A 90,920-nucleotide genomic window follows, 5' to 3' on the forward strand; every position below is an offset into this window, starting at 1 on the left:
CTGAGCCGAAGGCTCTAGTCTCGAGCGCTAACCGGCGGCCCCTTGGGGCCGCGGACACGCGCGCGCCAGCGCGCCAATAAACACAGCGTCAAACCGTCTGGGACTACCAAACCCCGGGTCCCCCCGACCACCCCTACAGCGCCCGCATCCACCCATGCGTATCAGCGAACGTACCCCGCTGAATTCCGGTCAAAGTGTCGCGCAGCGCCATCGTCACCTCACCCGGTTCCCCACCCCCGATGGCGAATTCCTCCTCCTCCGACTTCACCCACCCGACCGGCGTGATCACCGCAGCCGTCCCGCAAGCGAAAACCTCACTGATCTCACCGGATTCCGCGCCCTTACGCCATTCCTCCACCGAGATCTTGCGCTCCTCCACCGGATAGCCGGAGTCGGCAGCCAAGGTGAGCAGCGAATCACGGGTGATACCGGGCAGCAGCGAACCTGACAGCTCAGGCGTCACCAGCCGTGCCTCGGAGCCGGTACCGAACACGAAGAACAGATTGTTGGTGCCCATCTCCTCGACGTAACGACGCTCGCACGCATCCAGCCAGACCACCTGGTCACAGCCCTGATCAGTAGCCTGCGCCTGCGCGAGCAGCGACGCGGCGTAATTGCCCGCCACCTTCGCCTCGCCGGTACCGCCGGGGGCCGCACGCACGTATTCGGTCGACAGCCACACCCGCACCGGCTTCACACCACGCGGGAAGTAGGCACCGGCAGGCGAGGCGAGCAGCAGGTACTTGTACGCCGAAGCAGGCTTCACACCCAGGCCCGCCTCGGTGGAGAACATGAACGGCCGCAGATACAGCGAGTCCTCGCCACCGGCGGCGGGCACCCAGTCGGCGTCGACGTCGAGGAGTTGGCGCACGGATTCGACGAACAGCTCCTCGGGCAGCTCCGCCATCGCCATGCGCGCGGCCGAGCGACGGAACCGCGCGGCGTTGGCATCGATGCGGAAGGTCGCGATCTCGCCGTCGGGCTGACGGTAGGCCTTGAGCCCTTCGAAGATCGCCTGCCCGTAGTGGAACACCATCGTCGCCGGGTCCATCGAGAGCGGACCGTACGGCTCGACGCGCGCATTGCCCCACTGGCCGTCGGCGTAGTCGATCGACACCATGTGATCGGTGAAGAACCGTCCGAAACCGGGGGCCGCCAGTACCTCTTCCCGCTGCTGCGCCGGTGTGGGCGCGGGGTGCGGAATACGGGTGAACTGTGCGGCGACTGTCATGATGCGATCCTATCCGGGCTGATTTGGTGCTGTCTCGCCCCCACTACGGAGGAGTTACTTCGTCTTGGTGTCGACGAACGGCGGCTTGACGACCGTCGCGCGCAGCTTGCGTCCGCGCACGTCGACCTCCACCTCGTCGCCGGGTTCCAGCTTCGCGTCGGTGTCGAGCAGTGCCAGCGCGATGCCGACCTTCAGCGACGGCGAGAACGTCCCCGAGGTGGTCTCGCCGACCGGCTCACCGTCGCGCAGCACGGTCTGCCCCTGCCGCAGCACGCCACGATCCAGCGCTTTGAGCCCCATCAGCGTGCGGCGCGGGCCGTCGGCCTTCTCCTGCTCGAGCGCGGCCTTGCCCCAGAATTCCGGCTTCTTCCAGCCGACGGCCCAACCGGTGCGGGCCTGGTTCGGGGTGATGTCGAGGGAGAGTTCGTGCCCGTGCAGCGGGTAGCCCATCTCGGTGCGCAGGGTGTCGCGCGCGCCGAGCCCGGCCGCCTGGCCACCGGCCGCCTCGACCCGGTCGATCAGCGCACGGAACACCGGCTCCGCGTCAGCCCAGTTCGGCAGCAGCTCGTAGCCGTGCTCCCCGGTGTAGCCGGTCCGGCACACGCGCACCGGGCGGCCCTCCCACTCGGCGTCGGCGTAGGCCATGTACTCCATCTCGGTGGGCAGGCCGAGGGCCGTCAGCACCTCGGTGGCCTTGGGTCCCTGCACCGCGAACACCGCGTAGTCGCGGTGCTGGTCGGTCACGGTGATCCCGGCGGGGGCCACCTTCCGCAGCTCCGCGACGACCGCCGCCGTGTTCGCGGCGTTCGGCACGAGGAACACCTCGTCGTCGGTGACGTAGTAGGCGATCAGGTCGTCGATCACGCCGCCGTCTTCGGCACAGCACAGCGTGTACTGCGCCTTGCCCGGCCGGATCCGGCCCAGGTCGTTGGTCAGCGCCGAGTTCACGAACGCCGCGGCACCCGGCCCCGCGACCGTCGCCTTGCCGAGGTGGCTCACATCGAAGAGCCCGACCGTGGTGCGGACCGCGGTGTGCTCGCCGACCGTGCCGCCGTACTGCACCGGCATCTCCCACCCGCCGAACGGAGCGAAGGTGGCTCCGAGCTCGACATGAACAGCGTGGATGGGGCCCTCTAGCAGCGCGGTGTCGGTCATGGGCAGAGTTTATCGGGCGACACCGCCACCTCATCCTGCCCCCGCAATTGGGGGATCCGACCGGGTTTCGCGCATCGGCCGCCGGTGCGAGGATCGGGTCCATGAACATACGTAGATTCGGCGCCGCCGCGCTGCTCGCCACCGCATCCCTGCTCCTGGTCAGTCCCGGCGCGCACGCCGACACCGGCAGCGCCGATCCGCTCAACATGCTCCTCGGTACCTCTGGTTCGGGCGGACAGATCAATCTCGGCTGCATCATCGAGTCACTCTCGGGTGGACCGGCCACCGCGGACTGCAACCCACCCTCGATCCCGGTGCAGTAATACGGCCTCTCGACGTGGCACCGCCACCCCGCCATCGGGGGGGTGCGCCGGTGCCTCTGTCCGGGTCGAAAGATAGTGACGCCCAACGGCGGTAGGGTTCTGTCTGTGAGTGAGTTGCCCCGCGCCAGGTTCGGCCATGTCGCCCGGATGGACGACACGATGAGCCGAGCGGTGTCCCGTATCCCGGAATCGGCGGCCGATCGCGGCATACTGCGGTTGACCCGCTCGGCCAATACCGGCGGGCTGTGGCTGGCGGTCGCGGCGGCGCTCGCGGTGAAGCCTGGTCGCCCACGACGGGCGGCGCTGCGCGGCGTCATCGCGCTGGGTGGCAGCAGCTTCGTCGTCAACCTCGTGCTCAAGACGCTGATTCCGCGCCGGCGGCCACCGGCCGAACTGATGCCGCTCGGCCGCAGGCTGGTCGCCGCGCCGGTGTCGTCGTCCTTCCCGTCCGGCCACAGCGCCAATGCCGCGGCCTTCGCGACGGCCGTCGCCCTGGAGAGTCCGCGGACCGCGCTCGCCGTGGCGCCGGTGGCCGCCGCCGTCGCCTATTCCCGCATCCACACCGGCGCGCACTGGCCGTCCGACGTGCTGGTCGGCGCCAGCGTGGGCACCGCTGTGGCGCTCACTACCCGCCGCTGGTGGCCGATCCGCGAATCCGATGAGGCCGACGCGCACGTCGTGCACGACGCCCCGATCCTCGCCGAGGGCAAAGGCCTGTTGCTGCTGGTGAACCCGCGCTCGGGTGACTCCAGCTACGACCCCACCGACGACATCGCCGAGGCCCTGCCCGCGGCGACGCTGGTGCGCACCGAACCCGGCCGCGACGCCGTCGAGCTACTGCAAGAAGCCGTCGACGCCACCGTCGGCAGGGCGGAAAGCGACGACGACCGCCCGACCGATGACCGCGGTATCGCGGCTGGTCCGGAGAACCGCACCTCGGACCGCCCGACCGATGACCACGCGGCCGACGCGGGGAACCGCGCCTCGGTCCTCGCGGTCGGCGCGGCGGGTGGCGACGGCACCATCGCCGCCGCGGCGGCTGTCGCGGTCCGCAACAACCTGCCGCTGGTCGTCATCCCCACGGGCACCCTGAATCACTTCGCCCGCGACCTCGGCGTCTACGACCTGCGCGAGGTAGCCGACGCCACCGGCACCGGCGAGGCTGTCGAAGTCGACATCGCCGCAGTCGAATTCGACACCTCCGACGGCCCGCACACCCACCACTTGATCAACACCGCGAGCATCGGCGCCTACCCGGAGCTGGTGCGCCTGCGCGAGAAGTGGGAAGACCGCTGGGGCAAGTGGCCCGCCTTCGCCGCCGCCCTCGTCGTCACCCTGCACCGCGCGGAACCGATCCACATCCGCCTCGACGACCGCTGGCACGACCTGTGGTTCCTGTTCATCGGCAACGGCCCCTATCACCCGCACGGTGCCGTCCCCGCCTTCCGCTCCCGCCTCGACGAGGGCCTCCTAGACGTCCGCTGGCTCCGCGCCGACGTCCGTTTCTCGCGCACCCGCGCCGTGATCGCCCTGATGCTCGCCGCCATCGGCCACAGCCGCGTGTACGGCGAACGCCAGATGCACGAACTCACCGTCATCTCGAAAACCCCCGTCGCCGTGGCCGCCGACGGCGAAGTAGTCGGTATCGCAACCTCTTTCCGCTTCGCCATCGCGGGCCGGATCCCGGTCTACCGCCGCGACGAGGACAACCCTCGCTGGGAAAACCGCGCACGCCCCCACCACCGCCGACCTCTGGCCTGGCTCACCGACCGCCGCCGCTGACTTCCTCACAAACCCGTCTCGTCTCGATCACCATCGCCCACAACAACCTTGCGCCCCGAGCGACCGGTGCCGAGGATGGAGAGATGAGCTCGCCGGACGGTGGACGTCCGATCACCGCAACCGAAGCCACCCGTCGTTGGGACCCGTGGACCCCGAGCGTGGTCGCCGCGCGCCTCGCGACCTGTCCCGCACCGTGGGCCGTCGCGGGCGGCTGGGCACTCGATCTGTTCGCCGGTGCCATCTCCCGTGCCCATGACGACATCGAAATCACCGTCCCCCGAACAGCTTTCCCTCATATCGCGGCCGCTTTCCCCGAATACGAGTGGGACATCGTCGGCGACGGCCAGCTCTGGCCCTACCCCCTGGCCGCAACCCGCCTCGACCTCCACCAAACCTGGCTCCGCGACCCCTTCACCGGTGCGTTCCATCTCGACGTGTTCCGCGAGCCGCACGACGGCGACACCTGGATCTGCCGCCGCGATCCCACCATCACCCTCCCCTACACCGAACTCATCCGCACCACCCCCAACGGGATTCCGTATCTGATTCCCGAGGTTGTGCTGCTGTTCAAGGCGAAAGCCAACCGCCCCAAGGACGACAGCGACTTCCACCGCGTCATCGCATTGCTCCCGGAGCACCGGCTCGCCCGCCTCCACTCCTGGCTGACCCAGCTCCACCCGGACCACCCATGGCTGACCGAGATCTACGCGCCCGCCATCAGCTCATCCCCCACAGAATAGTTCGGCGCGCCGACGCCGAGGCGGCTGCGGCCCTGCCCGATCCGGTAGCTCGGCGCGATCCGAATTCAGTCGGTCATCCGACACCAACCTCTTCGATAGTCGGCCCAATCCTGTGGTGTGGCAGCGAAATCCACGTACATCGCCACACCGAAGTTCGCCCGGCTCACGTCGGTCCGGGTCAGCCCGAGGCGAATTCCGCGCACCGCCGCGGCGACGGTCTCGGCGGCTCCGTGATGACCTCGGTCGTCGGCCCAGAACGCGGGAGCTCCCATCAGCAGGTCGACGCCATCGGGTGTCACCTCGGCGGCCAGTTCGGTCTGCTGCGCCACATACCCGCTGTACAGAGCCCGCGTGGGCATCGCCGTGTCATACGACATCACCGCCACCTGATCGGATCGACGCGCCACCTCCGCGAAATAGGCCTGGCTCCACCATTTTCCGTGGTCGGCGACCGTCAACCCCACCGAATGTAAGCCTGGCAGCGGATCGATGACCGGTGCCGACACCGACAGCGGAACGCGCGCCGCGGAAGTCACGGCCCGCGTAGCGTCGAGCAGCGCGAGAAACCCCGGCGACCCCGACCGAATGGGCTCGAGGTCATAGTGCACGCCGTCGAATCCGTAGGCGAGCACCCGCCGTGCCGACGCAACCACCCGCTCGCGCGAGGCCGCCGATTCCACGTCCAGCCCATCGAATTCGGGCTGGACGATGTCGCCCAGCCATGACTGCACCCGAATACCCGGTAATCGCGCGTGCACGGCATCGACGAACCATTGCGCCCGCGGCGCCAATTCGTCGCGCAGACTCCCGTCGTGCTCCAACGGCCCCGTGTGCACATACAGATCCCGCACTCCGGTACCTGCCAGCAACTTCACGAGTCCGTCGATATCGGCATCGGTCTTACGTCCGTCCACCCAGGCATGCCCCAGCCAGACCGCGTCCTTGCCTCTGGTCCGCGCCTGTTCGGATTGATCGCCGATGTTGTGCACCAGCAGCGCCGCGACCACCCCCGCGACCGGTAGCGACACCACGACAACCAGCACGAGCGCGATCACCGCACCACGCACCCACCACGACCACGCCCGCCATTTCCCCCGCATCACTCCCCCTTGTTCGAGATCCCCCGATACTACTGACAGGTACCGACAAGCAAATTTCCGACAAATCACCCACTCGTGAAACACTGTGCGCCGCTGGAAGATCGAATGGAGCACAATGAAATACGTCGTAACCCTCGGGTCCGCCGCCATCGCGGCCTTCGCGTTCGCGATCGCCACGCCGACCGTGGCAGGAGCGCAGCCCTCGAACTGCCACGACTCCTACACCCCGTGCCTGCCCATCGTCAGTGATGTCGACTGCGAAGGCGGCAGCGGCAACGGGCCCGTCTACACCGGCCGGGTGACGGTGATCGGCCCCGATGACTACGGCCTCGACCGCGACGGGGACGGCATCGGCTGCGAGTGAACAGCACGAGGGGCGTGCGATGAACGACATCGCACGCCCCTCGCCGATCAACTACTCAGCGGTTGCCTTCAGGTCCCCAGCCCTGATCACCGGGCTTGCCCAGATCAGGACCGTCGGGGTACCCGGGTCCACCGGAACCCGGACCACCCGCGCCCGGACCGCCGTAGCCGGGCCCACCGGCGGGTCCGCCGTAACCCGGCCCGCCGTAACCCTGTCCACCTTCGGGCCCGCCGTAGCCGGGTCCGTAACCCTGTCCGCCTTGCGGACCGCCGTAGCCCGGCTGCCCACCGAATCCACCTGCGGGCCCGCCGTACTGCTGCGGGTATCCCGGCTCAGGAGCCGTCGGCGCGCCGGCGACCGGCCCACCGGTGACAACCCGGTACGCATAGGTCGAGGCGATGATCGTCAACGGAATGGTGACGAGCAGGCCGAGGCCACACAGCAGCGCACCGACGATATTGATACCGAACAGCGCCAGTGCCAGCAGCAGCAGCGTCCCCGCGTTACTCGAGATCGCCGAGAAGCTCGACTTGATCGCGGTGACTCCGTCTTGGTCGCGGTCGATCACGAACTGCATTGTCCACCAGGTGAAGAACGCGACAACAAGGCCCGGAATAATGCACAGCACCAGGCCGATACCGGTCGCCAGACCGACCAGCAAGCCGGCTACAATCACCGCACCGACATTGGTGAACTGGAAGAACGACCCGAATCCCGGCTTGTTCCCATCGGTTTCGTGCAGCGCGCCACGCACGAACGCCGCCGAGATCAGATATCCGACAATGGTGCTGACGATGGTGCCGATGATCTGCCAGATCCCGAACCCGAAACTGACACCGCCGTCCATATCGGTGTCGCCGGAGTTTCCGAGCCCGAACAGGAAGTTGATCGCCGCCTGGATCAGGAAGGCGATAACCACCATCCCGATCCACACGAGCGCGTTGTCTTTGAATTTCGTCCACCCGTAACCGATGGCGTCACCGACACTGAGCGTCGGTCCCGCCGGGGGGTAACCGGGTTGCTGCTGTCCATATGTCATCCGAATCGCTTCCCCTCATCGTTCGAGACGGCCGGTGGCCGCTCATATGAGTACTCCGATCCGACGTCACGGTCACGCCGACACAGCCGATCATGACATATGGAAAACGCTACGTGCCGGTGTTCTCGCGCTTCGGGAGTTTCCAGCCGGGGCGAGGAAAATGGCAGGTGTAGCCGTCGGGGTAGCGAATCAGGTAGTCCTGGTGCTCGGGCTCGGCGTCCCAGAATGCGCTCGCCGGGGTCACCTCGGTGACCACCTTGCCCGGCCACAGGCCCGAGGCGTCGACATCGGCGATGGTGTCGAGCGCGATACGGCGCTGATCGTCGTCGAGATAGAAGATCGCGGAACGGTAGCTGTCACCGAGATCGTTGCCCTGGCGATCCTTGGTGGTCGGATCGTGAATCTGGAACAGGAACTCGAGCAACGCGCGATAGTCGGTCCGCGCGGGGTCGTATTCGATCTCGACGGCCTCGGCGTGGCCCGGGTGATTGCGGTAGGTCGGATTGTCGTTGGTCCCGCCGCTGTAGCCGACCCTGGTGGCCAGCACGCCGGGCTGCCGACGGATCAGATCCTGCATGCCCCAGAAGCATCCACCGGCCAGAATCGCCTTACGAGTGTCGCTCACACATCCTCCTTCATGAGTGCTCAACGGTCGCACAGATCGGCCACAACCGTCTCTATGGAACACCGGTTTCAGCGCCGGAATTCCCGTCAGTATTGTTGCCGCCCGAGCGTTACCTCAGCAATGTCGGAGTGCACTTTCATGCCCGTTGAGAAGCAGGAGGAAGACGGCGCGATGCCACGGTTTGTCATTTCCCAGTGTTTGGCGATCGGATTGGCGGCAACAGCTCTGATGGGGGCGGCGGTGGGCAGCGCGGTGGCGCACCCCGGCGCCGACGACACGATCGCACAGGACGCAGCGCCCTGCGAAGGGGTACGACAGGCGCGGCAGAACGACCGGGGAGTCCGCGCGGCTACCCCGGCGGCGGCGGGCCAGATCGACGCGGTGCTGATCACCGCGACGAACCGCGTGCCGATCGCGGGCGGAAAGATCGTCCTCACCGGCATCGACGCGTGTGGCGACACTATTCACCGGCACCTGTCCACCGGCGCCAACGGCCAGGTGAGTTTCCGCGGTCTGCAACCCGGGCGCTACCAGCTCACCGCATACCGCAACGACTCGGCGGCGCGGTCGATCACCAAGGCCGATGTCGACCTGGCTACTCCGTCGCTCAAAACGATCCAGTTCACCGCCGACTGACGGTCGGGCCGGACTGCATTGTCCGGCCCGAAACCCGTTGACCCCCAGCGCGGTCGCATGTCCCGTGATACAACTCACCCCAGAGTGAAGAGGGGTGGTTTCCGTCATGGAACCGACAGCCGAACAGCGGGCCGCGCTGGGCATGATCTGCGATACGTTTGTCCCTGGCGACGGGCTCGGATTGCCCGCCGCGACCGAGATCGGCGCGGTCGACACGATCTTCCGCATCCTGGGTCGCAATCCCCGCGAAGCCGAAACGAAGCAGCTGGCAATGCTGTTGGGACTGTGGGATTCTCGTGTCTTCGGCCTGCTCACCGGCAGCGGCTTGCGCCGGTTCTCCACGCTCTCGCAGGAGCAGCGCGAGGCAGCCCTGCTGCGCCTCGCCGATTCCGGCCTCGCCCCCGCCCGGGCGATCTTCCAGGCGCTCAAGCAGGCCTCACTGCTCGCCTACAACGTGACTCCCGGACCCACCGGGACGAATCCGCTGTGGCAGGAGATCGGCTACCCGGCGCCGGTCGGGCGTCTCGAGGCCGCCCCGAAACCGCCGCTTTCGCCACTGCGGTTCACCGAATCCACCGCACTCGACTGCGATGTCGTAGTGGTCGGCTCCGGCGCCGGTGGTGGCGCCGCGGCCGCGGTACTGGCCGAAGCGGGCCTCGACGTGATCGTGCTCGAACGCGGAAACTATTACGACGACCAGGATTTCGGCAACGGCGAACTCGACGCCCTGACCAGCCTGTACGCACCCGGCCCGGCGGCGTCGGCGGAAGGCCAGATCACCCTCGTCGCAGGCACCTGCCTCGGCGGCGGCACCGTGGTCAACTGGAGCACCTCGCTGCCGACACCCGACACAGTCCGCGCCGAATGGGCCGAGACCGGTGTCCCGCAGTTCGCCGCCGACGAGTTCGGTGACGCGCTGGCCGCGGTACAGAAACGGATCAGCGTCACCGACCGCAAATCGCCGCTCTCGGCGCGCGACGGCATTCTCGAACGCGGCGCACGTGCGCTCGGCTGGGATGTGGATACGTTGCCGCGCAACGTCAGCGAGGCCTGCGATGCCGGAATCGAGTGTGGACGTTGCGGTTACGGCTGTCGCCTCGGCGCCAAGCAGTCGGCGACCAAGACCTGGCTCGCCGACGCGGCCGAGCACGGTGCGCGCCTGGTGGTGGACGCCGATGTCCGCGCGATCACCGTGAAAGCCGGTCGGGCCGAATCGGTTTCGGCGGTTACCGCCACGGGAGTCGAGATCACGGTGCGCGCCAAGGCGGTCGTGGTCGCCGCGGGCGCGATCCAGACGCCCGCGCTGCTGCGACGATCCGGGCTGCGCAACAAGAACATCGGACAGCATCTGCGCCTGCATCCGGCCGCGGCGGTCTTCGGCGTGTTCGAAGACGAGATCCGCCCCTGGGAAGGCGCGTTGCAGGCGCGCATCAGCAGGCACCACGCGAATCTCGACGGCAACGGCTACGGCGTGATCTACGAGACCGGCCCGATCCACCCCGGCCTGGCCACCGGCTTCATGAGCTGGCGCGGCGCGGCGCAACATCGTGCCGGCATGCTCGATTTCGCTCGCACGAACTCCATCGGCATCATCACCCGTGACCGCGACCCCGGCACCGTCTCGATCGACAAGTCCGGCGAACCGGTGGTGAAATACCAGCTGTCCGACTACGACGCCGCGCACTTGCACACCGGTATCGTCGGTGCCGCCTCCATTCTGGAAGCCGCAGGTGCCCAACGGATCTACTCCGGTCACCAGGCAGGCGTCTCCTTCGAACCCGGCATCCGCGGCTCGCTCGCCGAATTCGACGCCGCCGCCAAGAAGGCGGGTTACGGCCCCGGCCGCTGCTCGATGGGCGCCCTGCACATCATGGGCTCGGCCCGCATGGGTGGCTCGGCCGATGTCTCGGCGACCAACCCCGACGGCGCCACCTGGGACGTCGCCAACATCGTGGTCGCCGACGGCTCCACCTTCCCCACCGCCCCTGGTGTCAACCCGATGGTGACCATCGAAGCCATCGGCTACATGAACGCGAAGCGGCTCGCGGCCCAGCTGAGGTAGAGCACGGCGACCTGTGTGATGTGCCCCCGATGTGTAGCGGACACGTAATATGGTTGGTACACATGCGGTAGATCCGCCCATGGCCGGGCAGGTGAGAATTCGCGGAAAGGGCCGAGATGGACAAGGCGACGCAGTTGGTCGAGTTCGAGACCATGCTTCTCGGCCGCCACAGCCTGAGGTCGCGCCGTGGTGCCGACGCCATGGACCGCAGTGCCTATATCTTGCTGAGCCGGCTGCGGATGGGTGGCCTGATGTCGATCGGGCAGCTCAGTGACGCGCTGGGCTTGGATGCCTCGACCCTCAATCGGCAGACCGCCGCCATGATGCGGACCGGAGTGATCGAGCGGATTCCGGATCCCGAGGGCGGGATGGCGCGGAAGTTTCGGGTCACGGCCAAGGGTGAGCGCCGGTTGAATGCCGAACGGGCCTTGATCGTCGACGCGCTGGATTCGATCCTCGAGGACTGGGCGGCCGAGGATGTCGCCGCATTCGTCGGCTACCTGCGACGATTCAACACCGATATCGAACGCCGGTCAGGAGAGTACTGGCCACGGCCGCTGGCGACCATGCCCGCGGATCACTAGCGGCACTGCGACCGACATCACGATTGCTCGATCGGGTTCGCACGCCAAGAGATGTGTACGATACACATAGATTGTAGTATGCATACCTTGTGCTCTGTACATAACTTGCTGGTTTGTCGATAGGAGCGGTACGTGGGGATTTCGGAAAAGACGGCCCGACCCGGAGTGGTCGTGGGCGTCCTCGCGTTCGGCGGCACCGTCGCCGCGATTACGCAGACGGCGGTGGTGCCGATCATCGGTGAACTGCCGGCAATACTCGGCACCAGCGCCGCCAACGCCTCCTGGGTCATCACGGTGACGCTGCTCGTGGGAGCGGTATTCACCCCGGTCGCGGGCAAGCTCGGTGACCTCTACGGAAAACACCGCATGCTGCTGGTCTCCGGTGGATTTCTGATCGTGGGCGCCGCGATCGCGGCCATGTCCTCCTCGCTGGTGCCCATGCTGATCGGACGCGGAATCCAGGGCATGGGTGTCGGCTTGATTCCCTTGGGCATCAGCCTGATGCGCGATGTGCTGCCCGCGGAGCGGCTCGGTTCCTCGATCGCGCTCATGAGTGCCTCGCTCGGCGTCGGTGGTGCGCTGGGGCTGCCGGTGTCGGCCGCGGTCGCGCAATATGCGAGCTGGCGGGTCCTGTTCTGGGCCGCGGCGGCGCTGAGCGCGCTGGTGATGGTGCTCATCGCGACGCTGGTTCCGGCCGAGGCGAAGCGCGGTGACGCGGGTGGACGGTTCGATTTCGTCGGTGCGGTCGGACTCGGCGCGGGACTGGTATTCCTGCTCCTGCCGGTGTCGAAGGGCTCCGGGTGGGGCTGGACCAGCGCCACGACGCTCGGGCTGTTCGCCGCCTCGGCGGTGACCCTGGCCGCGTGGGGATGGTGGGAACTGCGGACCTCCGACCCGCTCGTTGATCTGCGCACCACGGCGCGACCGCAGGTGCTGCTGACCAATGCCGCATCCGTACTGGTCGGCTTCGCCATGTACGGCCAGGCGCTGATCGTGCCGCAGCTGATGCAGTTGCCCGCGGCCACCGGCCACGGCATGGGACAAACCATGCTGGGCATGGGCCTGTGGATGGCGCCGGGTGGCTTGATGATGATGGCGTTGTCACCGGCGGGCGCGAAACTGTCGGCCGCGCGCGGACCCAAGGTCACCCTCGCGGTCGGGGCACTGATCATCGCCATCGGCTACGGCTCCTCGGCGGTGCTGATGGGTTCGACCTGGGGTCTGATGACGATGGTCTGCATCACCAATATCGGTGTCGGCCTTGCCTACGGCGCCATGCCCGCCCTGATCATGGGCGCGGTGCCGCTGTCGGAAACCGCTTCCGCCAACAGCATCAACACGCTGATGCGCTCGCTCGGTACGTCGGTGTCGGCCGCTGTTGTCGGTGTGGTGCTGGCCAATATGACAACCGACTTCGCCGGGCATGCCGTACCCTCGGAGAGCGGTTTCCATGTCGGCTTGCTGATCGGTGCCGCGGTAGCGCTCGTGGCGGCCGGTATCGCCATGACCATTCCGCGCCGGACCGCCGATCCCACCGATCTCGATGCCGAACTCGCGACACTGTCGACACAGCCGGTGCCGGTGGCGAAAGCCTGACGAATTCCAGGCCGGCCTAGGACCGTTTGATCCCGGCGAGCACCGCCCGCAGGACGTTCACGTCCGGGGCGGTGCTCAGTTCGTTCCGTGGTGCGCGGGCGAGAAGTCGACCCTCGTCGATCAGGTCGCCGATGAGGACCTTCGTCGAGGTCAGAGGTAGGTGAAGATGTGCGGAAACCTCCGCGACCGACAGTGGGGTGCGGCACAACTCGACGATCGCGTCATATTCCGGCGCGAGCAGACGGGAGCGGGCGCCGGAGCGCGCGTCGACCAGCAGGGTGGTGAGGTCGAGGTCGAGGCGCCTGGCCTTGGCACGCCCGCCGGTGACGGCGTAGAGGCGGACCAGCGGGCCCGCCTCGTCCTCGTACCAGTGCTCGCGCTCGTCGCTCATGGCCGCGGCGAGATGGCGGGGAACTGGCCGGAGATCGCCGACTCGGGATCGCTCGCCTCGGCCAGCGCTGTCGGGATCAGCACCACGACCCGCACCCCGCCGTACACCGATTCCGCCATCCGTACCGAGATGCCGTGTCTGCCCGCCAGCGTGGCGACGACGAACAGCCCGAGCCGTGAGGTGCCGGCCAGCGTGCCGACGCTGAAAGCGGGCGGATCGGCCAGCATCGCGTTGCGTTGCGCCAGGTCGGTCTCCGCCATGCCGAGACCCTGGTCGGTGATCTCCACCGCGACACCGCGACCGACCACTCCCCCCGACACCACGACCTGGGTCTCGGGCGGGGAGAAGGCGGTCGCGTTGTCCATCAGCTCGGCGAGCAAGTGGATCACGTCGGCGACGGCATGCCCGGAGATCCGCACATCGGGCAGCTGCTTGGCCCCGATCCTGGTGTAGTCCAAGCTTTCCGCGATCGCGCCACGCACCAGCTCGAGCAGTGGGACCGGGTTGCGCCACCGGCGGCCGGGCTGTTCGCCGCCGAGGATGATGAGGTTCTCGGCGTTGCGCCGGGCGCGGGTGGCGAGATGATCGAGCTGGAACAGCAGATCGAGCTGATCGGCGTTGCTCTCGTCGCGCTCGGCGCGGTCGAGCAGGGCGAGCTGGCGGTGCACCACCACCTGGCTGCGGTGCGCGATGTCGAGGAAGACCGTGCTGATCCCCGCCTTGGTCTGCGCTTCGGCGACGGCGGCCGACATCGCCGCGACGTGGGCCCGGTTGAACGCCGCGGCGACCTGACCGAGTTCGTCGGTACCGAAGTCCAGCTGCGAGGCCTCCGTCGTGGTATCGACGCTCGCGCCGGCCGCGACTCGGCGCATCACCTCGGGCAGCCGCTCATCGGCCAGTTCGAGGGTGTCGTGGCGCAGCCGGTGCATTCGCGCGATGAACCGATTCGCCATCACCAACGCGATGAGGAACGCGGCCACGGCGGCGAACGCGATCAGCGCACCGCCGAGCAGCGCGCTGTCGGTGTCGCGTTCACCCTGCTGCCTGGCGATCACGTGGGCGTCCCCGCTCTGGTCTTCCCACAGTTTCTGCAACGCGAGGCCGACGTACCTCGACGCGTCCTGCCAGGTCGCCAGATCGATCGGAAGTTCTGTCTCCCTGTCTTTTTCGGATACCGGTCCGCGCAAGAGCAACGCGTCCTGCATCGCGATCACCTGCTGCCACTGCGGACTCGCGGTGATCTCCGAAAGCTGGGCCAGGCGGCGGCCTTTCAGCACCGTCGCGGAATAGGCGGCCTCACCACGGAATTCGCCGACCCGGCGGCCGAATTCGATCACCTCGGCACTACTCATCTCGCCGGCGGTCAACGCGACGGAACCGAGCGTGTCGGCTTGCGAAAGTGCCTCGGCCGCCCGCAATTGGTCCACGGCATAACCCAATTCGATACCGACTTTCGCCTCCGGCGCGACCCGGGCGGCCAGCATCGACGCGGCGATGATCGTGCCGATCACCCCGGTGTAGAAGGCGAAAACCTCCTCGGCGGGAATCTGCGTGGCTTCGACGCCGTCGCGCACGACCGGGACCATAGCGAAGAGCTTGTTATAGCCCTCGATATCCTCGCGGGAACCGTCGGGATTCAGCGCGCGGGCGGCGTCACCTTTCGCGATCACCGCGGCGAGCGCCTCATCGGAGCGCTGCTTGGCGGTGACCAGCGCTGGTGCCGACGGCAGGTCACCGGCCAGGCGCAACAGCGACAATCTGCGCTCTTCCTGGAACGCCGACACCATGAGAATCGCGGGCGCGGTGGTACTGCTCGCCAATTCGGCCCATTCGGTGGAATCCCTGGCCGAATTCACCAGATAGACCGCACCGCCGCCACCGACCACCAACAGCATGATGCTCGAGATGAGCACCATCGCCAGCAACCGGATACGCACACTGACCCGGCCACGAACACCGGTACGCCTGATCTTCAATTCTGATTCTTTCCACTCCCCGGAACGCCCCGGCGCCCCGCTGCGTGCAGATGCCGGTAATGGGCCACCCACCACGCGTGTCTCGCCGTGAGACTAACCGACTACCCGACCCTGCGTGTGATGTCGCCGAATGTCGAAACATGCGCTGTATCAGGCAAACTCGCAGCGACGCGAAATCGCGGCCGACCAGCGTCGTTATTGCGCCGCCGCGCGGACGCGATGGCTCGACAGGTGGCTCAGCACAGCCTGATTCGCCTCCCAGCCGTCGGGGAACTTCACCGGGACGCCGAGATGGACCGGGTCGGCGGAGGGGTGCGCGTCGAGGAGTTCCGGGATGCCCGCGCGGCCGACGAGGATGCAGGCGTGGCGGTGCCGGGAGGCCAGCACGCAGAGCCGGCCTGCCTCCAGGTGGAAGGCGCTCGCGTCGCGGCGCCCCGAAAGTGGGTGCAGCACAAGGGTTACGTCGTATTCGCGGCCCTGCAGACGGTTGGCGGTATCTACGGTGACGGGTTCGGCGCAGGTACCGCGCAGGGCGGTGCGGATGGCGTCGGCCTGGTCGCGGTGCGCGGTGCCGATCGCGACCCGGTCGATGGTCACCGGGTGACTGCCGGATTCGGAGTGCGCGGTGGCACCGCGTTCGATCAGCCTGGCCGCGATCGCGGCGATCGCGGCCACCGCTTCACGGTCGGTGCGCAGGGTGTGCCGGGCGGGCAATTCGTACCAGCCCCAGCCGGATTCGGCCGCCTCCTCCAGCACGGCGTCGATCGGACCGCCCATGCCGCGTGTCGTGAAGTCCATGCGCCGGTCACCGAAACCGGTGCCCGACTGGAATTCGGTGAAGGGATAGAACGCCTTCGACACCACCGGCGCCGCGGTGGCGGGCAGTCGCCACGACACCGGCAGCCGATGGGTGGGGATGTTGTCGTTGTTGGCCAGCATCACGCTGACGGCACTCATGGTCGGATCCCAGGTGAGACCGGCCCAGCGCGCGGTCTCGACGGTCGCGAACGGGTCGAGCTGCCCCGGATCACCCACGAACAGCCCACGATCGAACCGATTCGCGATGCGCAACAACATGTCCGAGCGCATCTGGTACGCCTCGTCGATGATCGCGTGCGACCAGCTGCCCTCGGTGATGGTGGCCCATTTGGCCGCGGTGCCGATGACGATGGTTCGATCCTCGAGGTCGCCCGGCTGCTTGGCGACCCGGACATTGCCGTGCCGGTCGACGCGGTCGCTCACGACGTAGGCGGCACTGGACAATCGCCCGATCCGCAGCGCGGGGTCGGCGACGGCCAGGCGGTCGATGAGGTCGTCGACCTGCTCGTTGGTCTGGGCGACGATCATCCGCTGATCGCCGTCCTCGGCGAGCTGGCGGGCCGCGCGCACGACCAGCGTGGATTTGCCCGCGCCGGGCGGGGAGTCGACCACGATCGCGCGATGGCTCTCGTCGCGCAGGTCGGTGAGAATTCCCGCGACGGCCTCGTCCGGTGTGGTCACTGGATTTCTTCCCCCTCGTCGTCGGTCGGCGGCGTCCATTCCGGCGGCGGACCACCGTGCGTCCACGGAGTCTCCTCGCGCGCGGGCAGATTCAGCATCCCGTTGAACGGCGTCGGTTTGAAGCGGGCGAAACCGAGGTCGTCGCCTTCCTCCGGGACACTGCCCGGTTCGGCGATGAGTTTGCGTCCCATCCCACCGGACAGTTCGAGAACCATGCTGTCGCCGTCGATTTCGACGACCAGCCCGGTCTGCTTCGGCCGTTCGACGCACGTCAGCTCTTCACCGACCACCGCGATGAACGGATCGGTGGTGCGAAGGTGGATGTGCGGGCGCAGTTTCGGACGCGACCCCGACCGGTCGAGGCGCTCCGGCTCACTGTGTACGACGGTGCCACGGAAAGCGGCGCCACTCACGCGATGTTCGAGCATGCGCAGCGGATCATCGAAAGCACACTGCGCCTGCAACGCTTCCGAAGCCCGTTCACGCTCCAGCAGCCTGCGCACCGCGGGGACGGCGGAATCGCGGCGGGCCTGCGGAATCCCCTCCGCGACATCGGCGGCGAAGCGGGAGAACGCACCGCGATCATCGGTCCACCGGTTCTCGACGCTGGCACCTTCCGGCAGTGCGCTCAGCAGCTCGATCGACCGCCACATCAGCTGCCAGGTGGGTTCGAGCTGGCCACGCAGGGAGCGCTCGAGCCGTTCGGCCGCAACGGATCTGGCCGAATCGTCGGGTGCGGCGTTGTAGGCGGCGATCAACGGCGCGAGTTCTTCGTTGTCGAATCCGGGGTCGGTGGCCGGACCCGCGGGCGGCGACAGCAGTGGGTCCTCGGCCAGGGCGGCGGCCTGCGCGCCGGTGCACCCGGGTGGCGGATCGATCCAGCCGAGCAGCGCCGCGAGATTGCCGTCTTCGAGGGTGGACTGACCCGAGGCCCAGTGCGCCGACAGCGCCGACGTCATCGCGGGTAGCACCGCCGAACCGGGATGTTCGGCCCGGTCACCGAACCAGGTGAGCCACCGTCCGAGCAGCGGAATCGACTCCGGCACCGGGTTGTCCCCGTCGACGCGGTGAAACCGCACCGAACGTCCCAGCAGCTTCAGGAAATTCACGCCGCCGGGATTGGGCGTCCACATCTGCGGAGCGTCCAGACACCGGGTGTAGGTCTCGCCCGCCTTGCTGGTGAGCTCCTCGGTGTCGACGAGGAACGCCGAAAGATAGGGCAGCACAACATCAGCCAGTTGCTCGATGAAGCGCAATCGCAGTACCCGGTCGCGCGGCTGCGGCACCGTCAACACGTTCTGATCCCCGGGCGAGGTGCCGATCATGATCGCCACCGGCGCCGCCGCCTCCCCCGCCAGCCGCAACGGGACCGCGACCAACGGCCGCTCGGCGAGCCGGATGTGGCGCACCGCCGCGGTCGCCTGCGCACGGCCCGCCCGCACGGCCTCGGCCTTGGCCAGGGCCGCCAGCACGCTCATCCGGCGATCTCCCACCGCAGCCGATGCGCGGTTCGCAGCATCGCGGTGATGTCGGCGTGCTCGGGGCCGGGTTCCAGTGTCCCGTCGGCCAGGCCGAGGACCGTGTGGATGTTCTCGATGCCACCCACCACATCGCATACCCCGCGTCCGAGCGCGTCCACCGAACCGCAGGTGCGGGCCTCGTCGCGGCAGGCGAACGCGAGCTCACAACTGGACATGCACTCGGGCGCGTAGCGAGCCGGAATGGCGGCGATCGTCTTCTCGAGGTTCTCCCCCGGCGCGAACGTGGCCTCGGGCGGCAACAGGTCGAGCAAATCGGGAATCGCGGTGAGCCGGGTCAATTGACGCGAGACCACGGCGAGCTGCTTGCGTAGATCCACGAGTTCGGCGGTTGGCCGATTCGAGAAATCCTTCGCGCAGACCAGAATCACATTGTGCGACACGATCTCCGGTGACTCGCCGATCTCGGCCATCAACTCGCGCAAGGCGATCACATACACCGCCGACTGTCGCGCGGCCGCCGCCACCTGGGCCGGATCGGCCTGCCCGTCGATGACCGGGAAGGCCTTGACCTCCACCACATGGAACTTGCCGTCCAATTGCACGGCCACCACGTCGGGTTCGAGATAGGCGGTGGCACCGGCGATATCGAGCCGCAGCATGGGGTGATCGAACAGGGTGCCGTCGCCCGCCGCGATCGTGTTCTTCAACAATTGCTTGGTGCGTTGATAGCGCACCGCGTTGCCGGTGTTCTCCCCCACCGAATTCAGGTCGTGGTAGGCGACTTCGGGAATCGTGAGGCCCAGTTTGTCGCGCAACAAGGCGAGCAATTCCGCGCAACCGTTCGCCTTGACCATCGCCTCGAAAGCGTTACCGCGGGTAATGGCGAACTGAGACTGACCGAATTGTGGTGGGAATCCGAGCGATTGGGCGATCACGGTTTTGTCCACCGCGGCCGCGTCGAGCAGGGCGCGGCGGGCACATCCTGGATTGGCCGTCAGCGCGGCGATGGTGCGGGCATTGTGCCTGGTCGCGGGGGCTTCACCGCGCAACTGGTCCAACTGTGCTGCGAGAGTGCTCATTCCACCTCGATTCGTCGCCGATCGGCTACGCCGAGCCGAACACCGAATAGTTGCGCGGCCGGATCCGCCAGCTGATCCGCCGCCCGTCGCGCGGCCGCGCGGCGCTGCCGCGCGTCCTCGTCCTCGTGCACCGCCAGCTCACGCCGCGCGGCCTCGATCACCTTCGCCGGGTCGAGTGCATCCGGGGCGGTGGAGATGCCAGGAATCGACACGGCGAGCCGCCACAGTACGCGCAATCCCGCCGTTTCCCCCGCAGGCTGCGCCGAAAGATGTTCGGCCAAGCGAATAGCCGAAACCAGCAGCCCCACCCGCGGACTCAACGGACCGACCATCCGCCTTTCCAGTGGCCACGAACTCACCGCCATCAACCCGCGGGCGGGCGCGAGCAGATCCGTGGTGAGCGCGGCGCACAGGTAGTACGGGCGCGCGTACGGCGCCGACCGGAAGGAACGTTCCTCGTCACGCCGCAGACTCGTCAGCCGGGCGGGCAGCAGCTCGCCGGAAAAGAACGCGTCATGTGTGGCGAGCACCAATTTCGGCGAGGACGGCACCGAAAGCAAGGTCAACGCGCGATGCACATGTTCACGTACCGGCACCCCGGGCGCCTCGGCGGCCTCATCCGGAATCGACCCGAGAACCGCCGCATCCCAAGCCAATTCGGCCCGGCGCAATTCCGCGCGCAATTGCCGAGCCCCCGCCCGATCCCCACCGGCAGCGGCCCGTCGCACCTCGGCCCGCAAACCGGAGATGCGCACCTCCAGCTCCTCGGCCGAGTCCGTCACGAGTCGGAGCGTATCCACAGCTACCAGTATTGTCCAGTAATTCCCAGTATCCGCCACCGAACCCCTCGACCTTGTTCGTGGGCCTGAGACCAGGCCGGTTGCTGCTCGAGGACCGACGCGCACGAGGCCATAGACACCGTGCCGGAGGTTGATCAGGGCCATCCGTCACCAAGAACACGCGAGGCGGTGTCCCTATCGTTGCTCGCAGGGGCCCGACATCGAAATCGTTACGCCGACAACAGCGATAGCAGCGCGGACACGATTTGATTTATAGCTTGATGCTACTGTTCGAGTGTGCAGCTGCGCTACCAGTACCGCGTATATCCGACCTTGGCCCAGCAAGACGCGCTGGCCCAGGCATTCGGCTGTGCCCGTGTCGTTTTCAACGATTCTCTGCGGCTGCGGCAAGACACGCACGCGGCAGGGGCCCGCATCTCCGATACTGATGTCCAGAAGCAGGTAGTCACCACAGCAAAGAAGACCCCTCAACGCGCGTGGCTGGCCGAAGTGGCCTCCGTGGTATTGGTGCAGGCATGTCAAGACGCACGTCGGGCGTACCGCAACTGGTTCGATTCGCTGTCCGGCAAACGCAAAGGCCGCAAGCTGGGGGCGCCCCGATTTCGGTCCCGCAAAGACCGCCGCCAATCGATTCGACTCACTCGCAACGGGTTCCGGGTACGAAGCAACCGTCGCCTATACGTGGCGAAAGTCGGGGAATTGGAGGTGCGGTGGTCTCGCAACCTGCCCTCGGAGGCATCGAGTGTCACGATTATCCGCGACTCGTCAGGCAGGTTCTTCGCGAGTTTCGTGGTCGCAGTCGACTCAGCGCCACTACCGGCGACCGACAGCGCCGTGGGTATCGACCTGGGACTGGCTACGTTCGCGGTGTTGTCGAATGGCAAGGCGATCACCTCGCCGAGGTTCCTTCGAAGAGCCGAACGGACGCTCCGCAAGGCGCAACACTGCCTGTCGCGCAAGCAGAAGGGCAGCAGCAACCGGGCCAAGCAACGAGTCCGCGTTGCGAAGGCACACGCCAACGTGGCTGATTCCCGCCGGGATTGGGCGCACAAACAATCCACGATGATCATCCGCGATAACCAAGCGGTGTTCGTCGAGGATCTGTGTATCCGAGGAATGGCGCGGACCAGGTTGGCAAAGTCGGTCCACGATGCCGGTTGGGGCATGTTCACCCGCATGCTGGAGCAGAAGGCAACCCGGTACGGGCGGGTCTTCGGAAAGGTCGACCGGTACTATCCGTCGAGCCAACTCTGCTCGACATGCGGGGTCTGCGACGGCCCGAAACCGCTGTCGAACCGAGTGTGGGAATGCAAGGCATGCGGCGCGGTCCATGACCGCGACCTCAACGCCGCGATCAATATCTACGCCGCAGGACATGCGGAGTGGTTAAACGCCTGCGGAGGGGCTGTCAGCCTTTCCGCCTAGCGGGAAGCGAGCCCCTGTGAAACAGGAACCCACCGGAGCGGCGCACGACGCCGTGGGAGGAAGCCCGGTCGTTCGCGGCCAGGCGGATGTCAAAGCTGTTGCAGATCGTTCACTCGGACCGGAATTGGCGCGCACCGAAACCATCGCCGCGGACACCGACGTGCTGGTGATCGGGTTGACGTCCTCGGAGAACGGACCGGCCATCGTCCCCGCCGACCTGTTCGGCGACGTGCTCACCGCCGAGGTTCGCGCGGAACTGCTGGACGCTCTCGGCTCGGTCGGCGCCAAGGGCAAACCCGAGGAACTGACCCGGGTGCCCGCGCCGGCGGCGCTGGCCGAGGTCACCAGTGTGCTCGCCGTCGGACTCGGCGCGGCCGACAAGATCGACGCCGAACAGGTGCGCCGTAGCGCCGGTGTCGCCGGGCGCGCGCTCAGCGGTACCGAACTCGTCGCCACCACCCTGTCCGGCATCGATCTCGGTGCCGCGGCCGAAGGTTTCTACCTCGGCGCGTACACCTTCCCCACCTTCAAGTCCAAGAGCGCGCCGAAGCCGGATGAGCGGCCGGTGGTCCGGGTCGAATTGCTGGTTCCCGAACCGGAATTCGGCACCCTCGAGCTGCTGCGCGCACAGCTGGTCGCCGAAGCCATCGCCACCGCCCGCGATTTCGTCAACACCCCGCCGAGCGCGCTCTACCCCGCCGAGTTCGCCGACCGGGCCCGAGTACTCGCCGAAGCGGCGGGCCTCGAGGTCGAGGTGCTCGATGAGAACGCCCTCGCCGCGGCGGGCTATGGCGGCATCATCGGCGTCGGCCAGGGGTCCTCGCGCCCGCCGCGACTGATCCGGATCACCTACGCGGGCGGCCCGAAGAAGATCGCGCTCGTCGGCAAGGGCATCACCTTCGACACCGGCGGCATCTCGATCAAGCCGGCCGCCAACATGGAGAACATGACCTCCGACATGGCGGGCGCCGCGGCGGTCATCGCGACCGTGCTGCTGGCCGGGCGCCTCGGCCTGCCGGTCACCGTCACCGCGACCGTCCCGATGGCCGAGAACATGCCATCGGCTACCGCGCAGCGCCCCGGCGACGTGCTCACCCAGTACGGCGGCACCACCGTCGAGGTCATCAACACCGACGCCGAGGGTCGCCTCATCCTGGCCGACGCCATCGTGCGCGCGGTCGAGGACGAGCCCGACTACCTGATCGACGTAGCCACCCTCACCGGCGCGCAGATGGTCGCGCTCGGCACCCGCACCCCCGGCGTGATGGGCACCGAGGAATTCCGCGACCGCGTCGCCGCGATCTCGCGTTCGGTCGGCGAGAACGGCTGGGCGATGCCACTTCCCGCGGAACTGCGCGCCGACATCAACTCCAAGGTCGCCGACCTGGCGAATGTCGCACCGCACCGCTGGGGCGGCATGCTCTCGGCCGCACTGTTCCTCAAGGAATTCGTGCCGGAGGGCTTGCCGTGGGCGCACCTGGATGTCGCAGGTCCGGCCTACAACACCGGTGGCCCGTTCGGCTATATCGGCAAGGGCGGCACCGGCGTCCCGGTGCGCACACTCATCACCGTGATCGAGGAGATCGGCGCGGAGTAGTCAGTCCCCCAGCTCGGCTTCGCGAGCCCGCCGCTGCTCGATGCGGCGGCGGGCATCGAAGTCGCGCATGCGTTGCGGATAGCCGGTGCGGTTGACGTCGTAGACCGGAATCTTCAACGCACCGGCCAACCGGCGCGCGCCCTTCTCGCCGACGATGCGACGGGTCCATTCACCGTCGGCAGCCACCAGCACTGCTGTGACATCAGTCACAGTCGTTTTGGGTTCGACGAAGGCCTCGACCCCGCGACGCGTCCGCGCCCAGTCCGCCAAGGCGCTCACCTCCGACGCGCTCTCGCGACCGGCTGACCTGCTCGCACCGCGCCCACCACGGAAACGATCCAGCAAACCCATCAGGCTCGACCTCCTACATTCCGGCGGAATTCTGCTCACCGCCGTACATTCCATGGTGCCAGCTTCGCCCGGATCGCCGCCCTGCGCTACACCCGCGACGGACGAGTGCAAGGATGGTTGCCGGAACAAGAACCAACGTTTCCCGGGTGCTCCGCCGAGACCGGCGGGGTGGACGAAAGCCGCGACCCGCGACGGATGTCCGCCGGGTACACACTCGACAGGAGTCAGAGGACATGGCCTTCTCCGTCCAGATGCCAGCCCTTGGTGAGAGCGTCACCGAGGGCACGGTGACCAGGTGGCTGAAGCAGGAAGGGGACACGGTCGAGGTCGACGAACCGCTGCTCGAAGTCTCCACCGACAAGGTCGACACCGAGATCCCTTCGCCGACCGCGGGCGTGCTCTCCAAGATCGTCGCCCAGGAAGACGACATCGTCGAGGTCGGCGGTGAACTCGGTGTGATCAGCGATGCCGGCGAAACCCCCGCCACCGCTCCCGCGCCTGCTGCCGCACCTGCCGCCCCCGAGCCGGCCCCCGAGCCCGCGCCCGCCGCCCAGGCCCCTGCCGCCGAGGCACCTGCCCCGGCTGCCGCGCCTGCCGCGTCCGCTGCTTCGGGCACGCCCGTGAAGATGCCCGAACTGGGCGAGTCGGTCACCGAAGGCACCGTTACCCGCTGGCTCAAGGCCGTGGGTGACACCGTCGCTGTCGACGAGCCGCTACTCGAGGTGTCCACCGACAAGGTCGACACCGAGATCCCTTCGCCGGTCGCGGGCACGCTGCTCGAGATCACGGCGCAGGAAGACGACGTCGTCGATGTGGGTGGTCAGCTGGGCGTGATCGGTAGCGGTCAGCCTGCGGCCGCCGCCCCGGCACCGGCTCCCGCGCCTGCGCCCGAGCCCGCTCCGGCACCTGCGCCCGCCCCGGCTCCCGCGCCTGCCGCCGCGGCTCCGGCACCCGCGCCGAAGCCCGCTCCGGCACCGGCTCCCAAGCCCGCGCCTGCCGCGTCCGCTCCTGCCGCGGCTTCGGCCAACGGCAGCACCCCGTACGTGACTCCGCTGGTCCGCAAGCTGGCCGACGAGAACAACGTCGACCTGTCGAGCCTCACCGGTTCCGGTGTCGGCGGCCGCATCCGCAAGCAGGACGTGCTCGCCGCCGCCGAGGCCAAGAAGGCGCCCGCCGCCGCACCGGCTCCGGCCGCTGCTGCCGCGCCCGCGGCCAAGCAGTCCGCCGCCCCGAAGCTGGCCGCCCTCGTCGGCACCACGCAGAAGGCCAGCCGGATCCGTCAGATCACCGCGACCAAGACGCGCGAATCGCTGCAGGCCACCGCGCAGCTGACCCAGGTCCACGAGGCCGACGTCACCAAGATCGCGCATCTGCGCCAGCTCGCGAAGGCCTCGTTCAAGGCACGGGAGGGCGTCAACCTGACGTACCTGCCGTTCTTCGCGAAGGCCGTCGTCGAGGCGCTCGGTGTGCACCCGAACGTGAACGCGTCCTACAACGAGGACACCAAGGAGATCACCTACCACGCGTCGGTGCACCTGGGTATCGCGGTCGACACCGAGCAGGGTCTGCTCTCGCCGGTCATCCACAACGCCAGCGACCTGTCCCTCGCTGGTCTGGCCCGCGCGATCGCCGACATCGCCAACCGCGCGCGCACCGGTGGACTCAAGCCCGACGAGCTGTCCGGTGGCACCTTCACCATCACCAATATCGGTAGCGAGGGCGCGCTCTTCGACACCCCGATCCTGCTCCCGCCGCAGGCGGGCATGCTCGGCACCGGCGCGATCGTGAAGCGCCCCGTGGTGGTGACCGACGAGGCCGGTGGCGAGTCCATCGGCGTGCGCTCGATGGTGTACCTGCCGCTCACCTACGATCACCGTCTCATCGACGGTGCCGACGCGGGCCGGTTCGTCTCCACCATCAAGCACCGCCTCGAAGATTCGGCGTTCGAGGCCGATCTCGGCCTGTAGTCGAGGAATTCGATGAAGGTGGTCATCGCCGGTTCGTCCGGCCTGATCGGGACGGCGCTCGTCGCGGCACTACGCCGCGACGGGCACCAGGTCTCCCGCCTGGTGCGGCGCACCCCCGCCGCACCGGACGAATTCGCGTGGGATCCCGCGCGCGCCCAGCTCGACGAGCGGGCGCTGCGCGGGGCCGACGCGGCCGTGAACCTGTGCGGCGCCGGCATCGGCGACAGTCGATGGACGGGCAGTTACAAGCAGTTGCTGCGGGACAGCCGCATCACCCCCACCGACGTACTGGCCACCGCGGTCGCCGCCGCCGGAGTACCCACGCTGATCAATGCCAGCGGCGCGCATTACTACGGCGTAGCCACCGGTGACGCCATCATCGACGAGACCTCCCCCGCCGGAACAGATTTCCTGGCCACGCTGTGCCGGGACTGGGAAGCCGCGACCGAACCGGCAGCCGAAGCGGGCGTGCGCACCGTGCTGATCCGCAGCGCCGTGGTGCTGGCCCGCAACGGCGGCATGCTCAGCAAATTGCACCCCCTGTACTGGGCCGGCCTCGGCGGACGCCTCGGTAGCGGCCGCCAGTACTTTCCGTGGATCTCCCTCGACGACGAGGTCGGCGCCATCGTCTTCGCGCTCACCCACCCCGAGATCTCCGGCCCGATCAACGCCACGGGCCCCGCCCCCGTCACCAACGCGGAATTCAACCGCGCCCTCGGCCGCGCGCTACACCGGCCGACCCCGTTCATCGTCCCCGGCTTCGCCCTGCACGCCCTGGTCGGCGAGGTGGCCGACTCGATCCTGCACGGCCCACGCGCCATCCCCTCGGTGCTGGAGGAGGCCGGGTACACCCACCAGCACCCGACCATCGGCGCCGCGCTCGCCGCCGCAGTCGGCCGAGGGTGAACCGATGCTGATCCGCGACGCCGACAAGGCCGACCTCCCTGCCGTGCTGGCCATCCACAACACCAACATCGCCTCCTCGACCGCGATCTGGGACACCGACGAAGTCGACTTGGACGACCGCCTCACCTGGTTCGCCACCCGCACCGCCGCCGCCATGCCGATCCTCGTCGCCGAGATCGACGGCGAGATCGCCGGTTACGCCTCCTACGGCCAGTGGCGTCCCAAATCCGGCTACCGCTTCTCCGTGGAGAACTCCGTCTATGTCGACAGCCGGTTCCAGCGCCGTGGTGTGGCCACCACCTTGCTTACCGAATTGATCACTCGCGCAATAGATTCCGGCCGGGTCCACGCCATGATCGCGGCCATCGAATCCAGCAACAGCGCCTCGATAGTGCTGCACGAACGCTTCGGCTTCACCACCGTCGGCGAACTGCCCGAGGTCGGCTACAAATTCGGCCGCTGGATGGACCTGACCCTCATGCAGCGAAATTTCCCCATCGAACCGTGAACCCGGCCCGATCGCTGGAGCAGCTTCGCGGCGCGCGGATCGGCTGCGCTCTCCTTGAACGAGGTGTCCAGGCGGCCCAGTGGCCGGGCTGACCGGCCGGCACCCCGGGGCGTAACGTCAAAGCTGTGAACGACACGCGCCCCACCGCGTCCGCGCGATTCGATACGACCCCGATCGTGGTCGAGAATCTCGGACTCATCGAATACCACGCCGCCTGGGAGCTGCAACGGCAGATCGCCGATCAGCGCGCCGCAGGCGAAGGCACCGATCGACTGCTCCTGCTCGAGCACCCGTCGGTCTACACCGCGGGCCGCCGCACCGAGGCCGAGGATCTGCCGATCGACGGCAGTCCGGTGGTGCAGGTCGACCGCGGTGGCAAGATCACCTGGCACGGTCCCGGCCAGCTGGTCGGCTACCCGATCATCCGCCTCGCCGAGCCCGTCGACGTCGTCCACTACGTCCGGCGCCTGGAGGAAGCACTGATCCAGGTCGTCACCGGGTTCGGCATCACCTGCGGCCGCATCGAAGGCCGTTCCGGGGTGTGGCTGCCCGCCACCGAGCTGTTCGCCGAACGCAAGATCGCCGCGATCGGGGTGCGGGTGCAGCGCGGCGTCGCCCTGCACGGCATCTCCCTGAACTGCAATTCCGCCCCCGACGGCTTCCAGGCGATCGTGCCCTGCGGCATCAAGGACGCCGGCGTCACCACCCTGACCCGCGAACTCGGCCGCGAAATCACCGTCGCCGAACTCGAGCCGCTCGTCGCCGCCGCGATTGTTGCCGCCCTGGACGGTGAAATTCCCGTTCAGCCCCATGACATTGATCGCACCACCGCACCGGCGAACGCGCAGGCCCCGAGCGTAGAGTCGGTCCGGTGAGTTCCGTAGACGCCTCTGCCCCCGCCGGACGCAAGCTGCTGCGCATCGAAGCGCGCAACGCGGAGACCCCGATCGAGCGCAAACCCAAGTGGATTCGCACCCGCGCCACCATGGGCCCCGAATACACCGAGCTCAAGAGCCTGGTGAAATCCGAAGGCCTGCACACCGTCTGCGAAGAAGCCGGCTGCCCCAACATCTTCGAATGCTGGGAAGACCGCGAGGCCACCTTCCTCATCGGCGGTGAACAGTGCACCCGCCGCTGCGACTTCTGCCAGATCGACACCGGCAAGCCCGCCGCCCTCGACCGCGACGAGCCCCGCCGCGTCGCCGAGAGCGTCCAGTCGATGGGCCTGCGCTACTCCACGATCACCGGTGTCGCCCGCGACGACCTCGACGACGGCGGCGCCTGGCTCTACGCCGAGACCGTGCGCGCCATCAAGGCCAGCAACCCCGCCACCGGCGTCGAACTGCTCATCCCCGACTTCAACGCCGACCCCGACCAGCTGGCCGAGGTCTTCTCGTCGCGCCCCGAGGTCCTCGCGCACAACCTGGAAACGGTCCCGCGCATCTTCAAGCGCATCCGCCCCGCCTTCCGCTACGAACGCTCCCTCGCCGTGATCACCGCCGCCCGCGCAGCGGGCCTGGTCACCAAGTCCAACCTCATCCTCGGCATGGGCGAAACCCCCGAAGAGGTCACCGAGGCGATGCGCGACCTCCACGAAGCGGGCTGCGACATCCTCACCATCACCCAGTACCTGCGGCCTTCTCCGCGCCACCACCCCGTCGACCGCTGGGTGAAGCCGGAAGAATTCGTCGAACACTCCAAGGTCGCCGAAGAACTCGGCTTCGCCGGCGTCATGGCAGGCCCCCTGGTCCGCTCCTCCTACCGAGCAGGCCGCCTCTACGCCCAGGCCATGACCCACCACGGCCGCGAGATCCCCGAAGCCATGTCCCACCTCGCCCAGGAAGGCACCGCCTCCCAGGAAGCCAGCTCGGTCCTGGCCCGCTACGGCAGCTGAAAAGCGCTGGTGCTCCCAGTTAAACTGGGAGCACCACTGGCAAGGTGTCCTTCGAGGAGACGAGATGGCGATCGATTTCGACGCGCTGATGCCACAAATACGCGCGCTGTGCGAGAAGTACGACGTTGCCGAACTGTCGGTCTTCGGGTCTGTGGCCCGCGGGTCGGATGGGCCGGACAGCGACGTCGACCTGCTCTACCTCCTGAAGCCGGACACCCAGATCGGGCTGGAGTTCTTCGGGTTCCAGGAAGAACTAGAGGAACTCCTAGGCCGCAAGGTCGATGTTGTTCCGAAGAAGTACCTGCACTGGTTCATTCGCGATGCCGTACTGGCGGAAGCGAAGGACCTGCATGTCGCGGCGTGAAGACCTGTACCTCGCCGACATCGTCACCGCCTACTACCGAATCGCCTCCTACCTCGAAAACCTCACCTTCGCGGATTTCCAGAAGGACGATCTCCGCCAGGATGGCGTGATCCGCCAGCTTGCGATCATCGGCGAAGCCGCGTCGTCGCTCGCTCCAGCAACCCGTGACGCACAGCCGGAGATTCCATGGAAGCTGGTGCGGGGCATGCGAAACATGCTGATTCATCAGTACTTCGACGCCGACTTGATCATCGTGTTCAACGCCGCCACGAAGAGCGTGCCGGATCTGGCCGACCGCATCCTGGCGATCCTGGCACAACGCGACCCGGACGAGGCCGAGCGCGTGCTTGCCCAGAAGCCCTCATCGCTAGACTGAGCCTCCCCTAACTAATTCGTGGAAGGACCCATGTCGAAGTTCGAGAACGTCTCCGTCAGCAAGAAGGCCAATGTCTACTTCGACGGCAAGTGCGTCAGCTACAGCCTCGAGATGCCCGATGGCGCCTCGGTGTCGGTCGGCGTGATCCAGCCGTCGTCGCTCACCTTTACCACCAACGCTCCGGAGATCATGGAGCTGGTCGCGGGTGAGGCCAACGTGACGTTGGCCGGTACGACCGAAGCCATCACCTACCGTGCGGGCGAGTCGTTCAAGATCCCCGGCGACAGCTCGTTCGACATCGAGGTCGTCGACACCATGCACTACGTCTGCTACTACGGCTGACGAACCGGAGCCGGGGCGACCAGCTCGGTCGCCCCGGTTCGCCGGATCTACTTCACGAGGAACTCGTCCTTGTACAACCGGTTGGGCCGCGGTGCGGTGGCCTCGCTCAATTCCGCCTGAAAGTCGCTCTCGCGCTTGGTCCTCGGCCGGTAGCTGCCACCGAAGGTGACCATCACCGACCCGCCGACACCGGTCGTGCCACGAGCCGAGATCGTCTCCCGGCCCGCGTTGAACACCGTCGCCACATCGCGCCCGTCGTTGCCGACCGCGATCTGGCCGTCATGGAAGAACTGCACGAACGTCCCGTTATCCGCACCAACGGTCGCGGCGACCGTGTGACCCTTTTCCGGGTCGAGCTCGAACTCAGCGTCGCACTGCTGACGCCGGTCCACGGGCCCGGCGGTCCCGAGCGTGCGCCCGATTCCGAGCAGCACGGTCTCGCCGAGGGCGTTGTGCCGCTCGCGACCTTCTTCGGTCCACAGATGGGTGGTCGACCAAACCTTCACGCGCCCGTCATCGAAAAGCGACACCCGGTCGTCGGTGCCGTTGCTGATCAGATATTTCGCACTGTTGGGGGCCATCCCTCCATCTTCCCCGCTTTCGCGCGCCGAGATAACACGTTCGGGTGAGCTGATCGCCCATCACGCTCTGCGCGCCAGGTCAGAAGCTTTTGTGCGGTACACCGACGGTGAGCCCACCGTCCACCACGAACTCCGCGCCGGTCGAGTACGAGGACTCGTCGGAGGCCAGGTACGCCACCAGCGTCGACACCTCATCCGGTTCGGCCGCCCGAGCCAGCGGAATCTGCAAGAAGTCCGCAGGAATCCCTTCCGTCATCGGCGTGGAAATCATCCCCGGATGCACCGAGTTCACCCGAATCCCGTGCGGCGCGAGCTCGAGCGCCGCCGACTTGGTGAGCCCACGCACCGCGAACTTCGTCGCCGTGTACCCGTGCAGACCAGGGCTACCCCGCATCCCCTCCACCGAGGAGATATTCACGATCGACCCGCCGCCGGCATCCTTCATCGCCGGAATCGCCGCCCGCATACCGAGAAACGTGCCGGTCAGATTGATATCGAGGATCCGCTGCCACTCGTCCAACGCGAAATCCGCCAGCAGATTCCCATTGACGATCCCCGCGTTGTTCACCAGCACATGCAGGCCACCGAACTCCTCGACCGCGGCCGCCACGATCGCCGTCCACTGCTCCGGCTCGCGAACATCGAGATGCCGGTACGCCACCGCATCACCGAGTTCCTTTGCCACCGCGGCGCCTTCGTCATCGAGCACATCCCCGATCACCACCGACGCCCCCTCGGCGACAAACCGCCGAGCGTGCGCCGCCCCCATCCCCCGAGCCCCACCACTGATCACCGCAACTTTGCCGGCCAAACGTCCCATATCCGCACACTCCTTCGTAGAACCGAAACTCCTCACACCGTATGAGGACGGTCCCTTCGAAGGGGCAGTATAGCTAGAACACGTTCTAATTCAGCTCGGCGATGCACTCACGGGAGCACCGGCCGCGAGCTGGAATCAGCAGGCGATATTGGCCGCGCCCGACGACTCGAACGAGATGTGCACGTGGTCGTAGTGGTTCTGCGTCGGGCTGCCGCGATCCTCCATGTAGGACCAGCCGTTGCCGTCGTTGTATTGCTGCTGCCAGATCACATACGTGACTCCGAAGCGCGCCTTGTTGGCCAGCACGAAATCGGCGATCGTATTGCCCAGAGCGAGGTTGCCCGTCATCACATCGAGCGCTTGCCCCGCGCCATGATCACCGTCATAGCGACCGTGCGCACCACCGATATCCGATACCCCGAACATCTTCTGCAGCAGGTTTCCGACCTGAGCCACGTGCGGCAGAGTTCCGTTGAACTCCGTCCCGCACAACACCTTTACCTTCAGCGCCGACAACGCCGCCAGCTCGTCATCCGCCCTGACAATCGGCCCCGGCTGCGGCTCATCGTGCTTCGGCGCCGCGGCGATCGGGTCGGGCTCGATGGCCGAAGTCGACAGCGGTTCGACCGAAGCCACCGTCTCGACCTCCGCACCCGGCCGCATCACCATCATCAACATGCCGGGGATGGTCGCCGCGAGACTGCATACGGCCAGCGGCAGCCGGCTCTTGGGAGCCGACGGTTTGCGATGCGAAGCAGTCACGTTGTCAATCACCAGTCATTGTCGAGAGCAGGTCACTGTCAGATTACGAAATGGTCGCGGAAAAGTCACGTCCAGATACACACCAACAGTTGGACCAGCATCTATCACCGAGAACGTTCGCGCAATCCCACACCCGCGTGTCGGCCTCAGACATCGTCCGCGTCCGGGTTCAGCGCGGCCAGCGTGACGAAGATCGGCACCTCAGGATCCGCCGCGACCCCGCGCCCGCGCAGATACGCATCGATCATCCCCCACACCAATACGTGCACCCTGCTGACGAATTGACCGGCGTCCGGCTCGACGTCGTCGAGCCACAGATCGGTCAGCACGATCATCACCCCGACGATCGCCCGCGCCAGATACTCGATTCCGTCGGCATCCAGCGGAATCGCCTCCGCCACCGCGCGAGCCCTCCTCGCGAAACGACCCGCCACCGCACTGGCGAGGTCGTATTGTCCGGTCGCCCCCTCACGGTTCGCGCTCGTCTGCGTCAGAAACCGGAAAACGTTGGGGTGAGCCAGAATTCCGACCGTGTAGTCGGCGAGCGCGCGATCGATCGCGGCGCGGGGTGGCTGCAACAGCATGGTCGGGTCGGTCCCCGTCGCAGCGAACGCCGAGTCGGCGAACCGAGCACCGATGGCCGCGTAGAGATCGCCTTTGTCGCTGAACTGCCGATACAGACGCGGCTTGGTGATACCAGCCTCGACAGCGAAAGCATCCATGCTCGGATGCGGCCCATCCCGGTCGAGCACCCTGATCGCGGCCTCGACGATGACATCCCGAGTCACCGGCGGAGGTCGTCGACTGGCGCGGGTCACGGTCGGCAACGATACACGTACCAGCAGTACGCTCGAAGTATTCACGTATTCCCGGTGCGGGGGTCTTTACATCAGACACACCGTACCGGCAGTATCGATGTTCGTACCGGCAGTACGAACTACCGGACATCGCATCGAAGGAGACGGTCCGTGTCGGATGCCCTGCGCGAACTCACCGCAACACTCGGCGTCCCACCGCCACCCGACTTCGCCACCCTCACCCCCGACGAGCTGGCACTCCTCGACGACTACGTCCGCGCCGCCCTCGACCACCGCAAGGCCGCCCTCGACGGCGCCCTCGACTCCGGCATGCGCCTGATCCCCCGCCTGGCCCGCCCCGCCGTGAAGAAGGTGCTCGGACTATGACCACAGCCCACCACACCACCGTCGAGCTGGCCAAACTGGCCCGCGTCCTCGACCGCACCCCCTCCGACCTGGAGTTCCTCGCCACCCTCCCGCCTGCTGCCCTGCGCGAATTCCGCGACCAGATCACCGATCTCACCGCCCGCCGCGAGGCCCGCCGCATGCAGCGCGTCGGCGCCGCCGCCAAGCTCGTCCCCGCCCCCATCGCAGCCAAGATCACCGAAGCCGCCTTCGGCCCGGTCCTGGCCGCCGCGATCGCCGGCTCGGTCGACCCCGCACGCGCCGTAGCGATCGCCAGCGCGCTCTCCCCCACCTTCCTCGCCGACGCCACCCTCACCCTCGACCCACGCCGAGCCGTCGAACTGATCGCCCAGGTCCCCGGCCCGATGGCCGCGGCCGTCGCCAGCGAATTGATCACCCGCGGCGACTATCTGACGATGGGCAACCTCGCAGGATCAGTCCCCGACTCCGTCCTGCGCGCGGCCCTCCCCCACGCCTCCGACCTCGATATCCTCGAAGTCGGCTACTACCTCGAGGAAACCTCAGCAGCCGACCGCCTCCTCACCGTCGTCACCGACCGCGTCCCCGGTGTCATCCGAGCAACCCACGACGCAGGCGAATGGCCCAAAGCGATCACCCTGCTCGCCCTCCTCGGCCCCACCGAACGCTCCCGCCTGGCCAACGTCGTAGCCGCCCAAGAAGACGAAGTAATCGACGGCCTCCTCACCGCAGTAGAAGAACTCGACGCCTGGGACACCCTCCTCCCCGTAGCAGCAGGCATGGACCCGGAACCCCTACAACGCCTGGCCCAACGCCCAGCCATGCAAAACCCCACCCTCCTCACCAAAATCGCCGACCTAGCCCTAACCCAAAACCTCTGGCTCTCCCTACTCCCCCTAGCCACCCACCTCTCCCCCACCCAACTCCACACCGTCGCCGCCCGAGTAGCCACCGAACCCGACGACTCCCTAACAACCCTCATAGAACAAGCCCACACCGAAAGTCACTGGCCCACCCTCCTCCCGGTAGCCCTCGCCCTCTCCACCCCCGACCGCAAACGCCTGGCCTCCCTCCCGGTAATGCACCGCCCCGCCTACCTCACCGCCGCCATCGAAGCCACCGCCACCCACAACCTCTGGCCCGAAGCCCTCCCCCTGCTGAACGACCTCCCCAGCAACACCCACGACACCCTCGCCACCACCATAAACACCCTCACCGACAACAACTTCCGAGAAGCCCTCCAAGCCGCCCCCACTGCCGATTGCACCACAACCCTGATACAAATCCTTCTCCGCCAGGACTTCTCCGCTCGATCCCGCTCCCTCACCCTCATCAACGAATCCGACAACCTGGACACCCTTGTCGGCTCTATCACCACGCGAGATCCCGCCATCTGGCAAGGCTTGTCCGACATCCGCACAGAAATCCCCGAACAACTCCGCAACCTGCTCGCCGCGCATGCAACTCGATGCGGTCAACCAGAACTCGCGGACAATCTGACTGCCAGCTGATCGTCCGGGGACCTATCAGCGTCCTCGAGACTGTGGAAGTCGTGAAGGACGCTCGTGCGGGACATGCATTGCGGTACAGCGTGTTCCGCAGCGAAGCAGGGCCGGATGCCTACGGCCTTACCCTGAAAGCCTCACTGCATCGGGATTGCGCAAAGCCTGGTCATCGCGGTCGCGCAATCGGGGTTGTCGGCGTTGGAAAAGGAGTCGGATAGGGGACATGCTCGCCAGGGCCCGGCAGCCCGGACCTACGCAGACGCGGGTTCTCGGCAAGACGACCCGGTCTGAGCGGTGATCGTCACGGTGAGTTGGCTCTTCCGGACAGAGATACGGGCACCGTCCCGTCACTGCGGGCAGAAGCGCGCAGACCACGTCCCCGCGAACTCTCCCGGCCAGAGGCGGCCGGCCTGCTCAACATCGGCTACGAGCAGTTGCGGAAGATCGAGTACGGCACCGCGCCGTGCACCCTGCCGGTGCTCGAGCAGATGATCACCACCTACGGACTGGACACGGCCCAAGCCCGCCACACCCGCGACCTGGCCCGGCCCTCTGTCTCGCTGACCCCGGTCGAGGAGCTGCGCACCCATCACAGCGCTCGCGAGCGTCTCTCAACACTGAGCGGGCTCGACGAGCGCGGACTCGTCGGCGCGTACATCGACCCCTTGTGGTCGTTGGTCGACGCCAACCAACGATCTCGCTCCGAACTGCCCGGTATCGATCGCTACGACGACAACGCCGCCTTGTGGTTCTTCCACCCCGGCACCACCACACACACCGCTGAACCCCTTGTCGTGCAATGGGATACCGCCGCTGCCTACATGGTCGCGTCCCTGCGCGCCGCGTTCGGCATCCACCACCAAAACCCACAAGCACAGGCGCTGTTTCAGAAGCTCTGCGGTTCACACACTTTCACCGAGTTGTGGAACACCAGGCTCGAGGTTGCCTACGGCTACCCGACCGACGAACCCCTCCAGCTCCGCGAGCCCGACACCGGGAACCTGTACTCCGTCCGGATCCATCTCGGTGCCAGGGTTCGTACACACCTCGACACCCCTGAGCTGCGATTCTGCATCGGCTACCGCGACCCACCGACCCAGCTCTAACACACCCTGCTCAACACGACCCGCCTCACCGAACACGCGGCTGTGGGCGGGCGAAAACGGCCACAACGTTTCCAGTCGGGGCAGGATCTCCTCCGAAGTCATCGCCGCGTACGACGCAGCGTCCGCATAACCAACGACTGGGCGAGCTAGTGTCGCCCTTTCCGCCGAGACCATTTCTGAGATCGCCTTCACCGCAGATTGGGGCTTCACTGCCGCCAATCCTTGGGTATCAGAGTGCGTTCCATCGCCATGGTCGGACGATTTCGCCCTGTAGGCACGCAACCCGGTGGCGCACCTCCCCCGCTGCGCTCGCGCTGACGGTGGACTGCGACAGCGCGAAAACGGTCCATCGGAGTTCCTGGATGTCCGCAAGCAGGCGGAACGCGAAGTCCATGCTGACGTCATCGCCATAGGCGTCGACGAACGCCAGGTAGTCGGACTCCGACAGACGGTCGAAATCGGTGCGGTCAGCAGCAACTTGTATGAGGTCCCACTCCGGCCTACCCAGCGAGACTCGGTCCAGGTCAACGATTATCGGACTTCCGCCGAACGGAACGACCACGTTGCCTTGCCATGCATCGCCGTGAATGACTGTTTTCCGACGCGGACGTCCCAGCTCGAGATACTGGTTGCACAATCTGTCATGGTGGCCGAGAAGCCACACCCGGTCTTCTGCGTCCAAGCGGCCCGTTGATGTGATGGCTCGACGAAGCCCGGCGAATGGTTCGTGTTCTGGGAGCACAAACGTTGTAGGAGGCGCGAGAGCGTGAAGCTGGCGAAGCGTGCTCGCTAGTTCAGCAGGTGTCGCCGCATGGTGGGCCGGGATCCGTTGCCACCACGTGATCGGACGACCATCCACTACAGCAATGGGTTTGGTGACGTCGGCCACGCGAACCGCTGGAATCCCAGAGTCGTTTAGCCACTGCGAGATTCGCAACTCCCGTACGGCTGCGTCCGTGGTTCCGTCCTTGCCGATCCGGCCAATGATGTCGCCTACGCGGTAGATCGTGTTCGACCCCGCCCGGATGAGCTGTGGGTTCCTGAGTTCGATGCCGCTAATAGCCGCGGCCTTTTCGAGGATGTCCCGCGAGTTCGCGTCCGTGGGCTCCGGGCTGCTCATGATGGCTCTTTCGAGGTCGTCGCAAGGATCAGTGCGCGGAGCTCACCGACCTCGGTGATACGGCGATGTGTGCTTGCGACTGCTGCCAGCCCGCGAAGCTCGGACGCGATACGCGCCGATCTCAGCGCGCGGCTGTGTTTCACCGCTTCCATCCCGAGCGCCGCCGCTTCACGAGGGTCGCCGAGCTGCATAGTCAACGCTGCCAGTCGAATCTGGGAGAACGCTCTCGATCGGGGGTACTCGGAGCCGTGCATGTCGATGGCGTACCGCAATCGTGGCGCGGCACCGTCGATCGAGTTTCGTGCCGCGGCGGCCAACGCGAGTGCCTTTCCTGTACTTCCGAGGTGTTCGGCCTTGTCGTAGAAGCACATCCAGGGCGGGTCGGCGTCCGGTGTACGAACTGCGAATAGTCCGTCCGCACGCTCGACTTCGGCAACGACCTCGTCAGTACGACCCAAAGCGGCCAGGTATTGGGCCCGCATGGCGCTCAGCATCGCTCTCACGGTGAATGCCAGGCGATCGGAACGGACCTGGGCAAGTTCGATGAGGGAGAGTGCGCTGTCGGCGTCCCCGACGAACGCCGATCGTCGCGCCATATCGGCCAGCGAGCTCGCGCGAAGATCCCACGATCCTGCCGAGTCCGCGCACCACAGCGCGAACTGGAAGTGTCGGTCGGCGTCGAGGAACACGCCAGCGTCGAAGGCGGTGTAGCCCACAACGCTGCTGAGGTTGCCGATTGCCTCCAGCAACGAGCGGCGCAGATCCGCGCTGACCGTACTGTGTGCCATCGGCGCGAAGCGCGTGAGCGTGTGGTTTGCGGCAACCACCGCCGAAGAGCATCCACCGTGGAGGTTTTCGGTAGAGGCGGCGGTTCTTGTCGCGGCGCGGATGGCGTCGATCTCGTGTCTGCCGACATGTCCGGGGACGGGCCCGGTGGAGTCGGAGTTGGGTCCAAGCCCGCTCGACTCGATCGACGGACCGAATGGACTGAACAGGTTCACCGCCAGTGCGCGGTCCGGTTGCTTGTCGCTGGTCTGGCGGCGACGAGCCCGAACGAAGCCGAGTTCGGCATCGGAGGCGCCAAGGATGTGGTTCATGGCGCGGCGGTAGTCAGCATTCGGCCAGCGCACAATCCCGCGTTCGTACCTGGCGATTGCGTGGGCATCCAGGTCACGTCGTACGCCGGTCGTCTGCCAGACACGTTCATTTATTGCATCGGCGAGTTCGCCGCGACTCATCGTTGTATTCGGGACAACCCGCGATGGCGTCCCTTCTCGACGTTGCTGCAGCTGGATATTGGGTGACACGCCACCTCCACGCGGACTGCTGGGCGGTGTCAATTGTAGTCGGCTGCCCGCAATACGGATGGTGGCCCGATATGCCCCGCAAATTGCCCTCCCCCTGCGGCTTTCATCAGTGGACGCTTGGTCGTGTCACACCCCGAATTCGGGGTTCCACGCACAACCGCGAACGCGGCGTTGCTCTGTGTCAGAACAGGGGACATCGCCGCTGACCGACCAGGGGAACTATGAGTACAGCCAAACTGACCGACGTCGAGCGACTGGTGCTCGACGTCCTGGCGCCGGGCGGTCTGCTCACCATCGAGACCCTGGCACGCAGCACCGGCCGGCGAGTGCACGAGGTACGCCGGGCAACCGACTCGCTACAGAGCAAGAACCTCGCGTGGGCGAACCGGCGTGGGCAGTGGAGCGCGGCCCGATGACCCACGGCAGCAACCGTTCTGACGATCAGGGATACCGGTCCGACCGATCACGCCACGAGCTGGCCGAAACACTCGAGGCCATGACTGCTGCCGGGTGGGTCACCACCGCTCCCACCACGCCCAAATCCGACGACGCCCAGCAGTCCGTGATAACCACCAGCTCGCTCGGGGAGAACCGATTGACCCAGCCCAGCTCGTCCTTTTCCGAAACCCCTCGCGCCCGGTGCGAGTTCTATCGGCGGGTGTGTTCACTGCCGACCGTGGTCGACCCGATGACCGGACGGATCACGATGCGAGCAGGGTTGGTCGGCGCGGTCATGATGCCCACCGAGCTCGCCCACCAGGTGAAAACCACGCTCGACATTCGCGGTGTCGCACCGATGCCGATCATCGGACACCCTCGGGCCACCATGTGGACCTTCCTCGTCCGGGGCGACATCGTGCCGATCGGTGACCCCGCCGAAGTGGCACAGTTGTGGGCGGCACGAGTGGTCGTGATCCGGGATGGCGACATCGCGTTGCCGTCCCCAGCGCCGGACCCATTGATGATCCGCACGTGGATATCCCCGGCAATCAGCGCGTTTCGACCGTCAGGATCCGTCGTGCTCGAGTGCGCACGGCAATACCTCGCGGGACAACCACGACGATGAGCGACAGTCGACAGTCCCCCTGCCCCGGCGAACCCGACGTTCGTCTCACAGTCCAATTAGCCGGTGTGCGAGTGCATTTCGCCGCGTGCCTGACCGCCGCGCTGGTGTTCGTCTGCGAAGCCACCGCCCGCCGCCCCGGCAGCGTCGCCGTCCGCACCGGCCATTGCACCGGGCTGCCGCGCCTGCCCACCGAGCGCCTCTACCTACTGCCCTGACCCGCGCGAAACATCGCGCAGTTCCGACCAACCGAATGCCCTCCGATGTGCCCGGTGAGGCCTCCACCTCACCCTACGCCCGTCGGGGGCGGCCCCGGAATCGTTTTCCCGGCGATTCCGGGGCCACACCCATAACGTCGATCACGAGGAACTCACCGCCCTTGTGTGTACCCAGTCTCTGCCACCAAACCTTGCCGCGGCCGATCGGTCACGGCAGATATGTGGCCATGTCCTCGGAAAGTTCCGGTACAACTCCAATGCCCGACCGATGTCGACACCGATATGGTGAGCCAAAGTTGCGGAGTTCGCGCCGACGACAGTGCGAGCTCGGGTGCCTGTCTCGAGGTATCGACCGTCGTGGCGGTCATGCCATTGGATCGCGGCGACCCGGTGGGGTGGCTTGCCGCCGGTGGTGCGCGGCCCCCGGAATACCTGGATCACCCCCGCCGAAGAACACGGCTCCTCCCGCAGGCGACGATACTGCTCGCGCGGATTCGGTCCGTCGATGATGGTGACCACGTCCTGGTCTCGACAGATTGGGTTGATCGGTCGCTCTTCTTTCCTACGCACCTCCGTTGGAAGCCAGCCCAAAGTACCGCTCGAAGAACCACACCAGCGTCTCAACGACGCGCTTCTTCTTGTCACCGTGGCCGGACTCACGATTAAAGCGCGAGACCGGCGGGAGGATCTTCGTAATCTCCGTGCCTGTGGTGCGGACCTGTCCATTTCGAAATGCTGCGTCGATGAATGCACGGGTATTGTCGGGCTTGAGCTTCTGTTCCTCGATGATCGCTGCGAGCTCAGCGTCCCGCCTGGCAACAATATATGTCTGCCACTGTTCATCCACAGCGCTATCCACGGACAGAGAATCGACGAAATCCTCGACCAAGTCGCGCTTGCTACGCAGACTCGGGCTGGCATCGACGGCGCGTGAGATCTGGGCGCGGATCTCCTTGTTCTCGCCATCACCCCGCTCGGCTCGCATCTTCTCGACGAGCATCAGAATGTAGTCGACGTTGATCTCGACCTGCTTGACGAGCTCGATCTCGAAGACGACGTCCTCGTTGATGCGCTCCTTCTCCCCCTCGGTAGCCGTTCGGAACTCCGCATACAGGTTGAGGTAGACGCTGCGGTAGTTCTGATGCTGGCGCTCCGTCAGCAAGTCCTGGCCCTCGAAGTCATCGAATTCAGTCAGGATGTTATGCAACCGGAGGACGGCACCGAACAGGTTGATGAAGTCCTTCTGCGCCTGCTCACCTTCGATCGACATATCAACCGGGAACAACTGCAGCAGCTCGCTAACCTTCCCGGAGTACTCGCCGTAGTACTCGCCATACGAAGGCGCGACGACGATGCCTCGCGCATCCTTGTTGCCAAACAGCTCCAGCGCCGCGTTCGTCTCTTCCTCGAGATCGCGGAAGACGACCACGTTGCCGTGGCGCTTCACCGAGTTGAGGATGCGGTTGGTGCGCGAGTATGCCTGGATCAGGCCGTGCATGCGCAGGTTCTTGTCGACGAACAGGGTGTTCAGCGTCGTCGCGTCGAAGCCGGTGAGGAACATGTTGACTACGATGACCAGATCGATCTCGCGGTTCTTGATCCGCTGCGACAGGTCCTTGTAGTAGTTCTGGAACTTGTCCGCGCTGGTGTCATAGGTGGTGCCGAACATCGCATTATAGTCCTGGATTGCGCCTTCCAAGAACAAGCGCGCGTCGCCCGACAGCCCGTCGGTGTCGAAGGCCTCATCGTCGAGGATGCCATCGTCGGCAGCCTCGTTGGCGCCGTACGAGTAAATTATGCCGACCTTCAGACACCGGTCCGGTGTGAGCGACTCCTGCTGCAATTTGAACTGCTGGTAATAGCGCTGAGCAGCCTGGATCGAGGCCGTAGCGAACAGGGCGTTGAAGCCGCGGACGCGCTTTCGCTCCTTAAGCACCTCTGCCTGGCGTCGGTTGCGCGTCGACTCCGCCACGTTGGTGACAACGAAGTGCTCGTACCCGGTCTGGCGCTTCGTCTTCTGGTCGAAATGCTCCAGGACGTACGCAGTAATCTCGCTGATCCGGCGCGGATCGAGCAGCGCCTTCTCACGGTCGATCGCCGAGACCTGCTTGTCGTCAGGATTGCCGACCTTGACCGTGTTGATGTAATCGATCCGGAACGGCAGGACGTTCTTGTCCGTGATCGCATCCATGATCGTGTACGTGTGCAGCTTGTCGCCGAATGCCTGTTCCGTGGTCTTCAATAGTGGGTTGCCACCGCTGCCGGAGTTAGCCGCGAAGATCGGTGTGCCAGTAAAACCGAACAGGTTATAGCGCCTGAATGCCCGCGTGATGTCCGTGTGCATGTCACCGAACTGCGAGCGGTGACATTCGTCAAAAATGATCACCGCGTGACCCGAGAACACCTCGTGGCCCTTGTTTGCGTTGATGAACGTCGACAGCTTCTGGATCGTCGTAATGATGATCCGCGCGTTCGGATCCTCCAGCTGCTTCTTCAGGATCGCCGTCGACGCGTTCGAGTTGGCCGCGCCCTTCTCGAAACGGTCGTACTCCCGCATCGTCTGGTAGTCCAAGTCCTTGCGATCGACTACGAACAACACCTTGGCAACGTCGGGCAGCTTCGATGCCAACTGCGCGGCCTTGAACGACGTCAGCGTCTTGCCGGAGCCCGTGGTATGCCAGACGTACCCACCGGCGTCGACGGTGCCAAGTCTCTTGCAATTGGTGGATATATCGATCTTCTGCAGGATCCGCTCCGTCGCCACTATCTGGTACGGGCGCATCACCAGTAGATCGCGGTCGGCGGTCAGAACGCAATACTTTGTGAGGATGTTGAGCAGGGCGTGTTTGGCGAAGAACGTCTTGATGAACGCCGTGAGCTCGGCAATGGGTTTGTTGTTGGCGTCCGCCCACCAGGACGTGAACTCGAAGGAGTTGCTCGACTGCTTACCCTTGGCCGTGCCCCTTGCCTTCTTGGCCTCGTCCATGCGCTTGGCGCGGGTGCTATTCGAGTAGTACTTCGTCAACGTGCCATTGCTGATCACGAACAGCTGCACGTACTCGAATAGGCCCGAGCCAGCCCAGAAGCTGTCGCGCTGGTAGCGGTTGATCTGATTGAATGCCTCGCGGATATCGACGCCGCGACGCTTGAGCTCGATGTGCACCATCGGCAAGCCATTGACCAGGACCGTCACGTCGTAGCGGTTCGCATAGGTTGCGCCGCCCTCACCTTGCCCGACCTCGTACTGGTTTATGATTTGCAGGCCGTTGTTATGGACATTCTTCTTGTCGATCAGCGTGACGTTCTTCGTCGACCCGTCGTCCCGCTTCAGGATCTGGACGTGGTCCTCCTGGATGCGAACCGTCTTCTCAACGATGCCATCGTTCTGGCTGGCGATTTTGGTCGAGAAGAACGTCTCCCACTCCGTATCGCTGAACGTGATGTGGTTGAGCGCCTCAAGCTGGGCACGCAAGTTCGCGACTAGCTGCGCCTCGCTGGCGATGGGGAGGTACTCGTACGCCTGCGTCTCGAAGAGGCGAATCATCTCGCGTTCAAGCGCCGCCTCCGACTGATACGTCGAAGCCTTCGCCGGCTCCGGAACATACTCCGCGACGACCGTGCTCTCAGAGGAGATCGCGATCGGGTCAAACTTGCGCACGCTTGCCGCACTCATTCTGACAGCTCCTTGAACGTCAGAAGACGGTCGCGATAGTGTGCGTACTGTTTGCGGCGTGCGCTGAGCTCGGCAGGGAGGCCGATGCTGATGTCGTTAACGAGGGCGTGGAATCGGCCAAGGACCATGACGATCCGTTCCTGCTCCTGAATCGACGGAACAGGGATCTCGATCGCACCGAGCCCCGCTGCGGACAGCCGCTTGACCTTCGCTCGCGCCACATGGCGCTCCTTCTGCCTGTGAAAATCGGCAGTCTGGACCGCGTATGCAACGTACGTGGGGTTGAGATCGGACGCGAAGACGAACGTGTCATCGTGCGCCGCGATCGGCTCGTTCCCGAGCCAGGCGACAGCCTTCCCGACGTCCTCCACAGTCTCTCCGACGCCGGCGAACACGACACTCCCGGGCTCCGCGTATCGAAGCTGGTCACGAAGCTCGGCTCGGACTTGGCGGAGGGCGCGGTCCGCCCACGTACCGTAATCCGTGTAGATCTCGCCGTAGTGAAGGCTCGGGATCCCCGACTCGACAACATCGCTCTTCGTGAATCGGCGGCCTCGGACGAGCGTGCCGAGATCAGCGAGACGTGCACGCTTGGATCCCCCATCGCGCACGAGTGTATCCCTGTAGTACGCGTACTGGCGGCGTCGAGCCTCCAGCTCCGCGGCCAGCTCCGCGGCCAGCTCCGCCTCCAGCTGAGTGAACCTATCCAATACTCGCACGATCTCCTGCTGCACCTTGAGAGGCGGGACGGGAATACGAAATCCCAGCAGCTGAGGGCTGTTGATCGATGTGACCGAACCACCCGACTTACTTGTCGTCCGAAGAATCTCCGCCCCACAAGCACTCAGCGTGTGAGCCAGATATGCAGCAAGCACATCCTTCCGCGGAACAACTGCCTTCATGTCCTGATTGAGCGCAACTGGCACCGGTACGAGCGCAGTCGGGAACGTATGGTCAAGAATGCTGGAACGCACAACCATTGCAACTGAGGTCGGCGGTACGAGCTTCGTCGCCGACTCCCTAATTGCGGCCTCCGTAATGGTGTCAACTGACGAATCGACGATTCGTCGTCCCATGTCTTTTGGCGACACCCACGGGATCGAGCCGTCCAACCAATACTCCGGCTTACTCTTCGACGGCGTACCACCGCCGTACCACTGCCCGATTGCCGCAAGGGGCTCGAACGGCACACCCACTGGACACAGCTCCTGGATCAGCTCGTTTATATGGTTCATGCTCATACCTCCTCACCCGCAAGCGCACCAACGCTTTCAATGTTCCAGCCGAGTTCGTCAATTGCTTGGGCAAATACGTTGTCCCGGTTGACTTCGTCGACGACTCCAAGAACCAACTGGAGGCATGGCTTAAATTTCTGAAGTGCCTCAGCCTCACTAGAATCACCATGGATAATGCCGCTCAACTCCCGAAACAGCTGATAGCCATCACTTGAAAAGCGTTGGGGAATAATACTGCGAACACTGTTGACCTCTTCGAGAATTACCGCGAATGGCCGCGGATTCCCGTTCCGTTTAACGGTCTCCAATCCCAATATCTCTGCAACTTCCCACGTGACCTTCTCGAAGATCTTGCGCAAGTAGATCACCGAACCAGCACCAAGGCCATTCTCGTATGCGAGATGTGCACGCTTGACAAGGTCTGCGAACGGGCCAGCAGCGACATCGACACGTTCGGCTCGGTCCCTCAGGTTCTCGGTGTATCTCTCGACTCGAACCTCTGGGGCTCTATTGTGGAGCAGCCCAGTCGAAGCAACCAGGAACCAGGTCTCTACCGATGAACGACATACCATGCAACGCAGAGTCGCGTCGATGCTGACCTGATTGTCCCCCACACCCAGGCATGAGAGCTCATCAGCCGACTCGAATGGCCTCACATCACCGCATACATGGCAACGAAAATTATGGATAACTTTTCCAACTCGAATCCTCTTGTGCTTCCCCCACCCGAGCGGACGATCTGAAAGGAAGCCCTCAACCTGAGCTGCCGTAACATCGGGTGCCTTGGAAAGCAGGTCAGACAACCTCATATCCTCCTGCTTCCAGATCTGCCACGATGTCGTCGATCGACGTGCGTAGCTCCGCCTGACGTGTCACGATGCGCGCGATCTCTGCGTTCAACTCTGTGATATCGACTTCCTCGCGCGTGTCCTCGGCCTCCACGTACGACGACACGGCAATGTTGTAGTCGTTGGCGGCGATGTCTTCGTTGCTGACGAGTTTCGTGAAATGGTCCTCCGGCTCGCGCGTTGTGAACGCCTTGAGGATCCTGCCCTGGTGCTCCTCGAACATCTTGTTCTTGTTGCCGACACGGTGGCACTCGCCAGAGGCGTCGATGAACAGCACGTCGTTGGTCTTCTTCGACTTCTTCAGGACCAAGATGCAGGTCGCGATCGTGGTGCCGAAGAACAGGTCGGGCGGCAGCTGGATGACCGCGTCGACGTAGTTGTTGTCGACGAGGTACTTGCGGATCTTCTTCTCCGCTCCCCCGCGGTACAGCACACCAGGGAACTCGACGATGGCCGCCGTCCCATTGACAGCGAGCCAGCTGAGCATGTGCATCGTGAAGGCGAGATCCGCCTTCGACTTCGGCGCCAGCACGCCAGCGGGCGCGAACCTCTCGTCGTTGATCAAGAGCGGATTCGCGTCCCCCTCCCACTTGATCGAGTACGGAGGGTTGGACACGATCGCCTCAAACGGCTCGTCATCCCAATGCTGCGGGTCGATCAGAGTGTCACCGTGCGCGAGGTTGAAATCGGCGTAGTTCACGTCATGCAGGAACATGTTGATCCGCGCGAGGTTGTACGTGGTCAGGTTAATCTCCTGACCGTAGAAGCCCTGGCGCACGTTGTTCTTGCCGAGCACCTTGTCGAACTTCAGCAGCAGTGACCCCGAGCCGACAGCTGGGTCGTAGACCTTATTGACCTGCTTCTTGCCGACGACGGCGATGCGCGCAAGCAGCTCGGAGACCTCCTGCGGCGTGTAGTACTCACCACCGGACTTGCCGGCGTTGGCGGCGTACATCTGCATCAGATACTCGTAGGCGTCGCCGAACAAGTCGATAGAGTTGTCCTCGAACCGCCCCAGCGGCAGATCACCGATTGCGTCGAGCAGCTTTACCACCTTCTGGTTGCGCTTGACGACGGTCGCTCCCAGCTTGTTGCTGTTGACGTCGATGTCATCGAACAGGCCCTTGATGTCGTCCTCGCTGTCGGTGCCAAGCGCCGAACCCTCGATGTTCTTGAACACCCGCTCAAGCGTCTCGTTGAGGTTCTCGTCGGCAGCTGCACGCTTACGAACGTTGGCAAACAGGTCGGACGGCAGGATGTAGAAGCCCTTCTCCGCGACCACCTCGTCGCGAGCGAACTCCGCCTCCGAGTCGGACATTCGAGTGAAGTCGAACGACTCGTCACCTGCCTCATGCTCACCCTTGTTGATGTAGGCCGTGAGGTTCTCGGAGATGTACCGGTAGAAGAGCATGCCCAGCACGTAGGACTTGAAGTCCCACCCATCGACGCTGCCGCGCAGATCGTTCGCTATCCGCCAGATCGTCTTATGCAGCTGGGCGCGCTGTCCTTCTTTGGTTGTGGTTGCCATGTTGCAGTTGTTCTCCTCCGCGCCACGGCGCGATTACGTTGCTGTGAGGTGGTGGGCACAGGCTACCGGCGGCCGCCGACACGACGTGACTGCCGCGCCAGCTCTGGACGCCTGGAGCCGCGACGCGGCCCGGGAGACCATGAACGGTGAGGCCGACACCCTGTGCGGTACGGACTACGGACTACGGACATCGCAGCGACGACAGGTGACCCGACGGTGCCCGATCCACGCATACGGCTCGGCCGGGCGCGTGTACAGGTTGGCGGCCGCCTGGACGTCCACTACATCGAAAGATATTGCCTACCTACTGATTACGATCGACGTTCTCGCACCGCACCGTATGATCGGTCTGTGTCACCGCATATCGGTGGACACGATCGGCTTGGGGGTACGGGGTGTCAGGCTCCACGGACTTGCGTTCATTGTTCAGCTCCGGTGGCGATGACGTCGCCGCCGTCGACGTCTTCGCGAACCGTCACGACGAGTGGGCCGCGGTCGTGGACAGCATCCGCGCCCACGTCGCCGCGCGTCCCACGGTGCGGGTCGATGACTTCGTCAGCCCTCGCAGCAACGTCCTGGTCTTTTACGGCGTCGGCGGGATCGGGAAGACAACATTCTCGAAAAAGCTCGAAGCTCAAATGGCCGCCACCGGTGAACGACAGGCGGTCGCCTCCTGGTCTCGCCTGCCCCAAGAGGTCGGACCGCTGGTACCCGTGCGGATCGACCTGGCCCGCCAAGGTGAGGTGTCGTTCGAGGACGCGTTGTTGGCGGTGCGGCTGGCGATGGGTCGACTCGGCCAACCACTCCGAGCCTTCGATGTCGCGTTGCGCTGTTACTGGGAGGTCAACCACCCGGGAGAGCCGCTGGAAGGTTACCTGCGGCGGCACGGATTCCTTCGCCGGATGTCGGATTCGATGGGACTGCCGCAGGACATGCGCACTGCGGTCGAAGATCTCTCCCAGGCTATCGAGCTGCCCAGTGCGGCAGGTGCCACCATTGTCGGGTTCGTCTCCAGTCTCGCGCAAGCACTGCGGGAGCGACGTGACAAGTCACTGGCGTTGTCCCGGTGCGCTCGGCTACCGGATCTGCTCGAAGCGCCACAAGACATCGACACCTTCTCCTACTTCCCGCACCTGCTGGCCTGGGACCTGGCACAGATCCCCGCCAAACATGCTGCGACACCGGTGATTCTGCTCGATACCTTCGAAGACGTCACCGAGCGCGGCTACCGCGAGATCGAGAAGCTGTATCAGCGGATGGTGTGGCTGATGCCCAACGCCCTGTTCATCATCACCGGCCGCAACCGACTCCAATGGGACGACGAAACCCTCGAAGGACAACTCGACTGGGCAGGCCGACACCGCTGGCCCCAACTCGCGCCCACCGCCGTCGGCGAACCCCGCCAACACCTCGTCGGCTACCTCTCCGACGACGACCGCGAACAATACCTGGCCACGCGACTTTCCCGCACTCGTCGCCCGCGTCATCCGCGACCTCACCGCCGACGAACGGATCGTGCTCCGAACAGTCAGCCTGCTCGACGCGTTCTCCATCGATCTCGCGACCGAAGCCTCCCGGCTCGGCTACGACGCACCAGCCCTGAACCTCGTCGAGCGCCCCTTCGTCAGCAACGACCCCGACACACCCTGCACGAGGAATCCGCTGCCAACATGCGCCGCGTCGCTGACGGCAACAGCCCTTTAGCGCGGCCAGCGCTGCGCGGGCTGTCGCACATCGCCCGCCACCTCGGCGATTTTCCCCAAGCGTTGTCGACGCTCGAGGGCCTCGATCACGACTCCAACTACTACCGCGCGCTGGGGCACTTGTGGTGGGTGCACGGCAACCTCAATCTGGCCTGCTCGGCCTATGCCACCGCCCGCCGGGTCGCCCTCGACAACGACCAAGCCGGCATCGCCGCCCTCGCCCAAGCTGGGTTGGCTTTCGCCGCGGCCCTCGACGACGTCGACCGCGCCACCGGCCAGATCGCCAGAGCTAACGATCTGCTTCGCGAGGTCCACCAAACCTGGGCCCAAGCACAAGTCCGCACTGCGGTCCTGCTGCAATCGGTGGGCGCCGACGGCGACTTCACCACCCACGCCCGCGAACTCGAACACGCCTATACCGAAGCAGGTCTCGGCTCAGCCCTGGCCTACCTGCGGTTTGTCGTCTGCTTCCACCACGCCATCCGCGACGACCAACAGCAACTGCGCGACGCACTGACCAACCTCGAACTCAGCACGAACAACGGCGAGTACCGCTACCTGCGCGAGATCGTGAGCTTCCTCCCCGTCACGCAACCCGATCCCCCAGCGTCTGGGGCACGGTGGATCGGCGGCCGAGACTCCGTCGCCCACGCTTGGCGCGAGATCATCGGTCGGCGTCGTGCTGCACTGGGTCTCAATCCTCCCGTCAACCCGATGTCAGCGGCTAGAGTCGGCGGCATGTCCGGCCCGAGCAGCGACTCATTTTCTGCCGAATCCACCTACCGCACAGTGGAACTCGCCGCTGGCGAGACCGGAATCCCGATCCAGGACGCGCGCCTGATCCGGATGGGCGAAAACGCCATCTACGCCCTGCCCCACGCTAACGTCGTCGCCCGCAGCGACCAACGCCTCGCCCGCGTCGAGAAAGAACTCGCGATCGGACGCTGGCTCGCCTACCACGACTACCCCGCCGTCCGCGTCGCCGAACACCTCCCCCAACCCGTCCGCGTCGATGGCCGCGTCGTCACCTACTGGAACCTCGTCGAACCCGACGGCGAAGTCACCATCGACCAATTCGCCGGCCTGCTCCGCGATTTCCACGCTCTGCCCGCACCGGAGTTCACCCTCGACCTCTTCGACCCGTTCGCCGCCGTCCCGGGCAGGCTCGCCAACGCCGGCAACGCCGACCCCGCCGCTGTCGCATTCCTTGCCGATATGCACCACGACCTCCGAACACGCTACGACGCACTCGAATTCACCGACCTCGGCGTGATCCACGGCGACGCACACCGCGGCAACATCATCCCCACCGCCAACGGTCCACTGCTGTGTGACTTCGAAGTCGCCGCCCGCGGCCCCTGGCAATGGGACACCACCAGCCTCGCCATCGCAGTCGACCGCTTGGGCACACCTGCCGCCGATTACACCGAATTCGTCCGCGTCTACGGCCGCGACGTCACACAACAACCCCAATTCCCCGTCCTGCGGGCCGCGCGCGAACTCACCATGACCACCTGGCTCATGCAACTCATCGACGTAAGCCCGGGCCATGCAACAGAATTCACTCACCGCATCAGCTCGCTCCGTGACGGCAATCTCCAGCAACGCTGGAACGGATTCTGACCTGCGAAAGCGATGGGCATTGACTTAACCAGCGATGATTCGGGTGGAGGGTATGAGGAAGTCCACCGTGCCGAAGAACCTGGCGAAACCCCGTTGAACACCACACTCAGCACCCGGTGGCGAACATACTCGGAAGGCACCGGGCTACCACTGTCGCCGCGGCGCTGTGCCGCTCGGCCGCCTCGTGCGCGAATCTGGTCAGCAGGCTGGTCTTGCCGACCCGGCCTCACCACGCAGAACGATGACGCGTGCCTCCCGGTGCTCGACCGAACGGTCGACGGCCGCCAACAACGCCGCCAACTCATCGACCCTATCCACCAGCGGTGCTGGTGCACCTGTCCCCGACACAGAAATTCCCTCCCGACGGTCCGTGCGGTACGCACGTGGATCCAGTCACGAACCATAGGTGGATGTCCAGCACGACGTCGGGATATGTTGACGTGCTTGAGGATTGATTTAGGCGGCGACGCGAACGGCGACGACGACTCGGCAGGCTGCTGAATCACCGGCGCCACCGGCAACATATTCGGTCCTGTCTTGCAGGCGCAGGCCGTCCGCGCGGTCGTCCAACCTCCTTGGTGTCCAACATTCGATCGACTACCTGGCAGCTGTGGAGAACCTCTGCGGGCACCTCAGAGAAGCGTCACAAGAACATCGTCACCGAGCACGGTGAATATGACTAACGTTGTCTAAGTTCACATCACACCTGTTAACCAGGGTCAATGCCACATTGTGTCAGTGGCCATGGAGCCCGACCTGAGGGTGTGTTCTCCCGCTGCCCAGACTTCTCGCCGTCGAGGAACTCGACCTCGACCCGAACGCTGCGCGGACGCTTGTCAATGGCCATAACCCGCACACGCTCCGACGATGCGAACTCGTGCCGACGGTAGATCCATTCCTGACCTACGTCGGCCTGCATCGGCACGGCACGGCGGTCATCGCTGGCTGACGGAGACGTCATGGCCGAAGGGTGACACACCGTTCGGGATCAGGTTACGGATTGATCAACCCACCAACCTGTCGCCGGTGTGGCCACCTTCGAGCGTAGCGACACACACGCCTCGCGCAGCAGCCAATCGGCATGTGCCAGTATGAGACCCGCTTAGCCGCAGTGGTCAGAGACAAGAACTTCGCAGGTCTCGCGGTGGGTAGCCAGCCGTTCTCGGCGGTATCGGCGGACGGGAACCGGAGGGAACCAGAATATGGTCAATCCGCGCCAACACCTGTACACGCCGGGCCAGGGACGCCGCTTGATTTTTTACGTACCACCTGTGGTGTCGTCGTCAGTTGTCTGCTTCGGCGATGAATTGGGCAACTCGCGGTGAGAGTCGAATCTCGGTGTGGACACCCATGACCTGCGATTCGCGCGTTGCGTGTTCGACGACTTGCTTCATGGCCGCAGCAATGGTGCGGTCGTCAGTGTCGGCGAAGAGCGTGCGCCGCATTGGTTCGGACCGGACAAGCTCGTCCAAGATCGGTTCAGCGCGGTCGCCGAAGAATCCGGCGAAGCTGGCATAGTATTCGTAGCCGATCTGATCCGACGGCTGTGTGGCGATGATCAGGCACCACAGCATGTCGAACTGGCACAGTGAGTCCAACAGCTCGTCGGTCCTCCCGACCTCGATTGATGCGTCAGGGCAGTCCGTTCGCAGTTCAGGGCGGTCGAGCATGTGGCTGCGGCACAACGCGAGCATATTGCCTCCGGTGCCTGGCCGGCCGTGGTCGTCAGCGCGCATCAGGCCGTTGCGGCTGGCTTGGACCTGGCCGTGGCGCAACCAGGTCAGGTACGTGTAGGAAGGTTCCAGAAGTATCGGTCGTCGGACAAGCGAAGGTATCCACTCCCAGTGGGATTCGCGTACCATGTGGCTGCCGATGATGAAGACTCGTACGAGCACCGCGAGCAGGTAGCGGTTCTTAATGTCGGGAGGCAGGTAGGCATCACGACCGCCGAATCCGCCGACGTTCGTATAAAGGCTAGCGAGGATGCCGATCGCCTGCTCGTAGACCTCGTCGTGCCGAAAATCGGCCGCACTCAAAGCGATCAGACACAATTGGTCCAGGGCCTTTTCGCCTGATGAGCTGGGTGTAGGCCTCGCCGACTTCTGCACGACGGTGAGGAATCGACGGATGCAGGTCACTCCGGCGGCGCCGGCCTCGAAGTTCTGCCCAACCGCGGTGGACAGCGTCGCGAGGTCCATCTCCGGCTGCAGCGGGACGGTAACGGGCCTGTCGGAGCCCTGATCCCGGACGGCGTCGAGAATCTGGTGCAGCAGGCCGTTGGTGTACGCGGAGGCCTCCCGGGTTATGCGCTCGCGGTAGCGAACGAGCGCATCATCCCACTGCGAATACGACATCGGTGTGTTCATCGAGCCCTGGCGGGTCAGGATCTGTCCCTCGTAGAACACCGGGTTCCGGTTCTGCCCATCCCGTTGGGGAAGCCCGCCGTGCTTGCCCATCACCACCGGCAGGCCGGCGGTATCGTCGGGGCGGATATGGATCACCGCGACGAGCCAGCCACTCACCTCGTGGACCGCGCTGGTGATGTGGATCGGACCGTCGATGTAGTCGCGCACCTTCTGGGTCAGCGTCGCTGAGTCGAACTGTTCCCGTGTGATCGGGTCGGCATCAGTGGCCAGGTCACCGTTGTCCTTGGCTCCGACGACGATGTAGCCCCCGCGTGGCAGATTCGCCATGGCTGCACAGTCTTTGGCCAGTTCGACCGAGTGCTTGCTGCCTTTCGACAGGTCCAGGTAGGACTTGTAATCGAGCTCGCGGTCCTCGGTGCCGTTCTGGAGTAGCTCTACTACCTTCTCGTAGTCGGTACGGCCATCCACCGTGATCAACGTTCCAACTCCTCGGCCGTCGTTATCGTCTTGCGGGGCAATACTGTCATCACCACGGATTGCATCGGTGGATAGTCCCGCAGCGCTACGTCGCCGGAACGCAGAAGCCCCCGGCCGAGGCCCCAACTGCACCCAACATAGCCAGTAGGCGCTCGCAGATCATCACATCGGAGACTCTCGTTCCCTCTCACGTGTTCCAACGTCGCAAAGCCGAGAAGCTCGGCATGGCGAGAATGCCGGCGAGTCGTAGTGCCAGGCCGTACACACGCAGGCCGCGTGACCTGCTACTCCTGCGGAGCCAAGGGGTTCACCCCAGTCAACGATCTTCAGCGCTGCGGAACTTTTCAAGCCGTATGAGACCGGGTGGTGTTAAGCGGCTGTGGTGGTGGACTCCTCGTCGGTGACGGGGTTCGAGGCGGGTGGGTTGATCCAGACGGTGTCGGGTAGGTCGGGGATCTTCGGAGCCGCGGTGGCGGTGAATCGGTGACCGCCCACACCGAACTCAGCCGCCGGTGGGCAGGCTGACTCGATACGGCACGCGTCGAAAAGAGCTGTCCCCCAAGTCCGGCCAGCTGGTATAACGGGCTACCACGGAGGGGTTGGCATTGACCTCGACTGGGCGACGTCGCGACGTGACGCGCGTACGGCGTGCGGAACCTGCACTGCGTCGGCAACCCGGAGGTTCCGCAGGGCCTACCGACGGTCAGCCCTGGACCAATGGTCTACCTCACCGAGCACTCCTGCGCATCCGTCACCACGTTCATTGCCTGACCCGACACCGAGGAGGCGCATTGGCGCGCAAGCCGAGTACCGAGACACGGATGACCCTATACCGGTTGGTTGGTTGTCCCGTTCTGGCGAAAGTGATCCGGGAGAAGTACTCGGATTTCACCGAGGAACAGGTCATGGTTGGCGAGCGGCGGTCCGTCCTCTACTGGGGCCGAACCCCGGACAAGCCCGTCAAGTGGGCGGACACTGTTGCGGGCCTTTCAGGTTCCAGCATCGAACTAGCCACAGGGGTCGCTGCGGCCGCCTTGGTGATTCCCGGTTCCGACAACGATGAAGCCGCAGCGGACTTCGCTTGGGCAATCACCTTCGGGATGGGCTTCCATCTTCTCGACCAGCGATACGTCGACTCCGGCTTCGGCCAGCGAGTTGCTATCAGGTGCGCCGATCCAGCACGGTTGAACTCGATAACGAGGGTGACGCTGGACGAGTCTGCGAAGACCGACCGGTCATCGATACCAGTCGGCGCGTCGTTGAGGAGCTTCGGCTTCGAGGACATCGGAGAACTCGCGACCCGAGTGGTCGCGTCGGGGACCATCGACGGGATAGGCCCCGATGGTAAGCCGGTTACTATCCGTGGCGCGGACGCTCTCAGCCTACCGCTGTCGAAGCAGCCGAGCGAGTTCCTCGCCAACCTCGACAGGATCGTAGAGATTCTGGATCGGGCACCCGCGAGCGAAGAGCTGGCGGATCTTGAACGGCTCGTGCTGATCAGGGACAAGGCGCTCATCGACGAGTTGGAAGACGTGCTCGTCGATGCGCTCGATGCCGAGGCACCGAAGCGACTGAGTATCGCGTGGCCCCATGAAGCGGTGGACGAGTTCGGCCTTGCTCAGGCGTTCAAAGTGACCGGAGCCGGATACCGAGGGATAACGGACGGGCTGCCAACCCTCGCGGACCTGCTAGAGCCGATCAAGAAGGCCGGACCCGAGGCTTGGAAGAAGCGGCTCAACGACGTGGGGGTTCTACTTTACGAGAGCACGGACCCCGACGGCCTCGTCAGCCCACGGATGCCGGTAAGGAAGTGGCTGACCTTCGAGGTCGAACGTCACGACCGCAGGTATTTCATGCACAGCGGGCGTTGGTACTTGATGGACCAGAGCTACGCCGACACAGTGGCCGCGCGAACCCGCGAAATATTCCGGCGATCAGCCCCCATCGCCAGCCCTCCGAGGTGGGAGGCGAGCATGGACGAAGCAGCGTACAACGAGGCGCTGACGACGAGCCTCGGAGGACTCCTTCTCGACAGGAAGTTGATCAACGGCGAGACGAAAAAGGGGAAGTTCGAGGCGTGTGATGTTCTGCTGAAGGGCGGTACGTTCATCCATGTAAAGCACGTCAGCTCTTCGGCGCCGGCCAGCCATCTGCTGGCACAGGCCCTCGTCTCGACGGAGGTTCTCACCCACGACAAGAAGGCGCGAACAGATCTGCGGCGACGCATCCGCGAGGCCGGACATGATCCGGCGGATTACGAGTGCAAACCGAAAAAGGTCGTCGTGGTTCTGGCCAAGGAGAAAAACCCCGTCGACGCGTCCAGTCTGTTCACCTTCACCCAGGTCAACCTCGGCAGACAGGATCGGCTCCTGAAGTCGCGAGGTGTCGACCTGTCGATCGTTTCAGTGCTCAAAGAGTGAAGCCAACACCCACCCCCCGTTTGGACCCAAGACCTCACCCTGATGCTCACTGGAGCGATCTCGGCACCCGAGGTGATCATCGACGTCAGCGACCGTGAGCAACAGATCACATGCAGCACAGGCGATCTCATTGGCAAGCTGCAATGTTTATGCTCCGCAGCCCCCACCGGTGAACCGTTCACAGTGGTGGTTCGCGATTACGCGAGGGTACGCGCGCGGCCTGATTACCCAGCCTGCCGATCCCGGATGCGGCGAGATCTCCGCCGAGCTCCGAGGCTGGACTGCTGGCGATGAACCGTGGCTTCGCCGCCACCACCAATTTGGTCCCCACTCCGAAATCACCCAACGAGGATGCCCTCGCCGCGGCTGGCGGCGCGACGAACCTCGCGCTGATCGAACGGCTAGCCGGGGCCCTGGCCGCAATGTATAGCCCCACGGTGATCGAGTGGATCATCACCCGACCTTTTCGGTAGCGAAGTGCGGTCACGGGTAGCCATACAAGTGCTCGAGTATTTCGAGCTCGAATCATTCACTCGACCAGTAGCGACTCAAGTTCATCGGCAAGGATCTTTCTGACAAGCGAGAACTCAGGAAGTAAAACTATTGCCATGCGAGGAATACCATTCTTGTCGACTACATCCTTAACCAGCGCGAGCAGATCTTCTTTCGTCCCAAGAATTGCAGTTCGATGCAGAACGGATTGCACGTCTTTACGCCACGGAACGGACTCGATATCTGGAGGCATGCTTGACTGGCCGAGAAATGCGGCACATGTCCAGGTTGCAAGATCTATGGGCCGATAATCCTCTCCATCGGATAAAAGACTCCTGCACGAGCCGATAATTGCTGCTAGTGAATACTTTTCTCGAGAGATCAGATCCCATTGTATGTTTGAAATCTGGAGGTATGCTTGAGCCTCCGACTCCATCCGACCCGAGGCACTGGCCTGCTTTCTGCAAAACCCGAGATATAGCAACGAACTTGCTTCGAGATACTTCGATACGCTATGGCGAATATCATCCTCGCGAACTTTAAGGCGATCGCCGATTCTTTCTGAATAGATTGCACTCTCACCAATCTTGGACAGTCGATCTACTAATTGCCTGTCAATATCTCCCCCCGCATGGACAATACTATTCCTGAATGCAGACAGTCGGCAAATTGTTTTCCACGGATCGCCCCAGGCCCACGTTCTAGTTGGCAGCACTACGTCACAGTGCTGTGCCAATGCCTCCAGCCAGTCACTTACCGACTTCTGCATCTCCTTTCCTACTTGCATATCAACAACATCCTTAACAATCTCATCTTTGTCGTTAGCACTCAAAATACGGTCCAGCCCAACCGACGGCTGACCGGGGATGGCAGCGGGGCGAGTGCTGTAGAAGTGGCGGTATAGCTCGCCGCAGTAAATTTCGAATGCAGAGTCTATTGACACAATGGCCGCCGCGCACGCGAAATCTCGGCGATTTCTATGTAAGGACATATAAGCAGATAGCGTAAAATGAGTAAAGAGTGCTCCAACATCTGCGTCCTCGGGCTTAATAATCACAGGGTAGGTGACGCGCTTTTCCTGTCCACGTCCAATGAAGTCATTCAAGACATCCCTAAGGGTACGGATATGCCCGTCGAGTTCATCATTTTGGGTAGCAGTTAGATGAGAGCGCATTTTCTGCAATTCGACTTGCTCGTCGTTTTGAAATAAAGATGAACCAACAGATTCAAGCGACATTTCGAGGGAGTATACTAGCCGGGCGTAAGCGGGGAACAGTTCGTTAGCAAGATTCAACCTGCTTGTCATGACCAAATTATAGAGTAAGGCACTGAAGACTGCATGTGGATTTCGCGCCTCTGCTAGATAGTCGTTCCCGTGTGCGTCGTCGGGCGCCCTGGACGCCACGCGCGATCACCTCACTAGGGATAACTGCTGCCCAACCGAACTTTCAGGCCAAGTTCCTCATAGATCTCCCGGACGGCCGCTACGAGAGGCGACTCATCTGCTTCGACGACCCCGCCCGGCAATTCCCAGTAGTCCTTATACCTCGGCTCAACCAGCAACACCCGATCCCGCTCATCGACGAACAACACCCCCGCACCCATCCGCTTACGAGGTAGTCCGGCAATGTCCTCAACTCGTTCAGACTCCATGGGGCACAACACTATCTACGCAGGCACACCACGCCTGGTCGCCGGACACGGCAAGTTGACGAAAACCATAGGGACACCCCCCATATCGGCCCGAACGCCGAACTCGAATGCAGCATCCCGGCTCCGCGATCCTCAAGACTCGCTTCGAGTGCAGCACCTGCCCAGTGGTTGCCGCAGATCGGTTCGCTGCCCAAAGTAGCGACAGCTCAAGGGTTCAGGCTGATCGTGGTGGTGTTGCTCGATCGTGGCGGGCTCGTCCGTTGACACTCGGCAAACCGTCATTTTATGCAGCGGTGCCAGCTGATTCAGGGAGAGTCGAGGAGACTCGGAGTTCGCCGGCGGTCGGTCCTGAATTCGTATCGGCGGTGCGGAGGTCGCGCTGGACGGTGCGGTCGGAGCAGCCGAGCCTGCTCGCGATCTCGGCCACTGTGTAGCCAGCTGCCCTGAGGCGCGCCGCGTGGGCTGCGCGGTCTGACACTCGTGACTCGGTTGGAGCATCGGCAGACAGTCGCTTTGCGACGGCTTCACGTTCGACCGGACCGAGCCCGCCGTACCAGCCTTCGCGGGTATCGGGATCCTCTGCACGGAGGGCCACTGCAAGACAAGCCAGACGAGCGCTGCAGCCATCGCAGCGCTCCAGAACAGCTGAATCTGGGCAATCATCGGCATCGGGGTGGAAGGCATCAGGATTCATTCCACGGCATGCGGCCTCGGCGAGCTGCCGGGAGATAGCCCTATCATCGTTGCGGAGCAGAGCGAGAAGCTCGTATTCGCTGCATGCGGGGAATTCGGGGGGAAGCATGTGTCGTGCACTCCAGCTCTGGCCGAAAGTTCGGCCTCCGATTGGACTCGGGTGAGCGGGAGCAGGTCCCGGCGCACCCGCTTGGTGCCTTCCGGGTATGGCCCGGTGTGGCGCAAGCGGCAGCAGACGGCCGAGTCAGCCCCGAGATGTACCAGCCGTTAGGTATTCGCAGGGAGCAAACCTGGGGCTGGCGTTATCGCCCTCGCACGGTTTGGGCGAGGTGAGCATCACAGGTGGTCTGTGTCGCGTTGTAGACTTTAGCAGCGGGGGTGACAGGGCCGCCCAACACGAATCCCCGTGCGGCCCTGCGCTATTGACTAGCCTGCGGCCTCGATATCCTGTACTTCTACGAGGTCGTCAAGGTAGTCGTCTTCTTCGAGATCCTCGTCTTCGAGATCTGCGTCGTCTCCGGCTGCGAGCCCGTGCCGCTGAGCATTTCGGCTACTCCAGATCGGAAGCTTCTGCAGGGTTCCGAACAGGATGTTCTGCCAGGCGTCGCAGTCCACCTTGGTTGCGCCGAGTGCGTCGATCGCTGGCATACCGTCGTGGGCGCGAACCGCTTCGACCTTCCTGACGGCAATCTCGACATCTCGAATCGCGCCGCCTAGCGCGGTCAAGGCATTTCCGAGGATTTCAGCGGGAGTCTGGGGGGCCGTAACGAGCCCGGGGCCTTCGCCTGGAGCCTGGAAGCGATGCCGCAACCCAGCGTTCTTGACGATGATGTCCCGTCCCTCCGCAGTGCGTTGGATCTGCCCGGCATCATCGACCAACCGAATCTGGCGACCCAGATTGTGGTCGGTGAGGGCTTGCCCCAATTGGTGAACGCCCGCCGTCGCGACTCGCATCCGGTTGACCACAGCCCCTGGATTCCGCCGATCCTCTGGTTCGATGTCACGGGGACCTCGATCAAGCAATTGTTGGTTAACGACGAGCGGGTATGCAGCGCGGGCGCCGAGTTCGCGTGTTGCCGGCCCGGGATTCCCGAGCTCGACCTCGACTAGGGCCGCCGTTGTGAGCTCTTCACCGCTGCGGAATGTCGCTTCCCAAGGCCCCTGGTCCAATTCTGCATCGAATGAAACTTTAAGGTATTTCCGGATTCGCTCTCGTTTGCGCGAGTCGTCCTCTGATACGGAGCGCAGTATCAGCGATGTAGCCAGGTCGCTGGCGAGTTTCCAGCTCGTCTTCTTTCGTGTGCTCTGAGTAGTGACCGCGGCACGAACCGCCTCATGGATATGGGGACTCCGGTCGGTGAACAGCCGGAAGATCGCCGCTGTCCGCACTGATGAGTCAGCAGTGAAACCTGCCACCTCCGCCTCGACTGGCGTCAATGCACCCGCAAGCCAGTCGGCTTTTCCCGCCGTGATGAGGTTGCGCCGCTTCAGCTCGTCCAGTACAGCATCGGCAAGTGCCTCGTTCTCAGTTGCTTCGCCCCAGGGTTCAGGAGGATCCACGTGCCGCAGGGCCACCAGCGATTTGACTGCAACACCGAAGTCGGACGCTATGTCACCGTGGGATTCGAAGCCGACCAACAGCAGTGCGGGCACCTTCTCGCATCGTGCTCGGATTGCCGCTTCTGATTCCACCTGGTCGGGCGATCCTGCCGCGATGATTTCATCGTTCAGTTTGCGAATTTCGGCGCGCATTCTGCGCTCGTCGCGCTCGTAGGGAACGTCAGCGGACCTCACTCCGAGCAGGTCGTGGACACATGTCATGCGGCTAGAGCCTTCGGCAGTCACGGGCACGGTGACGCTCGGGTTTCCGCTGGCATCCTCGAATGTCGTCGCGGCGAGCCACACTTCGGTCATCACGCCTTGGTGGCGAATAGACGGCCGCCAGTCGTTGTGTTGGATGACGTAATCCCGTGCCTGTTGCGACGCCCAGGCTAGATGCTCTTGTCCGTGAATCTGCTGGATCAGTTCAGGACGTCCGTCTTGCGCCACTTTGGGCTCCGGTAGCGGACGCAGCCGAGTGCTCTCGCTGTGTCCGACAAGGCCAGAGATAGGATGGCGACGCGCGGGCCCAATGCGGGGATTCCGTGGGTCCGGAATGACGAATCGAGACCACACCTCAGCTCGAATGGCCAGAACCACCCCACCAGGAACCGATAGCCGTTCCGGATAATCGATCGACCGCCGAGCAGCGGATGGATCGACAACAGCTATAGCAAAGGCACGCGCGGCCTCGTCGCTCATCTTGAACTGGTCGATTAGCCTGTCTGCCAGTTTGTGTGTCGCGGCTGCAAGTGCCGGTACGGGCAACTCTTCGGCCGGCCGTGGGAGCACGGACTCCGCGGCCATGGGAGTGGGGTTCATCGAGGTCTTCTCCGATCAATGTGAGCCAGTTGCCGCCCGGCCGCATAGACCTGGACGGCTCGTGATGTCATCGAGGGAGATCGGCCACGTAGAGACCTGCTCTCCCCCTCGGTTCGCCCGGACGAGGTCCGATGTGTCCGAGGCGGCAGCAGCGAGCGCAGCCCGAACTCGAGACGTACCGGCAGGTATCCGCTGGCGTTGCCGCCCTTCGTCGCGTGACGGAGGTAGAAGGACCGACCTTGCTGTGTCGCTGCAATTACGCTAGCACCGGGGGTGACAACATTCGGGGGAGCGCAAGTACTGCCCCGGCATTCGGCAATGATCAAAGCTCAATAGCCCTATAGAGATTCGCGACCCAACCGGTTGTATGTCAAAAGCTCATCGGACGCCCGTGACGTAGCCGCTGAGACATTATCGTCGCTCGCGAATCAGATGACTCCCGCGCGGAACACCCTCCTCTGCCGCTGGGCGATCCGCAGTCGCACGACAAATGGCCTGCCTCAGGGTGCCCCCGCCACTATGGGCCCGCGCTCGCCGCGCGGGCGCCTACCGGTTAGACCCGGATCTGCAGCCCACCGCCGTCAGAGTTTTCGCGTTGTGGAACGTTAGGCCCATAGGCCCGCGTTGCGCGAACACCCGATCGAGCAGCCCCGCCGTGCCCGTCGATCTGACATCTGGCCGTGAAACACCTAACTCCCGCAACTGAACCCGATTAAAGACCGCCCCGAGGGCAGAAGTAGTGTGCGTGCCGTCCCGACGATCCGTCCCTCGGCCGGACAGGAAATTCTACGTCGGATAGCCGAACCCCGCTTCGACCGTCAGTGTCCTATGGGGGCATCGTGAACCCGCAGGCCGTCCCCGTTCCGCACTTCGACCCGTCCTACCGTGTGGGCACTTCGAAGAGGGAAACTGGAACCATGCCGACCGACGACCAGCATCGTCAGATCGAATAGGAATCCGCGATGACCAGGCGTTTTCCGGTTGCCCTTGTTTTGCGTGTCCTGCCGAGGAATCGAACCTGCGACCTCCCAGCGGGCCACAGTGCGAACCGACCACTCCAGACATCGACAGCCGCACCATCAAGGTCGCCGACGGTCCGGCCTGCAGGCCGCGCCCTACCTACCTACGGCCAGGTGGTCTGCTCACCGTGCAGGAGGCCACTCAGGGTTAGCGCCGACCCCGGACCCGTAGGAGTAAATGTTCATCGACCCGTTCGGCGTCGATGGTCAGCAAGCCGTCGTGTCGGCGGTCGATTGCCAGCCGCAGGACAGCGCCACATCGATCTACCGGACAAAGGGGCTACGGTCGGCCGTTCAGGAGAACCTTCTCGTTGTGCCACACGATCTTTCCGAACAACTCTGGTGGATCTACGGCTACTAAGGCCTTTTGGCGCAGATGGAACGCAGTCGGAGTGGTGCTACGGGTCAGATAGTGCTGCACCGCTTGTATCGGCTCGACGCCGAGTTCGACTCCATCGACCAGTCGAAAAATTCCATCGATATGCCGCCCGCGAAACCCAAGTCTTACATCATCAGGATGGCGACCGAACTCTGATGGCCCGAAGTCGATTACGCGACGCTGTCGACGTAGCTGAGTCTTGGCTGGATCGAGCCGCACGAAGAATGAGTGCAGGTCGAGGTCCTTGATGCGGTGCTTGCCGCCGGAGGCATAGTGCAGCGCGCCACCCTGAGTCAGCGCAGTCATCAGGTAGGCGTCCCGGTAGGCGGCAAGATGAGAGTTCCGTTCGAAGAACACTGCCAATTCGTCCTTGGCGATCGAGGCCAGGCGGCGCAGGTGACTCTCGGAAATCGGTTCGTGCGAATACCTCGACACATCGTTCTCCACTCGCGCAGACTATGCGATCGGTCCACCTTCCGCCGCGAGTGTCGGTGCCGCGGTGCAGGATGAGAACGTGGAGACGAACGTACGGACGCCCATGCAGATCTTCAGCCTCCCACAGACGCTGGTGGTCCCGCTGTTCCAGCGACCCTATGTCTGGGACCAGGTGGAGCAATGGGAGCCGCTGTGGAACGACATCCGGCGCCTGACTGAGCTGCGGCTACGCGATCCGTATTCCACGGCAACGCACTTTCTCGGCGCTGTAGTTGTCCAAGCACTGGACGGACAGCTCGGCAGCCTGCAGGTGAGCAACATCATCGACGGCCAGCAGCGCCTGACGACGCTGCAGTTGCTTATGGATGCGACTGGTTCGGTGCTGGAGTCCGCTGGCCGAGACACGCTCGCGGGCCAGCTGGAGAGCCTGACCCATAACCAGGCCACCTTCGTGCCGGCAGGGGAGTCACGGCTGAAGATTCGTCACACCAACCGCGACCACGCCGCCTTCGATGAGGTCATGGACTCAGATCCGCCGGTCAGTCATGCCGAGCTCGAGCACGCAAGTGCGCGGATTACTCGTGCCCACGCCTATTTTGCCGATGCTGTCGCTGCCTGGCTCGGCGAATACGACGCAGACGACTACTCGGCTCGGGCCAATGCACTGGTCGGTGTGCTGACCAGCGGGCTCCAACTGGTGGCCATCAACCTCACCGCCGTGGAGAACTCGCAGGAGATCTTCGAAACTCTCAACGCGCGCGGAACCCCACTGACCGCCGCCGATCTCATCAAGAATTTCGTCTTCCAGCGCCTCGCTGCCGAGGGTGCGGACACGCGCCGCGCCTATGCCGAAGACTGGCCTTTCGACACAAAATTCTGGGAAACTGAGGTCAGCGTTGGGCGCTACCGGGTTAGCCGCGGGTCACTGTTCCTCAACCAATGGCTCATTTCCCGGATCGGTGAGGAGATCGGACCGCAACAGACATTTACGCGCTTCAAGGCCTACGTCGAACATGACAGTGGACAGAAAATGGGCGTACTGCTGCCGACGATCAAACGGCAGGCCGATCTCTACGAGGCTTGGACGTTAGCCGCCGACGACAAGGACCGACAGCTCACCACCGTCGAGATGTCGGTGTACCGCATGAAGGCCTTCGAGGTCGAACTGCTCAAACCGATTCTGGTTTGGCTGCACGACCCGGAACGTGCGCTTACCGGCGACACCATCGACGGTGTCGTTGCGGCAGTGGAAAGTTGGGTTGTCCGCCGCATGTTCCTCCGCCTGACGACATCCGATTTGGGCCGCGTCGTCGCCGACATCATCCGCATCCACAACGATGCACCCGATGCCGAACTTGTCGACCGAGTTGCCAAGCACCTGTCCAGACTGAACGTCTCCAGCACATACTGGCCCGGAGACAACGAGATTCGTGCGTCGCTCGCTGCTGAAGCCGCCTACCGTCGCTTCAAGGTCGCACGTCTGCGGGTCTTCATGGAAGCGATCGAGAACCGGTTCAGACGGGTGACCAACCAGCCACAGGTGCCGCGACGCGGCTACCCGATCGAGCACATCCTGCCGCAGAAGTGGAAGGACAACTGGGCTGTCGACGGACCCGAGGCCGAGATCGAACGCGGAGCGCATGTGCACCGACTCGGCAACCTGACCTTGCTCACCGGTTCGCTCAACTCCAAGGTGTCCAACGGCGCTTGGGATCTCAAGCGGGACGCAATTCGAGAACACGACACCCTGCTGCTCAACAGTCGACTTCTCAGCAGTATCGGCGACGGGCAGTGGGCAGAGGACGCCATCGAGGCTCGCACCGAACGCATCATCGACGTGCTTCTCGCCGTGTGGCCGGTGCCCCAAGGGCATACCGGGCAGGTGGTCGACCCCCGAGACAAGAGCCAAGACTGGGTCGAGGTGAAGGACCTCGTTGCGGCCGGACTCCTTACGCCAGGAACGATATTGACGCCGCGACAGGGAAACTGGCGATCGCGTGAAGCCCTCATTCGCGATAATGGCACACTGGAAGTGGAGGGCCAATCATTCGGGTCACCCTCCGGAGCGGGTCGTCATGTCAAAGGCAGCGTGACCAACGGCTGGACCTTCTGGAGCCTCCCGGACGGACGGCGACTCATTGACGTCCGGGCTACATTCCGCGGTGAGAAGCCGACGGGCGACAACAAGACCACTGCACTCTCCGAAGCTGGCACTACCGAATGACCGCGGCGACTGCGCAGAGGTGGAGATCGCTACGCCGGGCGGGATCGGACTGACCACGGGTAAGGCGATGGTGCGCGGTCGGTCAGGGCTGGCCCGGGCCCCTTTCCTTTTGCCCATTGGACGTCCTGCCCTCTCGCTAGCCATCTCCAAAATGCCGAGCCCCAACGGGTCACAGCGAGGTGCTTCAATCAGGCGGGGGGCGGATCGTTTTTGTAGGCCGATACCTTCGCGACACTCACGCTCCCCGCCACAACATTTAAGCGTGTCGTGGAATTTCCCGATGTCCAAGCGCGCACGGCTACCTTCCCATTACGGTCGATAGTCGATATATTAAGGTCGATCACGGACACAGTACTCAGCTCGGATATCTCAACGCTTTCAACCGCATACAGACACAGTTCGACTTGTACCGTGTTGTAGCCGACGACTCCCCACTTCCTAGGCGGATCAGTCGGAAACTCACGAAAATCGAACCGCAGATAGACACTTGGACCGTCGCGGTGCAAGCGAATCTCGTGGAGCACAACGCCATCCAGCGATGGAGTGAAGGCCCCGAACACTCCTCGAATACTACGCGGCTCGTGCAGCGCATCAACCCAGCTCATTAGTGCATCCTATGTTTGGAAGGGATAGTGCCCAAGGGTTCCCGGCACTTTACCAGTTCGAGTATTTTCAATAGGCCGGACGTTGAAGTGGGGACCTTGGTCACCTACGCCGTCTTCCCCATACCGGTGCCCTGCACTGTGATCTTGAATAACAATCCGGTTTCCATTGCCGGCAGTAAAATGGTACTCCTCGGTCATGATTTCCTGATAGTTTTCATCGAGGACTGCATGCCCCCACATATCCTCCATTCTTACACGCTCTACAGCGCTAGGCTGTTGACTGGTCGGAATTCCGGCATCTCGCATTGCCTGCCGGAGCGCTGCGTGCCGAGTGGGCAATTCTTCGCTATTGGAGTCCCCGCAAGCCAGGCCCAGCGGATCTATCCATGACATCGGATTATGCGGATAGGTGTTCGGGTTCGGAGCTGGGTTGAGACCGAGTGGATCCTGAGTTAGGTATCGGCCCGTCTCGGGGTCGTAGTAGCGGTGGTGATTGTAGTGAAGCCCGCTCTCGGAATCGAATTGCTGCCCTTGGAAACGATGCGGCGTATCGATTCCTACCCAGGTCGTGGCACCCCACAGCGTGCTAGCCGAATGGGCCACAACCTCCCCCCTGTCAGGATCAACGAGGTGGGTTGGGCTACCGTCAAGGCCGGTGACGATCGCGTGGAACTCGCGATCTATTTCATGATTGTCGGCCGATTGAGTAAGCGGGATGTACGTGCCAGGATGGTACGACCACGCGGTGGTTGTGCGGCTACCATCCTCGTTTACCGAAGCTTGTTCAGTGAGATGGGTACCATCCCAATTGAATTCGCTTCTACTGCGACCATTGACCAACATTTTCGAACGACGACGCCCGAAAGGGTCATACGTGTACTGCCACTGCTGGCCGTCCGGAGTTCGGACGCTGATCAGCTGATCGAAAGCATTGTATTCATAGTGCCACACAGCAGCTTTGCGAGAGATTCGGGTCTTCTCCTTCCGCAACAGCCTGCCTGCCGCATCGTAGTGGTAGCGGGTTCGGCCCGCGCGCGCAAGCAGATTGCGGCTGTACTCGAATTGAGGCGCGTCAGTCTCATCAGAGTCCATGCCTCTTCGACCGGCCATCGCGCCGGACTCGAAGATCAAGTTCGAGAGTGAATCGTAGCGGTACTCTTCGGCGATTGCCCCAGCAGCAGTGATACGCGCTACGCGACCGAGCGGATCTAGCGTGAAGTCTCGACGTTCGACGCCGGCCCGGTCAATCACAGAATGAGCCGAAAGGTAACCGTCCGGCCGCCACAAATATTCGTCGCGGTGAATTAGTTCTGATGGAATACTCGTCCGAGGATCTAGCTGAACGAGCTCACGGCTGACAGTTAAACCCGCCAGCCCGAAGGTGGAGTGCTGACCCACTCCCTCAGACCGCCAGCTGTTCTGGCGACCAACGGCATCATGGGTGAAATCGACTCGGCGCCCACATGTTCTAAGTGCCACGACCTTGTTCGAACGTCCGTACTCGAACTCCGTAGATACACCCATCGGCGAGGTGTGCGAGACACGGCGCCCATAGTTGTCATATCGGTATTCCGTCGGTATTTGACTGTCGATCTGCTGGCTCAGGAGTCTTCCGGCCGGCGAATGTCTAGATAGGAGGGAATGAGTGACAGTACGGGCTGATTCAGAGTTCAGTCCGTTTGCGGCCGTAGTTATCCTTCCCACGAGGTCATAGCTATATGAAACCCATTCGCCGGATTCGGCACGAGTACCAACAAGCTGCCCGAGTTGGTCGTAGGAGTTATAACGGCGAATCCCCGTCGGAGTCGTGACCACGGCGACAGCGCCCGACGGATTATAGGCGTATGTCGTTGTCGCATCGTTGTAATCTGTTTCGGAATAGATCTGCCCGGTGGGCCCATAGACATAGTGCCAGGTTTGTCCGTTCGGGTTCGATACGGACGTGAGTCGCCGCTCTGTATCCCAGGTGTACCGAGTGGTGTCGGTGCCGGTTGAAGTAAAGGACTCACAAAGGCTAAACGGGCCATATACGTATGTATCGATCCTGCCAGAGCGGTCGGTGCGTGCGACAAGGTTGCCCTCGCCGTCCCAATTCCATGTTTCGACAAGATCATCGGCGCCGGTGCGGCGCACGGGCTTACCCTCGTCGGACCAGTCATGGTGGACGGCCTGACCGAGCGGGTTCGTCGTCGTGGTCGGACGGCCGAAATGGTCACGAGCCACTGTGAGTATCCCGCCTACAGGGTCGATGGCGCGAACGGGAAGGCCCGCGGCGTCGACATCGACAGCTGTTGTCGCATCCGGGGAATCGGAAAATGTGTGGATGCCACCATTGGGGTGGTAGGTATACTGCCGGGAAATTCCGTCAGCATCAGTGACTGATGTTGCGTTCCCGGCATCGTCGTAGGTGTAGCGAGTGACTCCACCGTCGGCGGCCGTGATTACGCTGGGACGGTGAAGGCTGTGGTATTCAAAGGTAATGGTTCGACCGTCTGGACGACGGACCATCGTGAGGTCGTCGTTCATGTCGTAAACGTATGTCGTCGTCGCTAGGTCCGGCCCCACACTGCGAACAGGTTTTCGACCTGCGAGATAATCGGTGCGGGTTGCGTAACCGAGGCCATCTGTCTCGATGTGGAGCCGCATTTGCGCATCGAATTGGTAGGTGGACGCCACGCCCAGCGAATCAGTCACTGTCGTAATAGCGCCTTGGCCATGCGGCAAGGTTTCGTAGGCGAATCGAGATGACCAAATGCCGTCGATCCCGTCCTGCGCGACAACGCGACCTTGGTTGTCGTAAGTGTTGGTGAACCAGGTGTTGTTCGAGTCCCGCCACGACAACATCCGATGGGAGTTGTCGTACGTGTAATGCGTTGTCGCGCCGACACCATTGGTGACTGCAACGAGATCACCTGACTGGTAGGCGAATTGACGGATTGCGGTCGATTCGCCGGTACCGGAACGGGCGTCATCCACGGTTATCGCCGTCACTCGCCCCGAGCCGGTAGCGAAGCTGAGCTGGTAGCCGCCCGAGCTGGTGATCCTGGTTGGTGCACGGTCGAGGTCGTAATGGAAGCGGATCCAGTTGTCATGACGGTCGGTGATCGCGGTGATCGGAAAGTCACCGAGGGCAGCGGATTCAGCATCAGGGGCCGCGAAGTGCCAGGTGATTTCGCGGTCGGGGTCGTGGACTCGGAACGTGTCGGTGCTGGTGCGGGTCAGCGGCCACGGTGAATCACCATGTAGCGGAAGCACTGCCAGATCGGGAACGTCATGCGGGTACGACAGCAGTATGCCGTCTTCGGCGACGAAGGTGACACCAGCGTGGTCGACGACTATCCGCAAGTCCAATGCTGAGGACCAGGACGGGCCGAACCATCGGCCGAATCGGTAGTTGGAGCGGTGGCGACGCCACAAAACAACTGGCAGCACCCCCGGCAGGGTGACATCGACAACCGGTACGAAATATTCGCCGGTGGCGAAATCCACCGGTTCGCGGCCGCCGCAGGTGCCTTTTGCGTCCTGGGTAGTCGCGGGGTCGCCGATACGGGCCTTCTCCGGTGCGCCTTCGTTGGTCGTGGACGGCGACTCCGGTTTCTTCGCGTTGAGGTCAGGTGTGCTCGCTGGTGCGGTGTCTCCTGGGCTCGTACTTTTCGCGGGGGTGTCGGGCGTGCTCGCTGGATTCGTCGGGGTGTCCGGCTGTTTGGTGGTCGAGGGTGTCGTCGGGGTATCAGCAGGCTTGGTGCTCGCAGGGCTGGTGGTGGTGTTGTCGGCGTTCTTCGACGACTTCGACGGGGTCTTCTTGAATGCCTTCGCGATATCGCCGAACGCTGACTTCAACTGCTTCAGCAACGGCTTCAGCTTCGACATCGTCTTGGCCAGCTTCGAGAACAACTTCGAAATCGTCGCCACTGTTTTGGCGATGTAGGCGGTGGCCTGGACCGCGACCAGCGGGGTCGCCAGACCGACCGAGAAGACCAGTTCCGCAGCCCAGACCGCGAGGCGGCCAACGGTTTGAGCGACCAGGTCGCGGACGGTTTCGCGGACCGCGGCGACGATGCCGCCTGCCATACGGATTGCCGAGGCTGCCGCCGTGGCGGCGGTGTTGGCCGCGGTGAGCAGGTTGGTGGTGTTGGACGCGGCAGATTTGTAGGCGGTGGCGGTTTGGCCGGTCCAGTCCGACACATCGGCGGTGACGGCGGCGTTTTGGGCGGTCGCCACCTCGCTGATGCGGGTGGCGACGTTGTCCCAGGTTTTGGCGTACGCCTCGATCTGGGCGGGGTCGCCCGCGATCCAGTCCAGAGCATCTTGCAGGGGTTGGCAGTGTTCGATCAGCCAGCCGACGCCGTAACCAGCCAGGGTGCCGAGCGGGTCGACTACCAGGGAGACTGCTTCGGCGCCGAGACCGACGACACCGAGGCCGACTTCGATCCAGGAACCGCCCGAGATCGCGTCGGAGAGGTCTGTGACGGAGCTGACCAGGCTGATGCCGGTGGACCAGTCGGTGGTGTCTTCCTTGGCCGCGATCAGGGGGTTGGCGGCCATTACAGACTGGACTCTTGGGTCTTGAGCGCTGCTGCGTTGGTGGTGTCGCGGGTGGTGAACGCGTCCGCGACGGCGGTCAGGTTCGAGCTGGTGTTACCGAAGGCATCTATCGCGGCCTGGATCGCGTCGATGCCGTCGGTTTCGACCGAGTCGACGAACAAGGGACCGAGGAAGGCACAGAGTTTGCCGAAAGCGTCCGAGGGGGCTGAGACGGCTTGGGCTGCTTCGAGTGCTTCGGTCAACCCTGAACCAGCCGAGGTGACGTTCGTGGCGTGGGATTTGATCTTGTCCGGGGAGATGCTCAGTTCCCCGCCAGCGCTTGTCATGTTGATGCCCCACCCCTCGTACGTCATGCCACCCCTGGTCGACGGGCACTCCCTGCCCGTGACCTGCGGTGTCGAACCTGACCGAACAGGTCGACCCCGACTGATTCGACCTGCGGCACGCAGTGCCAATGGCCGAGCGTAGCGGATCGGGATGGGTTGATGATGGTGGTGAAATCGATGGAACCAGAACGGGCTTCGGTGCGTCTAAGGGCGTGAAGGAGTGCCACCTTCTTGGCGTAATGGGGTCACACGGTGGAACATGGCCGGGGCTTGGAGGTCTCACGAGATGGAGACTCGCCAGGGTGAATTGGTGAGGTCGTGTCGTAGGCTGTGCGGAACGACGGGGTAGCCGGGCGCGGGGAGTACTCGGGGCGGCCGTGGGGTTGTGTGGGCTCGTCGCAACGGTGCGGCTCGGTGATCGGGAAGACGGAGGATGCTCGTGCGGCAACGGTCTGTGGTGATGACCACGGTTTTGTGTGGGGCGCTGGCTGTGGCGGGGTGTTCCACCACCGAGAGCGGGAACGCACAGCCGAGTTCGACCGACCCCGCGGCGGCTGCCGCAGCACTGTGGGATCCGTGCAGTCAGATCCCGGACTCGATGTTGACCAGTTTGGGGCTCGACGTGGCGTCGAAGCGATCCGGCATCCTCGGGGCAGAAGAGCCAGGCTGGAAGATCTGCGCATGGGATGACGCGAACTACCCCTCCGGCTTCGGGATCGGCGTCTTTTCAACAATCCACACGGTCGACGAGGTGCGGGCCAAGCCCACCAATATCGAGTTCAAGGACGTTGTGATCGCGGGCCGCAGCGGTGTGCAGTTCCGGCAAAGTCACTACGACGCTAACGAAGACTGCTCGATCGTTTTCCCGACGTCCACTGGATTCACGCAACTAGACATGCTCAACAGCGGCGTCAAAGAAAAGTCGGTGCCGCCATGCGAACGCCTGCAACCGATGGCGGAAGCAATCGTCCCGCTCTTTCCCAAATAGAACTTTCAAGAATAAGGGGGTGTCATGGCTTCAGATGATGAGAAGTCCCGCTGGCAGTATCTGAACGAAGAAGCCAAGGCAGGCCGCCTGTACCTCGATCCTTCGGTCGCGACAAGCTGTCGCGATGCAAGCAACAAGCAGATCGACCTCTTCGTCCAACTGAAGAACGACCTGCAGTACGTTTCATCGGTGTCTGGTCTCGGCCGGTTCAACGCCGCCGACGAGCTGGCAAAGATGCTCGGCATGAAAGCTATTGGCGGAGAACGTGATTTCGACACGGCCTTCAAAGAGCATATCGAAGTTCTGACGCTGATCCGCGACACCATCGAGATCTCGGTGAAGAAGTACGAGGACCAGCAGATAGCCCAAGCGCAAGCAACGAACGCGTTGGGCAACGGCTACTGACATCCATGTCCGCCGCTGACCAGCCCGCCCGACCGAGAGGTCACATCCGCTGCGGTGCCGCGATTCCCAACTGCCCCAATCCGAGTTCGAGCGTACGGGCAGTCAACTGGCACAACGCAATTCGATTTGAACGAATCGGTTCGTCGGCGCTGATGACCGGACATGAGTCGTAGAAGCCGGTGTAGGCGCGGGCCAAATCATAGAGATAGCCCGCCAGCCGGTGCGGCTCCAACGTGTGGGCCACCTCGACGAGAACAGTCCCGTCGCCGTCGAGGCACAAGGCGAGTTCCCGCTCGGCTGGTTCGAGCGGTCCGGCGATGTCGATGACGGCCGGGGTTGCGGCGTCGGCTTTGCGTAGGATCGAGCAGACCCGAGCGTGGGCATACTGCAGGTAGACACCGGTGTTGCCGTTTAGTGTGGTCATGCGGTCCGGGTCGAACGTGTAGTCCTTGACCCTGGATGTCGACAGATCCGCGTACTTCACCGCGCCGATCCCCGCCTGCTCGGCGATCGCATCGAGCTCCGTCGACGACAGGTCCGGGTTCTTCTCGGCGACAACCGCACGGGCACGCGCGACTGCTTCGTCGAGCAGGTCCATCAACCGAACCGTCCCGCCCGCACGGGTTTTGAACGGTTTACCGTCCGGCCCGAGGATGGTGCCGTAAGCGACGTGAGCCACCTCGATCGCCTCGGTGAGCCAGCCTGCCCGCCGTGCCGCTTCGAACACCAGCTGGAAATGCAGCGCCTGCCGTGAGTCGGTGACATACAGCAGCCGGTCGGTGTGCAGCGAGGTGATGCGGTACCGGATGGTGGCCAGGTCGGTGCTGTCGTAGCCGTAGCCACCGTCGCGTTTTCGGGCCATCAGTACTGCGGGCTGATCATCGGGGCCTTTGACCTGCTCGGACAACACGACAACCGCGCCGTCACTGTCGACCGCGACTCCCTTGTCGAGCAGTTCGGTGACGGTGCCTGCGAGCTTGTCGTTGTAGAACGACTCGCCGAAATAGTCATCAGGAGTCAGAAGCACTCCGAGACGGTCGTAGATTGCACCGAAGGCCTTCTCCGACTCTGCGACGATCTCCCGCCACCGAGCCACCGTGTCAGGGTCGCCGGCCTGTAGCGCTACGACACGAGCCCTGGCCCGGTCGGCGAAGCCGGGATCCGAGTCGAATTGCTTCCTGGCCGCCTTGTACAGGCTGTCCAGCGCCGACACCGAACTGGTCCCTGTGTCGAGTTCCTCCGTGTGCCACGGTGATTCGGGGTGCTCGTCGATGTACTGGATGAGCATTCCGAACTGCGTACCCCAGTCACCCAGGTGGTTCGCCCGCACAACATCGGCACCGAGGAACCCGAAGACCCGCGCGAGGCTGTCACCGATGATGGTGGTCCGCAGGTGGCCGACGTGCATTTCCTTCGCCACGTTCGGCGCCGAGTAGTCGATGACGACCCGTTGCCCGTCTTCACTGGCGGAGACGCCGAGCCGATCGTCGGCCAGGCGCGCGGCGACCGATTCCCATACCGCCGCGTCGGCCAGGGTGACGTTCAGAAAACCTGGGCCCGACACCTGCACGTCAGCGATCACACCACCGGCCAGACTGACTTGCTCAGCGAACTCGGTGCCGAGCCGGGCCGGCGGGACACCGACCCGCTTCGCCAACGGCAGCGCCGCATTGGATTGGAAATCGGCACGATCAGAACGACGCACTACCGGGTCCACATCCGCCATTTCAGGACGGACTCGGACGATCGCCTCCGACACAGCGGCAGCGACACATCCGAGCAGCGGCACAACACCGGCAGAGCTCACCTTGGATTCCTCTCGATGGGACGGTGAATCCATTGTCGCAAGCACATCAAGCGGATATCGGCTGCTGCGAGTGCCCGTCCGCCTACGGCACGGCCCACGCGATCGCTCCAATGATCGACGTGCATCCCGCACGCCTGCGCCAGCAGATCCTGAAAGCCCAGTGCAATCGACGCCGCGGTCAGCGCAAGAGCGGCCGGCGCGATACTGCCGAGCGGTTGATGAGCGAATCCGGTAGTACTGAACATCCGAGGCCGACCGTAGGGGCAGAACACCATGGATCTTTCGACTGCGATATCCACGTACGACTGCACCCGGGCAACCACCCGCGTAGCCAACGCTGAGCAGCAGCGCAAGCTGATCCTCGCCACATTCCCATTGGAGGACTGGCCCACCCTCCCGCTGGAGCGCTACGCGTTGAACTGCGAACCGGAGGCCTTCTGCCGATTGATGGAGTACCGAACCGTCGACCTGGGTGGCATCGGCGGCGGCAGCGCGACGAAACACATTCTGTACCTGGGTAATTCGGGTGAGTGGTACATCGCTCCTGCGCTCGGTGATGAAGTCGGCCCGGCGTGGTCGAGGTTGCGCGGTCAGTTCGTCGACGCATTCGAAGCCGTCGAACGCGGCGCGTTCGACGAACTCGACGAACTCGATGCGCTGCGCTCGGGCCAATCGCTGGTGACGAAGTCGCTCTCCGTCTACTTCCCGCAGCACTTCTTGCCAATCTTCTCCGGCAGTCATCTGCGCAGCTTCATCAGCCTCCTCGGCGGAACACCGGAACGCTACGCACCCGCCTGGCGGGCCAACCGCCAACTCCTCGCGCTGGTCAAAGGTGACCCCGAACTGTCGCAATGGGCTCCGCATGAGGTGATGCAGTTCCTGTATGACAATTTCGACCCGCGCGAACCGAGCCGCCCAGTATGGAAAGTCGCGCCGGGTGAAAACGCCGTCCACTGGCAGGATTGTTTCGCCAATGGATACATCTGCGTCGGATGGGACGAGCTCGGTGACCTGAGCCAGTACGCCAGCGATACCGAACTCAAGCAGGAGCTGGCTGCCCGGTGGCCGAAGGCCCAAAATGCCAGCAATGCAAGGAATCTCCTCGCCTACCGTGACCTCGAACCGGGCGACCGAATCGTCGCCAACCATGGCATGTCCAAGGTTTTGGCGATCGGCACTGTAACTGGCGGCTACCGCTTCGACGATTCTCGAACCGAATCCAAGCATGTGGTGCCTGTGGAGTGGGACACCAGTTTCGCGCAGCATTTGGAGAACCCGCAGTCTTGGCGCCGCACCTTGGTCCGCGTCCCCGATCACCTTTTCACCAAGCTCACCTCGAAGAGGGGAAATGCCGCTCAGACCGCAGATCATGAAGTACCGGAGGATATTTCGGCGATCCTCGCCGCGCTCCAGCGGAAGAACCAGGTAATTCTCAGCGGCCCTCCTGGTACCGGAAAGACCCGTCTCGCCCTCAGCACCGCGCTGGCCGCACGTGGTCGTACGGCTGATGTCGATGGTCCTGGTCGAACGGCGGCGATCAACGAGCTCCTCGACACCGGTCGAGTCCGCATGGTTACCTTCCACCCCTCGTACGGCTACGAAGATTTCGTCGAAGGATTCAAGCCGGCACACCACCCGACCGCCGCAGGTCTGCACCTCGAGCTCACCGACGGCCTGTTCCACAAACTCTGCGCCGACGCTGCAGCTGCCGAGAACGAGGAATTCCTGCTGATCATCGACGAAATCAACCGTGGTGACCTTCCACGCATCTTCGGTGAGCTCGTCACTTTGCTGGAGACCGATAAGCGCGGGGTCAGCGTCGACCTCCCGATCAGTCAGCGCCGCTTCGCCGTTCCACCGAATGTCCGCATCATCGGGACCATGAACACCGCAGACCGCAGCGTCAGCCATCTCGACGCTGCGATCCGCCGCCGATTCGCCTTCGTCACCGTCGGCCCCGACCCCGAGGTCCTGTCCGGCACGATCGGCCCGCTCGATCTGCCGGACTTCCTCTCCGCACTCAACGAACGCATCGTCACCCACCTCGACGCTGACCACCAGATCGGTCACGCGTACCTGCTGCACAACGGGCTGCCGGTGGCCACCGAGGAAGAGCTCGCCGCCGCCTACTACCACGACGTCCTCCCGCTGATCGAGGACTACTGCGTGAGTCGCGCCGAACTCCTGCACCGAGTTCTGGGCAGCCTGGTCGACGCGAACACGGGACAGTCCAAACGGATCACCGACAACGACCTCCCGACTTTCCTTGCCGCCGAATTCACCTCTGGCACTCTCGATCTCGATGAGTGAACGCCTCGACGTTCGGCTGGGCGAGTACGAGTCAGTTGCCTTGCCCGAAGATCAACTGACAAGTAGCGACCGCGCACGACTAGCGTCCTTGCCCAAACGCTTCACGCTGACGCCGGCCCGAGTTGGCTGGCTACTGAAAGCGGAGGCGACCGTTGGGGTGCTCAACCTCGACCGCATCCGCCTCGTGGTGAACACCAAACTGGCCTTCTCCGGCGAATCCCTCATCCGCTGGCTCTGCTACGCCCTAGCCACACCAGTCCCCCACGAGACGACCATCCGCGAATGGTCCGTCGACCGCGATGGTTTCGCTGACATCGTCGCCGCCGCGCTACTCGGCGCATGCCGCACCCTCCTGCGCGACGGCTTACGCCGCGACTACGTCCGCAACCACCAGGTCATCCCAGTGCTTCGCGGCCGGTTCGACGCCGTCAGCCAAGCCACCCACCGCTACGGCACGCTGGATCGGCTCCACGTCGACACATTCGACCGCAGCGTGGCCATCTGGGAAAACGAGGTATGTGGCCACGCCCTGCGCAGGGCATCCACCCTGGTGAGGGACCCGCAACTTTCGCGACAGCTGTCCGTGCTCGCTGTCGAATTCCCCACGAGCAGCACCATATTCGCGTCCGTTCAACACCTGAACCGCGCCCGGTACAACCGATTGAATCGGCGATACCAACCCGCGCATCTCTGGGCAGGCCTGGTGCTGAACGGCGGTGGAGTAGCCGATCTGCTGGTCGACAACGGTGCAACCGGGGACAGCTTGCTTCTGGATATGCCCCGCTTGTGGGAGGCAGTGATTGTCCGACTGGTCGGCGATGCCGCACCGGCCGGATCCCGAATCGTCGGCTCGGCCGGTCCGCATTCCATCACCGTTCACGGCGACCTCAATCGCCGCACCACCTTTCGTCCCGACGTCCTCCTGCAGCTCCCGAACGGCACCTTCCTCCCCGCGGACGCCAAGTACAAGACATACGGCAACCATCGCATCGCCGCCCCAGATGTGCACCAATTGCTCACTTACACAGCGGGATACGCCACCGACCCCGCCCGAACCGGCGTCATCATCTACCCGAGCCCCCACCAGAACACCCACCGAACCCTCGACATTCGCGCCAACGGCCAAACCCTCGGCACCATTCACGCGATCGGCATCGCGACCGTTTCAGACCCCGCCCATGCTCTCGAATGGGTTCGCGCAGTTATTCCTTCATCATCCCGCAGAGCCGACGGAGCACAGTGATCGCGACCCTACATCCGGATCTAGCTCGAATCACGTTGCACCACACCAGCTATAGCTGGCGGATCCACTGCTGGTAGTCGCCACGGGGAATGGAGACCGGCTCGAACTCGGCACGCTCGAACAACAGTTGGCTCGGACCGTTCTGGATATGAATGTTCGCGGTCACCAACACCGCGCCTTTGCCGCGTTCGCGCGCCATCGCTGCGATCACGGAGCACGACTCAGCGAGGGATCGGTCAGCGACTTTTCCACCTTGCCCACGTACCGATAGGCAGACTCCGATCGCGGCAATGTGGGCGGCGAAAACCGATGGCAGCGTCTCATCGAACGTCAGATGCGCCACTGCGACGATCTCGCCGCCGCCCCGGCGACCAACAACGAGAAGGTTCCCCGCCTTCAGGCACTGCGGACTCTGCCGAATGATGCTCTGCGCCGCGAGTTCCCAGGGCTTCGGGTGCGACAGCTTTCGGCCGGCGGGGCTCCGCGGCCGCGAGGCCGTACAGGTGAATTCCTGAAGTTGTATCGCCTCTCGGCGGTTTGTGATCGTGGTCCAGCAGATCTCGGTTGGATTCACCGGGCAGGCTTGCCATTCGCCGCGAGCCAAGCCTCCAGATCGGCATGGGACGGCCGGTTTTCGAAAGCTTGCCGGTATGCCTGAGCCATCGCCGCACTGTCGTCTGGTTCCGGGAAGTCGATCTCGTCGACGGACACGTCCAGCACCCATGCGAGGTCCTCGGGCGAGACAGCACCGTCTTCGACGCGGCGTTGCAGGGCCTCGACGAGGATCGGCGACATTGCGCGAGTGGAGGATTCCTGCTGCCTGAGAATGATCGCTCTCCGGCGCTCGAAAGTGCCCCGCTCATCGCCAGCGTCAGCTCGAACAGCAACGGGCGTCGACTGTTTCAACGCGACAGCCACCTCTGTGGAGTATCGAATGTTCAGCTTGGCCAAACGATTCTTCGCCGCAATGGTCGACACGCCTGTCTCCCACAGGAATCGCGCGAGCCCTTGCTCGCCCATCGCCTGCCAATCATGCTGCCTGACAAGCTCCTCTGGCAGTAAGAGGTGCGCCGCGAACTCGTCGGCAGGAAGCTCTTCTGCCTCACCGGGAGCCTGGTCGCCGCTGTGATGCCCGAGCGCCAGATGTGCGAGCTCGTGCGCCAACGACCAGTTGCTCCGAAACCAATTGGGGGTCGTGGCGAGCAGGATGATCGCGCGTGAACCGATGGTCAGCGAGTAATCCGTGGAAAGCATCGGTAGGCGAATCACATCGACGCCCAGACGCGACTCCACTACCGAACCGAACTTCCGCACGAAGCTCCCGCCCAACGTGGCCCCCATGTCGGCGGGATCATCGGACAGCGGCGCACTCGGCGGAGGGCCATCAGGAAAGGCCGCGTTGTAGGCGTGAACCACTTGGCCGAGGAGCTCCTCATCGTGCGCACGTCCGGGGTTGACTCGAACACCGCGGTCGCTATCCCATGCATGCCGAGCCGCGATCCTGACGCGCCTCGGATCCACCGCACCAGTGGCGAGCCAGTGCAGATCAGCTCCGATCTCATCGGCGATCCGCGCGAGCTCCTGTGACGAGAAGCCTCGCTGCCCGTTCAAAGCCCGAGACAGCGCGTCGGGCTTCATCCCGGCACGCTCAGCAAGACTGCGCTGACTCAGCTCCCCCGGCATGAGAGATCGAATCCGCTCCCCGACCGCCCTCAGATCCTCGTCCATGTTAACGATCCTACCTGCGCAATTGGGAAAATCCCAACGCTTGTAGGCCAGATTTTCTCGTGCGACGATTGCCGCCATGCCCGAGACTGCAACGATTGCTCCCGTCAAGGGAGGTTGGTTGGTCCGTAGCCGCAACGGTCTGGAGGTGGTGGTCGAGGACATCCGATTCGCGACTTTCGACATCGCCAGGCTGATCGATCCCGATCGCTGGTACGAGATCGCGCGTGACCTCGTCCTGGTCGATGAGAGGGGCGCGCCGATGAACGCCTTCACGCTGTTCTTCGACTGGAACAACGACGACGCGCGGCTCTCCGCGATTGATGATGAGGTACCACCAGAGGGATGCCGGTGGTATCCCGCCGGGCCTGGTCTGCACTGTCTGCGTCCTGGCGCATCCAAGCTGGATGCGATCGCCGCTCTCGCTGCGGAACTTCGCGAAAACTACGGATTCACGGTCGACTTCGGTTACGAAAAGGACGAATGGGACAACGAGTCGGACCGCATCGCCCATCTGCTGCTGAACGCGGTCAACCGGGCTGCGTCGAGCGGCGTCGATGAACACCAGTTGATGCGCTTCATCACCACCGCGCTCGGCGGATCGGTCACCGCGGCGGATTCGGGCGAGACCACGAGCTACCGACTGCCCGACCGAAAGCTGCACACGACGAGATCCGTTGAGTAGGAAAAGATTCAGCCGAGACCGTTGACCGGCCTCGAATCCAGCATCGTGGCCAAGATGGTCAGCTTAGGAGTCGACAATGGACTGAAATCGAGTACGCCTGGTATTCGGATGAGCGTCCCCATGAGCTGCCTGATCCTGAGCAGATTGCCGTTCTTCAGCCGTCAGATCGCCTGCCGCCCAGACCGAACAGACGTGAAATTCCCACTGTCAGAACGTAGACCAGCGCAGGCGGACCCAATACCACGATCGCACCGACGAGAAGAAACGGCCAGGTCGGGGTCAACAATGTGACCGCAAGCCCGGCCCCGATCCGGCGTGGGATACCCCGAAACAGCAGAAGCACCACGGGAATACCGATCTCCGGGATCAGCCACAGGCCTCCCCTGGGATGAATGCCGTACCGACCGAACAGCATCCACGCCGCACCGAGCACGGCCGTCGTCGCCAAGCCTGTCCACCCGTACCATCTACCGATGAGCGCCCGAAGGCGGTGCAGGCGTGATCCGCCGGCGGCAAATCTCTTGTCCCACAACGACCTCGTCCCGCAGATGATCGCGATCGGCAGCCACACAGCCCACATGAGGGGCAAAGCCACCCCCCAATTACCCCCTCCCGCACCGACCGCACCCCCGATAACAGCGGTGCAGAGAATGCCTGTCATGACGAGGGCGAGCGAGATCACCGAGGATCCCTGGAATTGCCGATGCGAGTCAGTGGTGTCCATCGCTAGGCCTCGTACGTTCTGCGTGGTGGCGCCGTCACGGTCGGCGCATGACCTGTTGTGCCGAATGGTGTGCCCGATCGATCGACCTTCACGTCGTACTGCGAGTTCCAGCCCTTCCAGCGGTCATCATCGAGTGCTCGTCCGCCGGTACCGAGTTCGTGATGCCCCTGGAGGTTGGCGGCCGGACCCATGCTGGTTCCGGTCCCGACTCCGGTCGGCGGGTCGACCGCGATCGTTCGATCGGAGCCGTCGGGACGGGTCTGGTAAGCCTCCATCCATGGGTAGTTCGTCCGGGTCCCGTCGATGTGGATGCCGTCGGAGGACGGGGTGAATACCAGGTCGCCGTTGACCGACCAGCCGAATTGCTGCATCGGACCGCCCATGCCGATGGGATCGGCGGCTTCGTATTTCACCCGGACCGAGCCGTCGGCGGCTTGGATCACCTCACCGGTCGGCTTCCCGGTTTCGACATGCCCCGAGCTGCCGTCCGCTTCCTGCACGACCGACGGGTTCTGACGCATCACCACGATGCCGTTCTCGTAGTCGACATATGTGGTCACTCGCGCGTGTTCGGGGTCGAAGTCAGCGTCGGAGGTCCGGTCGTCACCCTTATTTCGACCGGAGAACGGATTGTCCATCGACGGATCGAGGACGTCGCGTTCCTGGATGTATTGGGCGGTGCGAACAACTCCCTGACCGGGGCGCGGTTCGATCTTCACCACCCGAACCTCGGGGTCGACACCCTTGTATTTCGGATCGTAGCTGTTCGGATTGAGCGCCTCCGCAGTGGTCCAGTCGACCGCGGTCGCCGGCAGTCGGCCGAATGCCTGTTGGAACGCCGCGGCCGATGTACGCATCCGGTCAGGGTCCGAACGACCGTCCTTCGACCGGTATTGCTGGATCTCGGAGTTCGCCTTCTGTAGCGCGTCCGCGGGCGCCATCGCAGCCAACTCCGCGTTCGCGGTCGCGATCTTGCCACCCCACAGTGCATCGGCGGTCAGCAGGCTGTCTGCGAGTCCGGAGAGGCGCTGCAGCTGGATGCCCGCCTCGGAATCCCAGTCTTCGACGCCGGTCACCGTCCAGTCGTCGGCGACCGCAACGGGCGCGACGACATAGTGCTGGAATATCATCTTGATCTCGCTCAGCGGAAACTGCATGGCGTTGGCGGCGCCCGCGCACGCTCCCCCGAGGTCGTCGTAAGCAGTGGCGATCGCGCGCATCTGCGTTTGTTCGCGGTCGGCTTTGTTCTCGGCCGCGCGGCGCGCGTCACCCTGCCAAGCCAGACCGTGCACGGTGGTATGCGCTATGCCGGTGGTCTTGATGATCTGGTCGGCGATCTGTGTGGCGTGCACTCCAACGGCCGACAGCCCGGACACGTCCCAGCCCAACACCTGCTTCGGAGTCGGCACGGTCAACGTCCCTCGTACGGATTGCCGGAATTGAGGTCGGCTACGGCGGCGAGCCTGCGTGCTGCATCGAGGTCTGTGCCGACGTAGGTGTCTGCCGAATATGCGAGGAGCGTTGCGAATTCGCTGAACCGGGCCCTCAGAACATCTTTTGCAAGTTTGCTGAGTGCGTCCGAGTGTCCCAGTTCCGCACCGACCTGCCCACCGGCGACATTGCCCGCCACCGGTTCCGCGCCGAGGTGTGGAGCGCGGTCGATTTCATCGGTGAGCAGTGACAATGTTCCGGCCGCCGTGCGTAGCTGATCCGGATTCACTTCGAATGACACTGAAACTCCCCCCGCCGACACCGGCCGACGTTCTTCGATTTCACCGCATGCTGAACGGTAGCTGAAACGTATCACAGCTGCCGGACGTCATCTTGTGGCCGCTGGACAGCCCCAGACATGCGGCCACCTGCCCAGTTGGGCATACCCTGCGCGATCCCCTTGGATTGTCGGTGTCGCGGCGTAGTGTCACGCGTGTCGGCGTTGCGGTGACCAACCGGAGGTTCGCGATGGACGTGCTGCTCGGGATCGGAACACGTAAGGGCTTGTTTTTGGCTCGTAGTCGGGACGGGCGGGCCAGTTGGACAGTGTCGCCGCCGCAGTTTCCGGTGGCTGATGTGAAGGCGTTGGCGATTGATACCCGGCGGGAGACGCCGCGGGTGCTCGCGGGGGTGTTGAACAGTCATTTCGGGCCCACGTTGGTGGTCAGTGATGATCTCGGGGAGACGTGGAGTGAGCCGGACGATGCTCCGCTGAGCTTCCCGGAGGACACCGAGGCCGCATTGCTGGGTGTTTGGCAGATCGCGCCAGCCACCGATGCCGAGCCGGATGTGGTTTATGCGGGTGTCGAACCTTCGGCGTTATTCCGGTCGGCTGATCGTGGTCGGACGTTCGAGCTGGTCAGGGGGTTGTGGGAGCATCCGCATCGGCCGCAGTGGGAGCCGGGTGGTGGTGGGTTGGCTTTGCATACTGTGCTGCCGCATCCGGTCGATACGCAGCGGGTGGCGGTGGCCATGTCCACTGGCGGGGTTTATCAGACTGCCGACGGTGGGGAATCGTGGACGCCGACGAACAAGGGGGTTACCGCGGACTTCATGCCCGGCGAGCTGCCGGAATGGGGGCAGTGCGTGCACAAAGTTGCCCTCGATGCCGAATCGCCCAGCACTATGTATCTGCAGAACCACGGTGGCGTGTTCCGAAGTACCGATGCCGGGGTGAGCTGGCAGTCGATCGATGGTGGGTTGCCACCGTCCAACTTCGGCTTCCCGATCGTCGCGCATCCGCGTAAGCCGGGAGTGATCTACACCTTCCCGCTGGTGGCGGATATGGAGCGCTTCCGCTTTCCGCCCGATGCCGCTTGCGCGGTGTATCGCAGTGAGGATGGTGGCGATACGTGGTCGAAGCTGAACGATGGACTCCCCACGGTCCCGTTCTGGGCTGCGGTCATGCGCGATGCCATGTGCGCCGACAACGCCGACCCGACAGGGATCTACTTCGGCACCCGCAACGGCGAAGTGTATTGCAGCGCAGACGAAGGTAATCATTGGCAGCTCGTGGCCGACAAGCTGCCGGACGTGCTGTGCGTGCGCGCCGCGGTCATCGGATAGTGCGATGGCTCGCGTCTGCCTGCCCTCCATGCTTCGTACCTATGTCGACGGCGCCAAGGAGCTCGATGTCGACGGTGCGACTTTGCAGCAAGTTCTCGATGCGCTGCGCGAACGATCGCCCGGGTTGGAACGCCGACTCCGCGACGAACGTGGGGCATTACGCCGCTACGTGAACTTTTATGTCGACGGTGACGAATGCCGTCTGCTCGACGGCCAGGAAACCGCTGTCGGTGCAGGTACTGAGGTGATGATCATTCCATCGGTCGCCGGTGGATGATCAACAAGACGCACGTAGCCGGCAGCTCGAGCGTGGCAAGACCTTGATCGAACACCGCCCATATTCCATTGGTGCGCAATGCTTCCCGATTACCGGTAGTACGGCGTGGCCTGCACCCAATGGAACCCACGAGAGACAGCCGGGTACTGCGCGAGGTCGACCTGCTCCAGTTGCATTCGCACCGGCTTGCCGCCGAGCGTGCCCTCCAGAATCAGCCGATCCGATTGTGGCTGAACGTAACTGAATGTCGCGAGCTTCCACTGGTGTGTCGTGTCTTTCGACAGCGTGATCGTGTGCTGGTCGGTGTCGATCCGAGCGGGAAAGGAGACAAGTGAATCGTCCAGCCGCTGCATGGTCATGCCCTGGGGAATATCGAAGATGATGCGACGGAATCGTTCGGTGGCGCTGGGCATTCCGCTGGCCGGCGGCGATTCGCTGAAGTCGACCAAGGCGGGCACCTGCTCGCCGGCGACCGAGAACTCGGTGACGTTCCAGATCCCGTAGAGCGGGGATTTGGGGCGTGCGTTGCCGTAGGTCTGCCAGCCGTCGTATGCCTCGACGGTCGTGGCGCAGAGCAGCCACACCCCCACCAATACCTGGGCTGCCAACAAGATTCGGTTGCCGCGCGGAGTGGGAAGCAGTGGCGTCGACGTTCGAGCTACGACGGCGCGGCCGAGCATCGCCCGAATTATGCGGATGATGTCGGGTGCAGCCAATACCACTGCGTACAAGAACAATTGGAGGGCGAATAGCTTCACCGGCACATCGAAGGTGAGATTCATCAGGAGTACCTGCAGCGACACGATAACGGCGAGCACAGACCCGAGCCCCGCGGTCACCGGCAGGATAAGCAGCAGCGCCGCAACGACTTCCGCCGCACCCAAGGCCATCTCGTACGGCTCCGACAGCGACGACTGCGCCCATAGCACCGCCATCGGGCTCATGTGCCCGAACGGTTCGACCAACCGCTCGAGGTTGAACGACATCTGCGTCGGCAGCACCTTGATCATCCCGTACAACAGCAGCGCGCTGGCCAGGGAAATGCGCAGCAGCAACCGGAACCACTCATACAGGCGCGCGTAGTCAGGGCGGCGGCGATCGAGTACCGACCACGCGGCAGTGACTGGTACGGCAACGAGAAGCAGGGTGAGAACAGCCGCCCATTTCGCCGCCGTATCTCCACTGCCGGTGACCGCGAAATCGATGGGCACGTCAAAGATCAGGGCTCCGACCCAGTCGGTGAGCGGATGCAGCGCCGTCCACTTGGCGACCTCGGTCACCGTCGCCTGCGACAGACCGAGGGTACGCAGCAACGCGTGCAGCAGCCACACCCCCGCCATCCCGACACCGACAACGACGAACCCGAATCGGAACAGCACGCGAACCGCCGGATGCCAGCGCTCCACGGCCTCCCGCTCGGTCTCGACGACCTCGGGCTCCCGCTGAGCCAACACCCCAGTAACCATCCATCACTCCTCGGTCGAAAGCCGTGCGGGTGAAACGCTATGGGAGCGCGGACAACCGGGAAATCCGGCAAAACCGTTGCCCCGAGCATTCGGGCCACACTTTCTCCGGGGTCGGCCGCCCGATCTGCCTGCGACCGGAGGCAACGTCAACTATGTTGGGAGACAACGGGTTAGCTTCGGCAACGAATGCGCCAACCAGGGTTCGAGGGGGAAACCATGGCCAACATCCGACGTGAACGCCGCCTACGAGCGGCCGAACAGGCACTCGCCGAACAGGACAACCTGAGCTCGCCGGAACGTCGCGTTCTCACCGGCATTCTCGCCACCGAGGGCTGGCATCTGCTGACCCGTCGGGGACCTCGACGGCCCGGCCACCCCACCGCCTTTGCGATCGGCCCCACCGGTGTGTTCGCGATCGTGTTCGCCGCCACCACGCCCGACGGCTCCGAACTCGGCGATCTGCGCAAGCACGCCGAAGAACCCCTCGTGCGTCTGGCCGCCGCCGACTTCCGATTCGTCCCGCACATGGTCGAGATCGTCGTCGTACTTCCCGGCCGAATTCGTGCCGAATCCGATGGCCGCGTCCACGTCGTCGACGAACCAGGCCTGCTCGACACTCTGATCCGCCGCGAACGACGGTTCAAGTCGGCCCGCGCCGCTCAGCTCGCGGCTTCCAGCGTCGAAAGATTCACCCGCCTGCACCTCGACCTGCCCACCACCGACGAGCCCACCGATCTCGCGGGCCTTTTCACCGAAACCGACCTCAATGAGGCCGAACGCGCCGCCTCCCTCGCCCGCCCGTTCAGCGACTGGATGACCTTCCTCGACCCTGCCCAGCTCACCCTGGTGCAGACCAACTTCACCGGTCCCGCTCGCATCAGCGGGCCGGCCGGCACCGGCAAGTCCGTAGTTGCCTTGCACCGCATGGCCCACTGGGCCAAACGCCACCAGGGCCGCCTGCTGTTCACCACCTTCGTCAAGACTCTTCCCACGTTCCATGAACGCGGCTTCGCCCATTTGGCACCGAGGGCGGTGGATCGCGCGGTCTTCACGGGTTTGCATGCCTGGACCGTCAAATTTCTCGGCGAGCGGAGCGTGCCGTTCAACCTCGACGACAAAGCTGTCGACGCCGCGCTCGCCGATGCCTGGCGCGACGTTCGCGGAACCTTGGACAAAGTCAAGGACACCGATTTCGGTTATTGGCACGACGAGATCGATCGTGTCATCAAGGGCCGCGGCCTGCCGAGCGTCGAAGCGTACAAGCAGGTGCGGCGCCGAGGCAGGGAGGGAATCAGTCTGCACGGCAAACGCCGCGAATTCGTCTGGAAACACTGGTATACGCCTTACCAGCAAGGCCTTGAAGCCCGCGGCGCCCACGACTTCAACGACCTCATCTCGCTCGCCATCGAAGAACTCCGTGCGCGACCACTCACCGAGGGCGAGCGCTTCGACCTGGTGGTCGTCGACGAGGTCCAGGACTTCACCCTCTGCCAACTTCAACTTGTCTACGAAATCGCGGGCGCCACACCGGATTCCCTACTCCTGCTGGTCGGCGATGGCCAGCAGCAGGTCTACGCAGGCGGCTGCACACTCTCCGAGGCGGGCATTCCACTGGTCGGTGGCCGCGGCCGCGTCCTGCGCACCAACTATCGCAACAGAGCCGCGATCCTCGACTACGCCCGGCGCATCGAAGCCTCCGACACCGTCGACGACCTGGACGGCGGCACCGGCGTCGTGCTGCGCGACAGCGACGCTACGCTCCCCGACGGCAAAGTCGTCGAGGAGTTCATCACCCGCCGCCAAGCGGAGTCAGCACTGCCCGCGGCGATCCAGGCAGCGAACCTGACCGGCCCCGACATCGCGGTGATCGTCCCCTACCGCAGCTACATCAGCCGCTACCTGACCATCCTCCGCCGAGCAGGCTTCCCCGCCATTCCCCTGGAACACTACGACGGCACCCAAACCGCTGACATCAAAGTCGGCACCATCCACCGCGCCAAAGGCATGGACTTCACCGCTGTCTTCCTCCTCACCAAACAACCCCCGGCCGACCTCACCGACCTCACCCCCGGCGCCCGCGACCAGGCCGAACTCCAAGCCCGCCAGCACCTGGTAGCCGCGAGCCGAGCCCGCGACTATCTCTGGGTTGGCCTGCTCACCGATTGATGCACCCGAACACGGACAGCGGCCCACCGAGAACCATTCGGCCTCAGCGTCCGGGAACCCTGCGATCGAGCCGTCTCACTGACCGCCGGGACTACTCACCGCGACCAGCGGCCCGATCAGAGCCATGGCATCCACACCCGACGGCAGGTCGCTGACCTGCCCATCGCCGACTTCGATCACCCGCCAGCTGCCATCCGCACGGCGCGCGATGTCGGTGGTCACGAACCGGCAGCCGAGGGCCGACACCGCAGGCGCCACCGCCGACAGGTCGGGTTCCGGGCACACCGCCGGATCATCGGGATGTGGTCCGACCAGGACGGGTTCACCGTCGAGCCACCACACCCTGGCCTCCGCCGCCCGACCGCCCCCTTCGACGGTGAAGTCCTCGAACTCGCGCAGCACGACCCCACCCGCCAGGTACTCCCCTTGCAACTCGAGGAACCGCTCGACGACGCGCCGCAGCGCGGCGACATCACACAGATCGGGCACGAAACAGGCTGTGTCCCACTCATACTTACGAGATTTCACGTAGTCCTTGACGATTCCCGCGCCCGGACCGAGCGATCCGGCCAGTCCCGCCAGCACCGACGCACCGGGCACTTCCCCCGGTTTCGTCTCCGCCCACCGGGACCGCGGTGTCAACTCGGCGAAGAACTCATACCACCCCGGCAGTTCGTGGGCCTTGGCGTAGCACTCGGGCGAGACCGCCAGCGCACAGTCGCGCTCCGAAAGTGCCTGGGCCAGTTCACGATAGCGATCCACCGGAATCATCCACCCGCGATACCACATCGTCCTTGCGGAACGCGGCACCCGCCGCACCGCCGCTGCCGCATCCCCGGCGATGAGCACATCGTGGTCCAGCAAGGCGACCGTCCCATCAGCGGTCCGCACGGCTTCGGCCTGCGCGGCGAAGTGGTCGTCGACCCGCCGCGGATTCAGGGGGTCAGAACAGAACAGCAAGGTAGCGGGCACCGCCGAATTCTATTGCTTTGAGCAGGCGACAACGGCCTCACAGCGGTTCACCCAGCGCTCACTCCCCGATCAAGCGTGCTACGTCCCCGCCAATTCCCGTTCCGCCGCCGGGCGAGCACTGAACGGACACTGCCATTCCACCGGCTTGGGTCGCCCGGAGTACCGCCGCGCTTCCGACAACGTCTCGTACTCCATCAGATTCGGGTTGATATCCCCCTGCAGCGAGATGTCCTGCTTACGGATCTTGTCCGCCAACCGATCCCACATCCCGTCGGCCTTGATCCGCGCGAACTGCTCATGCGAGTTGAACGCCAGCATCGGAAACGGTGGCCGCCGCCCGAACCGCCGATGCGTCTCGTGCAGTCCGATCACGAAGAACGGATGCCCCGCCACGCTGTACTTGAACTCACTGGACCGCGGATCCGACGAACACCCGTCCGCCCACGCGAACCGATCGGCGTCCGCCTCGTGCAGCAACTGCAGGTGCTCCCACAACAACTCCTCGAACCGCAGCTCATCCACCCCACGCGGCTGCTCGAACGTCGCGATGAAACTGGTGAACCTTCGAGAGCCCCAGTCGGCCCCACCCACGAACTCCGCCAGATCCGCCGCCATCAACAGAGCCGACTCTTCGCTACCCATCACGTCATAGTGACGCTGGCTGATCCCGCCCTGGCGCCATGCGGAGCGACCCGCCAGACAGGCGAACCGATCTCCGAGAAGGAACCGCTCCACCTCAGCCCGCGCATCCGTCATCAACCCCGGCGATCCTTTCCAACCACATCTCAACACCGAACGAGTGCGCACCGATCGAATCGGCGAATTCAGCCACCTCGCCCGCACTGCGCGCTGATCCTGTCAGCCGACCGGCCAGTATGCGAATCGATCGACATGGCGCCGATTTCCTTTTCCCCGCTCGAGGGCCTGGTAGGACATCCTCACGTGCTGCGGATCACGTCCGCTGCAGCGCACTGCGGGGCCACACGACCCTCGGCAACGAAACCGCTGCTGGTGGCCACAGAGAGCAGGTTATGGTCCGACATCCAGCAACCGGTCGCGTGACCAGCGCGACATTGGCAATACGGCAGGCAAGCGCCAGGTTTTCACGGTCAGCACGGCTGCTGAACTACGTTGGTAGGCAGTGTGTTCCACAATATCGGCTGATGGGGAGGATCAGAACGTGGTTGATGGTGAGCGGACGCAACATGCTTGGCTTGTTCGGGCGGGGAGTCATGGGCAGCGGGAGGCGCGGGCTCTAGCGGAGGGTTTGGCGATTGTCGGGTGGGACGAGGTGGGGGATCTCAGGTTGTATCGGACCTGGGAGGAGCTGAAGGCGAGGATCCGGGGGTCTTATCCGGATGCGTCGGCGACCGTGGTGGGGAATTGGGCGGGGCAGCTGTGGAAGTTCGGTACCGAGATCGTGGAGGGCGATCTGGTGGTGATGCCGTTGAAGGAGACAGCAGGGGTGGTGGCGATCGGGCGGGTGGTCGGGGAGTACGAGTACCGGCCACAGGAGCCTGAGGCATTTCGGCAGGTGCGCAGGGTGGAGTGGGTGCGTGCCGACGTGCCGTGGGAGGCTGTTCGGTCTGATCTGCGGGCCAGTCTCGGTTCGCTTCTGACAGTGTGTGGGCTGCGACGGCACAATGCAGCGGTGCGGATCGCACATCTCGCTGAGCACGGGAGCGATCCCGGATATGTGGGCGATGTGGCGGCGACCGGGTCCGATGAGCTGCTCGCCGAGGCCGGGGCGCGGGATGCGGGGAATCCGCGGGAGTTGACTGTGCGGAGTCTGCTCGAGCACTGGGGGTTCGAGCGGCGGACTGCTGCCGCGGTCGCGATGATCAAGGCTGATCTCGCGGAGAACGGGCTCACCACGCGGCCGCCGTTCACCGAGGGGCCGCTCAGTGAGGTGATCGCGATCGTGCCGCTCGAGAGTGAGCCGGCGGTCGGCGCGCGAAGTGCGGAACGGGCATCGGTCGAGAATGTCGTCGAGCCCGAGCCGATGACACGGCGGTTGGGAAGCCTGCCTGCGGTGCTGGTATGGGTGTCGTCGAGTGTGGATCTCACGACCGCCAAGACGACGATGGTGCGGCATCAGTATTCACAGCTGGCCGTGATCGATGAGCATGACGGGACGTATCACGGGGCGGTGACCTGGGAATCGATCGGGCGGGCGCATATCGCGACGGATCATCCGACGCTGGCCGATGCCACGGTGCCCGCGGTCGTAGTGGATCATGATGCGCCGCTGCTGGATCAGATCGAGGCGATCTACGACAACGGGTTCATCTTCGTGCGGGATCCGGATCGGGTACGCGTGACCGGGATTCTCACCGCTGCCGACCTGACACGCCAATTCGGCACACTGGCACGGCCGTTCGTCCTCATCGAGGAGGCCGAGAACCGGCTGCGCAGGGCGGCGCGGGATCACCTCGACAGACCCGCTGTCGGCCGGGCAAGAAGCAGCTGTGCACGGGTTACTGCAGGTGCTGCGGACAGCGGAACCCAACCCGTGACGCAGCTCAGCCTCGAGGGACAAATCCGCTGCAACAACCTGTTCGTTCACCGACACC

General features: G+C 64.1%; 78 protein-coding genes. 37 read left to right on the forward strand and 41 right to left on the reverse strand.

Annotated features, from left to right (window positions below):
- Nucleotides 1-133: 133 nt before the first annotated feature.
- Nucleotides 134-1,231 (reverse strand): branched-chain amino acid aminotransferase, encoded by a 1,098-nt coding sequence (locus tag ACFXKN_RS27035; protein ID WP_379434051.1) that lies wholly within the window; start codon nt 1,229-1,231, stop codon nt 134-136.
- Between the two features lie 54 nt (nt 1,232-1,285).
- Nucleotides 1,286-2,386, reverse strand: a complete 1,101-nt coding sequence (gene gcvT, locus ACFXKN_RS27040) for a glycine cleavage system aminomethyltransferase GcvT (RefSeq protein WP_378964250.1) — start codon at nt 2,384-2,386, stop codon at nt 1,286-1,288.
- Between the two features lie 101 nt (nt 2,387-2,487).
- Between gcvT and ACFXKN_RS27045 the strand changes: the two genes are divergently transcribed.
- From ACFXKN_RS27045 to ACFXKN_RS27055, 3 genes are all read left to right on the forward strand, one after another.
- Nucleotides 2,488-2,709: a hypothetical protein gene (locus ACFXKN_RS27045; protein ID WP_379434052.1), complete on the forward strand. Its 222-nt coding sequence runs from the start codon at nt 2,488-2,490 to the stop codon at nt 2,707-2,709.
- Nucleotides 2,710-2,814: 105 nt separating this feature from the next.
- Entirely contained in the window at nt 2,815-4,491 is a 1,677-nt protein-coding gene (locus ACFXKN_RS27050; protein ID WP_379434053.1) for a phosphatase PAP2 family protein, read from the forward strand.
- Between the two features lie 83 nt (nt 4,492-4,574).
- On the forward strand, nt 4,575-5,231 hold the full coding sequence (locus tag ACFXKN_RS27055; RefSeq protein ID WP_379434054.1) for a nucleotidyltransferase domain-containing protein: 657 nt from the start codon (nt 4,575-4,577) through the stop codon (nt 5,229-5,231).
- A gap of 65 nt (nt 5,232-5,296) precedes the next feature.
- On the opposite strand, the gene ACFXKN_RS27060 is transcribed toward ACFXKN_RS27055, so the two are convergent.
- Entirely contained in the window at nt 5,297-6,331 is a 1,035-nt protein-coding gene (locus tag ACFXKN_RS27060) for a hypothetical protein (RefSeq protein WP_379434055.1), read from the reverse strand.
- Nucleotides 6,332-6,446: 115 nt separating this feature from the next.
- On the opposite strand from ACFXKN_RS27060, the gene ACFXKN_RS27065 reads away from it, so the two are divergent.
- Nucleotides 6,447-6,695, forward strand: a complete 249-nt coding sequence (locus ACFXKN_RS27065) for a hypothetical protein (protein WP_378964280.1) — start codon at nt 6,447-6,449, stop codon at nt 6,693-6,695.
- A gap of 55 nt (nt 6,696-6,750) precedes the next feature.
- On the opposite strand, the gene ACFXKN_RS27070 is transcribed toward ACFXKN_RS27065, so the two are convergent.
- Entirely contained in the window at nt 6,751-7,734 is a 984-nt protein-coding gene (locus ACFXKN_RS27070; RefSeq protein WP_379434056.1) for a hypothetical protein, read from the reverse strand.
- 109 nt (nt 7,735-7,843) lie between these two features.
- On the reverse strand, nt 7,844-8,359 hold the full coding sequence (msrA, locus tag ACFXKN_RS27075; RefSeq protein ID WP_379434057.1) for a peptide-methionine (S)-S-oxide reductase MsrA: 516 nt from the start codon (nt 8,357-8,359) through the stop codon (nt 7,844-7,846).
- Between the two features lie 138 nt (nt 8,360-8,497).
- On the opposite strand from msrA, the gene ACFXKN_RS27080 reads away from it, so the two are divergent.
- The 4 genes from ACFXKN_RS27080 (at nt 8,498) to ACFXKN_RS27095 (ending at nt 13,237) form a co-directional block, all read left to right on the forward strand.
- Nucleotides 8,498-8,995, forward strand: coding sequence for a hypothetical protein (locus tag ACFXKN_RS27080; RefSeq protein ID WP_379434058.1), 498 nt, complete (start codon nt 8,498-8,500; stop codon nt 8,993-8,995).
- 106 nt (nt 8,996-9,101) lie between these two features.
- Nucleotides 9,102-11,057, forward strand: coding sequence for a GMC family oxidoreductase (locus ACFXKN_RS27085; RefSeq protein WP_379434059.1), 1,956 nt, complete (start codon nt 9,102-9,104; stop codon nt 11,055-11,057).
- Nucleotides 11,058-11,173: 116 nt separating this feature from the next.
- Entirely contained in the window at nt 11,174-11,641 is a 468-nt protein-coding gene (locus ACFXKN_RS27090) for a MarR family winged helix-turn-helix transcriptional regulator (protein WP_378964307.1), read from the forward strand.
- 132 nt (nt 11,642-11,773) lie between these two features.
- The gene (locus ACFXKN_RS27095) at nt 11,774-13,237 is read left to right on the forward strand and encodes an MFS transporter (RefSeq protein ID WP_379434060.1); all 1,464 of its coding nucleotides are present in this window, start codon (nt 11,774-11,776) and stop codon (nt 13,235-13,237) included.
- A 16-nt stretch (nt 13,238-13,253) separates the two neighbouring features.
- Here the strand turns inward: ACFXKN_RS27095 and ACFXKN_RS27100 are convergent, their stop codons facing one another.
- The 6 genes from ACFXKN_RS27100 to ACFXKN_RS27125 all read right to left on the reverse strand — a co-directional run bounded on the left by ACFXKN_RS27100 (nt 13,254) and on the right by ACFXKN_RS27125 (nt 20,446).
- Entirely contained in the window at nt 13,254-13,628 is a 375-nt protein-coding gene (locus ACFXKN_RS27100; RefSeq protein WP_379434061.1) for a DUF742 domain-containing protein, read from the reverse strand.
- A complete protein-coding gene (locus ACFXKN_RS27105; protein ID WP_379434062.1) occupies nt 13,625-15,604 on the reverse strand; it encodes a nitrate- and nitrite sensing domain-containing protein in 1,980 nt (659 codons plus the stop codon). The genes ACFXKN_RS27100 and ACFXKN_RS27105 overlap by 4 nt, the downstream gene beginning before the upstream one ends.
- 195 nt (nt 15,605-15,799) lie before the next feature.
- Nucleotides 15,800-17,104 carry an AAA domain-containing protein gene (locus tag ACFXKN_RS27110; protein WP_379434063.1) on the reverse strand — a complete coding sequence of 435 codons (1,305 nt, stop codon included), beginning with the start codon at nt 17,102-17,104 and terminating at the stop codon, nt 15,800-15,802.
- Nucleotides 17,101-18,582, reverse strand: coding sequence for a hypothetical protein (locus tag ACFXKN_RS27115; RefSeq protein ID WP_379434064.1), 1,482 nt, complete (start codon nt 18,580-18,582; stop codon nt 17,101-17,103). Before ACFXKN_RS27115 ends, ACFXKN_RS27110 begins: the two co-directional genes overlap by 4 nt.
- Nucleotides 18,579-19,664 carry a hypothetical protein gene (locus tag ACFXKN_RS27120; RefSeq protein ID WP_379434065.1) on the reverse strand — a complete coding sequence of 362 codons (1,086 nt, stop codon included), beginning with the start codon at nt 19,662-19,664 and terminating at the stop codon, nt 18,579-18,581. Before ACFXKN_RS27120 ends, ACFXKN_RS27115 begins: the two co-directional genes overlap by 4 nt.
- Nucleotides 19,661-20,446 (reverse strand): hypothetical protein, encoded by a 786-nt coding sequence (locus tag ACFXKN_RS27125; RefSeq protein ID WP_378964344.1) that lies wholly within the window; start codon nt 20,444-20,446, stop codon nt 19,661-19,663. The genes ACFXKN_RS27120 and ACFXKN_RS27125 overlap by 4 nt, the downstream gene beginning before the upstream one ends.
- Before the next feature lie 294 nt (nt 20,447-20,740).
- Between ACFXKN_RS27125 and ACFXKN_RS27130 the strand changes: the two genes are divergently transcribed.
- Both ACFXKN_RS27130 and ACFXKN_RS27135 read left to right on the forward strand, forming a co-directional pair.
- Nucleotides 20,741-21,889, forward strand: coding sequence for an RNA-guided endonuclease InsQ/TnpB family protein (locus ACFXKN_RS27130; protein WP_379434066.1), 1,149 nt, complete (start codon nt 20,741-20,743; stop codon nt 21,887-21,889).
- A 124-nt stretch (nt 21,890-22,013) separates the two neighbouring features.
- Complete coding sequence (locus tag ACFXKN_RS27135; RefSeq protein ID WP_378964353.1) at nt 22,014-23,486, forward strand: leucyl aminopeptidase; 1,473 nt, start codon at nt 22,014-22,016, stop codon at nt 23,484-23,486.
- On the opposite strand, the gene ACFXKN_RS27140 is transcribed toward ACFXKN_RS27135, so the two are convergent.
- Nucleotides 23,487-23,837: an oxidoreductase gene (locus ACFXKN_RS27140; RefSeq protein ID WP_378964357.1), complete on the reverse strand. Its 351-nt coding sequence runs from the start codon at nt 23,835-23,837 to the stop codon at nt 23,487-23,489.
- A 233-nt stretch (nt 23,838-24,070) separates the two neighbouring features.
- Here ACFXKN_RS27140 and sucB point away from each other — a divergent pair, with 233 nt between their 5' ends.
- The 8 genes from sucB to ACFXKN_RS27180 all read left to right on the forward strand — a co-directional run bounded on the left by sucB (nt 24,071) and on the right by ACFXKN_RS27180 (nt 30,194).
- Nucleotides 24,071-25,804, forward strand: coding sequence for a 2-oxoglutarate dehydrogenase, E2 component, dihydrolipoamide succinyltransferase (gene sucB / locus ACFXKN_RS27145; RefSeq protein WP_378964364.1), 1,734 nt, complete (start codon nt 24,071-24,073; stop codon nt 25,802-25,804).
- 12 nt (nt 25,805-25,816) lie between these two features.
- Nucleotides 25,817-26,710 carry a TIGR01777 family oxidoreductase gene (locus tag ACFXKN_RS27150; RefSeq protein WP_378964371.1) on the forward strand — a complete coding sequence of 298 codons (894 nt, stop codon included), beginning with the start codon at nt 25,817-25,819 and terminating at the stop codon, nt 26,708-26,710.
- A gap of 4 nt (nt 26,711-26,714) precedes the next feature.
- Nucleotides 26,715-27,218: a GNAT family N-acetyltransferase gene (locus ACFXKN_RS27155; protein WP_378964380.1), complete on the forward strand. Its 504-nt coding sequence runs from the start codon at nt 26,715-26,717 to the stop codon at nt 27,216-27,218.
- Nucleotides 27,219-27,343: 125 nt separating this feature from the next.
- The gene (gene lipB, locus ACFXKN_RS27160) at nt 27,344-28,093 is read left to right on the forward strand and encodes a lipoyl(octanoyl) transferase LipB (RefSeq protein WP_378964388.1); all 750 of its coding nucleotides are present in this window, start codon (nt 27,344-27,346) and stop codon (nt 28,091-28,093) included.
- Nucleotides 28,090-29,112 (forward strand): lipoyl synthase, encoded by a 1,023-nt coding sequence (gene lipA, locus ACFXKN_RS27165; protein ID WP_378964395.1) that lies wholly within the window; start codon nt 28,090-28,092, stop codon nt 29,110-29,112. Before lipB ends, lipA begins: the two co-directional genes overlap by 4 nt.
- A 64-nt stretch (nt 29,113-29,176) precedes the next feature.
- Nucleotides 29,177-29,476 carry a nucleotidyltransferase family protein gene (locus ACFXKN_RS27170; RefSeq protein ID WP_378964398.1) on the forward strand — a complete coding sequence of 100 codons (300 nt, stop codon included), beginning with the start codon at nt 29,177-29,179 and terminating at the stop codon, nt 29,474-29,476.
- A complete protein-coding gene (locus ACFXKN_RS27175) occupies nt 29,463-29,852 on the forward strand; it encodes a DUF86 domain-containing protein (protein WP_378964402.1) in 390 nt (129 codons plus the stop codon). Before ACFXKN_RS27170 ends, ACFXKN_RS27175 begins: the two co-directional genes overlap by 14 nt.
- A gap of 30 nt (nt 29,853-29,882) precedes the next feature.
- A complete protein-coding gene (locus tag ACFXKN_RS27180; RefSeq protein ID WP_378964405.1) occupies nt 29,883-30,194 on the forward strand; it encodes a pyrimidine/purine nucleoside phosphorylase in 312 nt (103 codons plus the stop codon).
- A 47-nt stretch (nt 30,195-30,241) separates the two neighbouring features.
- Here the strand turns inward: ACFXKN_RS27180 and ACFXKN_RS27185 are convergent, their stop codons facing one another.
- The 4 genes from ACFXKN_RS27185 to ACFXKN_RS27200 form a co-directional block, all read right to left on the reverse strand.
- Nucleotides 30,242-30,775, reverse strand: a complete 534-nt coding sequence (locus ACFXKN_RS27185) for a hypothetical protein (RefSeq protein ID WP_378921048.1) — start codon at nt 30,773-30,775, stop codon at nt 30,242-30,244.
- 79 nt (nt 30,776-30,854) lie between these two features.
- The gene (locus ACFXKN_RS27190; RefSeq protein ID WP_379434067.1) at nt 30,855-31,595 is read right to left on the reverse strand and encodes a glucose 1-dehydrogenase; all 741 of its coding nucleotides are present in this window, start codon (nt 31,593-31,595) and stop codon (nt 30,855-30,857) included.
- 135 nt (nt 31,596-31,730) lie between these two features.
- Nucleotides 31,731-32,357: a hypothetical protein gene (locus ACFXKN_RS27195; protein ID WP_378964417.1), complete on the reverse strand. Its 627-nt coding sequence runs from the start codon at nt 32,355-32,357 to the stop codon at nt 31,731-31,733.
- Nucleotides 32,358-32,503: 146 nt separating this feature from the next.
- On the reverse strand, nt 32,504-33,175 hold the full coding sequence (locus ACFXKN_RS27200) for a TetR/AcrR family transcriptional regulator (protein ID WP_379434068.1): 672 nt from the start codon (nt 33,173-33,175) through the stop codon (nt 32,504-32,506).
- A gap of 150 nt (nt 33,176-33,325) precedes the next feature.
- On the opposite strand from ACFXKN_RS27200, the gene ACFXKN_RS27205 reads away from it, so the two are divergent.
- From ACFXKN_RS27205 to ACFXKN_RS27220, 4 genes are all read left to right on the forward strand, one after another.
- Nucleotides 33,326-33,541 carry a hypothetical protein gene (locus ACFXKN_RS27205; RefSeq protein ID WP_379434069.1) on the forward strand — a complete coding sequence of 72 codons (216 nt, stop codon included), beginning with the start codon at nt 33,326-33,328 and terminating at the stop codon, nt 33,539-33,541.
- The gene (locus ACFXKN_RS27210; protein ID WP_379434070.1) at nt 33,538-35,049 is read left to right on the forward strand and encodes a hypothetical protein; all 1,512 of its coding nucleotides are present in this window, start codon (nt 33,538-33,540) and stop codon (nt 35,047-35,049) included. Before ACFXKN_RS27205 ends, ACFXKN_RS27210 begins: the two co-directional genes overlap by 4 nt.
- Before the next feature lie 305 nt (nt 35,050-35,354).
- A complete protein-coding gene (locus ACFXKN_RS27215) occupies nt 35,355-36,149 on the forward strand; it encodes a hypothetical protein (RefSeq protein WP_379434071.1) in 795 nt (264 codons plus the stop codon).
- Entirely contained in the window at nt 36,070-36,279 is a 210-nt protein-coding gene (locus ACFXKN_RS27220; protein ID WP_379434072.1) for a histone-like nucleoid-structuring protein Lsr2, read from the forward strand. The genes ACFXKN_RS27215 and ACFXKN_RS27220 overlap by 80 nt, the downstream gene beginning before the upstream one ends.
- Before the next feature lie 99 nt (nt 36,280-36,378).
- Here the strand turns inward: ACFXKN_RS27220 and ACFXKN_RS27225 are convergent, their stop codons facing one another.
- Nucleotides 36,379-37,269 (reverse strand): phosphotransferase family protein, encoded by an 891-nt coding sequence (locus ACFXKN_RS27225; RefSeq protein ID WP_379434073.1) that lies wholly within the window; start codon nt 37,267-37,269, stop codon nt 36,379-36,381.
- Nucleotides 37,266-38,366, reverse strand: a complete 1,101-nt coding sequence (locus tag ACFXKN_RS27230) for an XRE family transcriptional regulator (protein WP_379434074.1) — start codon at nt 38,364-38,366, stop codon at nt 37,266-37,268. Before ACFXKN_RS27230 ends, ACFXKN_RS27225 begins: the two co-directional genes overlap by 4 nt.
- 431 nt (nt 38,367-38,797) lie before the next feature.
- Between ACFXKN_RS27230 and ACFXKN_RS27235 the strand changes: the two genes are divergently transcribed.
- The 3 genes from ACFXKN_RS27235 (at nt 38,798) to ACFXKN_RS27245 (ending at nt 39,857) form a co-directional block, all read left to right on the forward strand.
- Complete coding sequence (locus ACFXKN_RS27235) at nt 38,798-38,992, forward strand: hypothetical protein (protein ID WP_379434075.1); 195 nt, start codon at nt 38,798-38,800, stop codon at nt 38,990-38,992.
- Between the two features lie 80 nt (nt 38,993-39,072).
- The gene (locus tag ACFXKN_RS27240; RefSeq protein WP_379434076.1) at nt 39,073-39,642 is read left to right on the forward strand and encodes a DNA-directed RNA polymerase subunit beta; all 570 of its coding nucleotides are present in this window, start codon (nt 39,073-39,075) and stop codon (nt 39,640-39,642) included.
- A complete protein-coding gene (locus ACFXKN_RS27245; protein WP_379434077.1) occupies nt 39,639-39,857 on the forward strand; it encodes a hypothetical protein in 219 nt (72 codons plus the stop codon). Before ACFXKN_RS27240 ends, ACFXKN_RS27245 begins: the two co-directional genes overlap by 4 nt.
- A 562-nt stretch (nt 39,858-40,419) precedes the next feature.
- On the opposite strand, the gene ACFXKN_RS27250 is transcribed toward ACFXKN_RS27245, so the two are convergent.
- From ACFXKN_RS27250 to ACFXKN_RS27265, 4 genes are read right to left on the reverse strand one after another with little or no spacing between them, the layout of a single operon-like run.
- The gene (locus ACFXKN_RS27250; RefSeq protein ID WP_379434078.1) at nt 40,420-43,530 is read right to left on the reverse strand and encodes a type I restriction endonuclease subunit R; all 3,111 of its coding nucleotides are present in this window, start codon (nt 43,528-43,530) and stop codon (nt 40,420-40,422) included.
- Complete coding sequence (locus ACFXKN_RS27255; RefSeq protein ID WP_379434079.1) at nt 43,527-44,771, reverse strand: restriction endonuclease subunit S; 1,245 nt, start codon at nt 44,769-44,771, stop codon at nt 43,527-43,529. Before ACFXKN_RS27255 ends, ACFXKN_RS27250 begins: the two co-directional genes overlap by 4 nt.
- Nucleotides 44,768-45,574 carry a hypothetical protein gene (locus tag ACFXKN_RS27260; RefSeq protein WP_379434080.1) on the reverse strand — a complete coding sequence of 269 codons (807 nt, stop codon included), beginning with the start codon at nt 45,572-45,574 and terminating at the stop codon, nt 44,768-44,770. The genes ACFXKN_RS27255 and ACFXKN_RS27260 overlap by 4 nt, the downstream gene beginning before the upstream one ends.
- Nucleotides 45,561-47,141: a type I restriction-modification system subunit M gene (locus tag ACFXKN_RS27265; protein ID WP_379434081.1), complete on the reverse strand. Its 1,581-nt coding sequence runs from the start codon at nt 47,139-47,141 to the stop codon at nt 45,561-45,563. The genes ACFXKN_RS27260 and ACFXKN_RS27265 overlap by 14 nt, the downstream gene beginning before the upstream one ends.
- A gap of 413 nt (nt 47,142-47,554) precedes the next feature.
- Here ACFXKN_RS27265 and ACFXKN_RS27270 point away from each other — a divergent pair, with 413 nt between their 5' ends.
- The gene (locus ACFXKN_RS27270) at nt 47,555-50,467 is read left to right on the forward strand and encodes a phosphotransferase family protein (RefSeq protein WP_379434082.1); all 2,913 of its coding nucleotides are present in this window, start codon (nt 47,555-47,557) and stop codon (nt 50,465-50,467) included.
- 1,283 nt (nt 50,468-51,750) lie between these two features.
- Here ACFXKN_RS27270 and ACFXKN_RS27275 read toward each other — a convergent pair.
- Together ACFXKN_RS27275 and ACFXKN_RS27280 are read right to left on the reverse strand one after the other, a co-directional pair.
- Nucleotides 51,751-53,301: a helix-turn-helix domain-containing protein gene (locus ACFXKN_RS27275; RefSeq protein WP_379434108.1), complete on the reverse strand. Its 1,551-nt coding sequence runs from the start codon at nt 53,299-53,301 to the stop codon at nt 51,751-51,753.
- A 378-nt stretch (nt 53,302-53,679) separates the two neighbouring features.
- On the reverse strand, nt 53,680-53,805 hold the full coding sequence (locus ACFXKN_RS27280; RefSeq protein WP_379434083.1) for a hypothetical protein: 126 nt from the start codon (nt 53,803-53,805) through the stop codon (nt 53,680-53,682).
- Between the two features lie 296 nt (nt 53,806-54,101).
- On the opposite strand from ACFXKN_RS27280, the gene ACFXKN_RS27285 reads away from it, so the two are divergent.
- Nucleotides 54,102-55,730, forward strand: coding sequence for a DUF6119 family protein (locus tag ACFXKN_RS27285; RefSeq protein ID WP_379434084.1), 1,629 nt, complete (start codon nt 54,102-54,104; stop codon nt 55,728-55,730).
- Nucleotides 55,731-56,259: 529 nt separating this feature from the next.
- Here ACFXKN_RS27285 and ACFXKN_RS27290 read toward each other — a convergent pair.
- From ACFXKN_RS27290 to ACFXKN_RS27310, 5 genes are all read right to left on the reverse strand, one after another.
- The gene (locus tag ACFXKN_RS27290) at nt 56,260-57,528 is read right to left on the reverse strand and encodes a hypothetical protein (RefSeq protein WP_379434085.1); all 1,269 of its coding nucleotides are present in this window, start codon (nt 57,526-57,528) and stop codon (nt 56,260-56,262) included.
- A gap of 113 nt (nt 57,529-57,641) precedes the next feature.
- The gene (locus ACFXKN_RS27295; RefSeq protein WP_379434086.1) at nt 57,642-57,875 is read right to left on the reverse strand and encodes an NUDIX domain-containing protein; all 234 of its coding nucleotides are present in this window, start codon (nt 57,873-57,875) and stop codon (nt 57,642-57,644) included.
- A gap of 283 nt (nt 57,876-58,158) precedes the next feature.
- Nucleotides 58,159-58,677: a helix-turn-helix domain-containing protein gene (locus ACFXKN_RS27300; RefSeq protein ID WP_379434087.1), complete on the reverse strand. Its 519-nt coding sequence runs from the start codon at nt 58,675-58,677 to the stop codon at nt 58,159-58,161.
- 317 nt (nt 58,678-58,994) lie between these two features.
- On the reverse strand, nt 58,995-60,617 hold the full coding sequence (locus ACFXKN_RS27305) for a hypothetical protein (protein ID WP_379434088.1): 1,623 nt from the start codon (nt 60,615-60,617) through the stop codon (nt 58,995-58,997).
- A 1,671-nt stretch (nt 60,618-62,288) separates the two neighbouring features.
- A complete protein-coding gene (locus ACFXKN_RS27310) occupies nt 62,289-62,834 on the reverse strand; it encodes a hypothetical protein (RefSeq protein WP_379434089.1) in 546 nt (181 codons plus the stop codon).
- A gap of 67 nt (nt 62,835-62,901) precedes the next feature.
- Here ACFXKN_RS27310 and ACFXKN_RS27315 point away from each other — a divergent pair, with 67 nt between their 5' ends.
- The gene (locus tag ACFXKN_RS27315; protein ID WP_379434090.1) at nt 62,902-65,046 is read left to right on the forward strand and encodes a DUF262 domain-containing protein; all 2,145 of its coding nucleotides are present in this window, start codon (nt 62,902-62,904) and stop codon (nt 65,044-65,046) included.
- Nucleotides 65,047-65,234: 188 nt separating this feature from the next.
- Here the strand turns inward: ACFXKN_RS27315 and ACFXKN_RS27320 are convergent, their stop codons facing one another.
- From ACFXKN_RS27320 to ACFXKN_RS27330, 3 genes are read right to left on the reverse strand one after another with little or no spacing between them, the layout of a single operon-like run.
- Nucleotides 65,235-65,651, reverse strand: coding sequence for an Imm50 family immunity protein (locus ACFXKN_RS27320; protein WP_379434091.1), 417 nt, complete (start codon nt 65,649-65,651; stop codon nt 65,235-65,237).
- 9 nt (nt 65,652-65,660) lie between these two features.
- A complete protein-coding gene (locus tag ACFXKN_RS27325; RefSeq protein WP_379434092.1) occupies nt 65,661-70,196 on the reverse strand; it encodes an HNH/endonuclease VII fold putative polymorphic toxin in 4,536 nt (1,511 codons plus the stop codon).
- A complete protein-coding gene (locus ACFXKN_RS27330; RefSeq protein WP_379434093.1) occupies nt 70,196-70,549 on the reverse strand; it encodes a type VII secretion target in 354 nt (117 codons plus the stop codon). The genes ACFXKN_RS27325 and ACFXKN_RS27330 overlap by 1 nt, the downstream gene beginning before the upstream one ends.
- A gap of 433 nt (nt 70,550-70,982) precedes the next feature.
- On the opposite strand from ACFXKN_RS27330, the gene ACFXKN_RS27335 reads away from it, so the two are divergent.
- Complete coding sequence (locus ACFXKN_RS27335) at nt 70,983-71,510, forward strand: DUF3558 domain-containing protein (RefSeq protein WP_378964554.1); 528 nt, start codon at nt 70,983-70,985, stop codon at nt 71,508-71,510.
- 24 nt (nt 71,511-71,534) lie between these two features.
- Nucleotides 71,535-71,915 carry a hypothetical protein gene (locus tag ACFXKN_RS27340; protein ID WP_378964557.1) on the forward strand — a complete coding sequence of 127 codons (381 nt, stop codon included), beginning with the start codon at nt 71,535-71,537 and terminating at the stop codon, nt 71,913-71,915.
- Nucleotides 71,916-71,955: 40 nt separating this feature from the next.
- On the opposite strand, the gene argS is transcribed toward ACFXKN_RS27340, so the two are convergent.
- Nucleotides 71,956-73,722: an arginine--tRNA ligase gene (gene argS, locus ACFXKN_RS27345; protein WP_379434094.1), complete on the reverse strand. Its 1,767-nt coding sequence runs from the start codon at nt 73,720-73,722 to the stop codon at nt 71,956-71,958.
- A gap of 273 nt (nt 73,723-73,995) precedes the next feature.
- Between argS and ACFXKN_RS27350 the strand changes: the two genes are divergently transcribed.
- Both ACFXKN_RS27350 and ACFXKN_RS27355 read left to right on the forward strand, forming a co-directional pair.
- Nucleotides 73,996-76,032, forward strand: a complete 2,037-nt coding sequence (locus tag ACFXKN_RS27350; protein WP_379434095.1) for an McrB family protein — start codon at nt 73,996-73,998, stop codon at nt 76,030-76,032.
- Nucleotides 76,025-77,275 (forward strand): McrC family protein, encoded by a 1,251-nt coding sequence (locus tag ACFXKN_RS27355; protein WP_378964596.1) that lies wholly within the window; start codon nt 76,025-76,027, stop codon nt 77,273-77,275. Before ACFXKN_RS27350 ends, ACFXKN_RS27355 begins: the two co-directional genes overlap by 8 nt.
- Before the next feature lie 49 nt (nt 77,276-77,324).
- Here ACFXKN_RS27355 and ACFXKN_RS27360 read toward each other — a convergent pair whose 3' ends face one another.
- Nucleotides 77,325-77,849: a hypothetical protein gene (locus tag ACFXKN_RS27360; protein ID WP_379434096.1), complete on the reverse strand. Its 525-nt coding sequence runs from the start codon at nt 77,847-77,849 to the stop codon at nt 77,325-77,327.
- Nucleotides 77,846-79,081 carry a helix-turn-helix domain-containing protein gene (locus ACFXKN_RS27365; protein ID WP_379434097.1) on the reverse strand — a complete coding sequence of 412 codons (1,236 nt, stop codon included), beginning with the start codon at nt 79,079-79,081 and terminating at the stop codon, nt 77,846-77,848. Before ACFXKN_RS27365 ends, ACFXKN_RS27360 begins: the two co-directional genes overlap by 4 nt.
- Between ACFXKN_RS27365 and ACFXKN_RS27370 the strand changes: the two genes are divergently transcribed.
- Nucleotides 79,080-79,685: a hypothetical protein gene (locus ACFXKN_RS27370; protein ID WP_379434098.1), complete on the forward strand. Its 606-nt coding sequence runs from the start codon at nt 79,080-79,082 to the stop codon at nt 79,683-79,685. The two genes, ACFXKN_RS27365 and ACFXKN_RS27370, sit on opposite strands and share 2 nt — an antisense overlap.
- Before the next feature lie 154 nt (nt 79,686-79,839).
- Here ACFXKN_RS27370 and ACFXKN_RS27375 read toward each other — a convergent pair whose 3' ends face one another.
- The 3 genes from ACFXKN_RS27375 to ACFXKN_RS27385 are packed head-to-tail and all read right to left on the reverse strand — an operon-like array spanning nt 79,840 to nt 82,141.
- Nucleotides 79,840-80,409: a hypothetical protein gene (locus ACFXKN_RS27375; protein ID WP_379434099.1), complete on the reverse strand. Its 570-nt coding sequence runs from the start codon at nt 80,407-80,409 to the stop codon at nt 79,840-79,842.
- A 2-nt stretch (nt 80,410-80,411) separates the two neighbouring features.
- Nucleotides 80,412-81,818: a hypothetical protein gene (locus tag ACFXKN_RS27380; protein ID WP_379434100.1), complete on the reverse strand. Its 1,407-nt coding sequence runs from the start codon at nt 81,816-81,818 to the stop codon at nt 80,412-80,414.
- Nucleotides 81,819-81,820: 2 nt separating this feature from the next.
- Entirely contained in the window at nt 81,821-82,141 is a 321-nt protein-coding gene (locus ACFXKN_RS27385) for a hypothetical protein (RefSeq protein WP_379434101.1), read from the reverse strand.
- 227 nt (nt 82,142-82,368) lie between these two features.
- Between ACFXKN_RS27385 and ACFXKN_RS27390 the strand changes: the two genes are divergently transcribed.
- Both ACFXKN_RS27390 and ACFXKN_RS27395 read left to right on the forward strand, forming a co-directional pair.
- Complete coding sequence (locus tag ACFXKN_RS27390; RefSeq protein WP_379434102.1) at nt 82,369-83,466, forward strand: exo-alpha-sialidase; 1,098 nt, start codon at nt 82,369-82,371, stop codon at nt 83,464-83,466.
- 4 nt (nt 83,467-83,470) lie between these two features.
- Nucleotides 83,471-83,743 carry a MoaD/ThiS family protein gene (locus tag ACFXKN_RS27395; protein WP_379434103.1) on the forward strand — a complete coding sequence of 91 codons (273 nt, stop codon included), beginning with the start codon at nt 83,471-83,473 and terminating at the stop codon, nt 83,741-83,743.
- An 89-nt stretch (nt 83,744-83,832) separates the two neighbouring features.
- On the opposite strand, the gene ACFXKN_RS27400 is transcribed toward ACFXKN_RS27395, so the two are convergent.
- Complete coding sequence (locus tag ACFXKN_RS27400) at nt 83,833-85,023, reverse strand: DoxX family protein (RefSeq protein ID WP_379434104.1); 1,191 nt, start codon at nt 85,021-85,023, stop codon at nt 83,833-83,835.
- 402 nt (nt 85,024-85,425) lie between these two features.
- Here ACFXKN_RS27400 and ACFXKN_RS27405 point away from each other — a divergent pair, with 402 nt between their 5' ends.
- Nucleotides 85,426-87,375, forward strand: a complete 1,950-nt coding sequence (locus tag ACFXKN_RS27405) for a UvrD-helicase domain-containing protein (RefSeq protein ID WP_379434105.1) — start codon at nt 85,426-85,428, stop codon at nt 87,373-87,375.
- 75 nt (nt 87,376-87,450) lie between these two features.
- Here ACFXKN_RS27405 and ACFXKN_RS27410 read toward each other — a convergent pair whose 3' ends face one another.
- Together ACFXKN_RS27410 and gntA are read right to left on the reverse strand one after the other, a co-directional pair.
- Complete coding sequence (locus ACFXKN_RS27410) at nt 87,451-88,347, reverse strand: ATP-grasp domain-containing protein (RefSeq protein WP_378964643.1); 897 nt, start codon at nt 88,345-88,347, stop codon at nt 87,451-87,453.
- A gap of 78 nt (nt 88,348-88,425) precedes the next feature.
- A complete protein-coding gene (gene gntA, locus ACFXKN_RS27415; protein WP_379434106.1) occupies nt 88,426-89,103 on the reverse strand; it encodes a guanitoxin biosynthesis heme-dependent pre-guanitoxin N-hydroxylase GntA in 678 nt (225 codons plus the stop codon).
- A gap of 511 nt (nt 89,104-89,614) precedes the next feature.
- On the opposite strand from gntA, the gene ACFXKN_RS27420 reads away from it, so the two are divergent.
- Nucleotides 89,615-90,920 (forward strand): CBS domain-containing protein (locus tag ACFXKN_RS27420; RefSeq protein WP_379434107.1); only part of this gene is annotated, 1,306 nt, incomplete at its 3' end.

Source organism: Nocardia sp. NPDC059195 (genome assembly GCF_042754695.1).
GTDB lineage: Bacteria > Actinomycetota > Actinomycetes > Mycobacteriales > Mycobacteriaceae > Nocardia.

What these genes read in the sequence shown, in the direction of transcription:
- ACFXKN_RS27035 (WP_379434051.1), bottom strand. Translation starts at nt 1,231, where the DNA reads ATGACAGTCGCCGCACAGTTCACCCGTATTCCGCACCCCGCGCCCACA.
- gcvT (WP_378964250.1), bottom strand. Translation starts at nt 2,386, where the DNA reads ATGACCGACACCGCGCTGCTAGAGGGCCCCATCCACGCTGTTCATGTC.
- ACFXKN_RS27045 (WP_379434052.1), top strand. Translation starts at nt 2,488, where the DNA reads ATGAACATACGTAGATTCGGCGCCGCCGCGCTGCTCGCCACCGCATCC.
- ACFXKN_RS27055 (WP_379434054.1), top strand. Translation starts at nt 4,575, where the DNA reads ATGAGCTCGCCGGACGGTGGACGTCCGATCACCGCAACCGAAGCCACC.
- ACFXKN_RS27060 (WP_379434055.1), bottom strand. Translation starts at nt 6,331, where the DNA reads ATGCGGGGGAAATGGCGGGCGTGGTCGTGGTGGGTGCGTGGTGCGGTG.
- ACFXKN_RS27065 (WP_378964280.1), top strand. Translation starts at nt 6,447, where the DNA reads ATGAAATACGTCGTAACCCTCGGGTCCGCCGCCATCGCGGCCTTCGCG.
- ACFXKN_RS27070 (WP_379434056.1), bottom strand. Translation starts at nt 7,734, where the DNA reads ATGACATATGGACAGCAGCAACCCGGTTACCCCCCGGCGGGACCGACG.
- ACFXKN_RS27080 (WP_379434058.1), top strand. Translation starts at nt 8,498, where the DNA reads ATGCCCGTTGAGAAGCAGGAGGAAGACGGCGCGATGCCACGGTTTGTC.
- ACFXKN_RS27085 (WP_379434059.1), top strand. Translation starts at nt 9,102, where the DNA reads ATGGAACCGACAGCCGAACAGCGGGCCGCGCTGGGCATGATCTGCGAT.
- ACFXKN_RS27090 (WP_378964307.1), top strand. Translation starts at nt 11,174, where the DNA reads ATGGACAAGGCGACGCAGTTGGTCGAGTTCGAGACCATGCTTCTCGGC.
- ACFXKN_RS27100 (WP_379434061.1), bottom strand. Translation starts at nt 13,628, where the DNA reads ATGAGCGACGAGCGCGAGCACTGGTACGAGGACGAGGCGGGCCCGCTG.
- ACFXKN_RS27115 (WP_379434064.1), bottom strand. Translation starts at nt 18,582, where the DNA reads ATGAGCGTGCTGGCGGCCCTGGCCAAGGCCGAGGCCGTGCGGGCGGGC.
- ACFXKN_RS27120 (WP_379434065.1), bottom strand. Translation starts at nt 19,664, where the DNA reads ATGAGCACTCTCGCAGCACAGTTGGACCAGTTGCGCGGTGAAGCCCCC.
- ACFXKN_RS27140 (WP_378964357.1), bottom strand. Translation starts at nt 23,837, where the DNA reads ATGGGTTTGCTGGATCGTTTCCGTGGTGGGCGCGGTGCGAGCAGGTCA.
- sucB (WP_378964364.1), top strand. Translation starts at nt 24,071, where the DNA reads ATGGCCTTCTCCGTCCAGATGCCAGCCCTTGGTGAGAGCGTCACCGAG.
- ACFXKN_RS27150 (WP_378964371.1), top strand. Translation starts at nt 25,817, where the DNA reads ATGAAGGTGGTCATCGCCGGTTCGTCCGGCCTGATCGGGACGGCGCTC.
- ACFXKN_RS27155 (WP_378964380.1), top strand. Translation starts at nt 26,715, where the DNA reads ATGCTGATCCGCGACGCCGACAAGGCCGACCTCCCTGCCGTGCTGGCC.
- ACFXKN_RS27170 (WP_378964398.1), top strand. Translation starts at nt 29,177, where the DNA reads ATGGCGATCGATTTCGACGCGCTGATGCCACAAATACGCGCGCTGTGC.
- ACFXKN_RS27175 (WP_378964402.1), top strand. Translation starts at nt 29,463, where the DNA reads ATGTCGCGGCGTGAAGACCTGTACCTCGCCGACATCGTCACCGCCTAC.
- ACFXKN_RS27180 (WP_378964405.1), top strand. Translation starts at nt 29,883, where the DNA reads ATGTCGAAGTTCGAGAACGTCTCCGTCAGCAAGAAGGCCAATGTCTAC.
- ACFXKN_RS27185 (WP_378921048.1), bottom strand. Translation starts at nt 30,775, where the DNA reads ATGGCCCCCAACAGTGCGAAATATCTGATCAGCAACGGCACCGACGAC.
- ACFXKN_RS27190 (WP_379434067.1), bottom strand. Translation starts at nt 31,595, where the DNA reads ATGGGACGTTTGGCCGGCAAAGTTGCGGTGATCAGTGGTGGGGCTCGG.
- ACFXKN_RS27210 (WP_379434070.1), top strand. Translation starts at nt 33,538, where the DNA reads ATGACCACAGCCCACCACACCACCGTCGAGCTGGCCAAACTGGCCCGC.
- ACFXKN_RS27225 (WP_379434073.1), bottom strand. Translation starts at nt 37,269, where the DNA reads ATGAGCAGCCCGGAGCCCACGGACGCGAACTCGCGGGACATCCTCGAA.
- ACFXKN_RS27230 (WP_379434074.1), bottom strand. Translation starts at nt 38,366, where the DNA reads ATGAACCACATCCTTGGCGCCTCCGATGCCGAACTCGGCTTCGTTCGG.
- ACFXKN_RS27235 (WP_379434075.1), top strand. Translation starts at nt 38,798, where the DNA reads ATGAGTACAGCCAAACTGACCGACGTCGAGCGACTGGTGCTCGACGTC.
- ACFXKN_RS27240 (WP_379434076.1), top strand. Translation starts at nt 39,073, where the DNA reads ATGACTGCTGCCGGGTGGGTCACCACCGCTCCCACCACGCCCAAATCC.
- ACFXKN_RS27245 (WP_379434077.1), top strand. Translation starts at nt 39,639, where the DNA reads ATGAGCGACAGTCGACAGTCCCCCTGCCCCGGCGAACCCGACGTTCGT.
- ACFXKN_RS27250 (WP_379434078.1), bottom strand. Translation starts at nt 43,530, where the DNA reads ATGAGTGCGGCAAGCGTGCGCAAGTTTGACCCGATCGCGATCTCCTCT.
- ACFXKN_RS27255 (WP_379434079.1), bottom strand. Translation starts at nt 44,771, where the DNA reads ATGAGCATGAACCATATAAACGAGCTGATCCAGGAGCTGTGTCCAGTG.
- ACFXKN_RS27260 (WP_379434080.1), bottom strand. Translation starts at nt 45,574, where the DNA reads ATGAGGTTGTCTGACCTGCTTTCCAAGGCACCCGATGTTACGGCAGCT.
- ACFXKN_RS27265 (WP_379434081.1), bottom strand. Translation starts at nt 47,141, where the DNA reads ATGGCAACCACAACCAAAGAAGGACAGCGCGCCCAGCTGCATAAGACG.
- ACFXKN_RS27290 (WP_379434085.1), bottom strand. Translation starts at nt 57,528, where the DNA reads ATGACAAGCAGGTTGAATCTTGCTAACGAACTGTTCCCCGCTTACGCC.
- ACFXKN_RS27295 (WP_379434086.1), bottom strand. Translation starts at nt 57,875, where the DNA reads ATGGAGTCTGAACGAGTTGAGGACATTGCCGGACTACCTCGTAAGCGG.
- ACFXKN_RS27300 (WP_379434087.1), bottom strand. Translation starts at nt 58,677, where the DNA reads ATGCTTCCCCCCGAATTCCCCGCATGCAGCGAATACGAGCTTCTCGCT.
- ACFXKN_RS27320 (WP_379434091.1), bottom strand. Translation starts at nt 65,651, where the DNA reads ATGAGCTGGGTTGATGCGCTGCACGAGCCGCGTAGTATTCGAGGAGTG.
- ACFXKN_RS27325 (WP_379434092.1), bottom strand. Translation starts at nt 70,196, where the DNA reads ATGGCCGCCAACCCCCTGATCGCGGCCAAGGAAGACACCACCGACTGG.
- ACFXKN_RS27330 (WP_379434093.1), bottom strand. Translation starts at nt 70,549, where the DNA reads ATGACGTACGAGGGGTGGGGCATCAACATGACAAGCGCTGGCGGGGAA.
- ACFXKN_RS27335 (WP_378964554.1), top strand. Translation starts at nt 70,983, where the DNA reads ATGACCACGGTTTTGTGTGGGGCGCTGGCTGTGGCGGGGTGTTCCACC.
- ACFXKN_RS27340 (WP_378964557.1), top strand. Translation starts at nt 71,535, where the DNA reads ATGGCTTCAGATGATGAGAAGTCCCGCTGGCAGTATCTGAACGAAGAA.
- ACFXKN_RS27350 (WP_379434095.1), top strand. Translation starts at nt 73,996, where the DNA reads ATGGATCTTTCGACTGCGATATCCACGTACGACTGCACCCGGGCAACC.
- ACFXKN_RS27355 (WP_378964596.1), top strand. Translation starts at nt 76,025, where the DNA reads ATGAGTGAACGCCTCGACGTTCGGCTGGGCGAGTACGAGTCAGTTGCC.
- ACFXKN_RS27370 (WP_379434098.1), top strand. Translation starts at nt 79,080, where the DNA reads ATGCCCGAGACTGCAACGATTGCTCCCGTCAAGGGAGGTTGGTTGGTC.
- ACFXKN_RS27365 (WP_379434097.1), bottom strand. Translation starts at nt 79,081, where the DNA reads ATGGCGGCAATCGTCGCACGAGAAAATCTGGCCTACAAGCGTTGGGAT.
- ACFXKN_RS27375 (WP_379434099.1), bottom strand. Translation starts at nt 80,409, where the DNA reads ATGGACACCACTGACTCGCATCGGCAATTCCAGGGATCCTCGGTGATC.
- ACFXKN_RS27390 (WP_379434102.1), top strand. Translation starts at nt 82,369, where the DNA reads ATGGACGTGCTGCTCGGGATCGGAACACGTAAGGGCTTGTTTTTGGCT.
- ACFXKN_RS27395 (WP_379434103.1), top strand. Translation starts at nt 83,471, where the DNA reads ATGGCTCGCGTCTGCCTGCCCTCCATGCTTCGTACCTATGTCGACGGC.
- ACFXKN_RS27405 (WP_379434105.1), top strand. Translation starts at nt 85,426, where the DNA reads ATGGCCAACATCCGACGTGAACGCCGCCTACGAGCGGCCGAACAGGCA.
- gntA (WP_379434106.1), bottom strand. Translation starts at nt 89,103, where the DNA reads ATGACGGATGCGCGGGCTGAGGTGGAGCGGTTCCTTCTCGGAGATCGG.